The sequence below is a fragment of the Nostocoides sp. F2B08 genome, assembly GCF_009184895.1.
Lineage (GTDB): Bacteria > Actinomycetota > Actinomycetes > Actinomycetales > Dermatophilaceae > F2B08.
Genome location: NZ_WESE01000008.1, coordinates 56384 through 158869, shown reverse-complemented (window position 1 = coordinate 158869; position 102486 = coordinate 56384). Strand labels below are relative to the sequence as shown.

Genomic DNA, 102486 nt, shown 5'->3' with positions numbered 1-102486 from the left:
GCGGGTAGGCCGGTCTTGTCGCGGATCCAGCCGGCGACGTGGTTGAGGGTGGGGAAGTCGCGCAGCTGGAGGGTGGCGTCGCGTTCGACGCCGTACTCCTGGCGGACCGCGGCGAAGACCTCGGCCTGCTTGACGGTGTCGACTCCGAGGTCGGCTTCGAGGTCCAGGTCCGGGTCGAGCAGGTCGACCGGGTAGCCGGTCATCTCGGCGACGATGTCGGCTACCTTCGCCAGCACCGGGTCCCCACCCGCAGCCGACCCCGGGGCGGGCGCCGCCGGTGCCGGCGGCTCCTCGACCGGAGCGGCGGGCGGTGCTGCGCTGGTCTGGGCGGGATCGGCGGGCCGTGGAGGAGCGGTCGGCGTCAACGCGGGGGAGCCTGCCACCCCGGCGGCGTGGTCGAACGGCTTCGGAAAGTCAATCGTCGGAGCGATGGGAGAGGTCGCGCGGCGTGTCGACGCGGCGCCTGCGATCCCGGGATAGGGGACGGGCACCTGGGTGACCGGGGTGACCGGGACTGCGGGGGCTCCCACATCGGTGATCCGGAGCCGCCGGTGGTCGACCTCGAGCGTGCTGCTCGAATGGCCGGAGAGGCCGTCGAGCCAGTGTTGCCAGGCATGGCGGTCGATGATGCGGTAGGCATAGCCGAGCTGGTCAGGCGCCCGGCGTGCCCCGCCGGGGAGCGGGGTCCGACGCAGCAGAGCCATCGCGATCTGGGAGCCGAAGCCCGCGGCGAGCCGCAGGGCGTACTCGACGTCGTACCGCCCGCCGGTCGACAGGTTGAGGCGACCGAGGTCGGGGTCGGGCTCGCGGTAGTTCGGCACCGGCGGGACGATGCCCGTCTCGAGCGCCTTGATGGCGACGACGTCCTCCATCCCGGCGCCCATGGCGTGACCGGTGAATCCCTTGGTGTTGGTGATGACGACCTCGGCGGCATGCTCGCCGAAGACACGTCGGAGTGCGTTGATCTCCGCTGCGGCGCTGCCACCACGGGCGGGGGTGTAGGTCTCGTGCGACATGAACATCGTCTGGCCGGCGATCTCGTGGCGTTTGATGCCACGGCGCTCGGCCTGGACGATGAGGGACTCCATGACTCCGCCGATGTGCTCGACGTCGAGCCGGGTGCCGTGGAAGGCGCTGTTCGCCGTGATCGACGCGAGCACCTCGACGATCGGTGAGAGCCCGCGCTCTCGCGCCGACTCGGCGGACTCGACCACGAACGCGGCCGCGCCCATGCCGACGATCATGCCGTGCCGGCGTCGGTCGAAGGGTGTGGCGGCATCCTCGACATGCTCGTCAGTCGCCGCAGCGCCGGTGGCGAGGAACCCGGCCGTCACCCATGGCAGCAGGTGCGGCGAGGTGGCATCGTCGGCGGAGACGACGATGACGCGCTTGGCCCGACCGGAGCGGATCCAGTCCTCTGCGACCGACAGCGCCTGGGTGGTGCTGGCACACGCGGCGTTGATCTGCGTGTTCGGGCCGCGGGCGCCGATGATCTCGGCGAACTGGCTGTGGCCCATGGCCAGGGTGCGGAACAGGAAGCGACGGTCGAAGCGGTAGGGGTTGTCCTCGACGTCGGCCGCCAGTTCTGCGATGAGCCGATCGACCTCGCCGACCCCCTCCGAGGCATCGGACATGGTCGCGCGAACCGCCCGGAGTGCCGCGAGGTTCTCCCGGCGGGCACGGTCGAACGCGTACTCCTCGATCGCCTCGGCGAAGCGGTCGTACCCGGGGAAAGCGCTGGCGAAAATGACTCCGGTGTCGTCGCGCAGTGCCTCCGGCAGGCCCCACGTGTCCGGCAGCTGAGAGCCGATCGTCGTCGTCTTGTAGCGCCGGGTCAGCGGGATACCTGCGTCGCGCATTGCGTCGAACCCAGCACCGATGGCCAGTCGCGTGGTGTTGTCGAGCGCCTCGTCGCGGGCGCGGTCGACGGCGAACTGCTCGACCATGTCGAGCGGTGCGTGCCAGGCCGCGAGCTTGATGACGTCCGCGGCGTCGTCGATCGTGACGAAGCTGCCTCCGCCGGTCGTCGCATCCTTGACGATCCGGGTGATCCGCATGTCGACCATCCGGTCACGCACCTCCTGCGGCAACGAGCCGATGAAGCTCTGTCCCGCAAGGATTCGCGCGACGTTGTCGTCGTCGAAGGTCCGTTCGACGCCCGGCAGCCCGAGCGCGGCTCCGGTGATGACCACCGGCGCGGTCGTCGCCAGCGCGGCTCCGGGCTCCGGGGCCGCAGCGGTCGCCACCGGCCGCGGCGCGCCTGCGGCGCCGGCGGTCGCTGAGTGTGAGGGCGCCGGACCGGAGTCCTGCCGGTACAGGCGCATGCCCTGCTCGAGCACTCCGGCGAAGAGCCGGCCCAGCTCGGTGATGGTCTCGTCGGACACCTCTACCTCCGGAAGCGTGATCGGGTCGTGCTGCATGGTCGCGGGTGTGGTCTCGGAGGCAGCGTGGGTGCTCGGGTCCGAGAATCCGATCCCGGCCGCCCAGAGTCCGCACAGAGCCTGGTTGACGCCGACCTCGTCGGCGATCTTGGGATGGTTGGTGAAGAGGGCGAGGACGTCGTCGTGGCGGCTGGCCAGGACGTCCTCGACGAATCCGTGCAGGGCCTTCTTGGGGCCGACCTCGACGAAGATCCGGGCGCCCGCGGCGTAGAGGGTCTCCAGACCCTTGACGAACTGGACCGGGGAGGCGATCTGACGCCCCGCGTAGTCGAGCATCGTCTCCTTCGTGGCGTCCGCCGGATAGAACTCGCCCGTCACGTTCGCGACGATCGGCAGGGTCGGCGGGCGCATGTCGAGCCGCCGCAGGGCGTCGCCGAACGGCACCGATGCGGGCGCGACGATCGATGTGTGGAACGCGTGGCTCACCGGGATCCGGGTGGCTGTCATCCCGGCCGCGGTGAACCGTTCGATGAGACGTTCGACGGCGTCGGTGGCCCCGCCGACCACCGCCTGGCTGTAGCTGTTGATGTTGGCCACGACCGCATACCCATCGGCGTCCGCCACCATCTCCTGGATGCTCTGGAGCGGGCCGAACACGGCGGCCATGGCGCCGTTGTCCTCGACGGACAGGTGCGCCATCTCGCGGCCGCGTGCGCTCACCGCCTCGAGCGAGGCCTCGAAGGTCAGCGCACCGGCGGCCACCAGGGCGCCGTACTCGCCGAGGCTGTGGCCCATGACCATGTCCGGTTTCATGCCGTATGCGGCGAGCAGCCTGGTCAGGGCGAGGTCGGTCGCCAGGACCGCGGGCTGGGTGATCTCTGTCTGCATGAGCTGTTGGGTCGCGGTCCGCACGGCTGCCTCGTCGGCCGGGTCGACGAAGATGAAGTCGGTGAGCGGTTTGCCGAGCAGCGGCGTCATGACCCGGTCCGCCTCGGCGAACGTCTCGCCGACGATCGAGACGCGGGCGGCCAGGTCACGGAGCATGTTGACGTACTGCGAGCCCTGGCCCGTGTACAGGAAGGCGACCTTGGGCGCCGGACCTCGTCCCACGAAGGCACCCTGTTGGCGCATCATCTTCAGGATGGCCGCGTTGCCGGTCTGCAGAGCTGTGATGACCTTCTCGAGCTTGCCGGCCAGCTCGTCGGCGTCGCCGTAGTCGACCGCGACCCGGACGGGCGACTGTCCCACGGCGCGCTCGGGTGGGGCGCTCAGCGGCGCCCGACCGCCGCGGGCGGCATCGCGGACCTCGGTCAGCCTCGTCACCATCTCGGCGTCGTCCGCGGCGCCGAGGACCAGGGTGCCGCGCAGTGGGCGCCGGCCTCCGCCCCCGGGACGGACGTCGAGGATGGTGGGCGTCGCGGGCGGGGTGGCCGGGCTGTTCGCGGTGTCCGCGGACGAGCCCAGGAGCGTCGCACTCGAGGGCATCCGGGCCGAGGCATGCACGCGGGGTTGCGGCCGATGGCGGCCGGGGACGTGCTCCTCGAGGACGACGTGGAAGTTCGTGCCGCCGAAGCCGAAGGCGCTCACTCCCGCGCGGCGGATACCGGCAGGGGGTTGCGGCCACGGCCGCAGCGTCGTGTTCACGGCGAACGCGCTCGTATCCCAGTCCACGCCGGGGTTGGGGTCGACGAAGTTCAGGCTCGGCACGAGCACCTTCTCGTGGAGTGAGCGAATCATCTTGAACAGTCCGGCTGCGCCCGCCGCCGCTTTGAGGTGCCCGATGTTCGACTTCACCGAGCCGAGCGCGACCGACCCGGCCGACAGGCCGGCCGAGCCGAAGACCTCGGACAGGCTCGCCAGCTCCGCTGCGTCACCGACGCGAGTGGAGGTGCCGTGGGCCTCTATCGCGCCCACCGTTGCCATGTCCTCCCCGCAGTCCTCCCAGGCCCGCCGCACGGCGAGCTGCTGGCCGACGGGGTTCGGTGCGGTGATGCCCTTGCCCTTGCCGTCCGAGGAACCGGCGATGCCGAGGATGGTGGCGTAGACACGGTCGCCGTCGCGCTCGGCGTCCTCGAGGCGCCTGAGGACGAAGACCGCGGCTCCCTCGCCCATGACGAAGCCGTCGGCACCGGCGTCGAAGGGGCGGGTCCCCGTGGCCGAGAGGGCGCCGATCTTGCAGAACTTGACGAAGGCGTCCACGCCCATGTTGCGGTCGATGCCTCCGCAGACGACGGCGTCGAACCGGCGCTCCCGCAGGCCGAGGACGGCGTTGCCGATGGCGGCCAGGGCCGAGGCGCAGGCGGCGTCGGTCGTGAAGTTCGGGCCGCGCAGGTTGAACAGGTTCGCGACGCGGCCGGCCATGACGTTCGACAGCTCACCGGGCATGGTGTCCTCGGTGATGTCGAAAGTGCTCTCCCGGTACAGGGAGCGCGTCTCATCGACGATGCGGCGCTGCACATCGGCCGGGAGGCTCTGCACCGTCGGTGACTGCTGGAGGCGCCCGAGCATCTCGGGCAGGCGGATCCGCATGGAGGACTCGTAGTGCTTCTCCCCGCCGATCGCGTTGCCGAAGATCACGGCCACTCTGTCCCCGTCGACCTTCCAGTCCGGATACCCCGCGTCGCTGAGGGCGGCGCGTGCAGCGGAGACGGCCCACCGCTGGCCCTGGTCCATCTGCTCGGCCACCTTGGGCGGCACCGGTAGGCGCCACGCAATCGGGTTCCACTCGAACTCGCGCACCCAGCCACCGATCCTCGAGTACGTCTTGTCGACCGCCGCGTGGTCGGGGTCGTAGTAGATCGCCGGGTCCCATCGTTCCGGGGGCACGTCGGTGATGCTGTAGACGCCCTTCTTCAGGTTCTCCCAGAAGATCTGCGCGTTCGGTGCCTGGGGCATGATCGCGGCGGCGCCGACGACGGCGATGGGGTCGGCCGATGAGGTGGTCATGAGGTCCTCGGGGTGGTGCGTATGCGGTGGTGAGCCGTGCGGGGTGTGGTTGCCGTGTTCAGTTGTCGTCGGTGCGGCGCCGGTCCGCGGTCAACCGGTGGCCGAGAGCGGTGAGCCGGAGCCGAAGGGTGCGTACAAGATGTCGCGAACGGTGTCGAGATCCGTGACCAGGCCTGCCTGCGCGGCCATGATCCGTGCGGTCGGCACATCGCCGATGGTGGTGAGTTGCGCAGACCCCGGCTCGGAGGCGCCGGCCACCCAGCGCGTTCCCTCCAGGGCGACCTTCTGCGCCGCTTCGCGGGCGAAGACGCGCGACATCACCGCCAGGGCGTCGGCGTCGAAGCGTGACAGGCACTTCTCGTGCAGCGACTGCTCAGCGGCGGCGGCAGCCTTGGTCACGAAGACCGCGGCCGTCTCGGTCCAGGCGATGAGCTCACCGAGGCGGAACAGAACGTGCTGGTTGCGGGTGAGGCGGCCGGTGCGGCAGGCCTCGAGGACGACCGCGAGGGCTCGGCAGGCGAGCGCGGCGATGTCGGCGCCCGCCGACGGCTGGGCTGCGTGCATGGCCTCGAGACGGTCGGCCATGTCCGAGTAGTGGCGGCCTCCGGACTTGAGGTGGCGCTGCCAGCGGTCCCTGGCGATCGTCATCTCCATGATCTCCGAGGTGCCCTCGTAGATCGTCGTGATGCGCACGTCGCGCCGGATCTTCTCGACGACGTAGGGGCGGGTGTACCCATACCCACCGTGGGCCTGGATGGCCGCGTCGGCGGCGGCGATCCCGGCTTCGGTGGACATGTACTTCGCGATGGCGCCCTCGGTGTTGAGCGCTCCCTCGGCGCCCGCACCGGCGTCGAGGCGGGTCGCGGTGTGCTCGATGAAGCTGCGGGCGGCCTCGAGTCGGACCGCCCACGGCACGATGAGCTTGTGCGTGAAGCCCTGCTTCTCACTGAGCGGACTGCCCCCTTGGACCCGCTCGACCGAGTAGGCCAGGGAGCGGTCCAAGGCCTCCCATCCACCGCCCAGCCCGAACGCGGCGACCATGAGCCGGGTGTAGCCGAAGACGTTCTGGGCCTGCACCAGACCCTTTCCCTCGACCTCGCCGATGAGGTGGTCGGCCGGCACCTCGACGTCGTCGAGGTAGAGGGCGGAGGTGTTCGACAGGCGCAGACCGTGCTTGTCCTCCGGCGGACCCGAGCTGAATCCCGCGGAGTCCTGGGGGACGACGAACCAGGACGGTCCGTCCTCGGTCGCGGCGAGGACGGTCGAAAAGTCGGCGATGCTCCCGTTCGAGATCCATTGCTTGCGTCCGGTGATGCGGTAGGCCGTCACCGTGCCGTCGTCGGCGGTGATGCGCTCGGCGGTCGTCGTCATCGCGCCGAGGTCCGAGCCGGCTTCCGGTTCAGTGGCGCCGTAGGCGAAGACGAGTCCCTCGCCGGCGATCCGCGTCAGCCAGTGCTCCTGCTGCTCCGGCGTGCCGCCGAAGACGATGGGGTCCGAGCCGAGGAAGGTCGCGAAGACAGCGGTCGCGAGCCCGATGTCCTTGCGGGCCATCGCCTCGCATACGCGGTACGAGTCCCAGGCGGAACCGCCCATTCCGCCGAACTCCTCCGGGATGAAGACCAGCTGGACGCCGAGGGTGTCCGGGTCGCTCATCGCGCGGACGATGTCCTCGGGGCAGCGGTCCTCGTGATCGAGCTCCAGCTGCAGCTCGGGCGTCAGGGAGGCGGCGATGAAGTCGTCGAGTGCCTCGAGCATGAGGCTCAACGTGCTCAGGTCGAGTCCGCTCGTGGCGGCGTGCGGGCCTGCGGTGCTCACGGTCTCTGTCATCGTCGCTCGGTCCTGTTCGTCATGTGCTCTGCGATGTCTGGGCTACGGTCTCGCGGCCTGTGGAGGAGGTGAGACGTCGTCGAGGTCAGGGCGAACCGCCCGCAGGAGGACCTCGGCGATGTCGGTCACCTCGACGGGGGCGTCGTCAGGGCGCAGCGTGCTCACTCCGTCGCTCAGCATCGTGATGCAGAACGGACAGGCGGCCGCGATGGTCTGCGCGCCCGTGGCGATCGCCTCGGCGGCACGGTTCTCGTTGATCCTGGTGCCGAGGGTCTCGTCCATGAACATCCGTGCCCCACCGGCGCCACAGCAGAAGGCACGTTCCTTCGCGCGCGGCATCTCGGCAAGCCGCAGGCCGGGGACGGCTCCGAGCAGCTCACGCGGCGGGGCGAAGATCCGGTTGTGGCGGCCGAGGTAGCAGGGATCGTGGTAGGTCACGTCCCTGTCCACCCGCGACACCGGCACGAGTCGCTTCTCGGCGAGCAGCCGACCGAGCAACATCGAGTGGTGGACGACCTCGTAGCTGCCGCCCACCTGCGGGTACTCATTGGCGATCGTGTTGAAGCAATGGGCGCATGTGACGACGATCTTCGTGGCGCCGGCGTCGTCGAGGGTCTGGACGTTCTGTCGGGCGAGCATCTGGAAGAGGAACTCGTTGCCCATCCGCCGTGCCGGGTCACCGGTGCATGACTCCGCCTCGCCGAGGACCATGAACTCCACGCCGGCCTCGTGCAGCAACGTCGCCACAGCTCGCGTCGTCCGCTGGGCCTGGTCGTCGAGCGCGCCTGCACACCCCACCCAGAACAGCCACTCGACGTCGTCCGGGATGCGGTCCCCGCCGTCGGCGCCGAGGACGCGGACCTCGAAGTCGAGTGGTTCCGCCCAGGCCAGACGCTGGGACGCTCCCCGCCCCCACGGGTCGGCCGCGTGCTCGAGGTTGTTGAGCATCGCGCCCGCCTCGTCCGGGAACGCGCCCTCCATGAGGACCTGGTAGCGGCGCATGTCGACGATGTGGTCGACGTGCTCGATGTCGACCGGGCACTGCTCGACACATGCGCCGCACGTCGTGCACGACCACAGGACGTCGGGGTCGATCACCCCTCCGGGACCGAGCGGGGCGTAGGCGGCCAGCGGATCCCCCGCATACCCCGTGTCCCCGACCAGCGGCACGCTGGCGACGGCCCTGGCGTCGTCGGACAGCCCGTCGCGCTCCTGTTCTGCGGCCAGCAGGTAGGGCGCCTTGGCGAGGGCGTGGTCGCGCAGGCCCATGATGAGCAGCTTGGGGGAGAGCGGCTTGCCGGTGTTCCACGCCGGGCACTGGCTCTGGCAGCGTCCGCACTCCGTACATGTGCCGAAGTCGAGCAGCCCCTTCCACGTGAACTCCTCGACGTTTCCGACCCCGAGAAGGTCCTCCTCGCCAGGGTCCTCGAAGTCGACCTCCCTGCCACCGGAGCTGACCGGCAGGAGGGCGCCGAGCGCCGACGGGCGTCGGGCGAGGGCGACGTTCGGGAGAGACAGGAGGATGTGCAGGTGCTTGCTGTAGGTGACGAAGACCGTGAAGCCGAGCAGGACGCCGAGACCGACGAGGAGCGCGACGGTCTCGATGACCTCGTTCACGTCCTGGCCGAGCGGGGCGAGCAGGGAGGCGATGGCCTGGCTGAGGAACGCCCCCCGCAGGAACGGGAGGTTGTCGGTGGTGTTGACCTCCTGGGCGTTGATCTGCGCGCCCCGGGTGAGCAACAGCGTCCAGACGACGTTGAAGATCATGAAGAGGACGAACCAGGCGGGCCCGAGATGGGAGCCGAAGAAGCGGGAACGACGACCCTGGTCCCTGGGCGCCTCGCGCACCCTGATCACGACGAACGCGACAACGGCCAGGATGCAGAGGAGAGCGAACAGGTCCTCCACGAAGCCCAGGACCGGGAACTGACCGATCACGGGAAGGGAGAAGGTGGGGTCGAACAGGGAACCGAACGCCTCGAGCACCGTGAGCAGGAGCACGCAGAAGCCCCAGAACACGGCGGCGTGTGCCAGGCCCGGCGCGGTCCACCGCAGCAACTTGCGCTGTGCGACGACCTCGACGAGCTCGGCCCTGATCGCTGTGCCGACCGCACCCAGCCGGCCTGGCTCGACCGGCTGGCCGGCCCCGCCCACCCGGTAGAGGTACAGCAGCCGTCGCCCCGCCAGGCCGAGCATGACGACGGTCATGAGCAGGCCGACGACGAGTCGTAGCGTATTCACCGGGCGCCCACCTCCTCACAGGGTCCTGGGGTCACGACGTGGTCAGGTCCGCCGTCGCACGATCTCCTCGGTCAGCGCCGGCAGCACGGTGTGGAGGTCGCCGACGACACCGAAGTCGGCGATACCGAAGATCGGAGCCTTGGGGTCCTTGTTGACGGCGACGATCGTCTTGCTGCTCTGCATGCCGGCGCGGTGCTGGATCGCGCCGGAGATCCCCGCCGCGACGTAGAGCGCGGGCGCGATCGTCTTGCCGGTCTGGCCGATCTGGGACTCGTGCGGTGCCCAGCCGACGTCCGTTGCCGTGCGGGAGGCGCCTACCGCCGCACCGAGCGCGTCGGCGAGTGACTCGACCTTCGCGAAACCCTCAGCCGACCCGACACCACGTCCCCCGGCGACGACCACCGCGGCATCGGTGAGATCGGGTCGGCCGGTCGACTCCTTGGGGGTGGTCGCGACGACTCGCGCGCCCCGCGCGACCTCACTGACCGAGAGGTCGACCGTCTCGAGTGTCGCCGACGACGGTGCGGGAGACGGCTCGACGGAGTTCGGGCGGAAGGTCAGGACCGCCGGGCTGCGCACCACCCGCGTGGTCGCGACGAAGCGGCCGGCGACGATGCTCTGGGTGGCGACGACATCTCCGTCCTCGCTCGTGACGTCGACGGCATCGGTGATGATTCCGGAGTCGAGGGCGACAGCGACCCGGGCCGCGATGTCCTTGCCCTCCGGGGAGGAGGTGATGAACACAGCGGTGGGGGAGAGCCGCCGGGCCAGGTCGGTGACGGCTTCCGCCTTGGGCAGGGAGAGGAACTCCTCCATCTCAGGGGCGGGCACCGCATACAGGGTCGTGGCACCGTGCTCCGCGAGGGCGGCGACGACGGAGTCCTCCGGTGACCCGAAGAGCACTGCGCTCGGCTCGCCGAGGCGGCGGGCGAGCGTGAGGAGCTCGAGCGAGGGGATGCGGACCGTCGAGCCGGAGGTCTCGACGAGGACGAGTACTTCACTCATGAGGGTCTCCTGTCGAGTGGGCTAGCGGAGGAATCCGCGGGCGGCGAGGAAGTCCGCGAGCTGGGTGGCGGCATCGCCCTCGTCGGTGATGATGGTTCCGGCCTGGCGCTGAGGGGCCGGAGCGATCGAGAGCACCGACGTTCCGGCGGCCTCGAGGCCGACGTCCCCGGCAGCGATCCCGAGATCGGCCAGGGAGCGGGTCTCCACGGGCTTCTTCTTGGCCATCATGATCGCCTTGAAGGCGGGGTAGCGAGCCTCGTCGGTCTGGTCGGTCAGCGAGATGACGGCCGGCAGGGTCACCGTCACCTCGGTGGTGGCGGTGTCCAGGTCGCGGCTGATCGTGGCGGTGCCGCCCTCGACCGACAGCGCCCCGGCGAAGGTCGCCTGGGGTAGACCCAACCTCGCCGCGACCATCGAGGGCATGACCGACATCTCCGCGTCGGTCGAGGCCATTCCCGTCAGGACGAGGTCGAAGCCCTCCTTGTCGGCCGCGGCGGCGAGCACCCTCGACGTGCCGAGTGCGTCCGATCCCGCGATCGCCTCGTCACTGACGTGGACGGCCCGGTCGGCGCCCATGGCGAGCGCCTTCCGCAGGGCGTCGACCGCTTTGGCGGGGCCGACGGTGAGGACGACGACCTCGTCAGCTGCGCCGGCCTCCTTGAGTCGCACGGCCTGTTCCACCGCATACTCGTCGAGCTCGGAGAGCCGGCCCTCGACGGACTCGCGGGCCAGGGTGTGGTCTGCCTCGAAGGCCCACGTGGCCGTGGGCTCGGGGACGTACTTCGCCAACACGACGACCTTCATCAGCGTTCCTCCCTGGCGCCGGCCCTCGGACCCTTCGGCTCCGATGCCGACGCGCTCAGTTGGGACCACTCAATCCAGTACTGACGGGTAATGCGAGACCACGACTCTGGCTATCTCGTCACAGCGGTCGGACAGCCTTACCTCACAGTGTGACCCCCGCCGGGTCGGCGGCAGGACGGTCGGGCACCCTGCCCTGAGCGGCGCCTGTCGTCGACGGCGGCGAGAGCGCTGCTCGTGTCGGGGGACGCTCTAACGCGACCATGTCCCGTGGTGTCGCGGCCGCCCTCACCGAGATCCTGATGCCGGAGCGGACCAGATCGTCAGCCGGCGACCGATCCGCAGGCGGTTCCGTCATCCGCTCCTGGACGTCGAGGCCTGACAGCAGACGGGGAGGTCCGGTGCTGTCATGACAGCACCGAACCTCCCCGATAACGACCTGCGCCGATCAGATGTCGTAGTACATCTCGAACTCGTGCGGGTGTGGCCGGAAGCGGATCGGGTCGATCTCGTTCTTCCGCTTGTACTCGATCCACGTCTCGATGACGTCCTTGGTGAACACGTCACCCTCGAGCAGGAACTCGTGGTCCGCCTCCAGGGCGTCGAGCACGGCGGGCAGCGAGCCGGGAACCTGCTCGATCTCGGCGTGCTCCTCCGGCGGCAGCTCGTAGAGGTCCTTGTCCACCGGCTCCGGCGGCTCGATGCGGTTGCGGATGCCGTCGAGGCCGGCCATCAGCTGCGCGGCGAACGCGAGGTAGGGGTTACACGACGGGTCGGGCACGCGGAACTCGATGCGCTTGGCCTTCGGCGAGGTGCCGGCGATCGGGATCCGGATGCAGGCCGAGCGGTTCCGGGCCGAGTACACCAGGTTGACCGGGGCCTCGTAGCCCGGGACGAGCCGGTGGTACGAGTTGACCGTCGGGTTGGTGAAGGCCAACACCGCGGGGGCGTGCTTGAGAAGTCCGCCGATGTACCAGCGCGCGACGTCGGACAGGCCGCCATACCCCTTCTCGTCGTAGAACAGCGGCTCGCCGTCCTTCCAGAGGGACTGGTGGGTGTGCATTCCCGACCCGTTGTCGCCGAAGATCGGCTTCGGCATGAAGGTCGCGGACTTGCCGGCGTCCCAGACGGTGTTCTTGACGACGTACTTGAACTTCATCATGTCGTCGCCGGAGTGCAGCAGGGTGTTGAACTTGTAGTTGATTTCCTGCTGCCCGCCCGAGGCCACCTCGTGGTGGGAGCGCTCGACGGTGATGCCGACCTCGGCGAGCTTGAGGCAGATCTCGTCGCGCAGGTCGGCGAAGTGGTCGGTGGGGGAGACGGGGAAGTAGCCACCCTTCATCCGGGGCTTGTAGCCGCGGTTGCCGCCCTCCTCGGAGCGTCCGGTGTTCCACACCGCCTCGATCGAGTCGATGAAGTAGTAGCCCGCGTTGGCCTCGGTCTTGAAGCGGACGTCGTCGAAGACGAAGAACTCGGCCTCGGCGCCGAAGTACGCGGTGTCGGCGATACCGGTCGACTTCAGGTACGCCTCGGCCTTCGCGGCGATGTTGCGCGGGTCCCGGCTGTACGGCTCGTCGGTGAAGGGGTCGACGATCGAGAAGTTCATGACGAGGGTCTTCTGCTCGCGGAACGGGTCGACATAGGCCGTCGCGACGTCGGGGAGCAGCTTCATGTCCGACTCGTGGATGGCCTGGAAGCCGCGGATCGAAGACCCGTCGAAGGCCTGGCCGACGGTGAAGAAGTCCTCGTCGAGGCTCTCGGCCGGAACATTGAAGTGCTGCATGATGCCGGGGAGGTCGCAGAAGCGGATATCGACGAACTTGACGTCCTCGTCCTTGATGTATGCCAGAACCTCGTCGGGGCTGCTGAACACGTGTGGTCCTTCCAGATGGTGGGCAGGGAACGGACGCGCTCGGGGCCGCCGACGGCGGCCGAGAGCCCGTTGCGTTGTCGTCAACCCTAGTGAGGCGCGGTATCCGCATGGTGACCCGTGTGTTTCGCCGGTGTTACGGCGACCCAGGTCTCGCGATCCGAGACGCGGTGTCCGGCAGGTGACCACCGCATGCATGCGGTATGCGGTGCTCGCCGCCCGCCGCACCCTCGCCGGGGCGTCGCGCACGCCCGTCTACAGTGACTACCGTGTCGACGCCCGCCTCGCAGCCCGACCATCCCGGCGCCGAGCTCGGCCTACCGCCGCGCGGTCCCGGCTCACTCGCGACGCTCGTGCGGCGCGCGCTGGCAGCCATTCTCGACTGGCTGCTCGCCCAGCTGATCGTCATCGGGGTCTTCGGGGTGGCGATCGACCAGGGCGGTGCCGCGGCGTTCGCGCCCCTCGGGGTCTTCGCGCTCATGCACCTGCTCCTCGTCGGAACCATCGGCACGACGATCGGGCACCGCATCGTCGGGATCGGCGTCACGGCACTGGACGGCGGACCGCTGCGTCCGGGACAGACGGCGATCCGCACGCTGATGGTCGTCCTGTTCCTTCCCGCAGTCTTCACCGCAGCGGACGGTCGCGGTTTCCACGACCGGGCAGCCGGCAGCATGACGATCAGAACGAGGTGAGCCTCGATCCCCGGTGAGGGCGCGGCTCAGCGGCCGCGCAGCGCCTTGCGGCTCATCCGCACCTTGGTGGGGTCGATGCCGGCGGGGACCGCGTCGCGGATGCTGGGGAGGGACTTCAGCCGCTTGTTGACAACCGCCATCTCCTCCTTGGTCAGGACCGGCTTCTTGCGGGTCACGGTCTTGACGAGCTTGCGCACGGGGACGTCACCCTCGTCCTCGCCCACGACGATGAGGTGCACGGGCACGCCGGGTGCGACGCGGGCGACCTTCTTGCGCTCGGCCTCCAGCAGCTTGTTGACCCGGGGCTTGGGACCCTCGCCGACGAGCACGACGCCCGGGCGACCCAGGGCGCGGAAGACGACGGCCGCGTTGGTGAAGTCGAGCTGACGGTTCTGCACGTCCGCCGCGACCGGCTCCTGGGAGGTGTACCAGCCACGCTGAATGCTCGTGAGCGCGGCGCCTGCGGCGCCGGGCTTGCCGTCGAGGGCGTTGTACATCGCGCTGTTCGCGCGCCTGTTGAGGACGAGCAGCGCGGCGATCATCATGAGCGGAAGGGCGAAGAACAGCGCCCACCACGGACGCCCGATCGCCCAGCCGATGAGCATGACGACGAGGAGGACGACCAGCGCGGCCAGCAGCATGAACCAGCCGACATTGGGGTCGAGCTGCCGGATGGCGCGGTATCCCTGACGGACTTGGGCGATCCGTCCGGGCTTCTTCGCGGCGGCATCCGAGCCGGATGCCGCTGCCTCGGTCGACTTCTTCCTGCGCAGCGCCATAGGGCTCAGGATACGTCGCGATGTCCGCGGGCCACCAATGCGGCGGCCTCCTGGCGGGCGGGTTCGTCGATGGCGGCTGCGAGATGTGACAGCTGCTCCGGGATCGGGCGTCCCCAGCGCCGCATCGCCTGGGCCCAGAGGCGTCCGGCCCGGTACGACGAGCGCACGAGCGGCCCGGCCATGACGCCCTTGAAGCCCACCTCGGTGGCGTGGTCGCTCCAGTGGACGAACTCCTCGGGCTTGACCCACCTGTCGATCGGATGATGGAGCTTCGAGGGACGGAGGTACTGGGTGATGGTGAGGATGTCACATCCCGCCTCGTGGAGGTCGACGATGGCCTGCTCGATCTCGGTGTCCGTCTCGCCCATCCCCAGGATGAGGTTGGACTTCGTCACCAGACCGGCCTCGCGCGCCATGGTGAGCACCCGAAGCGACTTGTCGTAGGTGAACGCGGGCCGGATCCGGCGGAAGATGCGGGGCACGGTCTCGAGGTTGTGCGCGAAGACCTCGGGACGGGCGTCGAAGACCTGACCGACCAGGTGCGGCTCGGCGCCGAAGTCGGGCGGAAGGATCTCGACGCCGGTGTTCGGGTTCAACCTGTGGATCCGGCGGATCGTCTCGGCGTAGAGCCACGCGGCACCGTCGGGCTGGTCGTCCCGGGCGACGCCGGTGACGGTGGAGTACCGCAGGCCCATCTCGCGGACCGACTCCGCCACCCGTCGTGGCTCGTCCCGGTCCAGGGGCCCCGGGCGGCCCGTGGCGATGTCACAGAAGTCGCACCGCCGTGTGCAGACGTCGCCACCGATGAGGAACGTCGCCTCACGGTCCTCCCAGCACTCGAAGATGTTGGGACATCCCGCTTCCTGGCAGACCGTGTGCAGGCCACCGGACGAGACCCGTCCCCGCATCGCGGAGTACTCCGGACCCATCTTCGCCGTCGTCCGGATCCACGACGGCTTGCGCTCGATCGGGGTCTCGGCGTTGCGCGCCTCGACGCGGAGGAGCCTGCGGCCTTCGGGTGCGACAGTCACCGCACCAGCCTAGACGAGGGTGTGGGGCGCCTCAGCGGGCGAGGATGTCGACGAGGTGCTTCTCGGCGTAGGGCAGGACGTCCTGCACGGTGATCCGCCGGCCCGCCTCCCGGCTCAACGACGAGACACCGGCGTCGGCGATTCCGCACGGGATGATGACCTCGGCCCACCCCAGGTCGTTGTCGCAGTTGAGGGCGAACCCGTGCATCGTGACCCGACGGCTGACGCGGACACCGATCGCGCCGAGCTTGCGGTCCGGCCCGCGCTCGTCCGCGCGGACCCACACCCCCGACCGTCCGTCGACACGTTCGACGGCGACGTCGAAGTCCGCACAGGTGCGGATCATGACCTCCTCGAGGCGTCGTACGTGTGCGACGACGTCGATCGGGACCTCGGGGAGAGCGACGATCGGGTAGCCGACGAGCTGGCCGGGGCCGTGCCAGGTGATCTTGCCGCCCCGGTCGACGTCGATGACGGGCGTGCCGTCGAGGGGCCGCTCGTGGGCCTCGGTGCGCTTGCCGGCGGTGTAGACGGGTGAGTGCTCGAGGAGCAGCACGGTGTCGGGCCCGCGCCCCTCGGCGACCTCGGCATGGATCTCACGCTGACGCTCCCATGCGTCGCCGTAGTCGACGTGGTCGGGCGCGAAGCCGAGGTGGACGATCCGCATCGCCCCAGGCTATCCGAGGCCGCCGAGCAGACGCGGCTCGATCCTGTGCTCGACGACGCCACCGCCCTCGTCCCGCCGGACCACGTAGGCTCCTTTGCCGGGCACCTCCGCCACCGCCTCGATCAGCTCGGTGCCGTGGTACACGAGGCCGACCCCGTCGTCCGTGCAGTGTGTCTCGCCAAGCACCCCGGCCTCGACGAGACGGTGGATCGTCGGTCGCCGCTGGCCCTCGGAGTCATAGTGGACACCGTTGCCGTAGGGCAGCAGACCCAGACCGTTCGTGACCGCACGCAGCTGCGGCCCGAAGGAGTCCGTGCAGCCACCCCGGAACCAGCAGATCGACCCGGCTGACACCCCGGCCAGGACGACCCCCGCCTCCCAGGCGGCGCGAAACATGGGCCCGAGGCCGTGGACCTCCCACACCGCGAGCAGGTTGGCGACAGAGCCGCCCTGGACCCAGACGACGTCCTGGGCGAGCAGATGCCCGGCTATGTCCTCGAGGTTGGGCATGGGGAAGAGCTCGAGGCACGTCACGTCGAAGCCGGCCTGCCTCGCGGCCTCGTGGATGTGCGCCTCCACGGAGCGCTGGTCACCGATCGCCGTGCCCACATAGGTCAGCCGCGGCCGACGGTCGGTGACTCCCGCCAGCTCGACGGCATGATGGACGAGCGGTCCGAACGACAGCGCGAGCCGCGGGTCGGGTCGATAGCCGCCCGACGTCGCCAGGATGGTGGGCCGGTCGGCTGGCATGGGAACTCCTGAGTCTTTTCGAGGGTCGGGGGAGCTGCGCTGGGGTGCCGACGAGCCTAGGGGCTCTGTCTACTGTGGAAAACTTCCGGGCACCGGCTGCGGGCGGAGCGAGACTGTGGTCATGCAGCAGCCACCGCAGGTTCCCGGATACCACCTCACCGAGCACATCGCGACGGGATCGACAGCGGTGGTGTGGGCGGGCGGACGCTCACCCGGCTCGGCCGACCTCGCCGTCAAGGTGATACCGATCGCGGATCGGGACGACCTGCACGACCTGACCTTCGAGCTCTCAGCCCTCGCCATGACCTGGGGGTCCGGTGAGCACCTCGTCCGGGTGGTCGACGTCGTTCCCGTCCTCGACCCACCCGCGGTGGCCGTCGTCATGGAGCGACTCCGCCACGGCACGCTCGCCGACCTCGTGCGCGCCCGGGGCCACCTTCTCCCCGGGGAGGTCGTCACGCTGCTCGCCCCGATCGCCTCGACCCTCGCCGACCTCCACGACGCGGCCGTCCTGCACGGTGACCTGTCACCCGCCAACGTGGGCCTCGCCGGCGATGGTCGGCCGGTCCTCCTCGACCTGGGCGTCTCGGCGGTGATCGGGACCCCCTGCGAGGAGGTGTACGGCACACCGGGCTTCGTCGCGCCCGAGGTCGTCGCAGGTGGAGCACCCACCTCGTCGGCGGACGTGTACGCCCTGGGCGCCCTCGGATGGTTCGCGCTGACCGGTGAACCACCGCCGATTCCCGCCGACCGACCCCGCCTTGCCGACCTCGATCCCACCGTCCCCGCCGCGCTGGGGGAGGCGCTCGCGCAGGCGCTCCACCCGGATCCGGAGCTTCGGCCGCGGCCCCGGGAGCTCTCGACGGTGCTTTCTGGCTCGACCCACGCACTGCCCGTACGACCGGGCGCTCAGGGGGACCCGGCGACCATGCTGACCCAGCGTGTCCGTGAGCTCGCTCGGGCCGCTGCCCGTGAGGACGCCGCCCTCGCCGCGAGCACGAGAGCGGACCGCCGGGCCGTCCTCCGACGTCGGTCCCGTGCGGCTCATCTCCGGGTCGCCGCGGCGCTCGTCGCGATGGTGCTCCTCGGCGGCGTCGGAGTCGCCGTGGCCTCGGCTCAGCGTGGGACTGCAGTGCCCACCGCACCCGGACCGGGCGGGACACCGAGCGCCGTCTCGGTCACAGCGGCCGACGACGAGCCGGTCGATCCCGCAGACCGGTTCGCCGCCATGCTCGAGCCGCTCGTCCGCGCACGAGCGGATGCGTGGAACGGCGCCGATCCCGATCTGCTCACCGCCTGCTTCGCCCCCGCGAGCGTCGCACTCGAACAGGACCGCGAGCTCTTGGCGGGAGCACTGGCCGAAGGCCACCGGTACGAAGGGGTGAGTTTCGCCGCCAGGGCGGTCGAGGCGGTCAGTGAGTCCGAGGACCGGGTCACCCTCGAGGCCACGCTGACGACCGACCCGTATGCGGTGCGCATCTCCGGAGGCCGCGACACCCGCCCCGGGACCACGACCCGCGTGCGCCTGGAGCTCGTGCGAGTGGACACCTCGGCGGATGGGGTGGTCGACCCGCCGGGTTCGGAAGCCGCCACGACTGGATGGCGGATCGCAGACATCGAGGCGGTCGACGCCTAGCGGGTGATCCAGGCGGCGGCGTCGGCGACCGTGGCGTGGTCGAACGTGAACCCGTGTTCGGTGAGGACACGGGGCCGGACACGCTGGCTGGAGAGGATGTCGTCGGCGAACTCGCCCATCACCACGCGCAGCGCCGGCGGTGGGACGGGCAGGAGCGCAGGGCGGTGCATCGCCCGAGCGATAGCCGTCACGATCGCGCCCTGCCTGGCCTCCTCCGGTCCGACGAGATTGACCGGTCCCGTGATGTCCTCGTGGTCGAGGAGGTAGGTGATCGCCAACGTCTCGTCCTGGAGGGTGATCCAGGGCCACCAGGCGCGTCCGCGACCGAATGGTCCGCCGAGGCCGAACTTCAGGAGCAGGAGCAGCGGTTTGAGTGCGCCGCCCTCGGGGCTGAGGACGATGCCGGTTCGGATGTGGGCCACGGCCACGCCGGCTCTCTCGGCGGGCTCGGTGGCTCCTTCCCAGGCCGTGACGACCTCGGGAAGGTAGCCGTTGCCGGCCGGACTGGTCTCGTCGAGTGGCTCCTCGCCACGGTCGCCGTAGAAGCCGACGGCTGAGCCGCCGACCCACCGCAGTCGACGCCCTCGGTCGGCCAGCTCGGCCAGCGCGGTGGCGATCGCCGTCGTCCCATGGGTCCTCGATGTCAGGATCTCGCGCTTGTACGCGGGGGTCCATCGCTTGTCGCCGATACCGGAACCGTGCAGCGAGACGACACCATCGCAGTCGGCGAGGACCTGAGGGTCGAGGTGCACGCTGTCGGGATCCCACTGGCGCTCGTGCGACTCACGGACCGGGCGCCGGACGAGATGGACCACGTCGTCTCCGCGCTCACGCAGGTGGCGCGTGAGCGCGGAGCCGATGAGTCCGGAGGACCCGCTGATGGCGATACGCATGAGGAGCCCTTGTCGGTCTCGGTGGTGGTGTCGGCCTGGTCGCGTCGGCGGGTCAGAGGCCGAGGTCGGCCTCGAAGGCACCTTCCTCGAGACGGTTCTTGATCGTCGTGAGGAACCGCGCGGCATCGGCCCCGTCGACGACCCGGTGGTCGTACGACAGAGCGAGGTAGACCATCGGCCGAACCGCGATCGTGGACCCGCCGGAGCCGTCGTCGATGACGACCGGCCGCTTGACGACCGCGCCGGTGCCGAGGATGGCCACCTGCGGTTGGTTGATGATCGGCGTGTCGAAGAGCGCGCCACGGCTACCCGTGTTCGTGATCGTGAAGGTTCCGCCGGACAGCTCGTCGGGGGTGATCTTGCTGTCGCGAGTCCGCGCCGCGAGGTCGGCGATCTTGCGGGCCAGCCCGGCGATGTTCAGGTCGCCCGCATCCCGGATGACCGGGACCAGCAGCCCGCGCTCGGTGTCGACCGCGACGCCGAGGTGCTCGGCACCGTGGTAGGTGATCTCGGCGCCGTCCACCGATGCGTTGATCGTCGGGTGGGCCTTGAGTGCTTCCACGGACGCCAGCGCGAAGAACGGCAGGTAGCTCAGCTTCGTGCCCTCACGCCTCGCGAAGTCCGCCTTCGCCTGGTCCCGCAACCGAGCGATGCGACTCACGTCGACCTCCACCACGGTCGTGAGCTGGGCGGAGACCTGGAGTGACTCGACCATCCGCTTGGCGATCGTCTGGCGCAGACGTGACATCTTCTCGGTCGTCCCGCGCTTGCCCGATGCGTCGGCCGACGGCCGGGAGGCCGGCTGCTGAGCAGCCGGCGCCGTCGCTGCGGCTTGCTGGGCGGGAGCAGCGGCCTCCTCGGACGTCGCCTCCTGCGCCCGAGCCTCCTCGGCCTTCTTCTCTTCGGCCTTCTTGGCCTCCTCGGCCGCGGCGAGGACGTCCTGCTTGCGGATCCGGCCGCCGATGCCCGTTCCGCTCAACGACGACAGGTCGATGCCGTGATCGGCCGCAAGCTTGCGGACGAGCGGAGTGACGTAGCCCGCGGCGTCGCCACCTGACTGTTCCTGGGGCTGCGACGTGTCGGACGTCTTCGGAGCCTCCTTCTCTGCCGCCTCCTGCGGTGCCGACTGCTCGGCCTTGGCCGGCTCGGGCTTGGGCTCGGGTTCGGGCTCCGGCTCGGTGGCCGCTTGGACAGGAGTCTCCGCCTCGGACGCGCCCGCATCCTCGGCCGCCTCGGCCTCGGACGATCCCGCCTCCGGCTCCTCGTCGCCACCGGCCTGCTCGGTGTCGGCCGACCCCGCACCGGAGTCGCCGCCCCCCTCGACCGAGCCGCCGACGATGGCGAGTGCGCCGCCCACCTCGACCGTCTCGTCCTCCTGCGCGAGGATCTTGGTCACGGTGCCGGCCACCGGGGACGGGATCTCGGTGTCGACCTTGTCGGTCGAGACCTCGAGCAGCGGCTCGTCGACCGCGACCTCGTCGCCCTCCTGCTTCAGCCAGCGGGTCACAGTGCCCTCGGTGACCGACTCGCCGAGGGCCGGCATGGTCACCGTCTCCCCGCCGCTGACCTCGCCGCGAGAGGACTCACCCGCGGAGTCCGCCTGCGCGGGAGCGGGCTCGGGAGCCTCCTCCGGCTCGTCGGATGGGGCCGCGGCGGCCGCCGCCTCGCCCTGCTCGGGCTCATCCTGGCCGCCCTCGTCCTGCTGAGGCTCCTCTGGCTGTGTGTCCGCGGAGTCGTCGTCGGAGGCTGAGCCTTCCGCGCCGGAGCCGTCGCCGATCACTGCGAGGTCGGCCCCGACCTCGACGGTCTCGTCCTCCTCGGCAAGGATCTCCTCGAGGACACCGGCCACGGGCGAGGGAATCTCGGTGTCGACCTTGTCGGTGGACACCTCCAGCAGGGGCTCGTCGACCTCCACGCGGTCCCCGACGCTCTTCAGCCACCGGGTCACCGTCCCCTCTGTCACGGACTCACCAAGGGCCGGCATGGTCACGCGTTCGGACATCGAGCTGCTCCTTCGCTCCTGCGGTATGCGCTTAGAGGACTTCTGTGTTCTCGGGTGGTGTTTTCTTGGGTGCTGTGGTCTTGATCATGCTTATCAGGTCGGCAGGCTCCCGAGGGGACTGACCTGCCGGTAACCCTATGGCTATCAGCCGTGCGCGTGCAGCGGCTGTCCGGCCAGCGCGAGCATTGCCTCGCCGATGGCCTCGTTCTGGGTGGGGTGGGCGTGGAGGAAGGGGGTGACGTCCGCGGGCACGGCGTCCCAGCCGACGACGAGCATCGCCTCGCCCACCTGTTCACCCATCCGGTCGCCGACCATGTGCATCCCGACGACCGGTCCGTCGACGACCCGGACGACCTTGACGAAGCCGGCGGTCCCGAGGATCTGCGCCTTGCCGTTGCCGCCGAGGTCGTACTGGTACGTCGCGACGGCGTCGTCGCCGTGCTGCTCCCGGGCGGCCGCCTCGGTCAGCCCGACCGAGGCGATCTCCGGATGGGAGTAGGTCACCCGGGGGATCAGGTGGTCGGACACGGGCTGCGGTGCACGTCCCGCGATCTCCTCGGCGACGAAGATGCCGTGGGCGAACCCGCGGTGCGCGAGCTGAAGCCCCTTGACGATGTCGCCCACCGCATACACCGTCGGGTGCGAGGTGCGCAGCCGCTCGTCGGTGACGACGAAGCCCTCGGCGACCTCGATCCCCGCCTCCTCCAGACCGAGGCCCTCGGTGACCGGCCCCCGTCCGACGGCGACCACGAGGATGTCGGCCTCGAGCCGTTCACCCCCCTCGAGCGTGACGGCGACGCCACCGTCGTCCTGGGTCGCCGACTCGAAGCGGGAGCCGGTGCGGATCGTGATGCCGCGCTTGGTGAACGCGCGGGTCAGGGCGGTCGAGGCGGCCTCGTCCTCGGCGGCGACGAGACGGGGCAGCGCCTCGACGACCGTCACCTCCGACCCGAAGGACGCCAGGGCCGAGGCGAGCTCGACACCGATGACACCGCCGCCGAGGACGACCGTCCGGGCGGGGACGTCGTCGAGCTCGAGCACCTCGGTGCTCGTCATGATGCGTCCGCCGATCTGCAGACCCGGCAGGGTGCGCGCGAACGAGCCGGTGGCGACGACGAGGGACCGACCGCGGAAGCGCCGCTCTCCGACGACGACATCGGGAGTGTCATCGTCGCCCGCCTCGACCCGGCCCTCGCCCTCGACCACGGTGACTCCGGCCTTCGACACGAGCCCGCTCAGCCCGCGGTAGAGGCGGCCGACCACGCCGTCCTTGTAGGACAGGACCGCGGGCATGTCGACCCGTTCCAGCGTTGCGCGGACCCCGAACCGGTCGGCCGAGCGAGCGGTGTCGGCCACCTCGGCGGAGTGCAGGAACGCCTTGGTCGGGATGCACCCGCGGTGCAGACACGTTCCCCCGACCTTGTCCTTCTCGACGAGGGCGACGGAGAGGCCGAGCTGGGACGCCCGCAGCGCGCACGCGTAGCCTCCGCTGCCACCGCCGAGGATGACGAGGTCGTATGCGTCGGTCGAGTCGGTCTCGGGCGTGCGCTGGGTCTCCCGCATGGGTGGCGGACTCCTGTTCGTCGAGGGCTGCACCGACGCCGGTGGTCGGTGGCGCAGTCGATGGATGAGTGCCGGGCAGCGCGGGGCGCAGACGTCGGCGGCTGTCGGCCGGTCGGGCCGTCCGATCATCTTGCCATCCCGCGGCGCCACCCGGGCTGGGGCACTGTCGCCGGCCTCCGGCCGGACCGGTGCTCCCATGGCGAGGCCCTAGAGTTGGGATGCATGGCGTGGTGGAGGTTCGGCTCGAAGCGACGGGCGGTCGCGGACCCGACGACAGGTGCGGAGTCAGGTCGCTCCCGCCGGGGCGAGGTTCTCGCGCACTTCCGAGAGTTCGAACGGACCCGGGTCGGGGTCGAGGCCTACATCGAGCCCGCGACGCATGTCACGTCGACGACGATGGTGCTCATCGACTTCCAGGGGGAGTGGACCCGGCGGGCGATCCCTGACCCGTCGGCGGGCATTTCCCTCGCGAAGGAGCTCGGTGTTCCCGTGTACGACATCAACCTCACCGGCTACCCGCAGCGGATGCGGGACTGGAACGCCCGGCAGCGGCGCGACCAGCGCCGCCGCCGAGAGGACCGTGGCTGAGGGAATGCCGGCTTGCGCGCCGAGCGCAGAACCCGGTCAGGCGTAGGTCTCGAGGACGGAGAGCAGCGCCGCCACGCCGAAGCCGGTCGCACCCTTGGGGGTGTGTCCCCACGGTGCCTTGTCGTTCCATGCCGGGCCGGCGATGTCGACATGCGCCCACGGGATGCGTGGAGCGGGCATCCCCGGCTCTGCCTTGGCGCCCTTGGGCGTGCCGACGAACTCCGAGAGGAAGATTCCCGCGGTGAGCATTCCGCCCCACTGGTCCCCCTTGTGCGCGATGTCGGCGTTGGGGGTGTCGAGCGCGGCGCGCAGGTCCTCCGGAAGAGGCATCGGCCACATCGGCTCCCCGGCGCCGGTGCCGATGGCGGCGATGGTCTCGCGCAGCGCGTCGTCGTTGGCCATCACGGCTGCGACCCGGTTGCCGAGGGCGATCATCTGAGCCCCGGTCAGGGTCGCGATGTCGATGATGGCGTCGGGGTTGCTCTCGCTGGCCAGGGCCAGGGCGTCCGCCATGACCATCCGACCCTCGGCGTCCGTGTTGAGGACCTCGACCGTCGTGCCGCCCCGCATCGTCACGACGTCGCTCGGACGGTAGGCGTTGCCATTGAGCATGTTCTCGGCCAGACAGAGGTATCCGGTCACGGCGACGGGGACTTTCAGCTGAGCCGCCGCGAGGACGGTGGCGGCCACGGCCGCCGCCCCGGCCATGTCGCACTTCATCGTCAGCATCGAGGCTGCCGGCTTGATGCACAGACCTCCCGAGTCGAACGTGATGCCCTTGCCGACCAGGGCGATCGACGCCTTGGCGCCGCGGGGCTTGTAGGTCATGGTGACGAGTCGCGGCTGGCGAGCGCTCGCCTGACCGACGGCGAGGATCCCTCCGAACCCGCCCTTGGCGAGGGCCTTCTCGTCCATGACCTCCACCGTGATTCGAGCCTTGGTCTCGCGAACCTTGTCGGTGACGGCATCGGCGAAGGACTGCGGGTACAGCAGGTTGGGTGGGGTGTTCACGAGGTCCTGGCACCAGGCCCGGGCGGCACCGAGGACCTCGACGCGACCCGCCAGAGCGCCGTCGTCGACGCCGGTGGCGACGGTGATCGTGTCGATGCGCGGGGCGGGCGCGTCCTTCGACGTCAGCCTCCGGACGTCGTATCCGCCGGCATAGGCTCCCTCGGCCACGGCGGACACGCCCTCGGCACTCGCCGTCGGCAGCGCGAGGACGACCTTCGCCTCCTTCTTCAGAGTCCGCGCCGCCGCGCCTGCTGCGCGGCGGAGCACCTCGGGGTCGGTCGGGGCGGTGGAGGGGGTCCCGGTGCCGAGTCCGACGACGAGCACGCGCTTGGCCTTGACCCCGGGCACGGCGACGAAGCTCGACACCTCTTCGGCCTTGGCCGTGGCGCCGGTCGTCTCGAGGGCCGACTTCAGGTGACTCGCGGCGGACCTCGGCAGTCCGTGACCCCTGAGAAGGGTCGCGGTCCCGTCGACCGAGACGGCCCCGATGACGAGAGCATCCGCTGAGAGCGTTGCGGGGTCGCTGCTGCTGAGGGCGACGGTAGGCATCGGTGGTGACTCCTTCATGGGGGACGCATCGGGGGCGCGTGCCGGTGCACGGCGGTGTGCACACCCTAAGCGTCCCGGTAGGTTGACTGCCATGACCACCGAAGACCTGAACACCGATGACACGGGCGCCTCGGGACGGCCGGGACTGCGGACCTCCCCCTTGCACGAGCGGCATGTCGCCCTTGGCGCCAAGCTCGCCGACTTCGGCGGTTGGTCGATGCCGATCGAGTATGCCGGCGGGGGTGTCGTCGCCGAGCACACGGCGGTGCGCGAGCGCGTCGGCGTCTTCGACGTCTCGCACCTCGGCAAGGCCCGGGTCGCGGGGCCGGGGGCGGCGGACTTCGTCAACAGGTGCTTCACCAACGACCTCCGCCGGGTCGGGCCGGGCCGGGCGCAGTACACGATGTGCCTCGACAAGTCCGGGGGAGTGGTCGACGACCTGATCCAGTACCTCGTCGGCGACGACGAGGTGTTCCTCATCCCCAACGCGGCGAACACCGCACGCGTGGTGGAGCTGTTGCGGGCCGCGGCGCCGGAGGGGATCACCGTCACGGACGAGCACGACCGGTACGGCGTCATCGCCGTCCAGGGCACTCGCAGCGACGAGGTGCTGAAGTCCCTGGGGCTTCCGGTCGGACACGATTACATGAGCTTCGTCCAGGCGGAGTGGGAGGGCGAGCCGGTCATCGTCTGCCGCACCGGTTACACCGGTGAGCGGGGCTATGAGCTCCTGCCCCGGTGGGCCAGCGCGCCCAGGCTCTGGGACGCGTTGCTGACCGCGGTTCAGGATGAGGGCGGACTACCCTGTGGGCTCGGCGCTCGCGACACGCTCCGCACCGAGATGGGATATCCGCTGCACGGGAACGACCTGGGCCCGGACATCACGCCGGTCATGGCAGGGGCGGCGTGGGCGGTCGGATGGGACAAGGACACGTTCTGGGGCAAGGGGGCTGTCGCGGCGCAACGTGCGGCCAAGGAGTCCAGACTCATGCGCGGCCTGGTCGCCACCGGTCGGGGGATCCCGCGCGCGCACTGCGCGGTCCTGTCCGGATCGGAGGTGGTCGGCGAGGTGACCTCGGGGACCTTCTCGCCGACCCGCAAGCAGGGGATCGCCCTTGCTCTGCTGGACCGCTCGGTCGCCGTGGGCGACGAGGTCGTCATCGACGTCCGGGGCCGCGAGATCCCCGCCGAGGTCGTCAAACCGCCCTTCGTCGAGGTCTCGGTTCGGGAGGACTGACCGGTGAGTGACGCATACACGTGGGTCTGCCTCGACGACGGCGGCCGAGCGGTCGACGCCGATGCGGGCTCGACGTTCCCCAATCAGGTCGAGGCGGAAGCGTGGCTGGGTGAGTCCTGGGAGCAGCTCGCCGACCGCGGCGTCGCGGCGGTGACGCTGCAGTGCAACGGAGTGGACGTGTACGGCCCGATGAGCCTGGCTCCGGGGAGTTGACCGACTACTCGTGCTCCGCCCGAATGTGACGGCCCGATGAGCCTGGCTCCGGGGAGTTGACCGACTACTCGTGCTCCGCCCGAATGTGACGGCCCGATGAGCCTGGCTCCGGGGAGTTGACCGACTACTCGCTAGAGCGAGGGGAACTGTCCGCGACCGACCTGGGCGCGCGGCATCCGCCACCGGCGCAGCTGGAAGGACCGCATGAAGGTGTAGAAGCCGCCGCCGCGCAGCTCGGCGTCGGAGAACTTCTGCGACAGCTGGCCCTTGATCCGACGCCAGGTGAGCATGGCGTCGCCGATGGCGAAGAGGACGAGCAGGTACAGCATCATCGTGATCGCGAGGGTCGTCTGGGTGGGGCGCAGGTAGGACACGATGAGCGTGATGAGCATGATGGGGAGGAGCCACTCGCCGACGTTCCAGCGGGCGTCCACGTAGTCCCGGATGTAGCGGCGCACCGGTCCGCGATCTCGGACCGGGAGATGGCTCTCGTCACCGGTGAGCATGGCCTGGTGGCGGATCGCCGCGGCCTTGCGCCGCTCCTCGCGGGCCTGACGCTTGGCGGCCTTTCGATCGGTCTGGACCAGTGGCCGCTTCCGCGCCGCCTCCTGGTCCTTGCGCTTCGGCGTCGGTCGGTTCTTCGCACCCTCGCGGTACTCGTGCTCCTTGGGAGCAGGGGCGGTCTCCTCCGCCTCCTGCTTCTTCCGACCGAACGTCGCCTTGCCCATCACAGCAGCACTGTATGTCACGCGCACCACCTCACACCCCTCGCTAGGGTGACTCTCGTGACGGGCGACGAGGCGACGAACGAGACGGGGAGCGATGACGCGGGTCAGGGCGCGGGAGGCGTGAGCGGGTCGGACAGCGTCCCGGTGGAGGAGATCGCGGAGCGCGTCCGGGCTCTCATGCCGCAGGTCCGGGCGGATCTCGAGGGGCTCACCCGCATCCCCAGCATCTCGCTCTCGGCCTACGACCAGGCCACCGTGCGCGCGAGTGCGGAGGCGACGGCCGAGCTACTCCGCGCGGAGGGCCTCAGTGTCGAGATCGTGTCCGAGGGGGGTCGGCCCGCGGTGATCGGGCACATCGACGGCCCTCCGGGTGCTCCGACCGTGATGCTCTATGCCCACCATGACGTCCAACCGACCGGCGAGGAGAGCGACTGGGACAGCCCACCCTTCGAGCCGGTCGAACGCGACGGGCGGTTGTACGGGCGGGGCGCGGCCGACGACAAGGCCGGGATCATGGCGCATGTCGCCGCGCTGCGGGCACATGCCGGCCGGCTTCCGGTAGGGGTGACGGTCTTCGTCGAGGGGGAGGAGGAGATCGGGTCGGACTCCTTGCCGACCATCCTGGAGCGGCATGGCGAGCGGCTGCGTGCCGATGCCATCGTCCTGGCCGACTCGATGAACTGGGCGATCGGCGAGCCCGCGCTGACCACGACGCTGCGGGGGATGATCCGCGTCGTCGTCACCGTCTCGACCCTCGACCACGGCGTGCACTCCGGGATGTTCGGCGGAGCGGTCCCGGACGCTCTCATGGCGCTGGTCCGCGTCCTCGCCGGCCTCCACGACGACGCCGGCGACCTCGCCGTCGAGGGACTGCGCTCGGGACACGCCGCCGACCTGGAGTTCTCGGAGGAGCGGCTGCGTGCGGAGTCCGGCCTGCTCGACGGGGTGGGCACGATCGGCTCGGACTCGCTGCTGTCGCGGTTGTGGACCAAGCCGGCGGCGACGGTCATCGGCATCGATGCCCCCACAGTGGAGACGGCCTCGAACACCCTCGTTCCGACCGCCCGCGCGAAGGTCTCGGTCCGGCTCGCTCCCGACGAGGACGACCTGCACGCCTTCGAACGGGTCAAGGAGCACCTCGTCCGCCAGGCTCCCTGGGGAGCTCGGGTCGAGGTCGAGCTGGAGGAACGGGGACTGGGCTTCGCTGCAGACGCGGACGGACCGGTGTACGACGCCGCCCGCCGCGCGTTCGAGGACGCCTGGGGGAGAGCACCGGTCGACATCGGGGTCGGCGGCTCGATCCCGTTCGTCGCCGCGTTCGCCGAACGCTTCCCCGATGCAGCGATCCTCGTCACCGGGGTCGAGGACCCCGACACGCGCGCCCACGGAGCCAACGAGTCGCTCCACCTCGGCGAGTTCGAGCGGGTATGCGTCGCGGAGGCGATCCTGCTGGCCCGCCTGGGCGAGCTGGCGGCAACCGGGGCCGGGACCGAGCGGCCCGAACGCCGATGACACACCGAGAACGAGCGAAGGGGACCACGTCATGAGCGAGGGCACGCAGGGCCGTTACGTCGAGCCGAGCTTCGAGCGCGACACCACGTACATCACCGACCGAGTGGTCTCGAAGGGGGCGGATGCCGACGGCGCGTCCGGTCTGTGGCCGGTCGAGCCGGGTCGGTACCGGCTGGTCGTGGCGCGGGCGTGTCCATGGGCCAACCGCGCGATCATCGTCCGCCGCCTGCTCGGCCTCGAGGATGTCATCTCGATGGGGATCTGCGGGCCGACGCACGACTCCGACAGCTGGACGTTCGACAAGGACGAGGACGGTCTCGACCCCGTCCTGGGCATCCCGAGGCTCAAGGACGCCTACCTGGCCCGAGACCCGGAGTACCCCCGGGGCATCACCGTCCCCGCGCTCGTCGAGATCTCCAGCGGCAAGGTCGTCACGAACGACTTCCCCTCGATGACGCTCGACTTCTCCACCCAGTGGTCCGACCACCATCGGGACGGTGCGCCCGACCTCTACCCGGACGAGCTCCGCGACGAGATCGACACCGTCAACCGCCGCGTCTACACCGAGGTGAACAACGGTGTCTACCGGTGCGGTTTCGCCGGCACGCAGTCGGCTTACGAGGACGCCTATGACCGACTCTTCACCGCGCTCGACTGGCTCTCCGAACGACTCTCACAGCAGCGCTACCTCGTGGGCGAGACCATCACCGAGGCCGACGTGCGGCTCTTCACGACCCTGGCCCGTTTCGACCCGGTCTACCACGGTCACTTCAAGTGCAACCGAACGAAGCTGACCGAGATGCCGGTCCTGTGGGCCTATGCGAGGGATCTCTTCCAGACCCCCGGGTTCGGCGACACCACCGACTTCGTCGACATCAAGCGCCACTACTACGAGGTGCACACGGACATCAACCCCACCCAGGTCGTTCCCGCCGGGCCGGATCTCGCCGGATGGCTCACCGCACACGGGAGAGAGGAGCTGGGCGGCTCGCCGTTCGGCGAGGGAACTGCACCGGGTGCGCCGTCGGAGACCGAGCGGGTCCCCGTGGCCCACAACCCCCTCCTGGGAGAGGACGGCCTGGTCCGGTCCCTGTGATGTCAAGATGATCTTGACACCAGTGTATGTCAAGATAATCTTGACACATGTCACTCTGGCTCCGTCTCCTTCCCGTCGCCGTCATCGGCGTCGGACTCGTCACCTTCGCCCTCAGTGCCGTGCCGGATGGCGGCTTCGTCAGAGGAATGTTCCAGGGTGCGGGTGGCGCGCTCGTCGTCCTCGGCCTGTACCTCGCCGTCCAATCCTTCCGGCCCGGCGGGCGGACGGTCGCGAGTGAGGGGATGTGGCGGCCCAGCGCCGATCGTCATGAGTGACGGCTCCGCGGGGGGTGCGGGGGATCCGGCCCTGCCCGACCGCATCGCTGCCGCCATCCTGGGCAGTGAGGTCGATGGAACGGCCTTCGACCCCGAGTCGGCGGAGGACCACCTCGCGGTCGTGCGCCGCGCCGCGGCTGCCGAACGAGCGGTCAAGGATCTTCTCGCGCAGTCGGTCTCGGCGGCGAGGGGAGGGGGTCATTCGTGGGCGGCGATCGGCGACGCCCTGGGCCTGAGCCGGCAGGCGGTGCAACAGCGGTTCGGCGGGACCTGGAGCCCCCCGGACGGCGCGCGGGTGCGCCGCGTCGGACCGGTGACCGCCATCGACGAGATGTCCGAGCTCGAGATCGCCGGACGCCAGGGGTGGCGCACGGTCGGTGCGGGGATTCTGCATCATGTCGTCGAGCGAACGGACACCCAGTGGGAGCACCGCCGGGTGGTGTGGACCCGCCCGACCAACGCATACGAGACCGAGGGCTGGACCGTGGCGGTTCGTGCCTTCCCGTGGCTCTATCTCGTGCGCGACCTCGAGGTCCCGCCGGAGCAGTGACCTCTGTGGGCAAGGTTCCCCCGGAGTGCGCCAGCCCCCCTCAGTCCTTGTTCGTCTCACCCGGGAGGGCCAGCATCTGGTCGAGCGCGACGCGGGCGTAGTGCGCGACCTGCTCGTCGACTCTGATCGGGTTGACGACCCGACCCTCGACGAGCGACTCGAGCGCCCAGACGAGGTGTGGCAGGTCGATGCGGTTCATCGTCGAGCAGTAGCAGACGTTCTTCTCCAGGAACGCGATCCGCTGCTCGGGGAACTGCTGGGCGAGGCGCTGGACGAGGTTGAGCTCGGTGCCGACGACCCAGGATGTCCCCGCCGGTGCGGCCGCGATCGTCTTGATGATCTTCTCCGTCGAACCCACCTCGTCCGCGAGCTCGACCACCTCGTAGCGGCACTCGGGGTGGACGATCACCTTGACGCCGGGGATGTCCCGGCGGGCGGCCTCGACCGCCTCGACCGTGAACCGCCCGTGGACCGAGCAGTGCCCCCTCCAGAGGATCATCCGGGCCGACTGCAGCTGCTCGACCGTGAGCCCGCCCATGGGGCGGTGTGGGTCGAACACGACGCAGTCGTCCAGGGATCCCCCGAGGTCGCGGACATAGGTGTTGCGACCTAAGTGCTGGTCCGGCAGGAACAGCACCTTCGCCTGCGAGCCGGCCGGGTCCTCCGGACTCCAGCCACGCTGTTCGAGCGCCCAGGCCAGGGCCGTGCGGGCGTTGCTCGACGTGCAGATCGTGCCCCCGTGCCGGCCGGTGAACGCCTTGATCGCGGCCGATGAGTTCATGTAGGTGACAGGGATCGTGTCCTCGGCGACGCCCGCCTCGACGAGGTCGTCCCAGGCGTCCTCCACTTGGGAGATGGCGGCCATGTCGGCCATCGAACACCCGGCGGCGAGGTCGGGCAGGATCACGGTCTGCTCGTCGGACGTGAGGATGTCCGCCGACTCCGCCATGAAGTGCACGCCGCAGAACACGATCCACGGCGAGTGCGGGCGGGCCGCCGCCTCCTTGGCGAGCTTGAACGAGTCCCCCGTCACGTCGGCGAAGTCGATGACCTCGTTGCGCTGGTAGTGGTGACCGAGGACGAACACCTGGTCGCCCAGGGCGGCCTTGGCGGCTCGGGCCCGCTCCACCAGGGCCGGGTCGGACGGGGCCGGCAGATCTCCGGGGCACTCCACGCCCCGCTCGCTGTGCAGGTCACGGCCGGCGCCGAGGACGAGGAGCGGCAGGGGGGATGCGGTCGAGGTCATACGACGATCGTAGGCCGCGACCATGGGACGCGTGGCGACCTCGCCGCCGCCGTGCGCCGTAGGCTCGTCCCGTGCGCGTCGTCATCGCCCCCGACTGCTTCACCGGCACCCTCACCGCCGCCCAGGCCGCGGCCGCCATGGCCGACGGGTGGCGCGAGGGGGCCCCGCACGACGAGGTCGTCCAGATCCCGCTCTCAGACGGCGGCCCCGGCTTCCTCGACGTCCTCGGCACCGGGCTGGCCGACAGTGGTGTCGAGACGCTCATCGTGACCGTCGAGGACCCCCTCGGGCGCCCGGTTCCCGCTGCGGTTCTCATCGACCGCGCCGCCGGTGGGCGAGAGGGCGCCGTGCCGACCGCATACATCGAGTCGGCCCAGGCGGCCGGTCTGCACCTGCTCGACGCCGCGGAACGCGACCCCACGCGCACCTCCACCTACGGCGTGGGTCAGCTGATCGAAGTCGCCCTCGCCGAGGGCGCTCGACGGGTGGTCGTCGGGCTCGGCGGCTCGGGCACCAACGACGGCGGCGCGGGAATGCTCGCCGCGCTCGGCGCGGGGCTGCGGGACGATCTCGGGATGGGCGGAGGTCAGCTGCACGAGTTGAAGGACACGGCGCTGAGCGGCCTGGGGGAGGTGCGGCAGCGGTTGTCCGGGGTGGACATCGTCGCGGCCACGGACGTCGCGTCGCCGCTCCTCGGGCTGCAGGGCGCGAGCGCGGTCTTCGCCGCGCAGAAGGGAGCCACGCCCGAGCAGGCGCAGCACCTCGAGGCCGCGCTCGGCCGGTTCCACGAGGTCGCCACGGGGGCGCTCGATGCCCCCACCGACCTCCTCACCGGCCGACCCCTCCGGCTGGACCGGACGGCGGGAGCCGGGGCCGCGGGCGGTCTCGGATACGGGCTGTTGGTCCTCGGCGCGCGGCCGGCCAGCGGCGTCGACCTCGTCCTCGAGGTCGTCGGCCTCAAGGAGAGAATCGCCGATGCGGCCCTGGTCGTCACGGGCGAGGGGTGCTTCGACTGGCAGAGCCTGCAGGGCAAGGTCGTGGCAGGGGTCGCGGCAGCAGCCCTGGAGGTGGCCACCCCGAGCATCGTCATCGCCGGTCAGGTGCTCGTGGGCCGTCGCGAGACCATGACGGTCGGGCTGTCCGGAGCGTATGCGCTGGCCGAGACCCCGAAGGAGGTCGAGGCCTCGATGCTCGACCCCGTGACCACGCTCAGCGCGCGGACGACCCGGGTGGCGCGCACCTGGTCCCCGCGCCGGCGCGGCACGCCGTAGCCGGTGCGCAAGGCGTCGTCCGCGCCCTGACGTATCCTTGAAGAGGCGCCGGACCGCCTGCGCGCCGCTTCACCGGGATCGCGCCCGGAACCCGTTCCGTCGAGGAGCCCGGGTCCGGGGAAATACCGGGCCTGTCGCGGCCGTTGCAGCGGTACGAACCGCACCGGCTCGCCACCCCACAGCCAAAGGATGAGATCAGTGACAGAGCAGGCCACCACGGAGAAGACCCACGGCGTGATCCTCACCGACGTCGCCGCCACCAAGGTCAAGTCGCTCCTCGAGCAGGAGGGTCGGGACGACCTCCGCCTGCGGGTCGGGGTCCAACCGGGCGGATGCTCCGGCTTGATCTACCAGCTCTACTTCGACGAGCGCACCCTCGACGGCGACCTCGTGCGCGACTTCGGCGGTGTCGAGGTCGTCGTGGACCGGATGAGCAGCCCCTACCTCGAGGGCGCGACGATCGACTTCGCCGACAGCATCGAGAAGCAGGGCTTCACCATCGACAACCCCAACGCAGGCAGCTCCTGCGCCTGCGGAGACAGCTTCAGCTGAGCCGAGGCCCTTCGACCTCACGACGGCGGCCCCGCACCCGATCCGGGTGCGGGGCCGTCGTACTGCTGGCCGGATGAGGGCGTCGCCGCGCACTGCGGCCCGGGACGGACCGGACGCCGCGCGGAGGAGGGCCCCCGCTCATCGGGTAGCGTCTGACGCCGTGCGTATCGCCATCTGCGGGTCCATCGCGACCGACCACCTCATGACGTTCGAGGGTCGCTTCGCCGACAGTCTCGTGGTGGAGCAGCTCGACAAGATCTCGGTGTCCTTCCTCGCGAGCGACCTGCAGGTGCGCCGGGGCGGCATCGCCGCCAACATCTCGTTCGGCATGGCCCACCTGGGTCAGCGGCCGATCCTCGTCGGCAGCGTCGGGGAGGACTTCGCGGACTACCGGTCCTGGCTCGAGCGGCACGGCGTCGACTGTGAGTCGGTGCACGTCTCGGACACTCTGCACACCGCCCGATTCGTCTGCACGACCGACACCGACATGGCCCAGATGGCCACGTTCTACGCGGGGGCGATGGCCGAGGCCCGGACCATCGAGCTCGGCCCGATCGCCGACCGCGTCGGCGGGCTCGACCTCGTGCTCATCGGCGCGGACGACCCCGAGGCGATGCTCCGACACACCGAGGAGTGCCGGACCCGGGGTCTACGCTTCGTCGCCGATCCCAGCCAACAGCTCGCCTTCGCCGACGGGGCCTTCATCCGTCGCCTCATCGACGGAGCCGACTACCTGTTCACCAACGAGTACGAGTCGCACCTGACCGAGCACAAGACCGGCTGGTCCTCGGACGAGATCGCCGACCGCGTGACGACCCGGGTGACGACGAAGGGCAAGGACGGCGCCACGATTGATACGCGGGGGGAGGAGCCGGTGCACGTCGACGTCGCCGTCGGGGTCCAGCCGGTCGACCCCACGGGTGTCGGCGACGCCTTCCGTGCAGGCTTCCTCACCGGGCTCGTCAACGGTCTCCCGCACCGCAGATGCGCCGAGCTGGGGTCGGTGCTCGCGGCATACGTCATCGAGACGGTGGGGACGCAGGAGTACCGCCTGTCCGAGAGCGCCTTCCTCGAGCGTCTGCGCGCGAGCTACGGCGAGGAGTCCGCAAGCGAGATAGCACCGCATCTGCACTGCCCGAGGCCCTGACCGGCGTGCCGTCCGCACGTCCGGTCGAGCCGCCCCCCTCGCGCTGGGGCTTCTCGCTGGACCGTGCCGAACCGGGGGAGGAGCTGCTCGCGGTCGGTGGCGATCTCGAGCCAGGGACACTGCTCGCCGCCTATCGCGCCGGACTGTTCCCCATGGGCATCGGTCGCAACGGCTCCCCGCCGATCGGGTGGTGGTCGCCGGATCCGCGCGGGGTCCTGCTCCCGGGCGGTATGCACGTCTCACGTTCGCTGACGCGCTCGGCCCGGCGGATGGAGACCCGAGTGGACACGGCCTTCGCCGACGTGATCGGCGCCTGTGCGGACCCGTCGCGAAGCGGGCGGTGGATCTCGCCGCGGATCATCGCCGCCTACACCCGCCTGCACGAGCTGGGCTGGGCGCACTCGGTCGAGACGTGGCGCGACGGACGCCTGGTGGGGGGACTGTACGGCGTGCTCATCGGCGGGTTCTTCGCCGGCGAGTCGATGTTCCACCGGGAGACCGACGCGTCCAAGGTGGCCCTCCTCGGCCTCGTCGAGCGCCTGTTCGAGACCACGGGGGGCGATGACCCCCGCGCTCGGCTCGTCGACGTGCAGTGGCGCACCCCCCATCTGGCTTCACTGGGGGTCGTCGCGATGCCGCGAGCCGAGTACGTGGAGCGGCTCGGCCGAGCCGTCCGTGCGCCGTCAGTCGTCCTCGAGTGACTCCTGGTCCGTAGGCCGACCACGACCGACGAGGTATGCGGTGCCCCCCTCCTCGAGATCCCGCACCTCCTGCAGCTCACGCCCGGTCATCCGGCACCAGGCCGGCACGTCGGCGCGGGCGGCCTCGTCGTCGGCGACCAGGCGGACTCCGGGGGCGTCGGGGTTGCGGCGCCACCAGCGGGCCAGGTCGATGATCGGCTGTGGACAGAGTGAACCCCTGGCGTCCAGGGTCGCCGTGGAGCTCTTGACGTCGTCCGGCCCGGAGCCCGGCCACAGTCCGGCGCGTGCCGCCGCGAGCGCCTCGGCCAGCGCGGCCGGGAACCGGTCGACCGCCGTTGCCCGCTCGGGAGCGACCGCGGCGAGCGGGAGGGTGATCCGCACGTTCCCCTGGGTGAGCACTCCCATGGCGGCCAGGACGTGGCTCGGCTCGAGGGTCGACGCCGTACAGGCCGACCCCGAGGCGACGAGCAGTCCCTCGCGGGCCAGCGCGTGGACGACGGTTTCGCCGTCGACGTAGAGCGCTGAGGCGGTGAGGACATGAGGGAGCCTCTTCTCGGGGTGACCCGCCACGACGACACCCTCGATCAGGCCGACTCGATGCCTGAGCCGCTCGACCAGCTCGGAGGCCTCCCGCGACTCGCGCTCACGCTCGGCCTCCACCTGACGCCATGCCTCGGCCGCGGCGAGAACCAGGGGGACCCAGGGGTCGGACTCGGCGCGACCGTGCTCGGCCTCCCGTCGGTGCCCCGGGAGGGCGAACCGGGTGCCCTCCCGGACCGCGAGAAGTCCGATCGACGGCGGCCCTGCGAAGCTCGCCGCACTGCCGACGACGACGTCCGCGGTGTGTGGCGACGCGACCCGTCCCAAGGAGGCCTGCGCATCGCAGAGGAGCGGCACACCGGCGGACCGGGCCACCGCATACGCCTCCGCGAGCGGTTGGAGGGTGCCGACCTCACCGTTCGCGTGCTGCAGGCACGCCACGGCGACGTCTCCGGCGGACATCTCGGCGTCCCAGGCCGCCGGGACGATCGCCCCATGGCGGTCGACGGGCACCACGGCGAGCGCGTCGGCCGGATCGCGGGCTGCGCGCGCCTGGCCGAACCGCAGGACGACCGAGTGCTCGACCGCGCCGGCCACCAGGCGCCGGCCGTGCCTGCGCCGAGCGTGCACGAGACCTTCGAGAGCCACGGCCAGCGCGTCTGCGCCGCTCGGATGCAGGCTCAGCTCAACGGGGCGCACCCCCAAGCCGTTGGCGAGGATCTCGCGCGCCTGGTCGAGCAGGGCGCGCGCCCGCCGCCCCTCGGTGTACAACCGCCGCGGATCGGCCCAGCCGGCGTCGACGGCGGCCAGCAAAGTCTCTCTGGCGGCCGGGTGCAGAGGGCCCTGAGCAGCGTCGAGGAGAAGGGATGACGGCACGTTCCGACGGTATCCCGACCCTCCCACTCCGGGACCCTGCCCCTGGAGTAATGTGTCTGCGAACGTGTCTGTTTGCTGTGCTCGAGAGAGGGTGCGTAGTGCCTAGGTCTGACAGTCTCGTCGGCGTCCCGCAGAGGCGCGGGCGCGCCCGCCGAGCGGGTTCCCTGGCAGTCATCACCCTCGCGGCGGTCGCGCTGACCGGGTGCGGCCGGGCCAGCTGGTCCGACGGTCTCCTCATCGAGGGGGTCACCGAAGGTGCCGAGAGAGTCACCAGGCTGTGGGTCGGCGCCTGGATCGCGGCCATCGCGGTCGGTGTGCTCGTCCTCGGGCTGCTCATCTGGTCGATCACCGTCTACCGCCGACGCGACGGCGACGACGAGCTCCCCGAGCAGCTGCGCTACAACATCCCGATCGAAGTGTTCTACACCGTCGTCCCGATCTTCATGGTCACGGTGCTGTTCTTCTACACCGCGCGCGACGAACAGGTCCTCCTCGACACCGAGACCCAGCCGGACAACATCATCAATGTCGTCGGCAAACGGTGGAGCTGGGATTTCAACTACGTCATGGACGACGTCCACGAGTCCGGCACGCAGGCCAGGCTGACCGGTGAGCCGGGCGTCGAAGAGACTCTTCCGACCCTCTATCTCGTCGTGGGGGAGCGGACCGAGTTCGTCCTGACCGCCCGCGACGTCATCCACTCATTCTGGGTGCCGCAGTTCCTCCAGAAGATGGACATGGTCCCCGGCCGGGTCAACAAGTTCCAGGTGGTCCCCACCCAGACCGGGACCTTCCAGGGCAAGTGCGCTGAGCTGTGCGGTGCGTACCACTCGAACATGCTGTTCAACGTGCGCGTCGTCGAGCAGGACGAGTACGACGCCCATATGCAGGAGCTCGCCGACAAGGGCCAGACGGGTCTGCTCGGCAGCGATCTGAACATGGAGGAGATCATGGAGAACCAAACCGAGCTCCTTCCTGAAGGGATCCGGCCGTGAGCGCGGCATCGGAGAGCACGACCTACCTGCGCACCGCGGACGGGGCGCCGGCGCGCCGCAAGATCCTTCCCGGTGCGACGGTGCTGAAGTGGATGACGACGACCGACCACAAGGTCATCGGCAACCTGTACTTCATCACCTCGTTCGTGTGGTTCCTCGTCGGCGGCGTGATGGCGCTGCTCATCCGCGCCGAGCTCTACACCGAGGGCCTGCAGATCGTCGACAACGCCGAGCAGTACAACCAGCTGTTCACCATGCACGGCACGATCATGCTGCTGCTGTTCGCCACCCCGTTGTTCGCGGCCTTCGCCAACGCGATCGTCCCACTCCAGATCGGCAGCCCGGACGTCGCCTTCCCGCGACTCAACATGTTCGCCTACTGGCTCTACCTCTTCGGTGGCCTCATCGCCGCGTCGGGGTTCCTCACCCCCGATGGCGCCGCGTCCTTCGGCTGGTTCGCCTATGTCCCGCTGAGCGACGTCGTCTACAGCCCCGGACTGGGCGGCGACCTCTGGATCTTCGGTCTGGCGCTCGGTGGCTTCGGCACCATCCTCGGTGCGGTCAACTTCATCACGACGATCCTGACCATGCGGGCCCCCGGCATGACGATGTTCCGGATGCCGATCTTCACGTGGACCGTCCTGATCACCTCGATCCTCGCACTGCTCGTCTTCCCCGTCCTGGCCGCCGCGCTGCTGGCGCTGGGAGCCGACCGGCAGTTCGGAGCCGCGATCTACGACCCGGCTGCCGGTGGACCGATGCTCTACCAGCATCTGTTCTGGTTCTTCGGCCACCCGGAGGTCTACATCATCGCGCTGCCGTTCTTCGGCATCATCTCCGAGGTCATCCCGGTCTTCTCGCGCAAGCCCATCTTCGGGTACAAGACTCTGGTCTACGCGACGATCGCGATCGCGGCCCTGTCGATGAGTGTCTGGGCCCACCACATGTACGTGACCGGCCAAGTGCTGCTTCCCTTCTTCGCGATCATGACGATGCTCATCGCCGTGCCGACGGGCGTCAAGTTCTTCAACTGGATCGGCACGATGTGGGGCGGCAAGGTCGTCATGGCCACGCCCATGCTCTGGGCGGTCGGCTTCATCATCACCTTCCTCTTCGGTGGCCTGACTGGCGTTATTCTGGCCATGCCGGCCCTGGACTTCCACCTTTCCGACAGCTACTTCGTCGTCGCTCACTTCCACTACACCGTCTTCGGGACCGTCGTGTTCGCGATGTTCGCAGGGTTCTACTTCTGGTGGCCGAAGTTCACCGGCCGCATGCTCGACGAGGGCCTCGGCAAGCTGCACTTCTGGCTGCTCTTCGTCGGGTTCCACGGGACCTTCTTCATCCAGCACGTGCTCGGGATCTGGGGCATGCCCCGCCGGTACGCCGACTACCTCGTTGAGGACGGCTTCCGGTTCTTCAACCAGATCTCGACGGTGTCGTCATTCGTTCTCGGCATCTCCACCCTCGTCTTCATGTGGAACGTCTGGAAGACCTGGAAGACCGCCCCCCTGGTGGAGAGCAACGACCCGTGGGGCTACGGCGCGTCTCTGGAGTGGACCACGTCCTGCCCGCCGCCGAGGCACAACTTCGACTCCATCGTCCGGATCCGCTCCGAGCGTCCGGCCTTCGACCTGCACCACCCCGAGTCGGTGACGCACGATGTGCGCGCCGATCTGGACGAGGCGCGAGCGATGCTGGCCGCTCGGAAGGAGAACTGATCGATGCGCTACTCCGTCAAGCTGTTCACCGTTCTCGGTGTGTTCTTCGTCGTCATGTCGGCGATCTACACCTTCTGGGGACTGAACTATCTGCCGGACCGCTTCGAGCCGGTCGGCATCGTGGGTCTGCTGCTCTCCGCCCTGTTCTTCTGGTTCATCGCGGGATACCTCCATGTCACCGAGCGTCGGCTCGACCCGGCACCCGAGGACGACCCACGCGGCAACATCGAGCAGATCCAGGGTGACTTCGGGTTCTTCAGCCCGCACAGCTGGTGGCCTCTGGTCCTCGCGTTCTCCGCGGCTCTGCTCTTCCTCGGCGTGGCGATGGGGTGGTGGATCTTCGCGATCGGCGCCTTCATCGGTGTGCCTGCACTGATCGGGTGGACCTTCGAGTACTTCAAGGGCCAGCACGCCAACTGACGCGTTCATGGCCTCGGACATCGTCGCCGTGACCGCCGCTAGCGTGTGGTCCGTCAACTCGGGTGAGGCCGGCGCGCCCTCTGGTCGGGGCAGCTATCTGACCGGCATCGAGAAGCGACCGCGCGAGGCGATCCTGATCACGGCACCTCTCGGCGGCGGCGGCCGATCCGGGGTAGCCGGCGACCACGTTGGCAACCGTCGCCATCATGGAGGACCAGACAAGGCCGTCTACGCCTACTCCCGTGAGGAACTGACGTGGTGGGAGGCTGAGCTCGGTCGGGAGTTCCCGAGCGGGTTCTTCGGCGAGAACCTCACGACGTCCGGGGTAGATCTCGAGCTGCTGCTGATCAACCAGAGGGTTCGGATCGGTGCCGACGTCGTCCTCGAGGTGTCGCTGCCCAGGCAGCCCTGTGCGACGTTCCAGGCGCACCTGGGGGAGCGAGGCTGGGTCCGCAGGTTCACCGAGAGGGGACGATGTGGTGCCTACTTCAGGGTGATCTCCCAAGGAACGGTGCGTCCGCACGATGTGATCACGCCGTTGAACGCACCGGATCACGGGGTCGATCTTCGAGTGGCGTTCGCCGCCGTCATGGGCGACGACTCGGCTGCGGCGACGGTGGTCGAGACAGGATGTCTGCCCGAGGTCTACCACCGGAAACTGGCGCAGCGCAGGTCGCGAGTGACTCCCGCTCGAGGTCGCTGAGCGATCCGACAAGCCGATCCGAGGCTCGTGCGCCGGTTCGGCGAGCGGCAGGCGTGAAGTGTCAGCCCCAGCCGAGCTCGTGGAGGCGCTCGTCGTCGATACCGAAGTGATGGGCTATCTCGTGCACGACGGTGATCGTGATCTCGTCCTCGAGTTCCTCGATGTCCTCGCACATACGTGTCAGCGGCCCGCGGAAGAGCGTGATCCGGTCCGGCAGGGCGCCGGCCCACCCGAGGTCACGGTCGGTCAACGGCACCCCCTCGTAGATGCCGAGCAGGTCGTCGGGATAGTCCCCGGGTGGCTCGTCCTCGACGAAGAAGGCGACGTTGTCGAGCATGTCCATCAGACCCGACGGGACGGCATCGAGTGCGGCCTGCATCGCCTCGTCGAACTCGGTCTGACTCACCTCGACCATTCGGGCCCCTCCAGGAGTCTCGCCAGACGCTGCGCGATGTGATCTGGACGCCCGACCACCTCGAGCACCTTGGTCCGAGCTGTGCGACCGCCTACGATCCGGATCTGCGCCCGGGGGAGTCCGAACGCCGCAGCCACCGCACGAACAGCCGCGTCGGTGGCCGCGCCGTCGACGGCTCGCTCACGGACGGCGACGACGAGTGTCTCGTCGTCGCCGTACCGTCCACCGACGGCGGTGCGACCGGCACCCGGTCGGACCCGGATGCGCAGCCGCACCGATATGGTCGGAACGAGCTCCGTCAGTGCTGCCCCGACGTGATGCGCTGCTCCGTTGCGACCGCGGGAACCTCGAGTTGCTCGTGCTCCTCGCCGTGGTGATGTGCCGCGGCGAGCTCCGCCGGGGTGACGGGCTCGACCCGGTCGGTGAAGTAGAACCGGGACAGAGCCGCCCGGACCCGGTCCTTGCGCGCGCCCTTGCGGGCGACCCCGTTGGCGTCCGTCGCCGGCTCGAGCTCCAGCGGAGCGTGGGACTCGAAACTCACGAGCTTCCAGCGGGTGTACTCGTCCAGGGGCTCGTGACGCTCGTAGAACCGTCCGTCCGGAGTGCGGATGACGATGCCGGTCTCACGCCCGTGCAGGACGGTGTCGCGGTCCCGACGCTGCAGCGACAGGGCGATGCGCTTCGTGATCCAGAACACCAGTGGCGGCAGGAGGAAGAGCGACACTCTGAAGGTGTTGGTGAGGTCGTTGATCGACATACCGGTCTTGATCGCGATGATGTCGTTGACACACGCCAGCGCAAGGATGGTGTAGAAGGTGATGGCCGCCATCCCGAGTCCGGTGCGAACGGGTGCGTTGCGGGGACGGTCGAGCAGGTGGTGCTCCCGCGTGTCGCCCGTCACCCAGCGCTCGACGAACGGATAGATCCCGAGCACGACGTAGATCAGCGGCAGCAGGACGATCGACCCGAGGGCGATGTTGAGGGAGAACGTGAACCCGAACACGACGAACTCCAGCCAGCCGGGCAGCAGTCGCAGCGCACCATCGGAGAACCACATGTACCAGTCGGGTTGGGCGCCGGCGGTGACGGCGGACGGGTCGTACGGCCCGTGCACCCAGACCGCGTTGATCTGTGCGACGGCTGCGAGAAGAGCGGTGACGCCGAAGACGAGGAAGAAGAAGCCACCCGCCTTGGCCGCGTACACCGGCATGACCCGGTAACCGACGACGTTGTCGTTGGTCTTGCCCGGCCCGGGGTACTGCGTGTGCTTGTTGACCGCGACCATGACGATGTGAACGATGAAGAGTCCGACGAGGATGGCCGGCAGCAGAAGGACGTGAACGGCGTAGAGGCGGGGGATGATGAGCTCCCCGGGGAAGTCGCCGCCGAAGAGCGCGAACGCGATGTACGAGCCGACCACGGGGACGGTGAGGATGAAGCCCTGGGTGGCGCGCAGACCTGTGCCGGAGAGGAGATCGTCGGGGAGCGAGTAGCCGGCGAAGCCCTCGATGATCGCAAGAAGCGCCAGGACGGTCCCGATGACCCAGTTGAGCTCACGGGGCTTACGGAAGGCTCCGGTGAAGAACACCCGCAACATGTGCACGGTGATCGCCGCGATGAACATCAGGGCCGCCCAGTGGTGCATCTGCCGGATGAGCAGGCCACCCTTGATGTCGAACGAGATGTGCAGGGTCGAGGCGTAAGCCTCGGACATCAGCACGCCCTGCATGGGGACGTACGAGCCGTCGTACGTGATCAGACCCATGCTCGGAACGAACCAGAACGTCAGGAAGGCACCGGTGATCAGGCAGATGATCAGCGAGTACATCGCGATCTCGCCGAGCATGAAGCTCCAGTGGTCGGGGAACACCTTGCGGAGAAGGTAGTTCACACCCTTGGCTCCGCCGGTGCGGTCGTCGACCCAGCCGGTGACGCCGCCGACCCGCCGAACGGTTCCCGACGACGTCTGCTCCGGGGGCGTGTCGTCGGCACGGAGGGCGTCTGCCGGACGCGCCGTGGTGGTGTCGCTCATAGTCGTTCACGCTCCCAGAAACTCGGACCGACAGGCTCCTGGAAGGGCTGGTCGGCCACGAGGTAACCCTCGTCGTCCACGGTGATCTTAAGTTGTGGCAAGGCTCGTTTGGCAGGGCCGAAGATGACCTTGCAGTCGTCGGTGACGTCGAAGGTCGACTGGTGGCACGGGCAGAGCAGGTGGTGGGTGTGCTGCTCGTACAGGCCGACCGGGCATCCGACGTGGGTGCAGATCTTGGAGTACGCGACGATGCCCTCGTAGCCCCAGTCCCGGGCCTTCTCGCTGACGAAGTCCGAGGGGTTGAGTCGCATGAGGACCACGGAGGCCTTGGCCTTCTCCTCGAGGATGTGCGACTCGAGATCGAGCAGCCCCTCGGGCTGGATGTGGAAGACCGACCCGATGGGAACCTCCTCGGGACGAACCGGAGTGTTCTGCGGGTCACGCATGAGTCGGGGCCGGACGAAGATCGGGTTGCCGTCGCCGTCGACCTCGTGACCGTCCCAGAACGTTGTCGCCAACCGCCTGAACGGCTGGTCGAACGGGCCGAGGCTGCCGACGAGCTGGACGAGCAGCGGGATGGCGAACAGACCCAGCGCGCCGCCCATCGAGTACTTCAGCAGCGGTCGGCGGGTGAGCTGGGCGGTCTCGCCGCCACCGAGGACGATGTCGCCGAACTTCTCGCGATCCTCGGGCGCGCTGCGCATCGGGTGCCGCAGCTCGATCTCCTCGACATCCGGCATCAGGGTCTTGGCCCAGTGGATCGCGCCGGCTCCGATGCCCAGGAGTGAGAGTGCCAGGGTCACGCCGAGCAGGAAGTTGCTGGTGCTGACGTCGCCCAGACCCGGGAAGAACATCCGGGCGTCGGTCGGGACCGCGAAGTAGGCCACGAGGAAGCCCAGGGTTCCGACCACCGAGATACCGAAGAGGGTGGCCACCTGCCGCTCGGCGCGTTTGGCGGCACCGTCGTCGAGGTCGGCCATGCGCGGCTGGTGAGCCGGCAGTCCGGGGTTCTCGAATCTCTCGGGGAGCCCTCCGTCACCGACGTGGTCGCCCGTGTCGAGACTGACGGCTGTGCCGACCTCCCGCTCGTAGGCGTCGGCGTCGTAGTCGCTCGGGTGGTTCGCGTCAGCCACGTCAGGCTCCCTTCTGGCCGACCCAGACGGCCGTGCCGATCATGATGCCCAGACCGAAGACCCAGATGAACAGCGCCTCGGACGAGGGCCCGAGGTTCCCGAGTGACAGGCCACCGGGGTTGCCGGTCGCGTGCATCTGCTTGACATAGGCGATGACGTCGCGCTTGTCCTCGGGGGAGAGGTTGGCGTCGTTGAAGACTGGCATGTTCTGCGGACCGGTGAGCATCGCCTCATAGATGTGAACGGGCTCGACGTCCTCGAGTGTCGGGGCGTACTTGCCGCGGGTGAGGGCGCCACCTGCTGCGGCGGAGCTGTGGCACATCGCGCAGTTGCTGCGGTAGAGAGTCCCACCGCGACCGGCGTCGCCCTGCCCCTCCCAGTCCAGCCACTCTTCGTCGGGTCGGGCCGGGCCGGGTCCGAGGGAGGCGACGTAGGCCGCGATGGCCTCGATCTGCTCGTCGCTGAACTCCACCTGGTTGACCCTCGGCGCCTGAGGCCGTGGTGCTGCCATCGGCATCCGTCCCGTCTCCATCTGGAAGTGGACGGATGCGGCTCCGGCTCCGACGAGAGTGGGGCCGTACGCGCCCTCCTCCTCCTGCCCGGGATCGGGTGCGTTGCCCTCCGCGTTGAGCCCGTGGCAGCTCGCGCAGTTCGCCCGGAACAGAGCCTGACCCTCGGACACCTGGTCGGCCGTGACCGCGGCCGCAGCCGCCGGCTCGGGGGCGAGCGCGGCATACAGCCCACCGGTCACGAGCAAGGCCACCATGAGCAGCAGCGCGATGGCCGCGGGGTGGCGGCGCCGGGCGGCTAGTGCGTTCACGTCAGTTCCTTCGAGGATGGTTCGGGATGAGTTCGGTGCCCTGTGCGGATCGGATGGGCCGCGGTCACTGGAGGACGTAGATGGTGAAGAACAACGCGATCCACACGACGTCGACGAAGTGCCAGTAGTACGACGTCACGACCGCGCCCGTCGCCTGCGCGTGGGTGTACCGGCGCGTCGTGAACGTCCGCCCGAGGATGAGGAGGAACGCGATGAGACCACCGGTCACGTGGATGCCGTGGAATCCGGTGGCGAGGTAGAAGATCGAGCCGTACGAGTCGCTCGAGAGGGTCACGCCCTCGTGCACGAGGTGGGCGTACTCATAGACCTGACCCGCGATGAAGATCGAGCCGAAGATGTAGGTCAGGACGTACCACTCGCGCATGCCCCACTTCTTGAACTCGAGGAGTCCGCCGGTGCGGCCTACCTGACCCGCCTCGGCCTTCCAGACGCCGAGCTGGCACCAGACGGACGAGATGACGAGGATGCCGGTGTTGATCGTCGCGAAGCGGACGTCGAGCAACGGGGAGTTGGCGGCCCACTGCTCGGGGACGTTGGCGCGAAGAGTGAAGTACATCGCGAACAGCGCCGCGAAGAACATGAGCTCGCTCGCGAGCCACACCATGGTGCCGACCGCCACCATGTTCGGCCGAGTCGCCGGTCCGTGCCCGGGAATACTGGGGACCACCGGATGACGGGTGTCATGAGGGGTGCCGTCAGGGATCGTTGCTGCAGTCGCCACGGGTCAATACTGCACCATGACATACGCGGGACGGCGGCGGACCCCCCGACAAACCCCGCTAGGATCGTCGCCATGAGTTCCGCGCACGTGCCGCAGGCGCCCGAAGCCGTGTCGAACCGGCCCCACAGCATGTCCGGCGGGACGACGGACCCTGTCTCCCACCGCGTCACGGTCCTGCTCTACAGCGACGACCTCACGACGAGGGACACCGTGCGCGCCGCGGTCGGTCGCCGGCCGGCCCGTGACGTCGAGGTGGTCTCGTGGACGGAGTGTGCGACCCCTGCCGCCGTCGTGACGGAGGTCGAGCGAGGCGACTACGACCTGCTCATCCTCGACGGTGAGTCCTCGCCGATGGGGGGACTGGGCCTGACCCGGCAGCTGAAGAACGAGATCTTCGAATGCCCGCCCGTTCTCGTCCTCACCGGTCGTCCCCAGGACGGATGGCTGGCCGCCTGGTCCCAGGCCGAGGCGGCCGTCCCGCATCCGATCGACCCCATCGCCCTGGCCTCGGCGGTCGCCGAGCTCGCGCGCGAACCCCGGTGACGACACCGTCGAGCGACGCGCCGACCTGGCCCGACCTCCTGACCGCACTCCTGCGTGGCCAGGACCTCCCGGCCGAGCACACCAGGTGGGCCATGGGCGAAGTGATGCGCGGCGAGGCCACGCCGGTGCAGCTCGCCGGGTTCCTCGTGGCCCTCACGGCGAAGGGCCTGACCACCGGCGAGCTCACCGGCCTGGCCGACGAGATGCTCGAGCACGCCCACCGGATCTCCGTTCCCGGGACCACTGTCGACATCGTCGGGACGGGCGGCGACCGGCATCACTCGGTGAACATCTCGACGATGGCCTCCCTCGTAGCCGCCGGTGCCGGCATGACCGTCGTCAAGCACGGCAACCGGGCCGCCTCGTCGTCGACCGGGTCGGCCGACGTCCTCGAGGCACTCGGAGTCGACCTCACCATCGCTCCCGAGCGCGTGGCCCGGATCGCGTCCGAGGCCGGCATCACCTTCTGCTTCGCCCAGGCCTTCCACCCGAGCATGCGGCACGCTGCCGTCGCTCGCCGCGAGCTCGGCATCGGTACCGCCTTCAACATCCTGGGGCCCCTGACGAACCCTGGCCAGCCCACCTATGCGGCCCTGGGCGTCGCCGACCCTTCGGCCGCCCCGCTCATCGCGGGCGTCTTCGCGGCTCGAGGGCGAACCGCGATCGTTACACGTGGCGACGACGGACTCGACGAGGTCACCCTCTCCACGACCACCTCGGTCTGGCTCGCCAGAAACGGCGAGGTCACGACGCATACCCTCGACCCTGCCCACCACGGCATTGCGCGCGCCCCCCTGGAGGACCTGCGCGGCGGCGACGCCGAGTTCAACGCGACGGTGGTGCGTCAGGTGCTCGCCGGTGAGCGAGGAGCGCCGAGGGATGCCGTGCTGATCAACGCCGCCGTCGCGCTGGCGCTGCCGATGATCGACTCTGGCGTCGCCGTGGACGAGGCGGTCTCGCAGGGGTTGGCCCAGGCCACGGCGGCGGTCGACTCCGGATCCGCCGCGGCGGTCCTCGACAGGTGGGTGGCGGCTACTCGACGCCGAGACTGAAGGCTGCACCCAGATCACTGCTGGAGTAGGTGCGGAAGGCGATGTGGGTGTCGGTGGCCGTGACGCCTGGCACCTTGCCGATCCGATCGGCGATGACGTCGGCGAGGTGCTCGTGTTCGCGGACCTTGACCATGGCGATGAGGTCGACCGACCCAGCGACGGAGTACACCTCGCTCACGCCCTCGATCTCGACGAGCGATGTCGCGACCTCGGGGATCTTGTCGACGTCGGCGTGGATGAGGACGATGGCGCTGATCACGGGTCAAGCGTAGTGGGAACGCGACCGCCTAGCCCGCCCGGAGGTCGTCGTACGCGGCCGCGCCGCGCACCGGACAGGACCAGTCGCCGGTGACCTCGACGAGCCGGACTCCCGGAGACTCCAGCCAGCGGGCCAGGATCTCGGTCTCCTCCACGATCGCCGCCGGTGCCGGGCCGACGGGAGCCGGCACGTGCTCCGCGCTGGCGACGAGCGCCGCGACGAACGGCATGGGGTCCGCACCCCGGGGAGCCACGCTCGACCCCGCCAAACGGCCGTGACGGATGCAGAAGAGCTCCCAGCCGCCGGCCGAGTGCCGCGCGGCTGCGACGATCTGAGGACTGCTCGCCAGGGGTCCGAGGCGCTGTATCCGGGTGGCGCCTCCGACGAACGCGCTCAGCCGGTCGCGGACCACCCCCGCCTCCTCGAAGCGCTCCTCATGTGCGAGTTCGCGCATGCGCGCGCGCAGCGGATCGACCACCGCGGCAGGGTCCGCGCGGATCGCCTCGCGGGCCGACAGGACGATCCGCGCGTAGTCCTCCTTGCTCTGGGCGCCGGTGCAGGGGGCACCGCACGAGCCGAGCTCGAGCAGGACGCATGCGGTCGGCCGACGTGGGGCGGAGGGCAGTGACTGGGTGCACTGCCGGAGCCGGAACGCGGTATGCAGTGCCTCCATCGCCTCCATCGCTCGGCGGCGACTCCGGAACGGACCGAGGTAGTCGGCCGCGTCTCCGCGCACGGTGGAGACGACGGACAGCCTCGGGAAGTGCTCCTGGGTCAGCTTCAGCCAGGTCAGGGCGTTGGCGCGGGTCGAGCGACGGTTGTAGCGCGGGTGCTCGGAGGCGATGAGCCGCACCTCGCGGACCCGGGCCTCGAGGTCGGTGGCGCACACGACCGGCGTGACGGACGCAGCGAGCCGAACCATCTGCGCCATCCGCGCACGGCGCTCTCCGGCCGTGAAGTACGTGGTCACCCGTCGGCGGATGTCCCGGGACGTGCCGACGTAGAGAGCCGAACCCTCGGCGTCCCGGAACACATAGGCCCCGGGAGCGCTCGGGAGGCCGTCCGCCAGCGTCCGTTTGCGGCGCACGTCCGTTGGAACGCGGCGGCTGTATCCGCGTAGCTCCTCCAGGGTCGAGACACCGAGGTTGCCGACTCGGGCGATGAGAGCATGCAGCACGTCCACGGTGGCTCGCGCGTCGTGTAGTGCGCGGTGGTCGGGCAGGGTGCGCGAACCCACATGCGCGGCGAGCGTCGCCAGACGGTGGTTGCGCACTTCGTCCCGCCCGAACAGCTGACGGGCGAGGTGAACCGTGTCCACGACCGGGTGATCCGGGAAGTGCATCTCGAGGAGCGCGCAGCCGGCTCGTAGGAACGACATGTCGTAGGAGGCGTTGTGCGCGACCCACGCGGTCACGGGGCCCTGCGCCCGGACGAAGTCCAAGAACGCGGGCAGCGCGACGGCGAGCCGAGGAGCCCCCGCGACCATCGCGGACGAGATGCCGGTGAGGGCGGTGATGAATGCGGGCACAGGGTGCCCGGGGTTCACCAGGGTCTGGAACTCACCGACGACCTCACCACCCCTCACGGCGACCGCACCGATCTCGGTGATGCCGGCCTCGCTCGGCGGTCCCCCCGTCGTCTCGAGGTCGACGACCACGAAGGTGACCGAGGCCAACGACGTGCCGAGCGCTGAACCCGGACCCGCGGCACCGTCGAGGTCGAGCGTGCTCTGCACCGGCTTCCGCATGCCGCACACGTTAGGGATGCCGACCGACAACCCTCGGCAGACACTCTGTGGGAGCGGTACCGACGCTGTGGGAGCAGCACTGTCAGTGGCTCTCTCTACCGTTGTTCCCGTACCCAGACAGCGGTCCGCGACCCTCGCCGGAGCATGGACCGTCCACACGGTAAGGAGGCACAGCCCATGACTCACTTCCACGAGCGAGACCGGGTTCATGCACAACCGGCGTCGGCTCCACCCCCGGGGCGGTTCCCCGCGGCCCGCCCCCGACCCGGTGCGACCGCAGCACGGATCGACTGCGACAGCTGCCCGGTGGCCGGACACGGCTGCGCCGGCTGCATGGTCGCTCTGCTCGGTCCGGTGCGGCTGCGCCTCGACGCGGCCGAGCAGGCGGCCGTCGACCTCCTGGTCGACGCAGGTGTGGTCGATGCCGCCGAGGCACGGTCGGCCTACGCCGAGCCCCACCTTCCCGAATGGCTCGTGCAGGCCCGATCGGCGGGGGAGGACGGTCGGATGGACCGGTCGCGGCCGAGCGGTGCCCGCTCGGCCTGAGACGGTCCTCCTCCGGCAGGTGCCGGAGCACGGACGCCGACCTCGACGCGGGAGGAGAGATCCGGCTCGGCGAGGTCGCACGCCGCCGGTGGTGCGACACTCGTCGGGTGCCGGCATACCCCTCGTTCCCGACGCGATCGGTCGAGCAGTCGGTGGCGGTGGTCGTGGTGTTGATCGCTGTCGTCGCCACCCTTCTCGGTGCGTGCGACATCGCGGCTCCGAGCGCATCCCGAGAGCCTCGCGATCCCGCCCTGGTGGAGGCCGTGCAGGGGATGAGCAGCCCGGCCGACCCGCGACTTCCGGTGCGCGCCTCCGAGGTCCAGGTGGACTCCACGGTGACGCCCGGCACGCTCGCGGTCGACGTCGGGGAGGAAGCCCGGGTGCCGGTCCGCGTCACCTGGCGGATCCCCGGTGTCGATACCGACGATCGCACGGCGGTCGACGTCGTGACCCTCCGGCGGGAGCCGGACGGCTGGACCCGGCTCTCACCGGTCCGTCTTCCGTGGGGTGTCGAGGATCCCGTGGCCGTGACATCCTCGCGGTGTCGCGTCCTCGGCCCCCCGTCGCTCTCCGCGGCGGTCACCGCGGTCCACGAGGCATGTGAGCGGTCGCTGCCCGCTGTTCTGGAGGTCTGGCCGTCCTGGCACGGTGCCGCCGTGATCGTCGTCTCGACCTCCGCCTTCGACCCCGGCACGGGCGCCCGGGTCGAAGGCGCCGTCAGCGACGGACGTCCGGCTCCTGCCGACCGGATGCTCGTGGACAGCGCGGTCGTCGCCGCGCTGAGCGAGGTGGGACTCGACGTGCTCATGCGCCACGAGCTCGTCCACGTCGCCATGCGCGCCACAGGCTCGGCCCCCGTTCCCGTGTGGTTCCAGGAGGGGCTGGCCGTCCATATCGCCTATTCACAGGTGGAGGACGGGCGATCCGAGCAGCCTGCGGAGCTGCGTCGTCTGCGGGAGCTGCGAGAATTCGGGCGGTGGCGAGGTTCGGTTCCCGGCCCCACGGAGTTTGAGGATCCGTTGGCACGGGCTCCCGCCTACGTCGCCGCGCGCCTCGGGGTCGAGGTTCTCATGGATGCCGTCGGCCGCGACCGCCTGGTGGCAGTGGTCGCCGGGGACGGACCCGGCGTCGCGGGCCCGACCGGAGCCGTCGCACGCCCCCGCGGCGACGAGGAGCGCACGATGTGGCTCCTCACGCAACTCGGTCTGTCGTCGGAGTGGCTCGACCGCGAGTGGGCGCTGGCTCTGGACCGTCGGGCGGCGGCCGCGCCGCCGTCTCCATGACCATCGAGACCGCCACCAAACCCGCCACCAGCCAGAACTGGTTGTAGAACGCCTGCTTGTTCACGAGGTTCGCCGTGAGCAGGACAACGGCCGAGGCGCGCAGCACGACGGCCAGCCCGGTTCCCGGCCGGCGGACCACGAGGCCGGCCGCGACGATCGCCGCCAGGACGACGAGACCGGTGAGCCAGAACGGCGGAGTGACGCCGACGACGTTGACCGCCAGGAGATAGAGCGTGTTCGAGAACCGGATCGGGTGGAAGTCGATGAGAAGGAGAACCGTGTCGTGCACGAAGGCTCCGGCGTCCGCGACCAGCCAGGGCGTCACCAACAGGCCCCCGAGCGCCGCGGTTGTGACGGCTCGCGCTGGGCCGAAGCCACGCCACATGAGGAGCACCGGGAGGATCAGGGCGATGTGCTGCTTCGACGCCACCGCGAACGCGAGGGGGATGACCGCCCACCACGGATGCCCGCGCCGGACGAGCACGGCCCACCAGATGACGAGGGTCAACAACAGCGGCTCGGTCCAGGCCTGATCCACCTGGGTCACGATCCCGGGGGAGAGGAGGATGAGCAGCCCGCCGGCAGCGGCGGGCCAGGCCCGTCGCTCGCAGAGCAGCCAGAGTCCGACCGCCCCGAGCAGGCTCCAGACCAACAGGGACCACCGGATGTCGCCGGCCACCCACCGTCCGGGCGCCAGCAGAAGGGCGGTCCACGGCAGATAGGTGAAGGCGTCGTCGACGCCCGGCGATCCGACCCAGGACCGACCGTAGATGTTCTCACCGCGCCCGATCGCGTCCGCCGCCTGCTGCAGCACGACCCAGACGTCGATCCTCGGCGCGGGAGAGAACACGATCGTGAGCGCGGCGATGGCCGCATGGAACGCTGCGACGAGCAGGACGGCGACGGCCGCCGGTCGAGGTCCACGGAGGCGGCGTGAGAGTGCCGAGGACAGCAGCAGGGTCGTCACGGTCACCGCGGCCACGGCGTGCAGGCCGAGGATCCACGCTCGGTGCGGATCGGGGACGTAGGTGAAGACGGGCACGACCACGGTCGCCAGGGCCGTGCCCACCCCCACGACGAGCACCGTCCACGGCTCGAGGACCGGGCGCGCGCCGCGGCCGAGCCAGGTCCATAGGGCGACCGCCGCACAGGTGAGGACGACCACGATGAGCACCCGGAAGCGGACGACGCTCCACTGCATCGCCGTCAGGGTCAGGACCCAACCGAGCCCCACGACCAGGGCGAGCCGGACCGGCGTTGCGCTGGGTCGGGGTGCCTCGGTCACCGGTCAACCCTAGTGGCGGGGGTGGATTAGCCTTGAGCACTATGGCATTGCCCCCCGGCACGAGCGCGACCGTCGAGATCTCGGCACCGCCCGGCTTCGTCCTCGACGCCATCGCCGACGTGGAGAAGTACCCCCGGTGGGCGCACGCCACGGCAGCCGTGACCGTCCGCAGCTATGAGGGTGACGGCTGGCCCGACAACGTGGAGTTCACGGTGACCGGTGGGCCGCTGAAAGACACCTACACGGTGGACTACGACTGGGACGTGAACGAGGACGGGACCGGTGCCGTGACGTACGCCCTCGTCAGCTCCGAGCTGCTCAGTGCACTGGACGGCCGATTCGACCTGCGATCCCGGGACGAAGGCAGGTCGACCGAGCTCACCCACTCGCTCTCCCTCGACGTCACCGTCCCCGTTCTGGGGCTCCTCAAACGCCGGGTCGAGCGCTCGTTGGTGACCGCCTTCGTCGAGCAGCTGCGCACCTATGTCGAGGCGAGGACCCGCACCCGTGGCCAGGCCTGAGGGGCTGCCGCGCGTGCTCGTCTGCACGGGCAAGGGCGGGGTCGGCAAGACGACGACGGCGGCCGCGCTCGGCATCGACGCAGCGCGAGAGGGGGCACGCACCCTGGTGATGTCCACCGACGGGGCCCACTCCCTCGGGGATGCGCTTGCGGTCGACCTGCACTCAGGACCCGTGCTCGTCGAGGAGCGCCTCACGGCGGAGCACGTCAGCGCGGCACACGGCCTCTCCGACGCCTGGCGGGTGGTCCAGGACTACCTGCTGGGTCTGCTCGGCGATGTCGGGATCGACCCCGCCGTGGCCGAAGAGCTGACCAGCCTTCCGGGGGCCGACGAGATCGCAGCCCTCGTCACCCTGCGGGAGCGGGTCCGGGCCGATGAGTGGGACGTCGTCATCGTCGACTGTGCGCCGACGGCCGAGACCCTTCGCCTCCTCGCGCTGCCCGACTCGCTGTCCTGGCATCTGCGTCGGTGGCTTCCCCAGGGTTCGACGTGGCGTCCCGCGGCGGCGGCGGCCTTGGGTGTGCCGATGCCCGGTCCGGCGGTCCTCGAGGCGATCACGCGCTGGCACGACCAGATGACCGACCTCAAGGGGGTCCTTCGGGCCCCCGGCTCGACGATCCGGCTCGTGACGACCCCTGAGAAGGTCGTGACCGCCGAGGCGCGACGGACGTGGACATCGCTCTCGCTGTTCGGCTTCACCGTGGACGCGGTGCACGTCAACCGGATCTTCCCCACGGGTCCCGACTGGCTCTCCGGCTGGAACCGCGCCCAGGCCGAGGGTCTGGAGGAAGTGCACCGATCCTTCACCGGCATACCCATCGTCGCCATGCCGTACCTGCCGGAGGAACCCATCGGCCCCGACGCCCTGGCCCGACTGGCCATCTCGTGTGCGGAGGTGCGGCTGACGAGGGACCGTCCGGTCGGCGCCGCGTCGACGGCACCGCTCACGGTGACCGAGACCGCCCAGGGGTACACCCTCTCCGTGCTCGTCCCCTTCGTGGCCGCCGCCGACGTCTCCCTGGGACGGCGCGGCGACGACCTTCTGATCGACGTCGCCGGACAGCACCGTGTCGTGACGCTCCCCGCGGCCCTGGCCCCCTTGACCGTCGACGGAGCGGGCGTGCGTGACGGACGACTCGTCGTCACGTTCGCGCGCGACGACCGGGTGATCGCATGACCGGGGAGGACCGCCCGGGCTCGGTCGCCGAGGAGATCGCGGCCCTCGCCGAGGCGTTGCGCGCCCGTTCGGGCAGACCGGGACCCGAGGATCCGGACGATGCCCCCTCCGGTCATCACCAGCGGCCCATCGACACGTGCGAGATCTGCCCCCTGTGCCGGCTGATGACGACGCTCCACTCGGTCAGTCCCGCGGCCGTCGTCGCCCTCGCCGACCTCGCCCACCAGGCCGAGGTGACCCTACGGACCCTGGCCGCGGACCTGCAGTCCGCACGGAGCGAGTCCGAGGACCCGCCAGCGCGTCAGGACATCCCGGTCGACGACCTCGATGGGGAGTGAGGGCCCCCGCCGTCCACCGCCCCCGGTGAGGGACGCGGTCCCGCGGACCCGATGCGGCCGGTGCCGAATCGGTACCCTCGGTTGTCGTGAGTGGGAGTGCCGAGCCGGTGGACGACAGCGCAGCGGGCGGGAGCGAGCCGGATGAGCTCGCGCCGCTGGCCATCGGCATCGACATCGGCGGCACCAAGGTCGCCGGCGGACTCGTCGATGACCGAGGACTCATCACCCGACGGCTGCGTCGCGACACGCCGCACCGGTCCACGTCGCCCGCCGTCGTCGAGGACGTCATCGTCGGGGTGGTGGGCGAGCTGATGTCGGGGTTGGCGATGGAGCGGGTCACCGCGATCGGGATCGGTGCCGCCGGGTTCGTGGCCGCCGACCGGGCGACGGTCGCCTTCGCTCCGCACCTGTCGTGGCGTGACGAGCCGCTCCGCGACCGCCTGGCCGCCCGGTTGACCAAGCCGGTCTTCATCGACAACGATGCGAACGCCGCTGCGTGGGCGGAGTGGCGCTTCGGTGCCGCGCGGGGCGAGACACACCTGGTGATGATCACCCTCGGGACCGGGATCGGCGGGGGTCTGCTGTGGAACGGCGAGGTGATCCGCGGCAAGCACGGCATCGCCGGCGAGTTCGGTCACATGCAGGTCGTGCCCGAAGGGCACCGCTGCGAGTGTGGGAACCGTGGCTGCTGGGAGCAGTACGCCTCCGGCAACGCACTCGTCCGGGAGGCGCGAGCCCTCGTGGCCGCCCGCAGCCCGATCGCCATGGACATGCTCGCCCGCATCGACGGCGACGCCGCCAACCTCACCGGGCCGCTGATTACCGAGGCCGCCCGGGAGGGCGACATGATGGCGGTCGAGCTCCTCTCCGAGATCGGCACCTGGCTCGGGGTGGGGATGGCCAACCTCGCCGCGGCCCTCGATCCGGGCATGTTCGTCGTCGGTGGCGGTGTGAGCGCCGCGGGTGAGCTCCTCCTCGATCCCGCCAGGACCGCGTTCGCGCGCACTCTCACCGGACGCGGCTATCGGCCGGAGGCGGGGATCGTCGCAGCGAGTCTGGGCAACGACGCCGGCCTGATCGGCGCCGCCGACCTCGCCAGGGCCAGCGTCGACCCGTGACGGTCGATCCCGCCGGTGACCACACCGGTCGGACTCGGCTACGGGTCGCCGGCTACAACACTCGCGACTTCCTCGACGACCGCCGTGCTGCGTCACGGGTGGTGCGCGCGATCGCGCCCGATGTGCTCTGCCTCCAGGAGGTTCCGAGGCATCCGGTCAGCGGCTGGCGGGTTCGCCGGTTCGCCGAGGAGTGCGGCATGTCCTGGCCGGGTGGGCACCGGGGCGGCGGCGGCACCACGGTCTTCACCGGTGACCGGGTCAGTCCGGTCGAGGCTCGCCACAGCCGGCTCACCGTGGCCCTGTTCACCCGATCCAGAGGGTATGCGGTGGTCCGGGTCCGCCCGACCGGACGGCCGGACCTGGCTGCACTGACCGTGTCGAGCGTGCATCTGAGCCTGAACGCGGGAGAGCGTCACGTCCACACCCGCACGATCATCGACGATGTCGTCGCAACGGCCGGAGGGCCGCATCGCATCGTGCTCGCCGGGGACCTGAACGAGCACCGGTCGGGGAGTGCCAGTCAGCTGCTCGAGTCCCGGCTGTGTCTCGTCTCACCCGATGCGCCGACGTACCCCGTCCGACGTCCCCGGGCGGTCCTCGACGTGATCCTCGCGTCACCGGACATCGAGGTTCTCCCGCACTGCCCGCTCGACCTCGACGAGGAGGAGCTGCTCCGAGCGAGCGACCACCGGCCCGTCTGGGTCGACATCCTCCTCTGATCCGTATCGGCCGCCTTCCGGGTCGTCAGGTTCGGCCTCGCCGTCGACGCCCGTGCCCACGGTCGCGCGGGCTGACTACGCTGGCCCTCGTGAACGAGGAGCAGCCCGACGCGCCCGAACGCGGCACCCCTCCGGACGTCACGGGCGAGCACTTCGTCCACGCCCTCCGCAGCGCGGCTCCCTACATCCACACGCACAACGGCAAGACCTTCGTCATCGCCTTCCCCGGAGAGATCTGCCTGCGAGGGGATACCGACCGGCTGTTGGGCGACATCGCGCTCCTGTCCAGCCTCGGCGTCCGCATCGTGCTGGTGCACGGGGTGCGCCCCCAGATCGAGGCCGAGCTCGAGGTCAGGGGTATCCGGTCCCGGTTCGCCGGAGACCTCAGGGTGACCGACGGACCGACGATGGAGGCGGTCAAAGCGGCCGTCGGCTCGCTGCGCATGGACATCGAGGCACGACTGAGTGCGAGCCTCGGCAATACGCCCATGGCGGGCTCCCGACTCAAGGTCGTCGGCGGCAACTGGGTGACCGCCCGTCCGGTGGGTGTCCGGGACGGTGTCGACCACGCGCTCACCGGTCTCGTCCGCAGTGTCGCGGTGTCCGAGATCCGTGATCAGCTGTCCACCGATCGGATCGTCCTGATCTCCCCGATCGGCTACTCGCCGACCGGCGAGACCTTCAACCTCCGTAACGCCGAGGTCGCCGAGGCGGTAGCGACGGGGCTCGGCGCGGACAAGCTGATCTTCGTCATCGAGTCGGAGCCGGGCACCTGGCGGATCGCCCTCGACGCCGGAGACGCCGGCCAGCTGCCCCTGAGCGCCGCCGAGACGATGCTCGTCACCGAGCTTCGGGAGCGGACGCTCTCACCGGAGGACCGCAACTGCGTGCGCGCTGCGCTCTCCGCGTGTCGTGCGGGCGTCCGCCGGGTGCACCTCATCGGGGCCGAGGGAGCCAGCCCGCTCCTGCGCGAGCTCTACACCCGTGACGGCTGCGGCCTGATGATCTCGGCCGACGACGACTATGAGTCCACTCGGCAGGCGACCATCGACGACGTCGCCGGGATCATGTCCTTGATCGCGCCGCTGGAAGGCGCCGGCACTCTCGTGCCTCGGAGCCGCGAACAGCTCGAGCTCGATATCGACACCTTCTCGGTCATCGTCCGCGACGGAACCGTCATCGCCTGTGCCTCACTGGTCCCGTTCCCGTCAGAGGGCTCGGCCGAGCTGGCCTGCGTCGCAGTCCATCCCGACTACCGGGGGCGTGACCTCGCGGCCGTCCTCCTCCGCCGTGCCCGGGTCACCGCCCGAGGGTTGGGTGTGAGCCGACTCTTCGCTCTGACCACTCAGACGCCGCACTGGTTCATCGAGCACGGGTTCGATCGGGGTTCGGCCTCCGACCTGCCCGACGAGCGCCGTCGGACCTACGACCCGATGCGCAACTCACTAATTCTCGTGGACAGGTCGCTGTCGCGCTGAGGTGACCGCTCGACCACGCTTTCTCAGCTCAGAGCCGGGTCCCGTCATCGGTCGTGTCGCGGTCGCGCGGCTGCCGGAGGATGAGTAGGGCGAACCCACCGACGAACAGTCCGACGGCTCCGAGGAACCACCAGGATGACGTCGACGCACCGGTCAGCGCGACATAGAGCAGAAGCAGACCGCCGCCGACCAGGCCGACGATGATTCCCCAGAAGTGCAGGTCCTCCTGCGGGGGCAACACGACCGGATCGGGACGGAACTCGTCCTCCTCGTCATCCGGTTCGGGGGTCGCGTCGGCGCCTCGGGTGTCCTCGGGCGGCACCCACGCGGTGGGCCCGCGCCAGATGTTCACACCCGGGGGCGGACCCGCTGCAGGGGGCTCGGGCGGTGCCGGCCCCGATGGCGCGGGAGGGGGCGGCGCCGGATCCTCGATCGGACCGGTTGCGTCCCAGCCCGCGATCAGAGCCTCGAACTCCTTGTCGAGGTCGCGCTCGGGCTGCTCCGGCGTCATGACGCGGCATTCACCTCGCAGACCCGGTCGATGAACTGCCGGGTCATGGCGAAGATCGTCGGTGCGTCGTTGTCGATGGTGGCGACGTGATAGCTGTTCACGAGCAGCTCCTCGTGGACATCCGTGCTGCCGACCCGCTCGAGGAACAGCGCCGAGCTCGACGCCGGGACGATGTGGTCCTCCGGGCTCCGGAAGAGCAGGACGGGCAGGGTCAGCCGCGGCAGGTCCCCCACCACCTCGCTCCACAGCTGGGTCTGGGAGTACAGCGCCTTGAGCGGTATGCGGTCGTAGCAGCCCTCGTCCTGACCCGGCTTCTTGATGTCGTTGCCGATGCCGGGCAGGGACGGCAGGACGCGTTGGAGCAGCGGAAGTGCCCGCATCCGGGGGTCCTCGACCTTGAACGCCGGGTTCACCAGCACGAGTCCGCTGATGCGGTCGGGGTGGTCCTGCGCCAGCCGCGTGACGAGTGCTCCGCCCATGGACAGTCCCGCTACGACGACGTGGTGGCACCGGTCGGTCAGTCGGGCGAAACCCCGGCTGAGCTCGGCGTACCAGTCCTGCCAGGTCGTGCCGTTCATCTCCTGCCACGTGGTCCCGTGGCCCGGGAGCAGCGGCAGGGAGACCGAGTGACCTGCAGCGGCGAGGTCCTCGGCCCACGGCCGCATGCTGACGGTGCTGCCGGTGAAGCCGTGGCTGAGGAGGACGCCGACTCCGGAGTCGCCGTCGTGCTGGAAGGGGGTCGCGCCGGGAATGCTCACCACGGCATCATTCCACGCTGAACCGGGCGGTTTCCGCAATCCCCGACTCTGTCGCCGCGCGTCGGGTCCGCTGCCGTCCGAGTCCGGCTGCCGTACCATGCGGACGTGCTCTACTGGTTCCTCAAGCGCTTCGCCCTCGGGCCGGTGCTCCGGTTGTTCTTCCGTCCCTGGGTCGAGGGACTGGAGAACATCCCGCGCGAGGGCCCGGCGATCCTCGCGAGCAACCATCTGTCCTTCAGTGACTCGATCTTCCTGCCGCTCGTCGTGGACCGGCGGGTGACGTTCCTCGCCAAGTCCGACTACTTCACCGGACGGGGCCTCAAAGGCTGGCTCACCGCGACGTTCATGCGCGGCGTGGGACAGCTCCCCGTCGACCGCTCCGGTGGCAAGGCGAGCAACGCGGCGCTCAAGGCGGGCCTGAAGGTCCTCGGGCGAGGTGAACTCCTCGGCATCTACCCCGAGGGCACCCGATCCCCGGACGGCCGCCTGTTCCGAGGGCGGACCGGTGTGGCCCGCCTGGCCCTGGAGGCAAAGGTTCCCGTGATCCCTGTCGTCATGGTCGGGACGGACGAGGCCCAGCCGACCGGACGGGTCGTGCCTCGGATCACCCGGGTGGGTGTCCGGATCGGTCAGCCGTTGGACTTCTCGCGCTACGAGGGAATGGAGGAGGACCGGTTCGTCCTCCGCTCGGCGACCGACGAGATCCTCTACGAGCTGATGCGCCTGTCCGACCAGGAGTACGTCGACGAGTACGCGTCGACGATGAAGGACCGGATCAAGAACCGTGGGCGGGGCCGACACGTCGCCCCGCGTGCGCGGCGGGGCGAGGGGAGCCCCGATGTGGACCGCGCTGCGAGCTGACCGCACCGGCCGCAGCGGCCGTCGGGAGCCGATTGTCGCGGTGGCCTCCTGGGCCGGCCTGGACGTCTTCCGACCCATCGCAGCCCTGTATGCGGGGCAGCTGGCCTACCGCCGCCATGAGGAGATGCTCCGCCCCTGGTTGGCCTTCGTCATCATCGCGGTCCTCATGGCGTGGAGCCTGGCGATGCTCTTCTACCGTCGCCGCACCGTGACGACGACGGTGCTCGAGATCGCGATAGCCGTCGCGGGCATCGTCGCGTCGCGCTTCGTCGACACTCCGGAGAACATCGCGGCCGGAGTGGCGACCATTCCAAGTATCTGGCCGGCCGGTAGCGTGCTCGGTGCTGCGGTGCTCCTCGGCGTCCGCGGAGGACTGGTGGCCGCCGTCGTCATCGGGGTGGCCGACCTGATCGCAGTCGGGTTCGTGCCGACAGCGACGACCCTGCACAACATCGTGCTGCTCGTCCTGTTGGGCGGCCTGTTCGGTCTGGCCGTCGACCTGGCCCGTGAGGGACAGCAGCGGCTCGAGGCCGTGCTGGCCGAGCAGGAACGGCTCAAGGAGCGTGAACGGCTCTCCCGCGCCGTTCACGACGGGGTCCTGCAGGCCCTCGCCTACATCAACCGGCGGGGGAACGAGCTCGGCGGCGAGAGCGCGGAACTGGCCCGACTGGCCGCCGAGCAGGAGAGGTCGCTGCGGGACCTCATCACGTCCTCTCACCCGGCACCGCTCGCCTCCGGGGGACGCGACCTGCGCGCCCGGCTCCTCCCGCTCGAGACCCACCGGGTGAGCGTGGTCACTCCGGCGGTACCGGTCGAGGTGACACCCCGGGTCGCCGACGAGGTCGCGCGCGCGGTCGAGGCGGCACTCGACAACGTCACCCGTCACGCCGGACCCGATGCCGAGGCATGGGTCCTCGTGGAGGGCACCCGGGACGCCGTCCGGGTCACGGTGCGCGACAACGGGGTCGGCATGGAGCCAGGGCGCCTCGCCCAGGCACAGAACCAGGGCCGCCTCGGAGCCTCGGCCTCGATCCGCAGCCGCATCGAGGACCTCGGCGGGAGCGTGAGCTGGCGGAGCCGCCCCGGGGCCGGGTGCACGGTCGTCATCGACGTCCCCTCGCGCCGTGACAGAGTGACGTCGTGACCTCCCCGTCGACCGGCGCCGAACCCCCGGCACCCACGACCGTGCTGGTCGCCGACGACCACCCGCTCTGGCTCGCCGCCCTCGAGCGCGACCTCGTCGCCGCCGGCCTGCGCGTCGTGGCGACGGCCGCCGACGGGCCGGCGACGGTGCGCCGGGCGCACGCGACGAGACCCGACGTGCTCGTCCTCGACCTCAACCTGCCCGGGCTCCGGGGTGACGAGGTGTGTCGCGCCCTCGGTGACCTCGAGACTCGCATCCTCATCCTCAGCGCCAGCGGGGAGCCGGCCGACGTCCTCGCGGCCATCAAGGCGGGTGCGACCGGCTATCTCGTGAAGTCGGCCCGCCCTGCCGAGATCATCGAGGCGGTGCGGGCCACTGCGCGCGGTGAGGCGGTCTTCACCCCCGGTCTCGCCGGAATGGTGCTCGGCGAGTTCACCCGGATCGCCGACGACGAGCAGGCCAGGGCCGACCGGGAGGGGCCGGACGGATCGGGCCGTGACCGGGTGCCGGAGCTCACCGAACGGGAGGTCGAGGTGCTCCGGCTCGTCGCCACCGGAATGTCGTACAAGGAGATCGCGACCGATCTCGGCATCTCCCACCGCACCGTGCAGAACCACGTGCAGAACACCCTCGGCAAGCTGCACATGCACAACCGCGTCGAGCTCGTCCGCTTCGCGATCGCTCGGGGCCTGGACACACCCCCGCCTGGGTGACCCCCGCATACCGGCATCCGAACGCGGACCGGCCCGCCTGAGGAGGGAACTATCCTTGTCCGGGTGAGCAGCACCCCGACCGTCTCCCCGCCGACGGCCCCCGCGGCCGCCGCCCCGTCACCTCCGGCCGCCCAGCAGCCGGAGTGGCCCGACCCGGCCGCCCTAGCCGAGGCGGTGGCGACGCTCGCGAGCTACCCGCCTCTCGTCTTCGCCGGAGAGGTCGACGTCCTGCGCACCCGGATGGCCGCGGCCGCGCAGGGTGAGGCGTTCGTCCTCCAGGGGGGCGACTGCGCCGAGACGTTCGCCTCAGCGACCGCGGACAACATCCGAGACCGCATCAAGACGATCCTGCAGATGGCCGCTGTGCTGACCTACGGAGCCTCGGTGCCCGTGGTCAAGGTCGGTCGGCTCGCCGGCCAGTACGCCAAACCGCGGTCGAGCACGAGCGAGACCCGCGAGGGCGTGACGCTGCCGGCCTACCGCGGCGACATGGTCAACGACTTCGAGTTCACCGAGGGCGCCCGCACGCCGGACCCGCACCGACTCGTGCGGGCGTACCACGCGAGCAGCGCGACCCTCAACCTCGTCCGAGCGTTCACCCAGGGCGGCTTCGCCGACCTGCGCTACGTCCACGAGTGGAACCGCGGCTTCGTCGCGAACGCCGCCAACGTGCGTTACGAGCGGCTGGCGCGCGACATCGACAAGGCGATGAAGTTCATGGCCGCCTGCGGTGCGGAGTTCGACGCCATGCGCACGACGGAGTTCTTCTCCTCCCACGAGGCCCTCGTCCTCGACTACGAGCGCCCGCTGAGCCGGGTGGACAGCCGCACCGGCGACCTCTACGACACCTCGGGTCACTTCATCTGGGTGGGGGAGCGCACGCGCCAGCTCGACGGGGCTCACCTCGACTTCGTCTCCCGGGTGCGCAACCCGATCGGGGTCAAGCTCTCGCAGAAGGCCGAGGTCGACGACATCCTGCGCATCATCGACCTCGTCGACCCCGACCGTGAACCCGGACGGCTTACGTTCATCACGCGGATGGGATCCGGGCAGGTCCGCGACGCCCTACCGGCGATCGTGGACGGGGTGACCAGGTCCGGCGCGACGGTGACGTGGATCTGCGATCCCATGCATGGCAACACCTTCGAGTCCGCGTCCGGCTTCAAGACCCGTGACTTCGAGGACGTCGTCGACGAGGTCAGAGGGTTCTTCGAGGTGCACGCCGCCCTCGGCACGGTCCCCGGCGGGTTGCATGTCGAGCTCACGGGCAACGACGTCACCGAGTGCATCGGCGGCGCCGAGAAGATCCTCGACGCCGACCTGAGCAAGCGGTACGAATCGGTCTGCGACCCTCGGCTGAACCACCAGCAGAGTCTCGAGCTCGCGTTCCTCGTCGCCGAGATGTTGAGCAACCCGCCCGCATGAGCCGCGTGTGACCGCATACCGCGCAGACCTGCTCTCGGACACCCTGACGGCCCCGACCGAGGGCATGCGAGCCGCCATGGCGGCTGCCCCCGTCGGTGATGACGTCTTCGGCGAGGACCCCACCGTGCGGGCGCTGGAGGAGGAGGTCGCCGGCCTGCTCGGCCACGAGGCGGCGCTCTTCACCCCGACGGGCAGCATGGCCAACCAGCTGGGCCTGCGACTGCACGTCGCTCCCGGCCAGGAGCTGCTCGCCGACGCCGACGCGCACGTCGTGCGCGCCGAGCTCGGGGCGGCTGCGGCGTTCTCCGGGATCACGTCCCGGACCTGGCACAGCGAGCGGGGCCGCCTCGAGCCCGAGGCTCCCTTGGGGTTGGCCGCAGTCGGCTGCGGTCAGTACCAGGTCGAGACCGCCCTCGTCGTCGTCGAGAACACCCACAACTTCGGCGGCGGGACGGTCCAGCCGCTCGAGGCCATCCGCCGACTTCGCCATGAGACCGTCGACATCGGGGTGGCGATGCATCTCGACGGAGCCCGGCTGTGGAACGCACACGTCGCCACCGGCACCCCGCTCGCCGCCTATGGTGACGAGTTCGACACCGTGAGCGTCTGCCTCTCCAAAGGCCTCGGCGCCCCCGTCGGGTCGGTGCTCGTCGGGAGCGCCGCGGCAATGGCGGAGGCGCGGGTGTGGCGCAAGCGCTACGGCGGCGGGATGCGCCAGGTCGGCATCCTCGCCGCGGCCGGCCGGTATGCGCTGGTCCACCACCTCGAACGGCTCGCCGACGACCACGAGCGGGCCCGTCGGTTCGCCGAGGCGGTCGCCGAAGCCGCCCCCGACGTGGTCGACCCGGTCGCGGTGGAGACCAACATCGTCATGCTCGATGTCGGCGCGATCGGACGACGCCCGGCCGACGTCGTCGCCGGGCTCGCCGAGCGATCGGTGCGGACCTACGCGTCCGGCGCCAGCCGGGTGCGGTGCGTCTGGCACCTCGACGTCGACGACGCGGCGACGGACCACGCGATCGAGGCTGCGCGAGAGGTGCTCGCGGCGCCCTAAGGCGCCTCGTGATGGAGCATCTCGGCCGGGGGGTCCTCCGCAGCGGTCGCCTGTGGCCGGCGACGCGGGGCGAGCTCGACGAGGTACATCGCGGCGACCACGAACGATCCGCCGAGCAGCATCCGGGCCGTCACGGACTCACCTCCGAGGAGCACGGCGAAGAACGCGGCGAAGACGGGCTCGAGTGACATGACGATGGCCGCTCGGGCCGCGGTCAGGTGCGACTGCGCCCAGGTCTGCGCCCAGAGGGCGAACGCACCCGCGACGAGAGCCATGTAGACGACCGACACCCAGCCACCGGCGCTGTCCGGCGTCTGGACACCGCCCGGCAGGGACGCAACGACGCAGATCGCGGCGACGGCCAGAGCCTGCACGGTGGCGAGGCCGACCGCGGTCTCGGCCCGCGCATACCGGCCCAGTCCGATGATGTGGAGCGCGTAGACGGCTGCCGCCACCAGGGTCACGGTCTCACCGAGACCGAGAGCGATGCCTCGCAGCGAGAGCACCGCGATGCCCGTCATCGCCAGGACCGCGGCCGCCCAGACCCTTCCGGGGATCCGGTCGCGGAAGATCACCGCGCCGAGGATGGGCGTGAGGACGACGTAGGTGCCGGTGATGAAGCCCGAGACCGAGGCGTCGGTGTGCTCCAGGCCGATGGTCTGGAGGATCTGCGCGACGCCGTAGAGGCCGCCGAGGCCCAGACCCACCTGCACGTCGCGTCGGGTCAGCGCGAGTAGCTGTCGGCGGAACACGATGGTCATCGCGAGCGCGGCGATGGTGAACCGGACGGCGAGGAAGTCGGTCGCGGGGATGGTCTCGACCAGATCCTTGATGAGGAAGAAGGTCGAGCCCCAGATCGCCGTGACGGCGACGAGCAGCACGGTGGCGAGCCGCGTGCGAGAGGCAGAGGCGAGGACGGGCACCCCCGAACGATACGAGGTCAGACGATCGTCAGCGTCACCGTGCTCCCGACGCGGACGCGCGTGCCGGCTTCCTCGCTCTGGGCGCGAACCGTGTTGAAGAAGCCGCCGAGCGCACGCTCGACGTCGACCTGCAGACCGAGGGCCTCGAGCTCGGCCTCGGCCTCCTGGAGCTGCTTGCCCACGAGGTTCGGCATCTCGACTGTCTCGGGGCCCTTGGACGGGACGACGGTGACCGTGTCACCCCGGAAGAGCGAGCCCTCCGCCGGCGTCTGGGAGATGACCCGGCCGCTCGCCACGGAGTCGCTGAACCGCGCCTCGGCGACGGAGATCACCAGACCGGCATCCTCGACGGCCGAGGTCGCGTCCTCGACACTCTCGCCGGCGAGCGCGGGCACCGGGATCGGCTCGCGGCCCTTGCTCACGACCAGGGCGACAGGGTCTCCGCGCCGCAGCTCGGTGCCCTCCGTCGGGTCGACGGAGACGACGACGCCGGCCTCGACCTCCTCGGAGTAGGCCTCGGTCACCTCGCCCAGGGCGAGCATCGTCTCCTCGAGCACCTGACCCGCTGCGTCGGCGGGTGTTCCGACGAGGGCGGGCACCGCATACCGCTCGGGGCCGAGGGAGACGCGCACCGCCACGTCCGTGCCGCGGCGGACCTCCCGGCCGGCCAGGGGGTCGGTCGAGACCACCTGACCCACCGGAATCGTCTCGTCGTAGACGTCCTCGCGGACCGCTCCGAGCTCGGCGGTCCGCAGGGTGGCGACAGCCTCGTCGTAGTCGAGCACCGCGACGACCGGCACCGTGGTCGGCGAGCCCGGGCCGACGAGGAACCACCACGCGCCGGCACCCGCGGCGGCGAGCAGTACGGCGGTGACCAGGGCGAGCACCAGACCTCGGCGGCGGTGGGAACCGACCGGTTCGGGGGCATGGTCCGGAAGCTGTTCGCGCGGCACGACCTCGCCGCCCGGACGGACGACGAGCGGCACGACCGGCGTCGCGCCCGGGTCGGGTTGGCCCGCCGGGTCGGGTGCGGCGGTCCGGTGGGCCATGATCTGGGTGGGGGAGGACGCGTAGGCGACGGCGGCCGCGGGTCCGGTCGGACGGTCGTCGAGCTGGTCCTCGGTGAGCCGCGCCCTCGCCGACCGGATCGCCTGGCCGAGTGCCGCCCCGTCGGCCGGGCGTTCCATCGGCTCCCGTGAGGTGGCCAGGTCGACCAGCGCGTCAAGCGGCTCGGGGACCTCCGGAGCCCGCGACGAGGGCACCGGGACGCCTCCGTGAACGTGCTGGTACGCGACGTACATCGGGTTGTCGCCGGTGAAGGCCTTGGTCCCGGTGAGCATCTCGAAGATGACCAGGCCGGCGGCGTAGACGTCGCTGCGGGCATCCACCCGGCCGCTCTCGACCTGCTCCGGGGCGAGGTACGAGACAGTTCCCAGGAGGGCGTCGGTGGCCGAGGTCGCCGTCTCGGAGGTGACGGCGCGCGCCAAGCCGAAGTCGGTGACCTTGACGACACCGTCCTCGCGGATGATCACGTTCTCGGGCTTGATGTCCCGGTGGATCAGACCCGCCGCGTGTGCGGCCGCGAGGGCGTCTGCAAGAGGTGCGGCGATGTCGAGCGCGGCGCGTGGCGACAACGCGCCGTCCTCGTCGAGGACCTGACGCAGCGTGCGACCCCGGACCAGCTCCATGACGAGGAAGATCCGTCCGTCGTCCTCGCCCTGGTCGTGGACCGCGACGATGTTGGGGTGGGACAGGCGCGCCGCGGACCGTGCTTCGCGAGCGAAGCGCGCGACATAGGTGTCGTCGGCGGCCAGCGCCGGGTGCATGACCTTGAGCGCGACGTGCCGGTCCAGACGGGTGTCCAGCGCCTCGTAGACGGTGGCCATGCCGCCCCGGGCGATGTGCCCCACGATGCGGTAGCGACCGTCGACGAGATCATCGGGCGCGAAGACGGACACGCTCGAGATCCTACGGAAGCCGGTCGCGGCCACGGACCGCCCCTCAGCCGAACTTGGCGCGCAACGCCTGGATGTTGCGCACGTAGGCGCGCGTGTCGCTGTACATGCCGTTCTTGCGAACCGAGGACAGTCCCTGGTAGTAGCCGGCGATCGCCGTGGCGTCGTCGGACGTGGCGCGCTGGAGCGCTCGGATGATCACGACTCCGGCGGTCACGTTGTCCTGGGGGTCGAGGAGGTTGAGCTCGCGCCCGACCATCGACGAGGCCCAGTCGCCGGACGACGGGATGACCTGCATGACGCCGATCGCGTTGGCGACCGAGACCGAGCGATGGTTCCAGCCCGACTCCTGGTAGCTGATGGCGAGCGCCAGCGCCGGGTCCACTCCGTGCTTCTTCGCCGTCGCGGCCACCATCGCCTTGGCCTGCTCGCGGGTCGGGACCGGCATGGTCGCCAGCAGGGCGTGGTTCTTCTTGGCCGCGGCCACGGTCGTCGAGGGGAAGTGCTTCGCGGAGTAGCCGCCGGAGTTGAACGGAGTGGCCATCTCCGGCTGCGGAACCGCGGGCTTGGCCGAGCTCGCGGTCTTGGTGGAGCTGGCGGCCTTGGCGGCCGCCGCGCCCGCCGTCGGGATCCGGAGCTTCTGGCCGGGGTGGATGTGCTTGGAGAGGCTGATCCCGTTCAGCGCGGCGATCGCCCGGGCGGTCGTGCCGTGCCGCTTCGCGATCCCGGAGAGGGTGTCGCCGCTGCGCACCGTGTATGCGGTGGTCGTCGCCTTCGGCTTCGTCGCCGGCGCCGAGGGGGACTTGGCCGCAGCCGTGGTGGAGGAACTGGCGGCCTTGGCCGCCGCGCTGCCCGAGGTCGGGACCCGGAGCTTCTGGCCGGGGTGGATGTGCTTGGAGAGGCTGATCCCGTTCAGCGCGGCCACTGCGCGGGCGGTCGTGCCGTGTCGCCCGGCGATGCCGATGAGGGTGTCGCCGCTGCGGACGGTGTAGGTCGCCGTGGTGGCCTTCGCCGGCTTGGCGGGCTTGGCCGACGACGACGCGGAACCTGTGCCCGCCCCTCCGGGCACCTCCAGCTTCTGCCCCGGATGGATGAGGCGCCCGCCCTTCGGCAGGTTGTTGCGCTCGACGAGGGCGGCCACCGTCGTGTGATGGCGCCCCGCGATCGTGTAGAGGCTGTCACCCTGCTTGACGACGTAGGTGCCCCAGTCGGCGGCAGCGGGGAGAGCCGGTCGCACCGTGGCGAGCGGGGCCATGGTCGGAGGAGGGGTCGAGACGACGAGGGGCGCCATGCGTGCTCCTGAGAGGTGGGACGGGCGATGGGAACCGTGGAGGTGCTCTTAGCTGCGTCGGCGGTGTGTGCTCGGGCCGGCTGGTCGGCCGGGCGAATAGGGATGCGGATAGGGATGCGGATGGAGATGGAGATGCGGATTGGATGTGACAGATGAGGCGATTGTGACGTATGTGAGGAAACTACCGCATCACACGCCGCACCGGTGGAAAGGACGTGCGGGTGTCGGCGCGTAGCCTCGTGGCGTGACTACGTCCGGCATCGTCCACGCCAGTCCCGAGCTGATGACCCTGGTTCCGTCCTGGCTCTCCGTGCCCGAGGTCGCAGAACGGGTGGGCCTCCCGATGTCCCTGGTCCGCAGGATGATCGACGACCGCGACGTCCTCGCGGCCCGGGTCGGCGAGAACAACGCCGTCGCCGTCCCCGAGGCATTCCTGGGGCCGGACGGTCCTCTCCATTCCTTGAAGGGGACCTTCACGGTGCTCGCCGACGGTGGCCTCGACGATCTCGAGATCCTCGTCTGGCTGTTCACCCCGGACCCGTCTCTCCCGGCACCCGGAGCGCCGATCGACAACCTGCACGCCGGGTTCAAGACCGAGATCCGACGTCGCGCGATGGAGCTGGCGCTCTGAGCCCGTGACCGGCTGAGAGCGGGGGTGACGTTCTCCTTCGGTCCGACCCCGGTCCTCAGGCGACCCGTCGGGTGGCCTGGTCGGCGAGGTCGGTGAGCGCCGCATACCCCTCGTCGGAGAGGTCCGCGTCCGCGAGAGCCGAGCCCGCCTCTGAGACCAGCGCGGCGATTCGCGACTCGACCCAGTCGACCGCACCCGTGTCGGCGATCTGCTTCTGGAGCGCGGCGACGACCTCCGGTTCGGGCCGCCCCAGGTCGGCGAGCAGACGTGCCCGGCCGTCGGGGTCGAGCCGCTCCAACGCCGCGGCGACGAGAACGGTGCGCTTGCCCTCACGCAGGTCGTCGCCGGCCGGCTTGCCGGTGACCGCCGGGTCGCCGAAGACACCGAGCAGGTCGTCGCGCAGCTGGAACGCGCGGCCGATGGACAGTCCGTAGCGGGACAAGGCGTCGATCCGGTTCTCGTCCGCGCCGGCAGCGAGCGCGCCGATGAGAACGGGGTGCTCGACCGAGTACTTGGCGCTCTTGAAGCGGATCACCCGATCGGCGCGCTGGAGCCGCTCGGAGCCGGGCAGGTCGTCCCAGGGCCTGACCGACTCGACGACGTCGAGGTACTGGCCCGCCATCAGCTGGGTCCGCATCGTCGCGAACATCGCGCGGGCGGCCGACCCGGCGTCGCCCGGCAACTCCGCGCCCGAGACGAGGTCCTCGGCGGCACCCAGGCAGAGGTTGCCGGCCAGGACCGCGCCGGCCAGGCCCGTGCGGTCGGCGGGCCCGAGCCAGCCCCGCTCACGGTGGCGGTTCGCGAGGCGGACATGTGCGGCGGGAGCGCCGCGCCGGGTGTCGGAACCGTCCATGACGTCGTCGTGGATGAGCGCTCCCGCCTGGAAGAGCTCCATCGCCGTCGCGAGGTCGATGACGCCCTCGGGTGCGTCGTCGGCGCTCACGCCGGCCACCGAGCAGTAACCCCACACGACGAACGACGCCCGCAGCCTCTTGCCACCCTGCAGCAGGAACTCGCACACGTCGAGCAGATCGGCGACGTCCGGGCCGAGGTCGGCGAGCAGGACGCGCTGCCGGGCGATCTCGGCGTCGGCGCGCCGCTGGACACGGGCGATGACGCTGCTCATGGGTCCTTCCTCATCGTGGATGGTGGCAGCCTACGGGAGCACCGTCGGCTACCTTGGGCGGCATGGCCACTGGTCTCCCGTCGCGACTGGAGCGCCCGACGCATGTCACGGCGTCGATCCCGGCGAACCTGGCGGCACCGCCGGCCTCGATCTCCTTCGAGTTCTTCCCGCCCAAGGACGACGCGTCCGAGGCCGCGCTCTGGCAGGCCATCCGTCGCCTCGAGGCGGTGCGACCGGCCTTCGTGTCGGTCACCTACGGAGCCGGCGGCTCGACGCAGGACCGGACCGTCCGGGTCACCGAGCGCATCTCCCGCGAGACGACGCTGACGCCGCTGGCCCACCTCACGTGTGTCGGAGCGTCGGTCGGCTCGCTCCGGCGGGTCGTCGGTCAGTATGCGTCGGCCGGGGTGCGCAACGTGCTCGCCCTGCGGGGGGACCCGCCGGGCGATGTACGCGGGCAGTGGGTGGCCCATCCCGGCGGGCTCGACCACGCCGACCAGCTGGTGGCCCTCGTGCGTTCCCTCGGTGACTTCACCGTGGGTGTGGCGGCCTTTCCCGATGTGCATCCGGAGAGCCCCGATCTCGACCACGACGTCGAGGTGCTGGTCCGCAAGGCCGACGCCGGTGCGACCTTCGCCGTCACGCAGATGGTGTTCGACGCGGACGCATATCTGCGGTTGCGTGACCGGGTCGCCGAGCGACGGGACCTGCCCGTCACGCCCGGGTTGATGCCGGTCACCAACCTGCGCCAGATCGCCCGGATGAGCGAGCTTATGGGCACCCCGCTGCCCGCGCCGGTCCTCGACCGGCTCACCGCGGTGGCCGACGACGCCGACGCGGTCCGTGCGGTCGGCGTGCAGATCGCCACCGAGCTCGCCGAGCGCATGCTCGCCGAGGGTGCTCCCGGCATCCACTTCATCACGATGAACCGTTCCACCGCGACGCTCGAGGTCTACCGCAACCTCTCGCTGTGACCGTCCCACATCCTCTCGGCCGCTACCGAACCTGCAGCGGTTCCCCTCCGGTGATGGCGAGCAGATCCGCGTAGGTCGTCGGGAACACCGTGTGGCTGTGGCCTGCGGCGGCCCACACCTCCTCGTGGTCCGCGAGCTCGATGTCGACGATCGTCCGCAGCGGCTCGCCGGAGGTCGTGCGATGCGCCACCGGCGCCACTCCGCCGATGGCGAACCCGGTCTCGGTGCGGACGTAGTCGGCGTCCGCGCGCTCGAGGGCGGCCAGGCCCGCGAGTCGGGCGAGCAGCTCGGTGTCGACGCGGGCACCTCCACTGGCGAGGACGAGGAGTGGGGTGCGCCGTCCGTCGACGTGGACCGCGACGAAGATCAGCGAGTTCGCGATCTGCGCGGCCGTGACGCCGAGCGCGTCGGCTGCGGCCTGAGCCGTGCGCACCGCATCGGGAAGGACGGTGACCTCGGGCTCCGGACGTCCGGCCAACCGGGCGTGCTCGGCGAGAGCCGTCCGGACTGCCGCAACGCTCGGGTGGTCGAGTCGAGCGGCTCGCGGGTCGGTCGTGCTCATGTTGTCCTCCGAGTGGGGTAGTGCCGTCCGAGCCCGGAGCGGCGGCAGCCCTGGGTTGGGTCGCCTCCTGGTGGGCTCGACGTCACGGGGCCTGCCTCGGCGTCACTGTAGCCGCACCCGTGCGCTCCCGGCCTGGTCCGGAGGTCGTCTGGCTACCCTGTGGCCGTGACCATCGTGCCCAGCTCCGACGCCGGCGAGGACGCGACGCGCCTGGCAGCCGCCCTGGTCTCCCTCGACACGACGAACCCCGGTCTGGTCACCGGCGCCCCCGGAGAGAGGGCCGCCGTCGAGCACCTCAGGTCCCGACTCGACCGTGCCGGGTTCACGACCCATGTTCTCACCCCGCACGAGGACGCCGACCGGCCGAGTCTGGTCGCCTATCCACCCGACTCGGAGCGGCTGCCCACGGTCATCCTCAACGGACACCTCGACACGGTGGGGCCGGGGGCGATGGTCGAGCCCTTCTCCGCAAGGGTCGTGGGTGACCGGATGTTCGGTCGGGGAGCCGCCGACATGAAGGCCGGCGTGGCGGCACTCGTCGTGGCGGCGGAGCGCGCCGCCGAATTCGGTGTGGTCCGTCCGGTTCTGGCTCTCGTCGCCGACGAGGAGGACGCCGGCCTCGGGAGCGAGACGGTGATCGCCGCGCTGCCCGCACTGGGCATCCGCCCCGATGTCTGCCTCATCGCCGAGCCGACGGACCTGGCCCTCGCTCGCTCGGTTCGTGGGTTCGCGGTGGTTCTGGTGCGCATCGGTGGCCGCGCGGCGCACAGCTCACAGCCGGATCTGGGGACCAACGCGGTGAGCCGACTCGGGCGACTCATCGCGGCGGTCGATGAGCACGCCCCCCGCGTGCGTGCTGCTGGGGGAGACCTCATGGTTACCGTGGCCAGAGGAGGGGAGTCGCCCTTCGTCATCCCCGCCGCGGCGGAGTGTGTCGTCGAGCGACGGGTGGCACCGGGTGAGACGCTCGTCGAGGTGGTGACGGAGATCCGCACCCTGCTCGAGCCGGACTGGGATACGACGATCGAGGTCCTGGCCCAGCGAGAGCCGTGGCGCTGTGACACCGCCGGCCCCGCGCGGCGGTGGGGGGAGGCGCTCGGTGAACGACTCGGGACCGGGTGGGGGCTCGACGCGCCGTACTGGCTCGAGGCGCCGCTCTGGCAGCGGGTGTGTCCGACGGTGGTGAGCGGTCCCTCCGGCGGTGGCCTGCACTCCGATGACGAGTGGGTCGATCTGGCCCAGCTGCGGGCGTTCACCCGTGTGCTCGTCGACACCCTCGGGATGCCGGAGCTCTGGGGCGCTCGTGCCGACTGATCCGCGCGGTCTGCGCGCCGACGCGCCTCTGCTGGACGCGTGGCTGCGCTTCGCCGAGAGCCCGCCCACCGCGTTCACCATCCCGGGCCACAAGCACCGCCGCGATCTGGTCGGCGATGTCGTCGGCGGTGATGTGCCGTTGTATGCGGGGCTCGACACGATGCGCCTGGAGGGCGGGGTGCTGGAGCGGGCGGAGCGGCTCGCGGCCGAGCTCTGGGGCGCTGACCTGTGCCGCTTCTCGTGCGGTGGCTCGACGCACGCCAACCAGGCACTCGCTCTGGCCCTCGGCGGAGACGGGGACACCGTCGTCGTCAGTCGCACCCTGCACCGATCGATGTTCCTCGGTCTGGTCCTGGCCGGACTGCAGCCGGTATGGGTCCGCCCCCGGATCGACCCCGGGACGGGTCTGCCGCTCGGGGTCGATGCGCAGGACCTGAGCCGGACGCTCGTCGGACATCCGCGGACCCGGGCCGTTCTGGTCGGCGACCCGTCATACGTCGGCACCGTCGGTGACGTGTCGCGGCTGGCGCTGGTGTCGCACGAGGCAGGGGTGCCGCTCGTCGTCGACGCCGCCTGGGCCGCGCACTTCGGCTTCCATCCCGGTCTGCCGCCGCATGCGCTCGCGGCGGGCGCCGACGCGATGGTGCTCAGCGCGCACAAGACGCTGCCGGCCTGGAGTCAGGGTGCGATGGTGCTGACCCGCGGTGGCCGGATCGATGCGGCTCGGCTGGACGCCGGGGTCGAGGCGACGGCCACGACCAGTCCGTCGGGTGCGATCCTCGCCAGCATCGACGCATCCCGGGCCCTGCTGGCGAAGGACGGCCAGGCCCTTCTCGGGACGGCACTGGCCGCTGTCGGGAATGCCCGGGAGCGGCTGGCTGCGGTCGAGGGCTGTGTCGTCCTCGACGGGCCGGGCACCGATCCGCTCAAGCTGACCGTCGGCCTCGCCGGGACCGGCGCAGACGGCCTTGCCGTGGAGGCCGATCTGTCGGCCCGAGGCATCACGGTCGAGAGCGTGGAGCGGGACCTCGTCGTGGCTGTCGTGACGCTGGCGGACGACGAGAGGAGCATCGGTGCCCTGACCGACGCACTGGTCGCCTCGGTGCAGAGGCGGCGGGGCGCGCCTCGCCCCGTGGCCGTGCCGGTCTCGTACGGCATCGAGCCGGTGCAGGTCCTGAGCCCGCGGGAGGCCTTCTTCGCCGGCCGTGACACGGTCTCCCGGACGTCGGCCGTGGGCCGGGTGAGCGCAGAGCTCGTGGCTCCCTATCCGCCGGGGATCCCGGTCCTCGCTCCGGGGGAGCTGGTCACCGAGGAGATCCTGGAGGCGCTGTCCCAGGCCCGGTCCGCAGGAATCCGCATCGCGTATGCGGCGGATCCGGGCCTCCACACGCTGCGGGTGGTCTCGGGGGTCTGAGCCTCCGTCCGTATCCATTCCCTGAGGCCGGATCCATTCCCTGAGGCCGGCGAGCGGTGTCCTCCGGTGCGGTCACGAGATCGTCCCCATCGGCCATCCGACCCCTTGACGGCCGAGCATGGTGATGGCCTACAGTGTTCGAACAGGTGTTCGAACACTGTCCGGATGCGGGGTCGAGTCGCCGGGCAGTCGATGTGCGGGCACCACCGATGGCTCCGCCCGGAGTCGTCGTCGGCGATCGTTCCCCGCGATCGTCTCTCACCGTCACATGACAGGGGCTGACTCGCCATGCGTTCATACGCCGAACCCATCATCGCCCATCCCGATCGGGCAGCTCACCTCCGTCCCGGTGGATCCACCCAGTCCGGATCCACCCAGTCCGGGGCTCAGAGGGAGTCGTCGCCGGCCGACGGCCCACCGTCGGCGTTCCTCTGGCGCGGGCGGCACTACGCCGTCCGGTCCGTCGTCGCGACCTGGCTCGACCAGGCTCCGTGGTGGCGGGGTGGGCAGGCGCCGGTCCGACGCTGCTGGCGGGTCGAGGCGAGCGCGGGGATGGCCAGTGGCACATCGGTGGTCGACCTCGCCTGCGACACCGACGGCACCTGGCACCTGCTGGCCGTCATCGACTGAGGTCCTCACGACCGACCGGGCCGGTGTCACCGCCCAACGGTTCACAAGCCATCGAGACCGACCCAAGGAGAGACCCATGTCCGCCACCGCCGTCCTCGACCTCCTCGACCGCTCCCGGGAGAGCCTCATCGACGCCCGGCACGAGACCACCGTCGACCGTCGTTACCAGATCGCCCACCTCGCCGCCCTGCGGGCCGGTGCGGCGGTCCTCGCCGCCCGCTCCCGTCCTTCCGCCCGGGTCCGGGGGATGGTCACGGTCTGGGACCTCGTCCCCGCTCTCGCCCCGGAGCTGGCCGAATGGTCGGCCGTCTTCGCCCGCTGCGCCTCCCGGCGCGGCCGGGTCAGCGCTCGCGAGGCCGACGACCTCCTTCGTGATGCCGAGCGGTTCCTCGAGCTCGTCGCCCACTCCCTGACCCGCTGAGCGAGCGCGCACCGCAGTCCCATCCCCCTCCTCACCGCAGCCCCACCACCCCCCCTCATCACACAGGCCGGACCATGACCCTCGACTTCGCTCATCTCCACGTCGCCTCGGGCTTCTCCATGCGCTACGGCGCCTCGATGCCGGAAGATCTCGTCGAGCGGGCGGCTCACCACGGTCAGCACACGCTCGCACTCACCGACCGTGACGGGCTGTACGGCGCGGTCCGGTTCGCGACCGCCGCCGCGAGGTCCGGTATCGCCCCGGTGCTCGGTGTCGACCTGGCCTGTGCGGATTCGGTCCCTGCAGACCAGACACGTGCACATCCGACACGTGCGGACCAGACACATGTAGATCAGATCCAGGCGGACCAGACACATGCGGATTCGCCTCATCCCTGGTCAGGTCCGATGTCGCGACAGCGGACCCCGGTCCGGGGCGGGTCCTACGTCGATGCCCGGCTGCCGAGGGTCACGGTCCTGGGTCGCGGAGTTGTCTCGGGTGTCCCGCACGCGGCAGGGTGGCGAGCGCTGTGCCGTGTGGTGAGCGAGGCCCACGCCGACGCGCTGTCCCGCGGGGACCGGGGCCGGCCGGTCACCTCCCGGGAGCGGATCCGGTCCTGGGGGCAGGAGGCGGATGCTCTCGTCGTCCTGCTCGGAGCGGACAGTGACGTGGGACGAGCCGTCCTGGCACGCCGGGATCGCGAGGCGCACGACCGGCTGGTCCGCTGGCGCCGGAGCCTTCCGGGAGCCGTCGTCGTCGAGGTCGTCTGCCACGACGGGCCACCGGGCACTCCCGGGTGCCGGGAGCATGCCCGCCGCATGCTCGCGCTGGCCGATGCGACCGGCACTCCGGCGATCCTCAGCGCGGCGGTTCGGCACCGGGACCGCGACCAGGCCAGGGTCGTCGACGTCCTCGATGCGAGCAGGCGACTCGTCGTGCTCGACCGCCGACACCTCGATCGGACCACCGATGCCGCTCATCTCGCGTCGACGGAGACCATGGCCCGGCTCGCCGAGGTCGTCGCGGTGAGTCCGGTCCGAGCCGCCCAGCTGCTCCACGACACCGTGGCCCTGGGGGCCGAGTGCACTCTCGACATCCGGCGCGACCTCGGCATCGGGTCGGTGCACCTTCCCGAGGCGAGCGTGCTCGGCATCCCCGCCGGGACCGACCCGCAGGCTGTCCTCCAGGCCCGCTGCCGAGGAGCGGTCGCCGAGCGGTACCCCGGTGCCGACGAGACGCTCTGGGCCCGCGTCCAGCACCGGCTCGCCGAGGAGCTCGACGTCATCGCCCGCCTCGGGTACGCCACGTACTTCCTCACTGTGGCCGAGGTGACCGACCTGATCCGGGACCGCGGCGTCCGGGTCGCGGCCAGAGGATCCGGTGCAGGGTCGCTCGTCAACTACCTGCTCCGGATCAGCGGGGTCGACCCGATCCGCTACGACCTGTTGATGGAGCGGTTCTGCTCACCACTGCGCGCCGAGCTGCCGGACATCGACATCGATGTCGAGTCGGCGCGCCGGACCGAGATCTACGAAGCGGTCATCGAGCGGTTCGGTGCCTCGAGGGTCACGTGCGTCTCGATGATGGACACCTATCGGGTCCGTCATGCGATCCGGGACGTCGGGGCCGCGCTCGGCATGGCGCCGCGTGACGTCGACGAGATCGCGACGTCCTTCCCCCACATCCGGGCCAGGGACGCCAGGGCGGCCATCGCGGACCTTCCCGAACTGCGGTCCCGGGGGTTCGGGGCGGCCCATCTGCAGACCTTCTTCGATCTCGTCGAGAGCCTGGACGGGCTGCCCCGGCACATCGCACTGCACCCGTGCGGGATCGTGCTGTCCGGTGCCGGACTGCTCGACCGCACCCCGGTCGAGCCCAGTCTGCTCGGCTTCCCGATGAGCCAGTTCGACAAGGACGACGTCGAGGCGCTCGGCCTGCTCAAGCTCGACGTCCTCGGCATCCGGATGCAGTCGGCGATGGCGCACGCCGTCGGTGAGATCGAGCGGACGACGGGGGAGCGGATCGACCTCGACGACCAGGCCCAGGTTCCCTTCGACGACGAGGAGACCTTCGCCATGATCCGCACCACCCGCACCCTGGGGTGCTTCCAGATCGAGAGCCCAGGTCAGCGTGAGCTCATCGGCAAGCTCGGTCCGACCCGGTTCGAGGACCTCATCGTCGACATCTCGCTCTTCCGGCCGGGACCGGTCAAGTCCGACATGATCACCCCCTACCTGGAGAGCCGGCACGGATGGCGGCCGGTCCGCTACCTGCACCCATCCCTCGTCCCGGCTCTGGAGGAGACCGAAGGCGTCGTCGTCTTCCACGAGCAGGTGCTCCATATCGTCGCCGTGACGACGGGGGTGAGCCTCGCCCAGGCCGACGAGGTGCGGCGCGCCATGGGTACCCCGGCGGGACAGGTGGAGATCGAGGCCTGGTGGCGCCCCGCCGCGGCGGCACGGGGCTACACCTCCGAAGAGATCGACCGGATCTGGGAGGTGCTCCGGTCCTTCGCCTCCTTCGGCTTCTGCAAGGCCCACGCCGCAGCGTTCGCCCTTCCCACCTACCACTCGGCGTGGCTCAAGACGCATCATCCGGCAGCGTTCCTGGCCGGGGTCCTGACCCACGATCCCGGGATGTACCCGAAGCGTCTGATCCTCGACGACGCCCGGACAATCGGGATCGAGATCCTTCCGGTCGACGTCAACGCCTCCGGAGCGGACTACGTCGTCGAGCCGGTCCGTGGCGAGGACGGGGATCGGGTCCACCGGCCGGGGATCAGGCTCAGCCTGACCGATGTCAAGGGGATCAGCGCGGCCGAGGTCGCCCGCATCGCCGAGGCCGCCCCGTTCCTCGATCTCGACGACTTCTGGCATCGCGCCGGAGTGAGCAGGCCGGTCGTCGAGCGCCTGGTCACCGTCGGCGCATTCGACCGGCTCCACGGGATCGGAGCTGGCGGTGTGGGGCGTCGTGGCCAGGTCACCCGGCGCGACCTCCTGCTCCACGTCGCCGCTTTGGACCGGCACAGCCGCAGTCGCGGGTCCGGGGAACGCACTCAGCTCAGTCTCGACCTCGGCGACGCTCCCCGGCTGGTCGCTCACGGACTGCCGGAACTCACCGGTGTCGAACGGGTCCAGGCCGAGCTCGAGATCCTCGGTCTCGACGCGAGTGCCCATGTCATGGACTTCTACCGCCCGCTCACCCGGGCCATCGGGGTCACCCGGGCTGCGGATCTGCTCTCGTGTCGCAGTGGCTCGGTCGTGTGGCTCGCCGGCACCAAGGTCGCGACCCAGACACCTCCCATCCGCTCCGGCCGACGGGTCGTGTTCCTCACCATCGACGACGGCACGGGCCCTGCCGACACGACCTTCTTCGAGGACGTGCAGGGACCCTATGCCGAAGTGGTCTTCCATTCCTGGATGCTGCTCGTGCGTGGGGTCGTCCGGCGCACCGGTGACCGCGGGGTCTCGGTGCGGGCCACCGGCGCGTGGGAGCTCTCCGTGCTCGAGGAGGCCTGGCGGGACGGCGGGATGCCGGCCGTCGAGCGCAGGATCGCCGAGACGGACCTGATGGCGGCACTCGAGGCGGACGAGAACATCCGGGGCGGACATCGAAGGGGTCGCCGGGTCCTCGTGCACGCCTCCGGCTTCCGTCAGTCGCCGTATGCGGATATCGCCCCGGCCGGAACGAGCCGGTCCCGATGGCCCGCCTCCGATGGAGACACCGGCCGGTGGACCGCTCCCGCCGGGCCGACCCGCAAGATCTGGCACGCGTCCCCGGGGAGCTCCGGGCGATGAGTTCCGTCCTCGTGGTGCAGCACCGGTCGCCGACTAGAGTTGGCGTCATGACCGACCTCCCGAGCAGCCGCCCGACCGGTCATCCAGCCGCGACGAACCTGCGGACCGCTGCGATCTGGGAGTCCGTCCACGCCCTCGCAGCAGCTCGAGAGCGTGAGCTCGGCCGCCCGCTGGTCATCCTCGACCTCGGCGGTGGAACCGGTGGCCTGGCGGTTCCGCTCGCGCTCGCGGGACACCATGTTCACGTCATCGACCCGAGCCCCGATGCCCTCGCCTCCTTGCAGCGCAGGGCCAGTGAGCAGGGCCTGGGCGAGGACGGTGGTGGCGGTGGCAGTGTCACAGCGGTCCAGGGGGACGCCGACACGATCACGGACACGGCAGCCGTCAGTGACCTCGTCGGAGGGCGGCCGATCGACCTGATCTGCTGTCACGACGCCCTCGAGATGGTCGACGACCCCGCGGCGACGATCCGGGCCATGGCAGCCATCCTCACGCCCGGTGGCGCCCTCTCACTCGTGACAGCCGGTCGCCTCGCGGCCGTGCTCCACCGCGTCCTGGCGGGCCGGTTCACCCAGGCCCAGCGAGCCCTGACCAGCCGCGACGGCCGGTGGGGCGACGCCGACCCGATGCCTCGACGGTTCGACACAGAGGCCCTCACCGACCTGCTCATCTCGGCAGGGTTCGCCATCGAGGACGTTCACGGGGTCCGGATCTTCTCCGACCTCGTCCCCTCCGCATACATCGATACCGAGGCCGACCGCAGGGCACTGCTCGAGCTCGAGGCCGCCGCGGCAACCCATCCCGACCACCCCCTGCTGGGTCAGCTCGGAGCCGCGACCCATATCGTGGCCCGGCGTCGATCCTGACCGGCGAGACTGATCGGCACCGATGAGCAGACGCCAGTACTCCGCTCCGGCGCAGGTCTCGTCCGGACCGCCGGACGACACCGGTTGCACGATCCTGCACGTCGACATGGACGCCTTCTATGCGTCGGTCTCGTTGCTCGATCATCCCGACCTCGTCGGGACCCCGGTCATCGTCGGTGGGTCCGGCACCCGTGGGGTCGTCCTGAGCGCGACCTACGAGGCCCGGGCCTCCGGTGTGACCTCGGCCATGCCGATGTCCCGGGCGTTGCGCCTCTGCCCGACGGCCACCGTCCTGCCTCCCGAACACGAGCGTTACGCCGAGGTGTCCCGGGCGGTTCAGGCCACGTTCGCATCGATCACCCCCCTGGTCGAGCCGCTCTCGCTCGACGAGGCCTTCCTCGACGTCTCGGGAGCCCGGAGGCTACTCGGATCGCCGATCGAGATCGGTGAGCTCATCCGAGCCAGGATCGTCGATGAACAGGGAGTGACCTGCTCGGTCGGTGTGGCGCCGTCGAAGTTCGTGGCCAAGCTGGCCTCAGGTCTCGCCAAGCCCGACGGACTTCTCGTGGTGCCGTCGGCGGATGTGGTTCCCTTCCTTCATCAACTGCCCGTCGGAGCACTCTGGGGCGTCGGAGACCGCACCGAGGAGGCTCTGCGGCGTCTCGGTCTGCGGACCGTGGCCGACATCGCGCACACGCCGGTCGCGACCCTTCGTCGGGCACTCGGGGAGGCAGCCGGTGGCCACCTTCATGATCTCTCGTGGGGCCGGGACCCTCGGCGGGTCGAGCCGGTCCGTGAGGAGAAGAGCGTCGGTGCCGACGAGACCTTCCCTTACGACGTCGACGACCCCGACTACATCCGCCGGGAGCTGTTGCGGCTCAGCGACAAGGTCGCGTCCCGGATGCGTGCCGCAGGTCTGAGCGGGCGGACCGTGACCCTCAAGGTCCGCTTCGCCGACTTCACGACCATCACCCGATCCCGCACGCTGAAGGACCCCACGGACGTGAGCCGGGAGATCTTCGGGTCGGCCCTCGCCCTCTACGACGCCCTCGGCCTGCAACGAGCGCGGATCCGGCTCGTCGGAGTGCGTCTGAGCTCGGTGGTCGAGACAGCGTCGGCACCCGTTCAGGGACTGCTCGACGAGCCGGATCACGGGTGGCGGGATGCGGACCGCGCGGTCGACCGGGCCGCCGCGCGATTCGGGCGGGGGAGTGTGACACCGGCGACGCTGCTCACTTCGGAGGACGCACACTTCCCACGGCACTCACACACGACTTAGAGTTGTCCCACAGCGTGTGACGAGTGTTCGTTCTGGAGGTCCGATATGCCGCTCAGTGACCGTGAGCAGCAGCTGCTCGAGCAGATGGAGCGTGCCCTCATCGAGGAGGACCCCCGATTCGCGACCTCCATGCGAGGCGGTCCGGGGCAGGCGCGCAACCGGCGCAGGCTGGCCATCGGCATCGGGGGCGTGCTCGTCGGACTGGGCGTCATCCTCCTCGGAGTCACGACGAAGCTGGTCATCGTCGGCGCCATCGGCTTCGCACTCATGGTCGCTGCGGTCGTCTACGCCGTGACGGAGCGGCGCACCCCTCTCAAGGCTGTGCCCAACACCGGTCAGACGCAGCGGTCCGCACCTCGCAGTCGCAAGAAGCACAGCGGATCCGGCACCTTCATGTCCCGCCTGGAACAGCGCTGGGAGCAGCGCCGCGACGAGGGTCGTTTCTAGACCGATTCCCGCTCTCGGACAGCTCGTGTTCTGGGCCGGTCGACGAGCGCCCGCATCCCGCCAGGGCGGCCCCACGAGGCGGGCGCGGACATGCGATTCGGCGTGATGTTCGACACCTGGCCTGCGGCCGACGCACCCGTGATGCAGCGCTCAGGTCGGACCTCGCGCCTCAGCTCAGGTCGACAGGACGCCGATCGTGAAGATCACCGCGATGACGAAGGCCGTGGTGAGTTCGATCCCCATGCTGTGCACGATGGCTCGCAACGCCGCCTTCGTGCGCGTCCAGGCCTGCTGCCGGTCACGGCTGCGCGTCATCTCGACGGCGAAGATGCCGAGTACGAAGCCCACGAAGGCTCCGACGACAGGGATGACGAAGAACCCGACGATCGCACAGACGATCGCGGCCACCATCGTGCCGATCCCGACACCCTGGGACTTCAGCCGGCGTCCGGGAATGAGGAACTGCGCGAGAACGCCGATGGCGTAGACGACCGCGGCGGCCCCGAAGACGACCCATGCCGTCGTTCCGCCGGTCGCGATCGCCCAGATCAACACGGAGAGAAGGACGAGCAGCAGTCCGGGGAGGATCGGCACGACGATGCCGATCATGCCCACGAACATGAGGATCGCGCAGAGCGCGACGACCACTCCCTCGCTCATCGACGGGAAGGGCGATCGACGAGAGCCACCGCGCGAGCGACGACCCCGAGGTGGATCAACGCCCCTCGAGCTCGGCCGACTCCGGCGTGGCCGACAGTCGGTCGGTCTCGTCGTGGATGTGGGCGAGCTCACGCAGAGCCGGGATGTGCTTGCGAGCGTGGTGGGCGCAGAAGAAGAGCTCTCCACCGCCATGCAGCGTGGCCCGCACGTATGCCTGTGCGCCACACCGGTCGCACCGGTCCGCGGCACTCAGCGGGGTGGGGGTCAGCAGAGCGTTCACGTGATCAACCTTTGCGTATGTGTCCGTTCGTGTCTCGATCCAGGAGAACAGTGAAACACGGTGCAGTGTTCCCCACCGAGTTTCGCCCGCCGACCGGACTCTCGGGCGTGGCGTCCGACGGTGCTGTCGGAGCGGACCACTAGCCTGCAGGGGACAGACTCGTTCGCCGGCGTGCGCCGGTGGGCGCCGTGCCACAGGAGGAGTGAGGTCCGTGACGACCGCGAAGAAGGCCGCCACGAGCAAGTCGGCCCAGGACTACACGGCCCATCACCTCCAGGTCCTCGAAGGCCTCGAGGCGGTCCGCAAACGCCCGGGCATGTACATCGGCAGCACCGACGGCCGCGGCCTGATGCACTGTCTGTGGGAGATCATCGACAACGCCGTGGATGAGGCACTCGGTGGTCATGGCAGCAGAATCGAGGTCATCCTCCACGCGGACGGGTCGGTCGAGGTCCGCGACGAGGGTCGTGGCGTGCCCGTCGACATCGAGCCGCGCAGCGGCCTGACCGGTGTCGAGCTGGTGTACACCCGGCTGCACGCCGGCGGGAAGTTCGGCGGCGGGTCCTACACCGCGTCCGGAGGACTGCACGGAGTGGGGGCTTCGGTCGTCAACGCCCTGTCCGCGCGCATGGACGTGCAGGTCGACCGGGGCGGCAAGACCTATGCGATGAGCTTCCGGCGTGGTGAGCCGGGCGTCTTCAGCGACGATGCCGGGATCGTCGGCGAGCCGTCGCCGGACCATGCCTTCACGCCCTACGTCAACACCAGTGAGCTGGCGGTCATCGGAAAGGTGCGCAGGGGAGTCAGCGGCACCAGGGTCCGCTACTGGGCGGACCCGCAGATCTTCACCAAGGACGCCGCCTTCGACGACACCGGTCTGCGCGACCGCGCGCGGCAGACCTCGTTCCTCATCCCGGGGCTCGCCATCGTCGTCCGCGATGAGCGCCGACTGCCCGGAACGCCCGGAGAGGACGGACCGCACGAAGAGACCTTCGTCCACGACGGAGGCATCAGCGAGTACTGCGAGTTCCTCGCCACCGACTCCCCGGTCACGCCGACGTGGCGTCTCCAGGGAACGCATTCCTTCAGCGAGACCGTCCCCGTCCTCGACTCGGCCGGTCACATGGTCTCGACCGAGGTCGAGCGCGAGTGCGGCGTCGATGTGGCCGTGCGGTGGGGGACGGGGTACGACACGACGGTGCGGTCGTTCGTCAACATCATCGCCACCCCCAAGGGAGGCACCCACCTGGCGGGCTTCGAGCAGGCCATGCTCAAGGTCGTCCGCAAACAGCTCGAGGTCAACGCGCGCCGCCTCAAGGTCGGAGGCGACAAGGTCGAGAAGGACGATGTCCTGGCCGGACTGACCGCGGTGGTCACCGTGCGACTGGCCGAGCCCCAGTTCGAGGGCCAGACCAAGGAGGTGCTCGGGACTCCCGCGGTGCGCGCCATCGTCGCCAGGGTCGTGGAACAGGAGCTGACGGCCCTCCTCACGTCGCGCAAGCGCGAGGACAAGTCGGCCGCCTCCCTCGTCCTCGAGAAGATCGTCGCGGAGATGAAGTCGCGGATCAGTGCCCGCCAGCACAAGGAGACCCAACGCAAGAAGAACGCTCTCGAGTCCTCCAGCCTGCCCGCCAAGCTCGCCGACTGTCGGAGCAACGACACCGAGCGGACCGAGCTCTTCATCGTCGAGGGTGACAGCGCGCTCGGCACGGCCAAGCTCGCCCGCAGCTCGGACTACCAGGCCCTGTTGCCGATCCGCGGCAAGATCCTCAACGTGCAGAAGGCCTCGATCGGCGACATGCTCAAGAACGCCGAGTGCGCCTCGATCATCCAGGTCATCGGGGCGGGGTCGGGGCGCAGCTTCGACATCGACGCCGTCCGCTACGGGAAGGTCATCATCATGACCGACGCCGATGTCGACGGCGCCCATATCCGGACCCTGCTGCTGACGCTGTTCTTCCGCTACATGCGACCCCTGCTAGAGGCGGGTCGGGTGTTCGCCGCGGTTCCCCCGCTCCACCGCATCGAGGTCGTCGGCGCCGGCTCCCGCAAGAACGAACTCATCTATACCTACTCCGAGGCCGAGATGCGTTCGACGGTGGCGTCTTTGACGCGGCGGGGAAAGTCGATCAAACAACCGCTTCAGCGCTACAAGGGACTCGGAGAGATGGATGCCGACCAGCTTGCCGAGACGACGATGGACCCCCGGCACCGGACCCTGCGCCGGGTGACCGTCGATGCCGCAGCCGCTGCTGAACGCACGTTCGAGCTGCTCATGGGCACCGATGTCGCACCGCGCAAGGACTTCATCGTCTCTTCCGCCGCAACTTTGGACAGGGAGCGAATCGACGCTTGAGGCGTCGTGACCTGGCCGGCGCGGCGCGCCCGCATCGACCCGACCCGGGACTCGACGTGGCCCGGACCTGTTCGAGTCTGAAGGCGCGGTCGCCCGCCCTCATCGTCGAATCGCCGCGGTGCTGCCTCGCACGACCAGCTCGGTCGCAACGGTCAGTCGCCGGTCCTCGTCGATCGAGTGCGATCCCACGTTCCCAGCGGTGACGAGTTCGTCGAGCAGGAGGGTGACGGCCTGGTCGGCCTGCCCGCGGATGTCCTGTCGCACCGTGGTCAGGGAGAACAGCCCCGCGAGGGGATGGTCGTCGATGCCGACGATCGACAGCTCGACCGGAACGCGCATGCCGAGCTCCTGGGCGGCCACGTGCACGCCGAACGCCATCTCGTCGGAGCCGCAGACGATGGCGGTGGGTCTGTCTCCCCCAGCCGTCAGGAGCCGGTGGGCGAGGTCGCGCGCATTCTCAGCGGTCCAGTCCGAGCTCAACACCCACTCGGGTCGCACGGGAGCGCCCGCGGCCGCCATCGCGGCGATCGCCGCCGCCATCCGCGACCGCGGCGTCTCGTTGAGAGCGGACGACTCGATCGCGGCACCGATGTACCCGATGTCCCGATGACCGAGCTCGAGCAGATGCGCCACGGCGGTGCGTGCCGCAGCACTGTCGTCAATGCCAACCGACGAGCGGTCGTCGAGGTGGTGTCCCACTGAGACGACCGGCACGTGTAGCCCGCTGAGCAGCTCGAGTTCCTCGGGGCTCATGGGGATGTTGATGGAGATGACCCCGTCGACGCGCTTCCAGAGCATCGTGCGGGTCAGCGTCAGTCGCTCACCGAAAACCTCCTGCTCGAGGTCGAACAGGAGCACCTGATAGTCGCGCTCGCGCAGCGCCTTGCCGATCGCGCTGACCATCGACGCGAAGTACCAGCGGCTGACGAAGGGGACGATCACGCCGACGATGCGGGTGCGCCCCGATGCGAGCGACGTCGCCGTCGGCGAGGCAACGTAATGGAGCTCGTCAGCGACCCGGCGGACCTTCTCGCGGGTGTCCGGGCTGACGCGGTCCAGGCCCCGCAGCGCGCGGGAAACGGTCGCCACCGACACGCCGGCCGCTCTGGCCACGTCGACGATGGTGCTCGGCCCGGACCGCTCCTCCATGAGACCTCCTCCCGGTGTCCCCGACTTACCCGGATGTCACGAGCGGTCGGCGTCCGATCTGCCCTTCACGCGCGGGCGCGAAGGGCAGATCGGTGACCGGTCAGCCCTTCACGCCTCCGGCGAGAAGGCCGCGCACGAAGTACCGCTGCCCGAAGAGGAAGATGGCCAGCGGAACGATGAGCGCGACGAACGCACCCGCGGACAGCAGATGCCAGTCCTGTCCACGTGAACCGGACAGCTCGGCCAGCCTGACCGTCAACGGCGCGACGTTCGGCGTGCCGCCAGCGAAGGTCAGAGCCACGAGAAGGTCGTTCCAGACCCAGAGGAACTGGAACACCGTGAATGCGGCGATGGCGGGGACGAGCAGCGGCAGCAGCACGCGGAAAAAGATCCGCACGTGGCCGGCGCCGTCCACCCGGGCTGCCTCGACCAGCGACCGCGGGATGTCCTTCATGAAGTTGTGGAACATGAAGATGGCCAGGGGTAGGGCGAAGATCGAGTGTGAGAGCCAGACCGTCCAGAACGAGCCGGCCAGCCCCACGTCGACGTAGATCGACAGAAGCGGGATCAGGGTCACCTGGAGCGGGACGATCTGGAGAGCGAACACGGCGACGAACAGCAGGTCGCGTCCGCGGAACTCGATCCACGAGAAGGCATACGCGGCCAGCAGCGCGATGGTGATCGGGATGACGACCGCCGGGATCGTGATCACGACCGTGTTCACGAAGTACGTCAAGAAGCCCGTACTGCTCCCGAAGAGCACGGCGTCGTAGTTGTCCAGGGTGAACTCGGGGTTGGTGAACCAGGTCCACCATCCGCTGTTCTGGATCGAGGATTGCGGCCGGATCGAGGTGACAAGGAGCCCGAACGTGGGGATCGTCCACAGGATCGCCATGACGATCGCGATGCCAGTCGCCCACGGCGAGGTCAGCTTCGTCTTGGCTTCAGTCGCCCGGATCTCGGCCTTGGTCAGTTTGCGCGGACCCTTCGGGGCCTGCTTCTTCTCCACCGCGGGGGGCGGGACAGACGGGTTCGACGTGGTCATCTGATGTCCTCCGAGAGTCGAAGCTGGCGCACCTGGTAGACAACGACCGGGATGACGATGACGAAGAGCAGCACGGCCAGAGCAGCGCCGAGGCCGAAGTCGAACTGACGGAAGCTCTGGGTGTAGAACTCGTTGGCCACCACGCTGGTCTGGAAGTTGCCACCGGTCATGGTCCGGACGATGTCGAAGACCTTCAAGGTCGTCATGGTGATCGTCACCCAGACGACCAGCAGCGCGGGTCGGATGCTGGGGATGGTGACGTAGCGGAACATCCGAAGGCCGGACACCCCGTCGAGGCGAGCTGCCTCGATGATGTCGTCTGGGATCGCCTTGATCGCCGCAGAGATGATCGTCATGGCGAATCCGGTCTGGATCCAGACCATGACGACGATGAGGAAGACCGTGTTCCACGGGCTGTTGAGGAGGAACTGGTAGGGATCGAGTCCCAACCAGATGAGGATCTGGTTGGCGAGGCCGATCTGCGGACGGGCAGGGGCCCGGTACTCGTAGATGAACCTCCAGATGATCGAGGCGCCCACCAGCGAGATCGCCATGGGGAGGAAGATCAGGCCCTTGGACACCGCCTCGCCGCGCGTCCGGTCGATGAGGACCGCGTAGAGCAGCCCGAGTCCGACCGCGACGAGCGGCACCAGGATCACCCAGATCATTGTGTTGCGCAGGACGACCTGGAACTCCGACGTCGTGAACAGCGTCGCGAAGTTGTCGAAGCCGACGAACTCACTTCGTTCCGGATCGGACCATGGCGAGCGCCCGTAGAAGGACTGGATGATGGTGCTGACGCCCGGCCAGATCAGTCCGAGTAGCAGCGCGGCGAGAGCGGGGCCGACGAAGGCGATCGCCACCGTCCAGTTCGGCACTCGCTTGCGGCTGTCCACCATGAACAGCAACAGCGCCATGACGCCGACGAAGAGGAGGACCACGAAGGTCATGAGGCCGAGCTTCTCGAGAGTGGTGCTCGAGTCGACGAGGAATGAGGGCCAGCTGATTTCGGGTACGGCGCTGAAGAAACTCGCCGCGATGATCCCCACGACCCCGACGAACACCAGGATCATGACGATGCCCACGGCCAGCGCACTCTTGCTGACCGGGGTGGTTTGGGCGCGGGCCTCTGCGTCGTCCGTGGACGCGCCGGCACGCTCAGGAGACTTGATGTCAGACAGCGGAGCCACCTCCGTGAGGTAGGACTGGTTAGGACTCGGGGCTGGGACCCTCTCGCGAGGGCCCCAGCCCCGTCTTCACTTCAATCGCGTGCGTGCGAGACGCATCAGGTCACGGCCAGGACTGCTCGATGGCGTCGAGGACGTCTTGGGTGTCCTTGCCCTCGGCGATCCAGGCGGTCGCCTCGCGCCAGAACGAACCCGAGCCGACGGCGCCGGGCATGAGGTCGGCTCCGTCGAAGCGGATGAGCGCCGACGGGTCCTGGAACTGCTCGGCGGCCAGCTTGCTGATCGGCGACTCGACGTTGTTCACGTCCAGGTTGAGGTTCGCGCTGACGAAGCCGAAGCCCTCCTTCGCCCGCAGGTTGGCGTAGTCGGCCGAGGCCAGGTACGTCGTGAAGGCGCGGACCTCGGGCCGGTCCTCGAACGCGGCGAGGAACTCGCTACCGACGAGCACCGGCTTCTCAGTGGCGCCCTCGTTGGCCGGGAAGTAGAAGGCGAAGACGTCGCCGTCCTCGGCGACATTGGTGCCCTCGGGCCAGTTGGCGGCGTAGAACGAGGCCATCTTGTACATGAAGCACGAGCCGTCGAGGATCGGCAGGCCACCGTCCTGGAAGGTCGTCGACGCGATCGTCTGGACGTTGCCGAAGCCGCCGTTGACGTACTCCTCGTTGCGCAGGATGCTGCCGACCTCTTCCCACACCGCGAGGGACTCGGGAGCGTTGAACGGCACGTCGTGGTTGACCCACTGGTCGTAGTAGTCGGCGCCCTGGTCGCGGAGCATCTTGTCCTCGACCCAGTCGGTCACCGGCCACCCGGTGGCGTCGCCGGAGCCGATGCCGGCACACCACGGCTTGACGCTGCCGTCGGGGTTGTCCGCGACGATCTGGTCGGAGAGGGCGATGAGGTCCTCCCACGTCTCGGGAACCTCGTAGCCGGCGTCGGCGAAGGCGCCCGGCGAGTACCAGACGAAGGACTTCGAGTTGGACGAGTTCGGGAAGCCGTAGTACGTCCCGTCGACGGTGCCGTAGGCCTTCCAGTCCTCCGAGAAGTTCTCGTCGATGACGGCCTCGGTCTCCTCGAACACGGGCAGGACAGAGCCGGTGTCGCGGACGACCGTCTGCAGCAGTCCGGGCTGGGGGAAGAAGGCGATGTCGGGTGCGTTGCCGGACTGGACACGCACGACGATCTGCGCCTCGAACTCCGAGGACCACTCGGGCTGGACGTCCACACCGGTGCAGTCCTCGAACGGGACGAACGCTGCTTCGTATGCGTCGCTCTCGGGAGAGAGGATGCTCGAGTAGGTGCTCACCGAGGTGCCGCTGAGGTCACCGAACTGCTCGTAGACGGAGCAGTCGATCTCGGACGAGCCTGCGGCGGCGTCACCGCCGTCGCCGGAGTCGGAGTCGCCGTTGCCGCCACAGGCGGTCAGGGCGAGGGCCGCGACGCCGACGAATGCCGCGGCACCGGTGCGCTTGCGCCGGGGGTGTGCCATGGGTGTTGCCTCCATTGCTTCAAAGGGGGTGCAACGCCGATGGACCCGCCGCTGCACTGAGGGGAACGGCTCCATAAAAGCGTTTCCACCGCGTGTGCGGCAAGGAAAGCGCGCAACGGCTAGGTAACAATCCGGACACGAGCGCGGGTGGGCCGGTGTCGGTTGCGCGGCAATCCGGACCCTGACCTGGGCCGATGCGGGGCTTCGCCGACGACGGGGTGCGATCGCCTCAGGACGGTCCGCCGACGGAGGCGCCGATCCCCGAGACGACGGTCGTCGCAGGGACGCCGGAGCCGTCCCTCCGACCCGTCGCCGCAGGCAGATCGACAGCGACCCCCCCTCCGCCGCTCGCCCTGACGGGTGTCGCCCCGGCCCACGCCAGGACGAGGGTGTCCTCGCCCTTGAGGAAGCGGTGACAGCGGACCCCTCCGGTGGCCCGACCCTTGGCGGGGTACTCGCCGAACGGCGTCACCTTGACCGACCCCGGCTGGGTGCCGGGCAGCGCGCCCGCTGAGCCGCTCGCCGTGACGACCACGGCCTCGCGACCTTCAGCGACCGCACCGAAGAAGACGACGTGCGCACCGGCAGACAACCGGATGCCGGACATACCGGCCGCGGAGCGCCCCTGCGGACGCACTGCGGACGCGGGGAAGTGCAGCAGCTGCGCGTCGGAGGCGATGAAGACGAGGTGCTCGGTGCCCGTCACGAGCTCGGCCGCCCCGATGACCCGGTCCCCGTCCTTGAGAGCGATGACCTCCCAGTCACCACGGCTCGGGTAGTCGGTGGTCACGCGCTTGACCGTGCCTGCGACGGTTCCGAGGGCCACTCCGCCGGAACCGGAGTCGACGGAGACGATCGTGAGTGGCTCCTCGCCGCGGGGGAGATCGACGTAGGCGGCCAGGGGAGCACCCCCGGCCAGGCTCGGCGCCGTGCTGGTCGGTGGGAGCGTCGGCAGGTCCAACGCCGAGAGGCGGATCATCCGGCCGGCCGAGGTGACCAGCGCATACTCACCTCGTGCCGTCGTGCGCACCGCCCCGACGATGGCGTCGTGCTTGGCGCGAGGGCCGTCGCCCGGGATCGGTTCATCGGTCGTCGTCCGGGCGAGCAGACCGCTCGAGGAGAGCAGCACCCAGCACGGGTCGTCGGCGACCTCGAGCGACGTGGCGGTGGTCGCCGGGACGGCTGCCGACTCCAGCAGCACGGTTCGCCGCGGGGTCCCGTGTGCGCGGGCCACGTCGGCGAGCTCGGTGCCGACGGTCTTCCGGAGCAGTGTCTCGTCCTCGAGGATCGCGCGCAGCGCCTCGATCTCGCGTTCGAGGTCGCTCTTCTCGTTCTCGAGCTCGATGCGGGAGAACTTGGTCAGCCGGCGCAACTGGAGGTCGAGGATGTACGAGGCCTGTGCCTCGGTCAGGTCGAACACGTCGATGAGCCGCTGCCTCGCGGTGGCGACGTCGTCCGAGGACCGGATGAGCTGGATGACCTCGTCGATGTCGAGGATGGCGACGAGCAGACCCTCGACGAGGTGCAGGCGCGTCTCCTTCCGCGCGAGCCGGTATGCGGTGCGACGCCGCACGACCTCGATGCGGAAGTCGAGGAATACCCGGAGCAGCTCCTTCAAGCCCATCGTGCGCGGCTCTCCGTCGACCAGAGCCACGGCGTTGATGCCGAAGTTCTCCTCCATCGGCGTCAGCTTGTAGAGCTGTTCGAGGACCGCTTCGGGATGGAAGCCGTTCTTGACCTCGAACACCAGCCGCAGGCCGTTCTTGCGGTCGGTGAGGTCCTTGACGTCGGAGATGCCCTGGAGCTTCTTGGCCTGGACGGCGTCGCGGACCTTGTCGATGACCTTCTCGGGCCCGACGAGATAGGGCAGCTCGGTGACGACGATGCCCATCTTGCGCGGGGTGATCTTCTCGATCCTGGTCGTCGCGCGGGTCCGGAACGAGCCGCGGCCGGTGAGGTAGGCGTCCCGGATTCCGTCCAGCCCGATGATCCGGCCCCCGCACGGCAGGTCGGGCCCGGGGACGTGCTTCATGAGGTCGTCGAGGGAGCAGGTCGGGTGGTCGAGCAGGTAGCGGGCCGCGCCGATGACCTCGACGAGGTTGTGCGGGGCCATGTTGGTCGCCATCCCGACCGCGATCCCGGTCACGCCGTTGACGAGAAGATTGGGGTATGCGGTGGGCAGCACCGCGGGCTGGAGCAGCTGGTCGTCGTAGTTGGGGACGAAGTCGACGGTCTCCTCGTCGAGGCCGCCCACCATGAGCAGCGCCGCCGGTGCCATCCGCGCCTCGGTGTAGCGGCTGGCGGCCGGGCCGTCGTCGAGGCTGCCGAAGTTGCCGTGACCGTCGACCAGCGGCAGGCGCATCGTGAAGTCCTGCGCCATCCGCACCAGTGCCTCGTAGATCGCCGAGTCGCCGTGCGGGTGGTACTTGCCCATGACGTCGCCGACGATCCGGCTGCTCTTGACGTGCCCCCGGTCGGGCCGAAGCCCCATCTCCGACATCGAGTACAGGATCCGGCGCTGGACGGGTTTGAGACCGTCACGGGCATCGGGCAGGGCCCGGGAGTGGATGACCGACAGCGAGTACTCGAGGAAGGCGTTGCTCATCTCCTCGGTGACGTCGATGTCGACGATCTTCTCCTCGAAGGCGTCCTCGGGAGGGGTGGAACGGGTCCGGGAGCGAGCCATGGTGAGTCGCCGGCTCCTTTGCGTGACGTCGGGTCGGGCGTGGCGGGGGTCGCCGACATCCTCACACAGGCTCAGGTCGTCCAGGCTCAGGTCGGTCTGCGTGTTCGCGGTCCTCAGGGTCAGTGCCGGCCGAACCGGCCGCGGTGCACCATCCGCTCGACACCGCGCCGACCACGTCGGAGCGAGGGACTGCGCGGTGTCGGCCGCACCGGGTCGGGGTGGCCGAGTGCGACGACCCCGACGATACGGAGCCGGTCCGGGATCGCGAGGACCTCCTTGACCCGGTCGTGCAGGGCACCGGGCACACCGAAGAACAAGGCGCCGAGTGCTCTCTCTTGCGCGGCGAGGAGCAGGATCATCACCGACATGGCCGTGTCGGTGTCCCAGTACGGGATGGGCCAGCGCTCCGTGGACCGATCCCGCCACCCCTTGTCGGGCTCCGCGTAGCGGTCCAGATAGGCCGTCGGATCGGAGAGCGCGAGGACGAGGACGGGAGCGGCGCTGACCCCCTCGAGCCACCGGTCGGGGTATCCGTCCGTGCGGGTCGCGTCCCAGAAGACTCGTCGCTCCGCCTGGGCGGAAAGCACGAGCAGCTCCCACCCCTGGGTGTGCCCGGCGCTGGGAGCTCTGGTGGCCAGGTCGAGCATGTCGTCGAGGACCTCGTCGGCCACCGGTCTGGTGGCATCGAAGCGCCTGCACATGCGCCGACGTCGCACCGCGTCAGAAAGGTCCATGCGGCCAGCATCGCACCGCCGTCTGGTGCCGTCGGCGAACCGTCCCGTGACATCCTTGGACCCATGACCGCACAGGTCGAGGAGCTGCCGCCGGGTTACCCCCTGTCATGGGAGGCCGACGTGGTGCTCCGCGACGGGAGCGTGGCCCACGTCCGTCCGATCAAGCCGTCCGACGGCCCGTTGATCGAAGAGTTCCACTCCAAGCAGTCGGACGAGTCCATCTACCTGCGGTTCTTCGCTCCGCTCCGTCGGCTCTCGGCGAAGGACCTGCACCGTTTCACCCACGTCGACTACGTCGACCGGGTCGCCCTCGTCGCGACCGTGCGCGGGGACATCGTCGGCATCGGCCGCTACGACCGCGTCAGCCCCACGAGCGCGGAGGTCGCCTTCAACATCAGCGACCACTTCCAGGGCCGGGGCATCGGGTCCGTGATGCTCGAGCACCTGGCCGCGATCGCGGAGGAGGACGGCATCACGCGCTTCGTCGCTGAGGTCCTGCCCCAGAACCGCAAGATGCTCGCGGTGTTCAGCGAGGCGGGCTACAACGTGACCCGGCGGTTCGAGGACGGCATCGTCAGCGTGAGCTTCGACATCGCCGAGACCGAGGCATCGGTCGCGGTGCGCACCGCGCGTGAGCACCGCGCCGAGGCCAAGAGCATGTCCTCGATTCTCACGCCGAGGTCCATCGCCGTGATCGGCGCAAGCACCAACCCGGACGCGATCGGCCACCTCGTGCTGCGCAATATCGTCGAGAACGGATTCACCGGCTCCCTCGCCGCCGTCAACGCCAAGGCCCCCGAGATCCTCGGCGTCCCGAGCTTCCCGCGGGTCGGTGACGTCCCCGACGAGGTCGACTTGGCGATCGTGGCGGTCCCGGCCCGCAACATGCTGTCGGTCGTCGAGCAGTGTGCCGACAAGGGCGTCCGTTCGCTCCTCGTCATCTCGAGCGGCTTCGCCGAGTCGGGCGACGAGGGGGCCCGGCTGCAGGCGGAAGTCGTCCGGACCGCCCACGCGTCGGGCATGCGCGTCCTCGGCCCGAACTCCTTCGGGGTCGTCAATCTCGACCCGGAGGTCCGGCTGAACGCCAGCATCGCCCCGCGGCTGCCGGCGTCCGGCGGTCTGGGGCTGTTCGCCCAGAGCGGCGCGCTCGGCATCGCGGTCCTCGACTCGGCGGCGCGCCGAGGGCTGGGAGTCTCGGTGTTCGCGTCCGCCGGCAACCGGGCCGACGTCTCGGGCAACGACTTCATGCACTACTGGATCGACGATGCGGGCACTCGCGCCGTCGGGCTCTACCTCGAGTCGATGGGCAACCCTCGCAAGTTCTCCCGCATCGCCCGGCAACTGGCGTCCCGCAAGCCGGTGATCGTCACCGCGAGCGGCTTCACCGCATACGGACTCCCACCGGGACACCAGGTGCGAGAGTCTCCCCTCGGCCAGAGCGTGCTCCAGGCCATCTTCGGGCAGGCAGGCGTCATCCGCACAGAGAACACCCATCAGCTGTTCGACATCGCCCAGCTCGTCTGCGGCCAGCCGCTCCCCGCAGGTCCGAGAGTGGCCGTGGTCGCCAACTCCGACGCGCTCTCGTCCCTGACCGCCCAGGCGGTCCAGACCATGGGGCTGCAGATGACCCACGGACCGGTGTCCATCGGCAGCGAGGCCTCCCCGGAGGAGTTCCGTGAGGCCCTGGACCGGGCGGCGGGCGATCCGGACGTCGACTCGGTCGTGGCCTGTTTCATCCCGCCACTGCTCACCGAGGACGAGGCCGTCGCGGCTGCCGTGCGGTCCGCCGCGCGGACCCACGGCAAGCCCGTCCTGGGGTCGCTGATGGGTATGCGCCGTGGCGCCGACGACCTGCAGTACAGCGATGCCGAAGGCATCGCGCGGGTCGTCCCCGTCTACTCGATGCCGGAGGACGCTGTGCGGGCGCTCGCCCAGGTGACCCGCTACTCGCAATGGCGGTCTGCGGACCACGGCGAGCTGGTCGCCCCGATCGGCATCGCCAAGCGCACCGTCCAGGAGCTCATCGACGGCATCCTCGGGGATGATCCCGAGGGTCGGGGCCTGAGCGGCGACGAGGCCGCGACGCTGCTCGGGGCCTACGGCGTCCCGGTGTGGCGGACCGTGCGCGTTCTCTCGGCGGACGATGCGGCACGCATGGCCCTCGAGCTCGGCTATCCGGTCGTCCTGAAGTCCACGGCGGAGCGGCTCCGGCACCAGATCTCGGTCATGAGCATCCGGGTCGACCTCGGGACCGAGCAGGAGGTGCGCACCGCATACGAGTCCCTTGACGAGCAGCTGATGCCGGGGGAGAAGGGCTCGATCGTCATGCAGAGGATGGCGAGCACCGGGGTCGCCTGCGTGGTGCGCAGCACAGAGGACCCTCTCTTCGGGCCGGTCGTGTCCTTCTCCATCGCGGGCGCCCCGACCGAGCTGCTCGACGACGTCGAGCACCGGATCCCGCCGATGACCGACGTCGATGTGCGCGAGCTGATCGGTTCGGTCAAAGCGGCGCCGCTCCTGCGTGGCTACCGGGGCGCCGAGCCCGTCCACGCGGCGGCGCTGGAGGACCTCGTGGCGCGGGTCTCGGTGCTCGCCGAGGACCACCCCGAGATCGCCGAGCTGGTGCTCAACCCCGTCCAGGCCCATCCGGGCGGCGCCGATGTGCTCGGTGCCGAGATCAGGATCGCGCCCGCCCCGCAGCGCCGGGACGCAAGCCGCAGAGCCCTCTAGCGGACTCCACGTGCGGATCCGGAGAGCGGGAGCGGCGCCTAGGATGGGCGGGTGCGCCGAACCTCCCCACCGTCTCCGCAGCGGTCACTTCCCGCCGACCTCCTCAGCGCGATCGAGCGGGCGGGCTACTATCCGGCCCTCGTGAGTGACGTCGTGGCGCACACCGTGGGCGGCCGCCCGGTCCTCGCCGGTTTCGTCCACCAGGAGACGACGTTCGACCAGGACGCGGTGCGACGCCATGTCACGGCACTCGTGCTCACCGACGCGACCCTCGTCATCGTCCACGCCGACGACCACGAGGGGCATCCGGGTGAGGCCGACGTCGCGACCGCGACCAGTGAGACGATCCCGCTGTCCGCGGTTCGCGGGGTGATGGTCACCCATGTCGTTCCCGACCCCAGCCGCTACGTCCCCGGATCCCTCGGTCGGGAGGTGACGCTGACGCTCGGGTGGGGCACCGTGAGCCGCATCGACGTCGGCCCGGCGACCTGTGGTGATCCGTCCTGCGACGCCGACCACGGCTACGACGGCACCATCACCGCGGACGACATCTCGCTGCGGGTGAGCGCCGATGCCGATGGTGAGGATGTCGTACGGTCGGCTCTCGACTTCGCGCAGGCCATGTCCGCGGCCACCGGGCTGTCCGTGACCCGATGACGTCCGGCTCCGCGGTGGAGCCCTCGGCTCACGACTGGGTCCTGCCCCGCTACGACTCGATCGGTCTCGGGGCGGTCCTTCCCGGCGTCCTCGCGGCGGTCGGTGCTCCGGTGTCCGAGCAGGACGGCGCCGAACCCGCTCCGGCGATCGCACTGCCGTCGGCGACGCGCGCCGTCGTCGTCCTCGTCGACGGCCTGGGCGAGCGCCTCCTACGGAGACGTGCCGGCCACGCGCCTTTCCTCCGGTCCCTCCTCCCGGACGGACGGACCCTGTCGGCGGGCTTCCCGACGACGACCGCGACCTCCATGGGCAGCTTCGGCACCGGACTGCCCCCGGGCGCGCACGGCCTCGTCGGCTACGAGGTGCGCGACCCCGCCACCGGGAGGATCGTCAACGAGCTCTCCTGGGAGGACGGGCCGGTGCCCGAGGACTGGCAGCCGCACCGCACACAGTTCGAGCACGCCGTGAGCCGGGGCATCGCGACCTCGCGGATCGGGCCCGGCTTCTTCGCCGGTTCCGGACTGACGAGGGCGGCCCTGCGCGGTGGGGCGTTCGTGGGTGCCGAGAGCCTCGCGGACCGCGTCGACGCCACCCTCGCGGCGGCGCGGGCGCCGCGCTCGCTCAGCTACCTCTACTGGGGCGACGTCGACAAGGTCGGTCACGTCCACGGGTGCGACTCCTGGCAGTGGGGCGAAGAGCTCACCGCGGTCGATGTCGAGCTCGACCGGCTGGCTCACGGGCTGCCGTCCGACACCCTCCTCGTCGTGACGGCCGACCACGGGATGGTCGACGTCCCCTCCGAGAACGTCCTCGACGTCGCCCTCGAACCCGAGCTTGCGGCGGGCGTCGAACGGGTCGCCGGCGAGCCACGCAGCCCCCAGGTGTATGCGGTGGCCGGGGCCACTCCGGACGTTTGCGGGCGGTGGGCCGCGAGGTTGGCCGGTCGCGGCGATGTCCTGACCCGCGAGCAGGCCGTCGAGCTCGGGCTCTTCGGATCCGTCGAGGAGCGGGTGATGTCCCGGATCGGAGACGTCGTCGTGCTCATGGCGCCCGGGTACTCCGTCGTCGACTCCCGGGTCCACCGGCCCGAGCTGATCGCCCTGCGCGGCGTGCACGGGTCGTTGTCGGCCGACGAGGTCGAGGTCCCGCTGCTGACCCTGACCACCTCCTCAGCACGGTGATTCGCCCATGACCATGACCACGGCATCACCGTTCGCAACCCGGGAGGTCGGTGCGCATGTCTGAGCTCGTCTTCTTCTCGGGCACCATGGACTGCGGCAAGTCCACGCTGGCCCTGCAGATGGACTACAACCACAGGCGGCGGGGCCGTCGCGGGGTCATCTTCGCCAAGCTCGACCGGGCCGGCTCGGCGATGATCTCCTCGCGTCTGGGCCTGGCGACCGAGGCGGTGGAGGTCGAGGACGGCCTCGACTTCTGGGACACGGTCGTGCGCTGGCTGACGGCGGGGGAGTCGATCGACTACCTCATCTGCGACGAGGCCCAGTTCTACACGGGTGAGCAGGTCGAGGGTCTGGCCCGCATCGTCGACGAGCTCGGTATCGACGTCTTCTGTTTCGGCATCACCTCGGACTTCCGGACCGAGCTGTTCCCCGGGTCGAAGCGGCTCGTCGAGCTCGCCGACCGGGTCCAGGTGCTCCAGGTGTCGGCGCTGTGCTGGTGCGGCCGCAGGGCGACGCACAACGCCAGGGTCATCGACGGCGTCATGGTGGTCGAGGGAGAGCAGGTCGTCGTCGGTGACACGGGCACCGGTGCCGAGGTCGAGTACGAAGTGCTCTGCCGACGTCACTACATGCGCCGGATGAACAGTCGGGCGGCCGCCCTGGCCTCGGCGACCGACGACGTCCTCCCGTTCGACCTCGACGTCTGCCCGGTGATCCCGCCGGCCGGGGGTGCTCCGGGTCACTGACCACCCGACGGTGGCCACCGGACATCGGGGGTACAGCGACGCGGATGCAGCGGCGACCGCCGGACCCGCGCTCGCTCAGGAGGGCGGCTTGGTGCCGAACATGATGTCGTCCCAGCTCGGCACCGACGGCCGCTTGGACTTCGGGCGGCGGTGTCCGGTTCCCGACTCGGGTGGTGCCTCGGGTCCGTCCGGCTCGGGCCTGTCCGCGTGCCCCTGTGGCTCGCCGGGCGTTCCGGAATCGCCCGGCGACTCATCGGCGGTGTCGTCGGGATGCGGCCCGCGCGCGCCGGGTGGATCGCCCATGGTCGCCGGGTCGTAGCCCATCTCCTCGAGAGGCAGAGCGTCATCGGGCTGGTCGAGGGGCACGTCGGACGGGCTGGGGGCGCGTCGGCGTCGGCGTCGGCTGCGCACGCTCGAACCCTCCCTCATCGCCTGCATGAGGTCGATGGGCGGTGGCAGCTCCCGTCGCGAGGGCGACACTCCTCCGTCGGCCTCGACGTCGAAGACCGCGACGCTGTGGTCGGACGGCTGGGGCGGATGCGGTGCGGGGATGGGGCCTGCGGGTGTGTCGTCCTCGCTCAGCCAGCGCGCCTCGTCGTCGGCGGCGACGACCGTGCGGCCGGCCATGTCGAAGTACCACGAGGCGGTCCGCTCGCGCCCACCGGCGGCGAAGGTCGCCGTGACTGTCCAGTTGCCCTCCTCGGAGCGCACCGAGTCCCACGCGGTGGCGGCGGGGTCCACACCCCTGTCGTGCAGGCGTCGTGCGACGCGGTTGCCCAGGGTCAGCGGGCTCGAGCCACCGCGTACGTAGACCTGTTGGGCGAGGTTCGCGGCGTACTCCCGCTCGGCGAGGACGGGCGCCTCGTAGCGGCGGATCCGCTCGACGCTCCAGCCGGTGCGGTCGGCGATCTCCTCCGGGGTCAGCCCGGTGCGCATCAGTGTCTGGACCTCTCGGGGGCGGATCGCACCGTCGATCTCGATCTGCAGCTGCCCGAGGCGTGGCCGGTCCCGCCGGGCCGCGGCCTTGAGACTCTCGTCGAGGGGGAGGAGGTATCGCCCACCGTCACCGTCGGACAGCAGAAGGTGCTCTCCGCTGTCATGCACGCCGATGAGGCGCAAGTGCGTCAGGCCCGGTCCCATGGACCGAGCGTGCCAAAGGTGCGCCGCCTCGCCAAGAGGCCACGCGGCAGACGGTCGAAATCGTGCCGGCCGGCGGGTGGGATCGGCGGGTCGGAGTGGGGTCCAGGGGTCTCGGCCCCGGCCGCACCCCTGCATAGACTGCCTGCGTGCCCGATCCGAGCCCCGCGCTGAGCCCCTATGACGCCATCGTCCTCGTCTCGTTCGGTGGGCCGGAGGGACCGGACGACGTCCTGCCGTTCCTGCGGCGCGTCACGGCCGGCAGGGGCATCCCGGATGAGCGGCTGGCCGAGGTGGGGGAGCACTACGCCCTCTTCGGGGGAGTGAGCCCGATCAACGCTCAGAACCGGTCCCTGATCGCAGCGATCGAGGCCGAGCTGGCGATCCGCGGTATGCCCACGCGGATCGCTTGGGGCAACCGCAACTTCGACCCGCTCCTGGCGGACACCTTCACCGAGCTCGCCACGGCCGGCCACCGGCGGCTGCTCGTGCTCACGACGAGCGCCTACTCGTGCTACTCGTCCTGTCGGCAGTACCGCGAGAACCTCGCCGATGCGGTCGCCGCCGCGCGTGAGGCGACCGGGGTGACTCTCGAGGTGGACAAGGTCCGCCCCTACGCCCTCACGCCCGGCTTCGGTGCGGGCAACGTCGCGGCGGTCCGCGATGCGGTGCTGGAGGCCCGCTCCGGATCGGCGGCGACTCCGGCGCTGCTCTACGTCACGCACTCGATCCCCACCGCGATGGACGCGACCTCCGGCCCGGGGGACGGTGAGGGCCATCTGTACAGCCGCCAGCACCTCTGGGTCGCCGAGGCCGTCACAGAGCAGGTCGCAGGCGAGCTCGGCCTCCCCGACCTGCACGGCGAGCTCGTGTTCTGCTCGCGGTCGGGACCGCCCCAGCAGCCGTGGCTCGAGCCGGACGTCAACGACCGGATCGAGGAGCTCGCGGCCGAAGGGGTCGATACCGTCGTGCTCGCGCCGATCGGCTTCGTGTCGGACCACATGGAGGTGGTCTACGACCTGGACACCGAGGCGCGGGCGACGTGCGAGCGGGTGGGTGTGCGGCTGGTCCGGGCCGCCACCGTCGGGACGCACCCCCGGTTCGTCGGTGGCCTGGTCGACCTGCTCCTCGAGCGGGCCGCTCAGGCCCGTGGCGAGGCTCCGGCACCGGCGGCCTGGACCGGTGAGGACGTGCGGCCCTCGGTATGCGCTCCGGGCTGCTGCCCGAACCTGCGGACCGCGCGGCCCGCGCTGTGCGGGCAGGACTGAGGTCATGGGCACGGCACCTGATCGTCAGGACGACCCGGTGCACGACGTCGAGGTGCTTCGGAAGATCGCCGTCGACGTGGCCGTCTCGGCCGGGCGCTTCATCGTCGACGACCGCCCCGTCACCCTGTCCGTCACGACGAAGACGACGGACACCGACGTCGTGACCGACATGGACCAGCGGGCCCAGGACCTCATCGTCACGGCCCTTCGGGAACGTCGCCCCGACGACGGGTTCCTCGGTGAGGAGGAGGGCTCGACCCGCACGGGTCGGACGGGCATCACCTGGGTGGTCGACCCCATCGACGGGACGGTCAACTACCTGTACGGAATTCCGGCCTACGCCGTCAGCATCGCCGCGGTCGTCGGCGACCCGCAGACGACGGGCGGGTGGCGACCGGTCGCCGGCGCCGTCGTCAACCCGGTCATGGGTCATACCTACAGCGCGGCCGAGGGGGCCGGTGCGCAGCGGATCGATGCGTCCGGGCGGTCCATGACCTTGCGGGTGAGCGATCTGAGTGACCTCAGCCAGGCCCTGGTGGCGACGGGTTTCGGGTATGCGGCCGACCGCCGGGCCTGGCAGGCGGCGGTGCTGGCCGGCATCCTCCCGGATATCCGCGACATCCGCAGGATGGGCAGTGCGGCACTCGACCTGTGCCGGGTCGCCGAAGGCAGCGTCGACGCCTACTACGAGCGTGGGTTGAACGCCTGGGACCTCGCTGCCGGCTGGGTCATCGTCACCGAGGCGGGGGGAACGGTCAGCGGTCGGAGCGACGCTGCTCCGGGGTCCGATCTCGTCGTGGCGTGCGGGAATGCGCTTCGTGCTCCGTTCGTTGAGCGGCTCGAACGGGCGATGTCCGAGTGT

General features: G+C 70.1%; 91 protein-coding genes (1 of these 91 running past the window's edge). 49 read left to right on the top strand and 42 right to left on the bottom strand.

Annotated elements, in window-relative coordinates; translation table 11 throughout:
* The 6 genes from GA707_RS16525 to glnA form a co-directional block, all read right to left on the bottom strand.
* Window positions 1-5327: type I polyketide synthase (locus GA707_RS16525; protein WP_152179547.1), on the bottom strand; the 5327-nt coding region annotated here is incomplete at its 3' end.
* Between the two features lie 90 nt (window positions 5328-5417).
* Window positions 5418-7154: an acyl-CoA dehydrogenase family protein gene (locus GA707_RS16520; protein WP_152179546.1), complete on the bottom strand. Its 1737-nt coding sequence runs from the start codon at window positions 7152-7154 to the stop codon at window positions 5418-5420.
* A gap of 42 nt (window positions 7155-7196) precedes the next feature.
* Complete coding sequence (locus GA707_RS16515) at window positions 7197-9395, bottom strand: (Fe-S)-binding protein (RefSeq protein ID WP_226963880.1); 2199 nt, start codon at window positions 9393-9395, stop codon at window positions 7197-7199.
* A 42-nt stretch (window positions 9396-9437) separates the two neighbouring features.
* Window positions 9438-10400, bottom strand: coding sequence for an electron transfer flavoprotein subunit alpha/FixB family protein (locus GA707_RS16510; RefSeq protein WP_152179545.1), 963 nt, complete (start codon window positions 10398-10400; stop codon window positions 9438-9440).
* Between the two features lie 21 nt (window positions 10401-10421).
* Window positions 10422-11204, bottom strand: a complete 783-nt coding sequence (locus GA707_RS16505; protein WP_152179544.1) for an electron transfer flavoprotein subunit beta/FixA family protein — start codon at window positions 11202-11204, stop codon at window positions 10422-10424.
* A gap of 445 nt (window positions 11205-11649) precedes the next feature.
* Complete coding sequence (gene glnA / locus GA707_RS16500; RefSeq protein ID WP_152179543.1) at window positions 11650-13074, bottom strand: type I glutamate--ammonia ligase; 1425 nt, start codon at window positions 13072-13074, stop codon at window positions 11650-11652.
* 266 nt (window positions 13075-13340) lie between these two features.
* Here glnA and GA707_RS16495 point away from each other — a divergent pair, with 266 nt between their 5' ends.
* Entirely contained in the window at window positions 13341-13766 is a 426-nt protein-coding gene (locus tag GA707_RS16495; RefSeq protein ID WP_193315380.1) for an RDD family protein, read from the top strand.
* A gap of 26 nt (window positions 13767-13792) precedes the next feature.
* Here GA707_RS16495 and GA707_RS16490 read toward each other — a convergent pair whose 3' ends face one another.
* The 4 genes from GA707_RS16490 to GA707_RS16475 are packed head-to-tail and all read right to left on the bottom strand — an operon-like array spanning window position 13793 to window position 16993.
* Window positions 13793-14545: a DUF4191 domain-containing protein gene (locus GA707_RS16490; protein ID WP_152179541.1), complete on the bottom strand. Its 753-nt coding sequence runs from the start codon at window positions 14543-14545 to the stop codon at window positions 13793-13795.
* A 5-nt stretch (window positions 14546-14550) separates the two neighbouring features.
* Window positions 14551-15576, bottom strand: a complete 1026-nt coding sequence (gene lipA, locus GA707_RS16485) for a lipoyl synthase (protein WP_152179540.1) — start codon at window positions 15574-15576, stop codon at window positions 14551-14553.
* A 31-nt stretch (window positions 15577-15607) separates the two neighbouring features.
* Window positions 15608-16243, bottom strand: a complete 636-nt coding sequence (gene lipB, locus GA707_RS16480) for a lipoyl(octanoyl) transferase LipB (protein WP_152179539.1) — start codon at window positions 16241-16243, stop codon at window positions 15608-15610.
* A gap of 9 nt (window positions 16244-16252) precedes the next feature.
* On the bottom strand, window positions 16253-16993 hold the full coding sequence (locus tag GA707_RS16475) for a peptidase E (RefSeq protein ID WP_152179538.1): 741 nt from the start codon (window positions 16991-16993) through the stop codon (window positions 16253-16255).
* A gap of 121 nt (window positions 16994-17114) precedes the next feature.
* Between GA707_RS16475 and GA707_RS16470 the strand changes: the two genes are divergently transcribed.
* Window positions 17115-18629: a serine/threonine-protein kinase gene (locus GA707_RS16470; protein WP_193315379.1), complete on the top strand. Its 1515-nt coding sequence runs from the start codon at window positions 17115-17117 to the stop codon at window positions 18627-18629.
* Here GA707_RS16470 and GA707_RS16465 read toward each other — a convergent pair.
* The 3 genes from GA707_RS16465 to lpdA form a co-directional block, all read right to left on the bottom strand.
* On the bottom strand, window positions 18626-19522 hold the full coding sequence (locus GA707_RS16465; RefSeq protein ID WP_152179536.1) for a TIGR01777 family oxidoreductase: 897 nt from the start codon (window positions 19520-19522) through the stop codon (window positions 18626-18628). The genes GA707_RS16470 and GA707_RS16465 overlap by 4 nt on opposite strands.
* Window positions 19523-19574: 52 nt before the next feature.
* Window positions 19575-21524, bottom strand: coding sequence for a 2-oxoglutarate dehydrogenase, E2 component, dihydrolipoamide succinyltransferase (gene sucB, locus GA707_RS16460; protein WP_152179535.1), 1950 nt, complete (start codon window positions 21522-21524; stop codon window positions 19575-19577).
* 144 nt (window positions 21525-21668) lie between these two features.
* Window positions 21669-23087: a dihydrolipoyl dehydrogenase gene (gene lpdA, locus GA707_RS16455; RefSeq protein ID WP_152179534.1), complete on the bottom strand. Its 1419-nt coding sequence runs from the start codon at window positions 23085-23087 to the stop codon at window positions 21669-21671.
* A gap of 222 nt (window positions 23088-23309) precedes the next feature.
* On the opposite strand from lpdA, the gene GA707_RS16450 reads away from it, so the two are divergent.
* Complete coding sequence (locus GA707_RS16450; RefSeq protein ID WP_152179533.1) at window positions 23310-23675, top strand: oxidoreductase; 366 nt, start codon at window positions 23310-23312, stop codon at window positions 23673-23675.
* 36 nt (window positions 23676-23711) lie between these two features.
* On the opposite strand, the gene GA707_RS16445 is transcribed toward GA707_RS16450, so the two are convergent.
* Window positions 23712-25235, bottom strand: coding sequence for a leucyl aminopeptidase (locus GA707_RS16445; protein WP_152179532.1), 1524 nt, complete (start codon window positions 25233-25235; stop codon window positions 23712-23714).
* 91 nt (window positions 25236-25326) lie between these two features.
* Here GA707_RS16445 and gcvT point away from each other — a divergent pair, with 91 nt between their 5' ends.
* Both gcvT and GA707_RS16435 read left to right on the top strand, forming a co-directional pair.
* Window positions 25327-26472, top strand: a complete 1146-nt coding sequence (gcvT, locus tag GA707_RS16440) for a glycine cleavage system aminomethyltransferase GcvT (protein WP_226963879.1) — start codon at window positions 25327-25329, stop codon at window positions 26470-26472.
* A 3-nt stretch (window positions 26473-26475) separates the two neighbouring features.
* Entirely contained in the window at window positions 26476-26685 is a 210-nt protein-coding gene (locus GA707_RS16435; protein WP_152179530.1) for a hypothetical protein, read from the top strand.
* A gap of 131 nt (window positions 26686-26816) precedes the next feature.
* Here GA707_RS16435 and GA707_RS16430 read toward each other — a convergent pair whose 3' ends face one another.
* On the bottom strand, window positions 26817-27413 hold the full coding sequence (locus GA707_RS16430; protein WP_152179559.1) for a DUF3043 domain-containing protein: 597 nt from the start codon (window positions 27411-27413) through the stop codon (window positions 26817-26819).
* 120 nt (window positions 27414-27533) lie between these two features.
* Here GA707_RS16430 and GA707_RS16425 point away from each other — a divergent pair, with 120 nt between their 5' ends.
* The 4 genes from GA707_RS16425 to GA707_RS16410 are packed head-to-tail and all read left to right on the top strand — an operon-like array spanning window position 27534 to window position 30846.
* Window positions 27534-28925 (top strand): dipeptidase, encoded by a 1392-nt coding sequence (locus GA707_RS16425; RefSeq protein ID WP_255425096.1) that lies wholly within the window; start codon window positions 27534-27536, stop codon window positions 28923-28925.
* Window positions 28926-28956: 31 nt separating this feature from the next.
* Window positions 28957-30021 carry a glutathione S-transferase family protein gene (locus tag GA707_RS16420; RefSeq protein WP_152179529.1) on the top strand — a complete coding sequence of 355 codons (1065 nt, stop codon included), beginning with the start codon at window positions 28957-28959 and terminating at the stop codon, window positions 30019-30021.
* 47 nt (window positions 30022-30068) lie between these two features.
* Complete coding sequence (locus GA707_RS16415) at window positions 30069-30296, top strand: hypothetical protein (RefSeq protein ID WP_152179528.1); 228 nt, start codon at window positions 30069-30071, stop codon at window positions 30294-30296.
* Window positions 30289-30846: a hypothetical protein gene (locus GA707_RS16410; RefSeq protein WP_152179527.1), complete on the top strand. Its 558-nt coding sequence runs from the start codon at window positions 30289-30291 to the stop codon at window positions 30844-30846. The genes GA707_RS16415 and GA707_RS16410 overlap by 8 nt, the downstream gene beginning before the upstream one ends.
* Before the next feature lie 40 nt (window positions 30847-30886).
* Here the strand turns inward: GA707_RS16410 and nadA are convergent, their stop codons facing one another.
* Complete coding sequence (nadA, locus tag GA707_RS16405) at window positions 30887-32092, bottom strand: quinolinate synthase NadA (RefSeq protein ID WP_152179526.1); 1206 nt, start codon at window positions 32090-32092, stop codon at window positions 30887-30889.
* 71 nt (window positions 32093-32163) lie between these two features.
* On the opposite strand from nadA, the gene GA707_RS16400 reads away from it, so the two are divergent.
* The 4 genes from GA707_RS16400 to aat all read left to right on the top strand — a co-directional run bounded on the left by GA707_RS16400 (window position 32164) and on the right by aat (window position 35763).
* Window positions 32164-33363 carry a glycerate kinase gene (locus GA707_RS16400; protein ID WP_152179525.1) on the top strand — a complete coding sequence of 400 codons (1200 nt, stop codon included), beginning with the start codon at window positions 32164-32166 and terminating at the stop codon, window positions 33361-33363.
* Window positions 33364-33561: 198 nt separating this feature from the next.
* Window positions 33562-33915, top strand: a complete 354-nt coding sequence (erpA, locus tag GA707_RS16395; RefSeq protein WP_226963877.1) for an iron-sulfur cluster insertion protein ErpA — start codon at window positions 33562-33564, stop codon at window positions 33913-33915.
* 160 nt (window positions 33916-34075) lie between these two features.
* A complete protein-coding gene (locus GA707_RS21380; RefSeq protein WP_226963876.1) occupies window positions 34076-35062 on the top strand; it encodes a carbohydrate kinase family protein in 987 nt (328 codons plus the stop codon).
* Window positions 35059-35763 carry a leucyl/phenylalanyl-tRNA--protein transferase gene (gene aat, locus GA707_RS16385; protein WP_226963884.1) on the top strand — a complete coding sequence of 235 codons (705 nt, stop codon included), beginning with the start codon at window positions 35059-35061 and terminating at the stop codon, window positions 35761-35763. Before GA707_RS21380 ends, aat begins: the two co-directional genes overlap by 4 nt.
* Here the strand turns inward: aat and GA707_RS16380 are convergent.
* Entirely contained in the window at window positions 35746-37179 is a 1434-nt protein-coding gene (locus tag GA707_RS16380; RefSeq protein ID WP_152179521.1) for a cysteine desulfurase/sulfurtransferase TusA family protein, read from the bottom strand. The genes aat and GA707_RS16380 overlap by 18 nt on opposite strands.
* A gap of 98 nt (window positions 37180-37277) precedes the next feature.
* On the opposite strand from GA707_RS16380, the gene coxB reads away from it, so the two are divergent.
* From coxB to GA707_RS16360, 4 genes are read left to right on the top strand one after another with little or no spacing between them, the layout of a single operon-like run.
* Window positions 37278-38174, top strand: a complete 897-nt coding sequence (gene coxB / locus GA707_RS16375) for a cytochrome c oxidase subunit II (RefSeq protein ID WP_226963875.1) — start codon at window positions 37278-37280, stop codon at window positions 38172-38174.
* A 26-nt stretch (window positions 38175-38200) separates the two neighbouring features.
* Window positions 38201-39895 (top strand): cytochrome c oxidase subunit I, encoded by a 1695-nt coding sequence (ctaD, locus tag GA707_RS16370; protein ID WP_226963883.1) that lies wholly within the window; start codon window positions 38201-38203, stop codon window positions 39893-39895.
* Window positions 39896-39898: 3 nt separating this feature from the next.
* Entirely contained in the window at window positions 39899-40315 is a 417-nt protein-coding gene (locus GA707_RS16365) for a cytochrome c oxidase subunit 4 (protein ID WP_152179519.1), read from the top strand.
* A gap of 7 nt (window positions 40316-40322) precedes the next feature.
* A complete protein-coding gene (locus GA707_RS16360) occupies window positions 40323-41018 on the top strand; it encodes an MOSC domain-containing protein (protein WP_152179518.1) in 696 nt (231 codons plus the stop codon).
* A gap of 61 nt (window positions 41019-41079) precedes the next feature.
* On the opposite strand, the gene GA707_RS16355 is transcribed toward GA707_RS16360, so the two are convergent.
* From GA707_RS16355 to GA707_RS16330, 6 genes are all read right to left on the bottom strand, one after another.
* On the bottom strand, window positions 41080-41433 hold the full coding sequence (locus GA707_RS16355) for a metallopeptidase family protein (protein WP_152179517.1): 354 nt from the start codon (window positions 41431-41433) through the stop codon (window positions 41080-41082).
* Complete coding sequence (locus GA707_RS16350) at window positions 41421-41708, bottom strand: DUF167 domain-containing protein (RefSeq protein ID WP_152179516.1); 288 nt, start codon at window positions 41706-41708, stop codon at window positions 41421-41423. Before GA707_RS16350 ends, GA707_RS16355 begins: the two co-directional genes overlap by 13 nt.
* Before the next feature lie 23 nt (window positions 41709-41731).
* The gene (locus tag GA707_RS16345; RefSeq protein WP_152179515.1) at window positions 41732-43465 is read right to left on the bottom strand and encodes a ubiquinol-cytochrome c reductase cytochrome b subunit; all 1734 of its coding nucleotides are present in this window, start codon (window positions 43463-43465) and stop codon (window positions 41732-41734) included.
* On the bottom strand, window positions 43462-44598 hold the full coding sequence (locus tag GA707_RS16340; protein WP_226963874.1) for a ubiquinol-cytochrome c reductase iron-sulfur subunit: 1137 nt from the start codon (window positions 44596-44598) through the stop codon (window positions 43462-43464). Before GA707_RS16340 ends, GA707_RS16345 begins: the two co-directional genes overlap by 4 nt.
* Window position 44599: 1 nt before the next feature.
* Window positions 44600-45418: a c-type cytochrome gene (locus tag GA707_RS16335; protein WP_152179514.1), complete on the bottom strand. Its 819-nt coding sequence runs from the start codon at window positions 45416-45418 to the stop codon at window positions 44600-44602.
* 64 nt (window positions 45419-45482) lie between these two features.
* Window positions 45483-46061 carry a heme-copper oxidase subunit III gene (locus tag GA707_RS16330; RefSeq protein ID WP_152179555.1) on the bottom strand — a complete coding sequence of 193 codons (579 nt, stop codon included), beginning with the start codon at window positions 46059-46061 and terminating at the stop codon, window positions 45483-45485.
* Between the two features lie 228 nt (window positions 46062-46289).
* On the opposite strand from GA707_RS16330, the gene GA707_RS16325 reads away from it, so the two are divergent.
* Window positions 46290-46703: a response regulator transcription factor gene (locus GA707_RS16325; RefSeq protein ID WP_152179554.1), complete on the top strand. Its 414-nt coding sequence runs from the start codon at window positions 46290-46292 to the stop codon at window positions 46701-46703.
* Window positions 46700-47755, top strand: a complete 1056-nt coding sequence (trpD, locus tag GA707_RS16320) for an anthranilate phosphoribosyltransferase (protein WP_226963873.1) — start codon at window positions 46700-46702, stop codon at window positions 47753-47755. The genes GA707_RS16325 and trpD overlap by 4 nt, the downstream gene beginning before the upstream one ends.
* Here trpD and GA707_RS16315 read toward each other — a convergent pair.
* Window positions 47736-48014 carry an Lrp/AsnC family transcriptional regulator gene (locus GA707_RS16315; protein WP_152179512.1) on the bottom strand — a complete coding sequence of 93 codons (279 nt, stop codon included), beginning with the start codon at window positions 48012-48014 and terminating at the stop codon, window positions 47736-47738. The two genes, trpD and GA707_RS16315, sit on opposite strands and share 20 nt — an antisense overlap.
* Window positions 48015-48042: 28 nt before the next feature.
* Window positions 48043-49761 (bottom strand): DEDD exonuclease domain-containing protein, encoded by a 1719-nt coding sequence (locus tag GA707_RS16310; protein WP_152179511.1) that lies wholly within the window; start codon window positions 49759-49761, stop codon window positions 48043-48045.
* 177 nt (window positions 49762-49938) lie between these two features.
* On the opposite strand from GA707_RS16310, the gene GA707_RS16305 reads away from it, so the two are divergent.
* Both GA707_RS16305 and GA707_RS16300 read left to right on the top strand, forming a co-directional pair.
* Complete coding sequence (locus GA707_RS16305; protein WP_152179510.1) at window positions 49939-50307, top strand: hypothetical protein; 369 nt, start codon at window positions 49939-49941, stop codon at window positions 50305-50307.
* 107 nt (window positions 50308-50414) lie between these two features.
* On the top strand, window positions 50415-51590 hold the full coding sequence (locus GA707_RS16300; RefSeq protein ID WP_152179509.1) for a hypothetical protein: 1176 nt from the start codon (window positions 50415-50417) through the stop codon (window positions 51588-51590).
* On the opposite strand, the gene GA707_RS16295 is transcribed toward GA707_RS16300, so the two are convergent.
* On the bottom strand, window positions 51499-52875 hold the full coding sequence (locus GA707_RS16295; RefSeq protein ID WP_193315378.1) for a DUF2029 domain-containing protein: 1377 nt from the start codon (window positions 52873-52875) through the stop codon (window positions 51499-51501). The two genes, GA707_RS16300 and GA707_RS16295, sit on opposite strands and share 92 nt — an antisense overlap.
* A gap of 41 nt (window positions 52876-52916) precedes the next feature.
* Between GA707_RS16295 and GA707_RS16290 the strand changes: the two genes are divergently transcribed.
* The 6 genes from GA707_RS16290 (at window position 52917) to argA (ending at window position 58226) form a co-directional block, all read left to right on the top strand.
* Window positions 52917-53396, top strand: a complete 480-nt coding sequence (locus GA707_RS16290) for an SRPBCC family protein (protein ID WP_152179508.1) — start codon at window positions 52917-52919, stop codon at window positions 53394-53396.
* A complete protein-coding gene (locus GA707_RS16285; RefSeq protein ID WP_226963871.1) occupies window positions 53383-54573 on the top strand; it encodes an ArsA family ATPase in 1191 nt (396 codons plus the stop codon). Before GA707_RS16290 ends, GA707_RS16285 begins: the two co-directional genes overlap by 14 nt.
* A complete protein-coding gene (locus GA707_RS16280) occupies window positions 54570-54911 on the top strand; it encodes a hypothetical protein (protein WP_152179506.1) in 342 nt (113 codons plus the stop codon). Before GA707_RS16285 ends, GA707_RS16280 begins: the two co-directional genes overlap by 4 nt.
* Before the next feature lie 155 nt (window positions 54912-55066).
* Window positions 55067-56029 (top strand): ROK family glucokinase, encoded by a 963-nt coding sequence (locus GA707_RS16275; RefSeq protein WP_152179553.1) that lies wholly within the window; start codon window positions 55067-55069, stop codon window positions 56027-56029.
* Complete coding sequence (locus GA707_RS16270) at window positions 56026-56748, top strand: endonuclease/exonuclease/phosphatase family protein (protein ID WP_152179505.1); 723 nt, start codon at window positions 56026-56028, stop codon at window positions 56746-56748. The genes GA707_RS16275 and GA707_RS16270 overlap by 4 nt, the downstream gene beginning before the upstream one ends.
* Window positions 56749-56837: 89 nt before the next feature.
* On the top strand, window positions 56838-58226 hold the full coding sequence (argA, locus tag GA707_RS16265; protein ID WP_152179504.1) for an amino-acid N-acetyltransferase: 1389 nt from the start codon (window positions 56838-56840) through the stop codon (window positions 58224-58226).
* Between the two features lie 28 nt (window positions 58227-58254).
* Here argA and GA707_RS16260 read toward each other — a convergent pair whose 3' ends face one another.
* Entirely contained in the window at window positions 58255-58737 is a 483-nt protein-coding gene (locus GA707_RS16260; protein ID WP_152179503.1) for a hypothetical protein, read from the bottom strand.
* Complete coding sequence (locus tag GA707_RS16255) at window positions 58734-59495, bottom strand: carboxylesterase (RefSeq protein WP_226963870.1); 762 nt, start codon at window positions 59493-59495, stop codon at window positions 58734-58736. Before GA707_RS16255 ends, GA707_RS16260 begins: the two co-directional genes overlap by 4 nt.
* Window positions 59496-59600: 105 nt before the next feature.
* Between GA707_RS16255 and GA707_RS16250 the strand changes: the two genes are divergently transcribed.
* The 5 genes from GA707_RS16250 to GA707_RS16230 all read left to right on the top strand — a co-directional run bounded on the left by GA707_RS16250 (window position 59601) and on the right by GA707_RS16230 (window position 64692).
* Entirely contained in the window at window positions 59601-60356 is a 756-nt protein-coding gene (locus GA707_RS16250; RefSeq protein ID WP_152179501.1) for a 1-acyl-sn-glycerol-3-phosphate acyltransferase, read from the top strand.
* Window positions 60334-61500 (top strand): MacS family sensor histidine kinase, encoded by a 1167-nt coding sequence (macS, locus tag GA707_RS16245; protein WP_152179500.1) that lies wholly within the window; start codon window positions 60334-60336, stop codon window positions 61498-61500. The genes GA707_RS16250 and macS overlap by 23 nt, the downstream gene beginning before the upstream one ends.
* Window positions 61497-62213 carry a response regulator transcription factor gene (locus GA707_RS16240; protein ID WP_152179499.1) on the top strand — a complete coding sequence of 239 codons (717 nt, stop codon included), beginning with the start codon at window positions 61497-61499 and terminating at the stop codon, window positions 62211-62213. The genes macS and GA707_RS16240 overlap by 4 nt, the downstream gene beginning before the upstream one ends.
* 63 nt (window positions 62214-62276) lie before the next feature.
* Window positions 62277-63638 (top strand): class II 3-deoxy-7-phosphoheptulonate synthase, encoded by a 1362-nt coding sequence (locus tag GA707_RS16235; RefSeq protein WP_193315377.1) that lies wholly within the window; start codon window positions 62277-62279, stop codon window positions 63636-63638.
* 7 nt (window positions 63639-63645) lie between these two features.
* Entirely contained in the window at window positions 63646-64692 is a 1047-nt protein-coding gene (locus GA707_RS16230) for a low specificity L-threonine aldolase (RefSeq protein ID WP_152179497.1), read from the top strand.
* Here GA707_RS16230 and GA707_RS16225 read toward each other — a convergent pair.
* From GA707_RS16225 to GA707_RS16215, 3 genes are read right to left on the bottom strand one after another with little or no spacing between them, the layout of a single operon-like run.
* Complete coding sequence (locus GA707_RS16225; protein WP_152179496.1) at window positions 64689-65615, bottom strand: DMT family transporter; 927 nt, start codon at window positions 65613-65615, stop codon at window positions 64689-64691. The two genes, GA707_RS16230 and GA707_RS16225, sit on opposite strands and share 4 nt — an antisense overlap.
* A gap of 17 nt (window positions 65616-65632) precedes the next feature.
* Window positions 65633-67573, bottom strand: a complete 1941-nt coding sequence (gene pknB, locus GA707_RS16220; RefSeq protein ID WP_226963869.1) for a Stk1 family PASTA domain-containing Ser/Thr kinase — start codon at window positions 67571-67573, stop codon at window positions 65633-65635.
* 43 nt (window positions 67574-67616) lie between these two features.
* Window positions 67617-68861: a LysM peptidoglycan-binding domain-containing protein gene (locus tag GA707_RS16215; RefSeq protein WP_152179495.1), complete on the bottom strand. Its 1245-nt coding sequence runs from the start codon at window positions 68859-68861 to the stop codon at window positions 67617-67619.
* Between the two features lie 244 nt (window positions 68862-69105).
* Here GA707_RS16215 and GA707_RS16210 point away from each other — a divergent pair, with 244 nt between their 5' ends.
* Window positions 69106-69492 (top strand): Rv2175c family DNA-binding protein, encoded by a 387-nt coding sequence (locus tag GA707_RS16210; protein WP_226963868.1) that lies wholly within the window; start codon window positions 69106-69108, stop codon window positions 69490-69492.
* A gap of 55 nt (window positions 69493-69547) precedes the next feature.
* Here the strand turns inward: GA707_RS16210 and GA707_RS16205 are convergent, their stop codons facing one another.
* The gene (locus tag GA707_RS16205; RefSeq protein WP_152179494.1) at window positions 69548-70618 is read right to left on the bottom strand and encodes a polyprenyl synthetase family protein; all 1071 of its coding nucleotides are present in this window, start codon (window positions 70616-70618) and stop codon (window positions 69548-69550) included.
* A gap of 62 nt (window positions 70619-70680) precedes the next feature.
* Here GA707_RS16205 and metF point away from each other — a divergent pair, with 62 nt between their 5' ends.
* Window positions 70681-71592 carry a methylenetetrahydrofolate reductase [NAD(P)H] gene (gene metF, locus GA707_RS16200; RefSeq protein ID WP_152179493.1) on the top strand — a complete coding sequence of 304 codons (912 nt, stop codon included), beginning with the start codon at window positions 70681-70683 and terminating at the stop codon, window positions 71590-71592.
* A 22-nt stretch (window positions 71593-71614) separates the two neighbouring features.
* Here the strand turns inward: metF and GA707_RS16195 are convergent, their stop codons facing one another.
* Window positions 71615-72154, bottom strand: a complete 540-nt coding sequence (locus GA707_RS16195; RefSeq protein WP_152179492.1) for a YbaK/EbsC family protein — start codon at window positions 72152-72154, stop codon at window positions 71615-71617.
* Between the two features lie 165 nt (window positions 72155-72319).
* Here GA707_RS16195 and GA707_RS16190 point away from each other — a divergent pair, with 165 nt between their 5' ends.
* From GA707_RS16190 to GA707_RS16155, 8 genes are all read left to right on the top strand, one after another.
* Entirely contained in the window at window positions 72320-73468 is a 1149-nt protein-coding gene (locus GA707_RS16190; protein ID WP_152179491.1) for a M20 family metallopeptidase, read from the top strand.
* Window positions 73458-74882 carry an aminotransferase class I/II-fold pyridoxal phosphate-dependent enzyme gene (locus GA707_RS16185; protein ID WP_152179490.1) on the top strand — a complete coding sequence of 475 codons (1425 nt, stop codon included), beginning with the start codon at window positions 73458-73460 and terminating at the stop codon, window positions 74880-74882. Before GA707_RS16190 ends, GA707_RS16185 begins: the two co-directional genes overlap by 11 nt.
* A gap of 288 nt (window positions 74883-75170) precedes the next feature.
* The gene (locus tag GA707_RS16180; protein WP_152179489.1) at window positions 75171-75512 is read left to right on the top strand and encodes a DUF6504 family protein; all 342 of its coding nucleotides are present in this window, start codon (window positions 75171-75173) and stop codon (window positions 75510-75512) included.
* 76 nt (window positions 75513-75588) lie between these two features.
* A complete protein-coding gene (locus tag GA707_RS16175) occupies window positions 75589-75933 on the top strand; it encodes an SAV_6107 family HEPN domain-containing protein (protein WP_152179488.1) in 345 nt (114 codons plus the stop codon).
* A 74-nt stretch (window positions 75934-76007) separates the two neighbouring features.
* Window positions 76008-79730 (top strand): DNA polymerase III subunit alpha, encoded by a 3723-nt coding sequence (locus GA707_RS16170; protein ID WP_152179487.1) that lies wholly within the window; start codon window positions 76008-76010, stop codon window positions 79728-79730.
* A gap of 47 nt (window positions 79731-79777) precedes the next feature.
* The gene (locus GA707_RS16165; RefSeq protein ID WP_152179486.1) at window positions 79778-80596 is read left to right on the top strand and encodes a methyltransferase domain-containing protein; all 819 of its coding nucleotides are present in this window, start codon (window positions 79778-79780) and stop codon (window positions 80594-80596) included.
* Between the two features lie 22 nt (window positions 80597-80618).
* A complete protein-coding gene (locus GA707_RS16160; protein WP_152179485.1) occupies window positions 80619-81875 on the top strand; it encodes a DNA polymerase IV in 1257 nt (418 codons plus the stop codon).
* Window positions 81876-81920: 45 nt separating this feature from the next.
* Entirely contained in the window at window positions 81921-82322 is a 402-nt protein-coding gene (locus tag GA707_RS16155; RefSeq protein ID WP_152179484.1) for a DUF3040 domain-containing protein, read from the top strand.
* Window positions 82323-82496: 174 nt separating this feature from the next.
* On the opposite strand, the gene GA707_RS16150 is transcribed toward GA707_RS16155, so the two are convergent.
* Entirely contained in the window at window positions 82497-82982 is a 486-nt protein-coding gene (locus GA707_RS16150; RefSeq protein WP_152179483.1) for a DUF456 domain-containing protein, read from the bottom strand.
* Between the two features lie 55 nt (window positions 82983-83037).
* Window positions 83038-83262: a hypothetical protein gene (locus GA707_RS16145; protein WP_152179482.1), complete on the bottom strand. Its 225-nt coding sequence runs from the start codon at window positions 83260-83262 to the stop codon at window positions 83038-83040.
* Window positions 83263-83473: 211 nt separating this feature from the next.
* Between GA707_RS16145 and GA707_RS16140 the strand changes: the two genes are divergently transcribed.
* Window positions 83474-85618, top strand: a complete 2145-nt coding sequence (locus GA707_RS16140; RefSeq protein ID WP_370460054.1) for a type IIA DNA topoisomerase subunit B — start codon at window positions 83474-83476, stop codon at window positions 85616-85618.
* Window positions 85619-85717: 99 nt separating this feature from the next.
* Here GA707_RS16140 and GA707_RS16135 read toward each other — a convergent pair whose 3' ends face one another.
* The 6 genes from GA707_RS16135 to GA707_RS16110 form a co-directional block, all read right to left on the bottom strand.
* Window positions 85718-86767 (bottom strand): LacI family DNA-binding transcriptional regulator, encoded by a 1050-nt coding sequence (locus tag GA707_RS16135; protein WP_152179480.1) that lies wholly within the window; start codon window positions 86765-86767, stop codon window positions 85718-85720.
* A gap of 100 nt (window positions 86768-86867) precedes the next feature.
* Entirely contained in the window at window positions 86868-87812 is a 945-nt protein-coding gene (locus tag GA707_RS16130; protein ID WP_152179479.1) for a carbohydrate ABC transporter permease, read from the bottom strand.
* Entirely contained in the window at window positions 87809-89002 is a 1194-nt protein-coding gene (locus tag GA707_RS16125; RefSeq protein ID WP_370460053.1) for a carbohydrate ABC transporter permease, read from the bottom strand. The genes GA707_RS16130 and GA707_RS16125 overlap by 4 nt, the downstream gene beginning before the upstream one ends.
* A gap of 100 nt (window positions 89003-89102) precedes the next feature.
* Entirely contained in the window at window positions 89103-90485 is a 1383-nt protein-coding gene (locus tag GA707_RS16120) for an ABC transporter substrate-binding protein (RefSeq protein WP_152179478.1), read from the bottom strand.
* A 229-nt stretch (window positions 90486-90714) separates the two neighbouring features.
* Entirely contained in the window at window positions 90715-93171 is a 2457-nt protein-coding gene (locus GA707_RS16115; RefSeq protein ID WP_152179477.1) for a DNA topoisomerase (ATP-hydrolyzing) subunit A, read from the bottom strand.
* 119 nt (window positions 93172-93290) lie between these two features.
* Window positions 93291-93905, bottom strand: coding sequence for a nitroreductase family protein (locus GA707_RS16110; protein ID WP_152179476.1), 615 nt, complete (start codon window positions 93903-93905; stop codon window positions 93291-93293).
* 63 nt (window positions 93906-93968) lie between these two features.
* On the opposite strand from GA707_RS16110, the gene GA707_RS16105 reads away from it, so the two are divergent.
* Genes GA707_RS16105 through GA707_RS16090 form a run of 4 tightly spaced genes read left to right on the top strand, consistent with a single transcriptional unit; the run spans window position 93969 to window position 99219 of the window.
* Window positions 93969-96635: a GNAT family N-acetyltransferase gene (locus GA707_RS16105; protein ID WP_152179475.1), complete on the top strand. Its 2667-nt coding sequence runs from the start codon at window positions 93969-93971 to the stop codon at window positions 96633-96635.
* 51 nt (window positions 96636-96686) lie between these two features.
* Window positions 96687-97292: a DUF5998 family protein gene (locus tag GA707_RS16100; RefSeq protein WP_152179474.1), complete on the top strand. Its 606-nt coding sequence runs from the start codon at window positions 96687-96689 to the stop codon at window positions 97290-97292.
* Window positions 97289-98473, top strand: coding sequence for an alkaline phosphatase family protein (locus GA707_RS16095; protein ID WP_152179473.1), 1185 nt, complete (start codon window positions 97289-97291; stop codon window positions 98471-98473). The genes GA707_RS16100 and GA707_RS16095 overlap by 4 nt, the downstream gene beginning before the upstream one ends.
* A gap of 56 nt (window positions 98474-98529) precedes the next feature.
* Entirely contained in the window at window positions 98530-99219 is a 690-nt protein-coding gene (locus GA707_RS16090; protein ID WP_152179472.1) for a thymidine kinase, read from the top strand.
* Between the two features lie 75 nt (window positions 99220-99294).
* On the opposite strand, the gene sepH is transcribed toward GA707_RS16090, so the two are convergent.
* The gene (gene sepH / locus GA707_RS16085) at window positions 99295-100359 is read right to left on the bottom strand and encodes a septation protein SepH (protein ID WP_193315376.1); all 1065 of its coding nucleotides are present in this window, start codon (window positions 100357-100359) and stop codon (window positions 99295-99297) included.
* Window positions 100360-100505: 146 nt separating this feature from the next.
* On the opposite strand from sepH, the gene GA707_RS16080 reads away from it, so the two are divergent.
* Complete coding sequence (locus GA707_RS16080; RefSeq protein WP_226963867.1) at window positions 100506-101624, top strand: ferrochelatase; 1119 nt, start codon at window positions 100506-100508, stop codon at window positions 101622-101624.
* A gap of 4 nt (window positions 101625-101628) precedes the next feature.
* A protein-coding gene (locus tag GA707_RS16075) for an inositol monophosphatase family protein (RefSeq protein ID WP_152179470.1) crosses the window boundary here: on the top strand, window positions 101629-102486 show its 5' portion. Its footprint extends 18 nt past the window's final position; the window shows 858 of its 876 coding nt (coding positions 1-858); the start codon lies at window positions 101629-101631; its stop codon lies beyond the right edge, outside the window.

Coding starts and splice junctions, on each gene's coding strand:
- GA707_RS16520 (WP_152179546.1), bottom strand. CDS start 7,154: ATGACAGAGACCGTGAGCACCGCAGGCCCGCACGCCGCCACGAGCGGA.
- GA707_RS16510 (WP_152179545.1), bottom strand. CDS start 10,400: ATGAGTGAAGTACTCGTCCTCGTCGAGACCTCCGGCTCGACGGTCCGC.
- GA707_RS16505 (WP_152179544.1), bottom strand. CDS start 11,204: ATGAAGGTCGTCGTGTTGGCGAAGTACGTCCCCGAGCCCACGGCCACG.
- GA707_RS16490 (WP_152179541.1), bottom strand. CDS start 14,545: ATGGCGCTGCGCAGGAAGAAGTCGACCGAGGCAGCGGCATCCGGCTCG.
- lipB (WP_152179539.1), bottom strand. CDS start 16,243: ATGCGGATCGTCCACCTCGGCTTCGCGCCCGACCACGTCGACTACGGC.
- GA707_RS16475 (WP_152179538.1), bottom strand. CDS start 16,993: ATGCCAGCCGACCGGCCCACCATCCTGGCGACGTCGGGCGGCTATCGA.
- GA707_RS16470 (WP_193315379.1), top strand. CDS start 17,115: ATGCAGCAGCCACCGCAGGTTCCCGGATACCACCTCACCGAGCACATC.
- GA707_RS16465 (WP_152179536.1), bottom strand. CDS start 19,522: ATGCGTATCGCCATCAGCGGGTCCTCCGGACTCATCGGCTCCGCGCTC.
- sucB (WP_152179535.1), bottom strand. CDS start 21,524: ATGTCCGAACGCGTGACCATGCCGGCCCTTGGTGAGTCCGTGACAGAG.
- lpdA (WP_152179534.1), bottom strand. CDS start 23,087: ATGCGGGAGACCCAGCGCACGCCCGAGACCGACTCGACCGACGCATAC.
- GA707_RS16450 (WP_152179533.1), top strand. CDS start 23,310: ATGGCGTGGTGGAGGTTCGGCTCGAAGCGACGGGCGGTCGCGGACCCG.
- GA707_RS16445 (WP_152179532.1), bottom strand. CDS start 25,235: ATGCCTACCGTCGCCCTCAGCAGCAGCGACCCCGCAACGCTCTCAGCG.
- gcvT (WP_226963879.1), top strand. CDS start 25,327: ATGACCACCGAAGACCTGAACACCGATGACACGGGCGCCTCGGGACGG.
- GA707_RS16430 (WP_152179559.1), bottom strand. CDS start 27,413: ATGGGCAAGGCGACGTTCGGTCGGAAGAAGCAGGAGGCGGAGGAGACC.
- GA707_RS16420 (WP_152179529.1), top strand. CDS start 28,957: ATGAGCGAGGGCACGCAGGGCCGTTACGTCGAGCCGAGCTTCGAGCGC.
- GA707_RS16415 (WP_152179528.1), top strand. CDS start 30,069: ATGTCACTCTGGCTCCGTCTCCTTCCCGTCGCCGTCATCGGCGTCGGA.
- GA707_RS16410 (WP_152179527.1), top strand. CDS start 30,289: ATGAGTGACGGCTCCGCGGGGGGTGCGGGGGATCCGGCCCTGCCCGAC.
- nadA (WP_152179526.1), bottom strand. CDS start 32,092: ATGACCTCGACCGCATCCCCCCTGCCGCTCCTCGTCCTCGGCGCCGGC.
- GA707_RS16365 (WP_152179519.1), top strand. CDS start 39,899: ATGCGCTACTCCGTCAAGCTGTTCACCGTTCTCGGTGTGTTCTTCGTC.
- GA707_RS16360 (WP_152179518.1), top strand. CDS start 40,323: ATGGCCTCGGACATCGTCGCCGTGACCGCCGCTAGCGTGTGGTCCGTC.
- GA707_RS16355 (WP_152179517.1), bottom strand. CDS start 41,433: ATGGTCGAGGTGAGTCAGACCGAGTTCGACGAGGCGATGCAGGCCGCA.
- GA707_RS16345 (WP_152179515.1), bottom strand. CDS start 43,465: ATGAGCGACACCACCACGGCGCGTCCGGCAGACGCCCTCCGTGCCGAC.
- GA707_RS16330 (WP_152179555.1), bottom strand. CDS start 46,061: ATGGTGGCGGTCGGCACCATGGTGTGGCTCGCGAGCGAGCTCATGTTC.
- GA707_RS16325 (WP_152179554.1), top strand. CDS start 46,290: ATGTCCGGCGGGACGACGGACCCTGTCTCCCACCGCGTCACGGTCCTG.
- GA707_RS16310 (WP_152179511.1), bottom strand. CDS start 49,761: ATGCGGAAGCCGGTGCAGAGCACGCTCGACCTCGACGGTGCCGCGGGT.
- GA707_RS16305 (WP_152179510.1), top strand. CDS start 49,939: ATGACTCACTTCCACGAGCGAGACCGGGTTCATGCACAACCGGCGTCG.
- GA707_RS16290 (WP_152179508.1), top strand. CDS start 52,917: ATGGCATTGCCCCCCGGCACGAGCGCGACCGTCGAGATCTCGGCACCG.
- GA707_RS16280 (WP_152179506.1), top strand. CDS start 54,570: ATGACCGGGGAGGACCGCCCGGGCTCGGTCGCCGAGGAGATCGCGGCC.
- GA707_RS16260 (WP_152179503.1), bottom strand. CDS start 58,737: ATGACGCCGGAGCAGCCCGAGCGCGACCTCGACAAGGAGTTCGAGGCT.
- macS (WP_152179500.1), top strand. CDS start 60,334: ATGTGGACCGCGCTGCGAGCTGACCGCACCGGCCGCAGCGGCCGTCGG.
- GA707_RS16215 (WP_152179495.1), bottom strand. CDS start 68,861: ATGGCGCCCCTCGTCGTCTCGACCCCTCCTCCGACCATGGCCCCGCTC.
- GA707_RS16205 (WP_152179494.1), bottom strand. CDS start 70,618: ATGAGCAGCGTCATCGCCCGTGTCCAGCGGCGCGCCGACGCCGAGATC.
- metF (WP_152179493.1), top strand. CDS start 70,681: ATGGCCACTGGTCTCCCGTCGCGACTGGAGCGCCCGACGCATGTCACG.
- GA707_RS16195 (WP_152179492.1), bottom strand. CDS start 72,154: ATGAGCACGACCGACCCGCGAGCCGCTCGACTCGACCACCCGAGCGTT.
- GA707_RS16180 (WP_152179489.1), top strand. CDS start 75,171: ATGCGTTCATACGCCGAACCCATCATCGCCCATCCCGATCGGGCAGCT.
- GA707_RS16175 (WP_152179488.1), top strand. CDS start 75,589: ATGTCCGCCACCGCCGTCCTCGACCTCCTCGACCGCTCCCGGGAGAGC.
- GA707_RS16170 (WP_152179487.1), top strand. CDS start 76,008: ATGACCCTCGACTTCGCTCATCTCCACGTCGCCTCGGGCTTCTCCATG.
- GA707_RS16165 (WP_152179486.1), top strand. CDS start 79,778: ATGACCGACCTCCCGAGCAGCCGCCCGACCGGTCATCCAGCCGCGACG.
- GA707_RS16160 (WP_152179485.1), top strand. CDS start 80,619: ATGAGCAGACGCCAGTACTCCGCTCCGGCGCAGGTCTCGTCCGGACCG.
- GA707_RS16155 (WP_152179484.1), top strand. CDS start 81,921: ATGCCGCTCAGTGACCGTGAGCAGCAGCTGCTCGAGCAGATGGAGCGT.
- GA707_RS16150 (WP_152179483.1), bottom strand. CDS start 82,982: ATGAGCGAGGGAGTGGTCGTCGCGCTCTGCGCGATCCTCATGTTCGTG.
- GA707_RS16135 (WP_152179480.1), bottom strand. CDS start 86,767: ATGGAGGAGCGGTCCGGGCCGAGCACCATCGTCGACGTGGCCAGAGCG.
- GA707_RS16130 (WP_152179479.1), bottom strand. CDS start 87,812: ATGACCACGTCGAACCCGTCTGTCCCGCCCCCCGCGGTGGAGAAGAAG.
- GA707_RS16120 (WP_152179478.1), bottom strand. CDS start 90,485: ATGGCACACCCCCGGCGCAAGCGCACCGGTGCCGCGGCATTCGTCGGC.
- GA707_RS16115 (WP_152179477.1), bottom strand. CDS start 93,171: ATGGCTCGCTCCCGGACCCGTTCCACCCCTCCCGAGGACGCCTTCGAG.
- GA707_RS16110 (WP_152179476.1), bottom strand. CDS start 93,905: ATGGACCTTTCTGACGCGGTGCGACGTCGGCGCATGTGCAGGCGCTTC.
- GA707_RS16105 (WP_152179475.1), top strand. CDS start 93,969: ATGACCGCACAGGTCGAGGAGCTGCCGCCGGGTTACCCCCTGTCATGG.
- GA707_RS16095 (WP_152179473.1), top strand. CDS start 97,289: ATGACGTCCGGCTCCGCGGTGGAGCCCTCGGCTCACGACTGGGTCCTG.
- GA707_RS16090 (WP_152179472.1), top strand. CDS start 98,530: ATGTCTGAGCTCGTCTTCTTCTCGGGCACCATGGACTGCGGCAAGTCC.
- sepH (WP_193315376.1), bottom strand. CDS start 100,359: ATGGGACCGGGCCTGACGCACTTGCGCCTCATCGGCGTGCATGACAGC.